The organism is Enterobacter sp. BNK-34, assembly GCF_048684445.1.
GTDB lineage: Bacteria > Pseudomonadota > Gammaproteobacteria > Enterobacterales > Enterobacteriaceae > Enterobacter > Enterobacter pseudoroggenkampii.
Genome location: NZ_JBLQUA010000001.1, coordinates 1,708,233 through 1,821,395 on the forward strand (window position 1 = coordinate 1,708,233; position 113,163 = coordinate 1,821,395).

Genomic DNA, 113,163 nt, shown 5'->3' on the forward strand with positions numbered 1-113,163 from the left:
TGCCGGTCATCAGGTGGCGCACCGCGAAGGCCACGCCGTCGCCAATCATGCGGCCAAACGGACCGATAAAGGCGTGCGCCAGGAAGACCGCCAGAATCAGCGAGCAGACCGGCACCACCACCAGATAGAGGTAATCTGGCACGATGCGCTTCAGTCGGGTTTCAATAAAGCCCAGCGCCAGCCCCGCCAGCAGGGCCGGAATGACCTGCGCCTGATAGCCCACTTTGGCGATGGTAAACAGGCCGAAGTTCCACACCTCAGGCACCTGCTGACCAAGTAAGTAAGCGTTCATTAACTGCGGAGAGACCAGCGTGACGCCGAGTACGATACCGAGGATCGGCGTACCGCCCATCTTGCGCACGGCGGACCAGCAGATCCCGACCGGCAGATAGAAGAAGATCGCCTCGCCAATCAGCCACAGGAAGTCGTACACGGTTTTGAGCGCCGGATACATCTGCGCCAGGGTTTTGCCGTCGCTCATCGGCACGTCGCCGATGACGTTACGGAAGCCTAAGATCAAGCCTCCGCTGATCAGCGCCGGCAGGAGCGGGAAGAAGATCTCCGCGAAGTGGGAAATCAGCTGCTCGTGCCACTTCATGTTCTGGCGCGCGGCCTTCTTCGCCTGCTCTTTATCGGCGGAGGAGTGCCCGGTCGTTGCCAGCAGAGCCTGATAGTAATCGCCCACTTCGGTACCAATCACGACCTGGAACTGACCGGCGTTGGTGAAGCAGCCTTTAACCATGGAGAGTTCTTCAATGGCCTTCGGGTTGGCTTTGGCCGGATCGTTCAGCACGAAGCGCAGGCGGGTAATGCAATGGCTGACGGTAGCGATGTTTTCGCGGCCGCCGACCAGGACGATCAGCCGATCGATATCTGCTTGTTTGACTTTACTCATCATGAAACCTCATGACAGATGGTGAGGGGGTGTAATGACCTGAGCGCAAGCCTACTCCTTCAGCGTGACGGCGAAAATGGGAACGTTCCCGAAATCAGGCGAAGATCACAATAATCTGTTTTAGGAGGGTTACGAAAGGTGAGCGGGAATGACGATCTGACGCGGCTCAGCGCGCCCGTTGATCTGCTCGATCAGCTGCGTGGCGGCCTGTCTGCCGGACTCGGCGTAGCCCGGATCGACGGTGATGATCTCCGGGTGCAGGAACTTCATCAGCGGCGTGCTGCCGACGCTCGCCACCTGCAGGTTATCGATGCGCTGCTCCTGCAGATATTTGCTGGCACCCAGCGCCAGGGTATCCGTGGCGCACACCAGCGCGGTGGTCTGCGGCGTCAGAACGCTGGCGACCTGCTCGTAGCCCTGCTTCATGCCCAGCCCCGGCAGAGAGGCCACGGCGGAGAGGTTGTGCTTTTTGCAAAAGGCCAGATAGGCCTCATGGCGACGCTTGCCTGTGGTGACGTCCGCGTGCGGCACGCCGAGGAAGCTGATATGACGATGGCCTTCGTCAAACAGGCGCTGCATCAGGGTGATAATCGCGCCCTCGTCGTCATAGCAGACGGATGCAAAACCGTGGGCATCGCGCGCCAGCAGCACCAGCGACGGCTGCCAGGGTTTTAGCATCTCGTCTTTGATGCCGGTAAAGCCGAACAGCACCACGCCGTCAATGTTGCGCCGCTGGAGCATGCCCAGATGCTCTTCCACCAGCTGTGGCGAGAACTGGCTCTCCATCATGATCGGGTCATATCCCTGCTCATAGAAGGCGGGCAGCATGGTCTGCACGGCGAGGTTTTCAGACAGAGAATCCAGACGCGAAACAATGATGGCGACCACTTTGTCACTCTGCCCGCGCATGGCGCGCGCGGAGCGGGAAGGGGAAAAGCCGTGCTGATTCATGACCGCCTCAACGCGCTCGCGGGTGCGTTCGCTGACGCCGCTTTCGTTGTTCAGCACGCGTGAGACGGTTGATTTCCCCACGCCGCTTAAACGCGCGATGTCTTTAATCGTAAGGCGGTTCTGCATGCTGTATTCCCTGTAACAACGACAAAATGGTCAATTGAGCCTAATGCTATAGCGCGATTTCGCTATGGGCAAAGTCTGGTTTACGTTCGGTTTATTTGCAGGGGGGTATAATACCGTCCGAATCGTCACAAAGGGTACGCTTAAATCCTTATACTGCGCGGCGACACCCTACTTTTTACTTACCGGAGGCTTCATGGATCCCGATCCCACACCTCTCCTGAACGGGAGAATGCGTTCTTTCCGGTAAGCCAGCCTGTTGCTGACTCACCGGTGATGTGAGGCAGCAACGTCCCAAACGTTCCTGCTTGAAAAATTGAGTGCCTCTCAGGTACGGCCTTGCCACGCCTGAAGGAAATGCTGCGTCCGCATTCGCGGATGCGGAGGAATGACTATGTTTAAAAATATCACCCGGCAGCTGCAGGCCCTGCTGAGCCGCCACCTGCCACACCGTCTGGTTCAGCGCGACCCGCTGCCCAATGCCAAAAACATGGCGGGGGCGGCGATCCCCGCGTCCCTGACCGAACGCTGCCTGAACGCGGCGGCGATGGATGAAAACGAAGTCTGGCGCGCCTTTGGCGGACACCCGGAAGGGCTGAACGCGTTAGAAGTGGAAAAAATCCGCGCCGTGCACGGCGATAACCTCATTCCGGCACAAAAGCCGTCTCCGTGGTGGGTGCATCTGTGGCTCTGCTACCGCAACCCGTTCAACCTGCTGCTGACCGTGCTCGGCCTCATCTCCTACGCGACGGAAGATCTGTTTGCCGCAGGGGTGATTGCCCTGATGGTGGGCATCTCCACGCTGCTGAACTTTATTCAGGAGGCCCGCTCCACCAAAGCGGCGGACGCCCTGAAGGCGATGGTCAGCAACACCGCGACCGTCTCGCGCGTGATCAACGATCTCGGCGAAAACGCCTGGGTGGAATTGCCTATCGACCAGCTGGTGCCGGGGGATCTGGTGAAGCTGGCCGCGGGGGACATGATCCCGGCGGATTTACGCATCATCCAGGCACGCGATCTCTTCGTCGCGCAGGCTTCCCTGACCGGGGAATCCCTGCCCGTTGAAAAGGTGGCGCGCAGCCGTGACCCGCAGCAGATGAACCCGCTCGAGTGCGACACCCTGTGCTTTATGGGCACCACGGTCGTCAGCGGCACCGCGCAGGCGATTGTCACCGCCACCGGGGGCAACACCTGGTTTGGTCAGCTTGCCGGGCGCGTCAGCGAGCAGGAGAGCGAGCCGAATGCCTTCCAGAAGGGGATTGGCCGCGTCAGCATGCTGCTGATCCGCTTTATGATGGTGATGACGCCGATCGTGCTGCTGATCAACGGCTACACCAAAGGCGACTGGTGGGAAGCGGCGCTGTTCGCGCTCTCCGTAGCCGTCGGCTTAACGCCGGAAATGCTGCCGATGATTGTCACCTCCACGCTGGCGCGCGGGGCGGTGAAGCTCTCTAAACAGAAGGTGATCGTCAAACACCTCGACGCCATTCAAAACTTTGGCGCGATGGACATCCTCTGCACCGATAAAACAGGAACCCTGACGCAGGACAAAATCGTGCTGGAGAACCACACCGATATCTCCGGCAAAACCAGCGAGCGCGTGCTGCACAGCGCGTGGCTGAACAGCCATTACCAGACCGGGCTGAAAAACCTGCTCGACGTCGCGGTGCTGGAAGGCGTGGATGAAGAGTCTGCCCGCACGCTCTCCGGCCGCTGGCAGAAGGTGGATGAGATCCCGTTCGACTTCGAGCGTCGCCGGATGTCGGTGGTGGTGAGCGAGCAGACGGATGTGCATCAGCTGATCTGCAAAGGCGCGCTGCAGGAGATCCTCAACGTGTCGACGCAGGTTCGCTATAACGGCGACATCGTGCCGCTGGACGACACCATGCTGCGCCGCATCAAGCGCGTCACCGACAACCTGAACCGTCAGGGGCTGCGCGTGGTGGCGGTGGCGAGCAAGTTTCTGCCGGCGCGCGAGGGTGACTATCAGCGTATCGACGAATCCGATCTGATCCTCGAAGGTTACATCGCCTTCCTCGATCCGCCGAAAGAGACCACCGCGCCTGCGCTCAAAGCGCTGAAGGCGAGCGGCATTACCGTCAAAATTCTCACCGGCGACAGCGAGCTGGTGGCGGCCAAAGTGTGCCACGAGGTGGGGCTGGACGCGGGCGACGTGGTAGTGGGGAGCGATATTGAACATCTCTCTGATGACGAGCTGGCGAAGCTTGCCCAGCGTACCACGCTGTTTGCCCGCCTGACGCCGATGCATAAAGAGCGCATCGTCACCCTGCTTAAGCGCGAAGGACACGTGGTGGGCTTCATGGGCGACGGCATCAACGATGCGCCCGCTCTGCGTGCGGCGGATATCGGTATCTCCGTAGACGGGGCGGTCGATATTGCCCGCGAAGCGGCGGATATCATTCTGCTGGAAAAGAGCCTGATGGTGCTGGAGGAGGGGGTCATCGAAGGGCGCCGCACCTTTGCCAATATGCTCAAGTACATCAAGATGACCGCCAGCTCCAACTTCGGTAACGTCTTCAGCGTGCTGGTGGCGAGCGCGTTTCTGCCGTTCCTGCCGATGCTGCCGCTGCACCTGCTGATCCAGAACCTGATGTACGATGTCTCTCAGGTGGCGATTCCGTTTGATAACGTCGACGACGAGCAGATCCAGAAGCCGCAGCACTGGAACCCGGCAGATCTTGGGCGCTTTATGCTGTTCTTTGGCCCGATCAGCTCCATCTTCGACATTCTCACCTTCTGCCTGATGTGGTTTGTGTTCCACGCCAACACCCCGGAACACCAGACGCTGTTCCAGTCCGGCTGGTTCGTGGTCGGTCTGCTGTCGCAGACGCTGATTGTGCATATGATCCGCACGCGCCGCATTCCGTTCATCCAGAGCCGTGCCGCATGGCCGCTGATTGTGATGACGGGGATTGTAATGGCGCTCGGCATCGCGCTGCCGTTCTCACCGCTGGCGAGCTACCTGCAGCTGCAGGCGCTGCCGCTGAGCTACTTCCCGTGGCTGGTGGCGATCCTCGCAGGCTATATGGTGCTGACGCAGATGGTGAAAGGGTTCTATGCGCGTCGGTATGGGTGGCAGTAAAAACATACCCTCACCCTAACCCTCTCCCTGAAAGGGAGAGGGGACCGCTCGGTGACGCCTTTCCCCCTCGCCCCTTTGGGGAGAGGGCCGGGGTGAGGGGACTGGCTTTCCTCCCAAATTCAACAACCTGTGATCTCCGTCGGCGCATTCGCTTGACGACAAATTGAGCGCATGTTAACAGAATGTTTTGCCTTTATTTGGCCCGTCAGATAAGGAACATTCATGTTACGGTACAGTCTCTTAACCGCCGGGCTGATGCTCGGCGCCTCTGCCTTTGCCGCCCCGGCAGGGGATCTCCCCTTAATGCCTTGGCCTGCGAAGGTCGAACGCCCGACGACCCAGGGCGCTCTGGTGCTCAGCAACAACGTATCCATTAGCGTCAGCGGGGACGATCTGGGCGACGCCGTCAACCGCCTGCGCCAGCGCATCGCCCTGCAAACCGGCTGGACGCTGCAGCCTCAGGCTGAAAAGCCAGACAAACCGACTATCCGCATTGCCATCGCTAAAAAGGTGAAGCCGCAGCCGCTGCCGGACAGCGATGAAACCTATAAGCTCACGGTGGATGCTAACGGCGTGACTATCTCCGCCAACACCCGCTTTGGTGCCTTGCGCGCTATGGAAACCCTGCTCCAGCTGATGCAGAACGGAGCGGAAAACACCTCGCTGCCGTGGGTTACCATTGAAGATTCGCCGCGCTTCCCGTGGCGCGGGCTGCTGCTGGACTCGGCGCGCCACTTTATCCCGCTGCCGGATATCAAACGCCAGATCGACGGCATGGCCGCGGCGAAGCTCAACGTGCTGCACTGGCACTTAACCGACGATCAGGGATGGCGCTTCAGCTCGAAGCGCTACCCTAAGCTGACGCAGCTTGCCAGCGACGGGCTGTTCTACACGCCTGAACAGATGCGCGAGGTGGTGCGTTACGCCGCCGAGCGCGGCATTCGCGTGGTGCCGGAGATCGACATGCCAGGCCACGCCTCGGCGATTGCCGTGGCCTATCCGGAGCTGATGAGCGCGCCGGGACCGTACGCCATGGAACGCCACTGGGGCGTGCTGAAGCCGGTGCTGGATCCGACAAAAGACGCAACCTATACCTTTGCCGACGCGATGGTCAGCGAACTGGCGGCGATCTTCCCCGATCCGTATCTGCATATCGGCGGCGACGAGGTGGACGACAGCCAGTGGAAAGCGAACCCGGCTATCCAGCAGTTTATGCGCGACAACAGGCTGGCGGACAGCCACGCGCTGCAGGCTTACTTCAACCGCAAGCTGGAAACGATCCTCGAGAAGCATCACCGCCAGATGGTCGGCTGGGATGAGATCTACCATCCTGACCTGCCGAAAAGCATTCTGATCCAGTCCTGGCAAGGGCAGGACGCGCTGGGGCAGGTGGCGCAGAGCGGCTACAAGGGCATTCTGTCGACCGGCTTTTATCTCGACCAGCCCCAGTCCACCGCCTATCACTACCGCAACGAGATCGTCCCACAGGGCTTAAACGGCGTGGACGTCATAGCGGACACCGACAGCGCCCAGAGCTGGGCCTTCTCCATGCCGCGCCTGAAGGGTAAGCCGGTGGAGGGGAGCTTCACGCTGGTGAAAGGGGATGCGGGCTGGCGCGGGTTTATTGATTTTGCCGGGAAATCCCGCCGCGCGGTGCAGAACATTGAATGGCGGGATGACAGCCAGGTGACGTTTACCGTCGATACGTGGATGGGCGAAACGCGCCCGGTCGTCACCGTCGATAACGACAAGCTTTCCGGCTATTTCCTGGTGGGGAATACGCGCTACCCGATCAGCGGCACGCGTCTGGACGACGTGCCGAAAGGCGTTCCGCCGGTCGTGCCGGACGTGGCGAACCAGGCCAACCTGCTCGGCGGTGAAGCGGCGCTGTGGGCGGAAAACGTGGTGGCGCCGGTGCTGGATATCCGCCTGTGGCCGCGCACGTTTGCGGTGGCGGAGCGGCTGTGGTCGGCGCAGGACGTCAACGACGTCGACAACATGTACACCCGCCTGCAGGCGATGGACAGCTGGTCGACGGTGTCGGTCGGGCTACAGCAGCATACCCAGCAGCAGGTGCAGTTCACGCGCCTCGCTGGTAATGCCGAGACCCTGCCGCTGCAGATCCTCGCGCAGGCGGTAGAGCCCGCGCAGTATTACACCCGTCAGCACCTGAAGTTCCAGGCCGGAAACTATCATCAGTTCGAGCCCCTCAACCGCTTCGCCGATGCGCTAAACGCCGAAAGCGCCACCGTGCGCCAGATGCACAAATGGGCGGACCGTCTGGTGAGCGATGCGGAAGACACGGAAAGCGCCGACGCCCTGCGCCACGTCTTTAACCGCTGGCAGAGCAACACCAGCGACGCGCTGGCCTTAAGCGAAAACAGCTATCAGCTGAAGGCGATGAAGCCGGTGATCCAGGAGGTGGATAAGCTGGCCTCGATTGGCCTGCGGCTGACGGATCTGGTGGCGCGCCAGGGCACGCTCGATGACAAAGAGATTGCGTCGATTCAGAGCGAGCTGGATAACGCGGCGAAGGTGCAGGACGAAGTGGTGATTGCGGCGGTCTATCCGCTGGAGACGCTGCTTCGCGCCACGCGGAATCAGTAGCGGGCCATAAAAAAAGGCAGCCCAGGCTGCCTTATCGTCGACAAAGCGAATTAGCGACGTACGGCAATCGCTTCGATTTCAATTTTCACGTCTTTTGGCAGACGCGCCACTTCCACGCAGGAGCGCGCCGGGAAGGTGGCGTTGTGCTCGGTGAAGAACGCTTCGTAGGTGGCGTTAACGGTCGCGAAGTCGTTCAGATCTTTCACGAAAACGGTGGTTTTGACGATGTCGCCCACTTTCAGGCCCGCTGATTCAACGATAGCCTGCACGTTTTCCAGCGACTGACGCGCCTGTGCTGCCACGTCGGTCGGCACTTCACCGGTTTTTGGGTTTACGGGGATCTGACCTGAAGTGATGATCATGCTGCCCAGATCGACGCCCTGAACGTAAGGGCCGATAGCGGCTGGTGCATTTTCCGTCGCGAGTACTTTGCTCATGTTTTCTCCAGAATTACAGCGTTAAGAATGTTCCCGGCCATTATAACAGCCGGGATTTCATTACCAACCTCAATTAGTTGGCCAGCACCACATAATGAGAAAACTCTTTTTCGCAGTATTTGCATTTGAGCGCGATGTCATCGGCGCGTTTTTTCACTGCGAAGCTGGAGGAAACCGGCTCGGCATGGCTGATGCAGTTGCTGTTCGGGCAGACCAGCACGCTTTCAATGCGATCCGGCAGGCTCGGGCGGGATTTACCGACCACTTCATACTCGTCGATGCGGTTGACGGTGGCGTCCGGCGCGTACAGCGACAGCTGGTTAACCTGCTCGTCGGTCAGGAAGGTATTCTCGATTTTAATCAGGTCCTTGCGGCCCATTTCACCCGACGGCAGGTTCAGGCCGATGGTGATGCGCTGGTCGGTTTCGGTCAGTTTGAACAGCGTCAGCAGCTTAAAGCCCACCTGCGCAGGGATGTGGTCAATCACGGTGCCACGCTTGATGGCTTCAACCTGGAGTTTGTTATCGTGTGTCATGGTCGTTTCCCCTTACAGTGCCAATTCGCGATTCAGAACCAGTGCCAGTAACGCCTGGCGGGCGAAGATGCCGTTTCCTGCCTGCTGGAAGTACCAGGCGTGCGGCGTTTTATCCACGTCTGTGGTGATCTCATCGATGCGCGGCAGCGGATGCAGCACCTTCATGTTGTCGCGCGCGCCCTCGAGGTCGCTGGCGCGCAGCACGAACTGTGCCTTCACGTTGGCGTATTCGGATGGATCCAGACGCTCTTTCTGCACGCGGGTCATGTACAGAATATCCACGTGGCTCATCACCTCTTCGATGCTGGCGTGCAGGCTCCACTGAATGCCTTTCTCATCCAGCATGTCGAGAATGTACTGCGGCATCGCCAGCGCGTCAGGCGCGATGAAGTAGAAGCGGTTGCCGTTAAATTTCGCCAGCGCCTGCGTCAGGGAGTGGACGGTGCGGCCATATTTCAGGTCGCCGACCATGGCGATATTCAGGTTCTCGAGCTTGCCCTGGGTCTCCTGAATGGTGAACAGATCCAGCAGGGTCTGCGTCGGATGCTGGTTGGCACCGTCACCGGCGTTCAGTACCGGAATGCCGCCGGAGAACTCGGTCGCCAGGCGCGCCGCGCCCTCCTGCGGATGACGCATCACAATCGCGTCGACGTAGGTGCTAATCACTGAAATGGTATCCGCCAGGGTCTCGCCTTTTTTACCCAGCGACGTGTTGCTGCTGTCCGAGAAGCCCACCACGCTCGCGCCCAGGCGGTGCATGGAGGTCTCAAAGGAGAGGCGGGTGCGGGTTGAGGCTTCGAAGAAGCAGCTCGCAATCACCTTGTGCTTCAGCAGCTCCGGTTGCGGATTGGCCTTCAGTTTTGCCGCGGTTTCCAGAACCAGTTCCAGCTCTTCGCGGCTGAGGTCGTTTATGGAAATGATGTGTTTTTGATAAAGCGGATTCATGTTTATCTCCTGACGCCGGGCAAAAAAAAGCCCCTCAAATGAGGGGCTCTGGGAATAGGTTTAGCAACGGGAAGAAAAACGGCAGGCCAGCGTCTGATTTCAGACGCGGTAAGACGTTATGTCGTACACGCTTGACCATGCTTCCTCCCGGCAAATTGTCGGGCATTATACGCAGCTCGCTTTTCGGATCAAGCGATTTAATGCACGCTTTACTCAATGCAAACGGTTCTTTATGAATATTAATTCGTTCTGAGTAAATAATTAATTTGCTTATGCACCAGAGCGGTGCGCTTCACGACCCGGGGAGCGACCCAGACGATACTGCTGCCAGCCACCACGCCTAAAATTTCCGGCAGCTGGTGATAATCCAGAATACGCGCCACCGCGCGGCCATATCCGGCGACGGTATGCACAAGGATAAACTCGCTATTATGCTCGACGCTGACCACCATTTCGGACACGGTACGCGCGGCGTCGGGGGCAGGGCGCAGCTGGGGATTCAGCGAATAAATCTTTAGCCCTTTGGCATTTCGAATTTTTATGACACCGAGCAATTTAAGCAGACGTGAAACGGTGGACTGGCTGATGGTCTCAAAACCACGCTCCTGCAAATCCCGGCGGATCTCCTCCTGGGAGAGATAGCTCTTTTCTGCTATCAGACGCTGGCAGACCGTCAGCTGTAGTTGTTCTTTGGGAGAGTACTCTTCGTAATCCATCATAGTTCCCATATCAGTTCCCGAAATAACCGGTGGCACCGCACCGATCCGTAGGCCGGATAAGCGCAGCGCCATCCGGCAAATCACAACAAGGCACCCAGGCTCAACGCCACCATGATCACTACCGTTAATATCCCCAGCAGCGGTGCCACCCATTTCAGATAGCGCACGTAGGGCACGCGGGCGATCGCCAGCCCGCCCATCACGACGGCTGAGGTGGGAGTGACCAGGTTAACGATGCCGGACGCCGACTGGTAGGCCGTGACCACCAGGTCGCGGTTGACGTTAGCGAAATCGGCAAGGGGCGCCATGATCGGCATCGTCAGAACGGCCAGGCCGGACGAAGAAGGCACAAGAAACGACAGCACCACTTCCAGCCAGTACATCACGTTGATGAACGCCACCGTCGATAACCCGGTAACCATCCCCTCGGCGCTGTGCAAAATGGTGTGGGTAATCATGCCCTTATCCATGATCACTACGATACCGCGCGCGATGCCGATAATCAGCGCGACGCCCAGCAAATCTCGCGCGCCGTTGATAAACGTCGAGGTCAGCTCCTCTTCGCTCATGCGGGCGATCAGGCCGACGATAATCGCGCTGGCGAGAAACACCGCCGAAATCTCCGCCATCCACCAGCCCAGCACCGCCACGCCGTAAATCATCACCGCGAAGGCGAGGGCGAAAATCACCAGGATGATTTTGCGCACCGGGGTGAACTCCAGCGACTGTTCGCCCTTGTTGCCGAGGAAATGGGCGCGGTTCTCTTCCTGCTTGTCTGCAACGATCGACAGCGAGGGATCCTTGCGCACCTTGCGGGCGTAGCGCATGACCCACGCCACGCAGATGATCCAGCCAATGACCAGCAGCGCCACGCGCAGGGCGATGCCGTTGGTAAAGGGGATCCCGGCGGCGTTGGCGGCGATGACCGTGGCAAACGGGTTAATGGTGGAACCCAGCGTGCCGATCCCCGCGCCGAGCAGCACGGTGGAGGCGGCGACAACCGGATCGAACCGGGCAGCCAGCATCACCGGCACCAGCAGGGTGTAGAACGGCAGCGACTCTTCGGCCATGCCGTAAATGGTGCCGCCCGCGGCGAACAGCGCCATCAGGATCGGGATCATCCACTCCTCGCGTCCGCGCAGCCGGGTGGTGACGCGCTCGATCCCGGCGTCAATCGCCCCGGTTTTGGTGACGATCCCGAGAAATCCCCCGATGATCAGGATAAACAGCGCCACGTCGATCGCCCCGGCCTGGCCGGAAACCGGATCGTACAGCCCGGCGATGGGTGCCATCAGGACGGAAACCAGCCCCTGCGGATGTGCCGCCACGTGCGCGTAGGTTCCGGCAATCGGCACTTCTTTACCGAGGGTGTCGTTCATCGCCATCTGGTACTGACCGGCGGGAACGACCCAGCTCAGCGCCGCCACAACGGCAATCAGAAAAAAGAGAATGGTGTAAGCGGAGGGAAACTTAAACTTGCCCATGATGTTCTCCTTAAACCCGGCGCACCCGCGGCGCGCCGGGCGGTGATTAGTCGCCGAGTGTCGCCACCATGACCGCTTTAATGGTGTGCATGCGGTTCTCTGCCTCGTCGAAGACGATGGAGTTTGGTGATTCGAAGACCTCTTCCGTTACCTCCAGTCCCTTCAGCCCGTACGCCATCTCGATCTCGCGGCCCACTTTGGTGTGCTCGTTGTGGAACGCCGGCAGGCAGTGCATGAACTTGACGTTCGGATTGCCGGTGGCCTTCATCACCTGGGCGTTAATCTGATACGGCTTCATCAGGCTGACGCGCTCGGCCCAGGCTTCCTTCGGCTCGCCCATGGAGACCCACACGTCGGTGTAGAGGAAATCGGTCCCCTGCACGCCTTCTTCCACGTCGTCGGTGAGGGTGATGCGCGCCCCCGTCTCTTTCGCAATGGCGCGGCACTGCTCAACCAGCCCCGCTTCCGGCCAGAAGGATTTCGGCGCGACGAGGCGGATATCCATCCCCATCTTGGCCGCGCCGACCATCAGGGAGTTGCCCATGTTGTTGCGCGCGTCGCCGAGATAGGCAAAGCTCAGCTCCGGCAGGGTTTTGCCCGGCGCGTGCTCCAGCATGGTCATCAGGTCGGCGAGGATTTGCGTTGGGTGGAACTCGTCGGTCAGGCCGTTCCACACCGGTACGCCCGCGTACTCGCCCAGCTCTTCGACGATGGCCTGACCATAGCCGCGGTATTCGATGCCGTCGTACATGCGGCCCAGCACGCGGGCGGTGTCTTTCATCGACTCTTTATGGCCGATCTGCGATCCGCTTGGGCCGAGATAGGTGACCTGCGCGCCCTGATCGAATGCGCCCACTTCAAAGGCGCAGCGGGTGCGGGTGGAGGTTTTTTCAAAGATCAGGGCGATGTTTTTCCCGACCAGGGTTTGCTTCTCGCGCCCGGCTTTTTTGGCGGCCTTCAGCTCAATGGCGAGGTCGATCAGGTACTGGATCTCCGCCGCGGTGTAGTCCAGCAGTTTCAGGAAGTTGCGGTTTTTCAGGTTGATAGTCATGGCTAAATCCTTTTTAAAATGAGTGTTCAGTTACGAATCAACGTGCCTTTCTCGCCCGCGAGGATCTCCGCGCCGTCGGCCAGCGCGCCGATCCCGGCAATGCCGTTGCAGGCTTCAACAAACTCGCGGCAGGCGGCCACTTTCGGCTCCATCGATCCGGCGTCGAACTGCATGCCTTTGAGCAGCTCCGGCGTCACCTGTGCCAGCGGGCGCTGGGTCGGCTTGCCCCAGTCGAGATACACCGCGTCGGCGTCGGTGAGGATCAGCAGGGCGTCGGCCTCGATTTGCCTCGCCAGCAGGGCTGCGGAGAGGTCTTTGTCGATTACCGCCTCGATCCCGCGATAGCCGTTGGCGTGTTCCACCACCGGCACGCCGCCGCCTCCGTTGCAGATCACCAGGTGGTCGCGCTGGATCAGCGCCGTGATGGCGTCGCTCTCGACGATGCGCTTCGGCTGCGGCGACGGCACCACGCGGCGGACGTAGCTGCCGTCGGCCTTAAACACCCAGCCTTTCTCCGCGGCCAGCGTTTTTGCCTGGGCTTCGCTGTAGACCGGGCCGATGTACTTGGTCGGGTTGCTGAAGGCCGGGTCGGCGGCGTCCACTTCTACCTGGGTGAGCAGGACGCTCACCTCGCGCTGCGGCAGATTGTTTTTCAGCGCCTGCTGGAGCATGTAGCCGATCATTCCCTGGCTTTCCGCGCCGAGAACGTCCAGCGGGTAGGGCGTGACTTTGTCGTAGGCGCTGTTCTGCAGCGCCAGCAGCCCGACCTGCGGCCCGTTGCCGTGTACCAGCACCACGCGCCACTGCGCCGTCAGCCCGGCGATGGTGCGGGCGGCCTGCTCGATGTTCTGGCGCTGGATCTCCGCTTCCAGCGGCTCGCCGCGCTTGAGAAGCGCGTTGCCGCCCAGGGCCACAACCAGAGTGGATTTTCGTTCCATGATGGCTCCTTTAAATTCCGTCGCGTTCAAGCGGGCAGCTCATGCAGCGCGCGCCGCCGCGGCCGCGTCCGAGTTCGTCGCCCGGGATGGGCAGCACGGTGATACCCGCTTTGTCGTACTTCTCGTTGGTCCAGACGTTGCGCTCGTAGCCGATCACCACGCCGGGGCGGATGGTCAGGACGTTGTTGGCGTCGTTCCACTGTTCGCGTTCGGCCTCAAAGGCGTCGCCGCCGGTGGTGATCAGGCGCACCTGGTTAATGCCGAGCGCTTTCTCAATGGCGTGCAGCAGGTCGGTTTCCTGCGTGCGCAGCAGGCCGCCGCGTCCGTCCGGGGTGAGCGTCCAGCACTGGGCGTCTTTGCGCACCACTTCCGGGTAGACGGAGAAGGTATCCACGTCGATGTGGGTCATGACGGTGTCGAGGTGCATACAGGAGCGGTGTTTTGGTAGCTCAACGGCGATCACGCGCTCGGCCTGGCGGTGTTTGAACAGGCTGTTGGCGAGGAATTCCACGCCCTGCGGCGTCGTGCGTTCGGACATGCCGATCAATACCGCGCCGCGGCCAATCACTAATACGTCACCGCCTTCTAAGGTGGCGTGGTCGTAATTAATATTCTCGTCGCCGAAATACTTAATAAAATCGCCGTCGGCGAACGCCGGGTGCCAGCGATATATTGCCCGCAGGTTATTGGTTTCACGCTGACGGGCCGGTTTGGCCATTGGGTTAATAGAGACGCCGTTATAGATCCAGCAGGAGGTATCGCGGGTAAATAAATGGTTTGGCAGCGGCTTCATAATAAAATCATTCGCCGTGTGGGTATCCACCACCATATTTTTAATGGCCGCCGGAATTTCACCGTAGGTTAATCCGCCGCTCAGTCTGCGTGCCAGTTCACGGTGCGGCATATCCGCCAGCCAGCCGCGAACGTCGCTGGCAAAGGTAGGGCCGAGGCGATAGTCAGAGATTTGCGTCTCCAGCAGCCAGGCTTTCGCCTCAGCAATATCAAGGGTTTGTGTCAGAAGGTCGGTCAACAGCAGGACTTCCACACCCTGCTCGCGCAGCGTGTTTGCGAAGATGTCATGCTCCTCACCCGCACGCTCAACCGAGAGCACGTCATCGAAAAGGAGCTCCTGACAGTTTGATGGCGTGAGACGCTTCAGACTTAAATTAGGGCGGTGCAGCATAACGCTACGCAATTGACCAATTTCAGAACCGACGTAATGCTTTTCCATAATTATTCCTTTAACTGTTTTTCAGAATAAAAAGGGCATGCGCCATGTAACGTATTTAATTTCATGGCGGCTAAGCTCAATTGATTTCGTAATTCATACTAGGCAGTTAAATAATCCGTATTGTGATATTGCTCACGCGAAAATGGATATTATGCGGTTTGTTTTCATTAGCATGATTCGCATCAGATAATGATTAATTTCATATTAGTGAGGGATGAATAGCTAAGCAGGATCCGGTGGCATTATTTGGGTTTGTTATTATTTTGTAGATTTTAATCTTTTGACATATATTGTTATGTGACTGATTTTAAACGATAAGAGTTATGGGTGAGAATGGCTATGCAATTAACGTAATTAACTATTTTTGACTTAAGAAAAATCAATAAATAATTATGGTTTTTTAGAGCAAATTATCAAAACAGTAAAGTGTGAGGCGGCAACAGGTTTTGTTAATTAGAGAGCATGATCAAGAGGTTAGAGCAGCCGTGCGATAAGCGCCGATCGAGGTTATGCATAACCCCTGCATAAATGCCCGGGCAGGATTAACAGTGAATTAACACCTTTCCCGATAAACATGCGCTCGCGCAAACCTCGTCCAAAAAGGGCTGGTATGGCAGCCGGGATTCTCGTATAAAAGATAAAAATGAAACATTGTTTTATATTGAGGGTTGAAACATGATTATCGGCAACATTCACCATCTGCAGTCCTGGCTGCCTGACGATCTGCGTCAGGCCATTGAGCACGTCAAAGCCCACGTCACCGACGCCACGCCGCTCGGGAAACACGACATCAACGGCAACAGCCTGTTTTATCTGGTCTCTGAGGATACAACCCAGCCGTTCGCCGAGCGTCGCGCCGAGTACCACGCGCGCTATCTGGATATTCAGATCGTGATGAAGGGTCAGGAGGGGATGACCTTCAGCACCCTGCCGCCCGGCACGCCCGACACCGACTGGCTGGCGGACAAAGACATCGCGTTCCTGCCGGAAGGCGGGCAGGAGAAAACCGTGGTGTTGAGCGAAGGGGATTTCGTGGTGTTCTGGCCGGGCGAGGTGCATAAGCCGCTGTGCGCGGTAGGTGCGCCTGCTAAGGTCAGGAAAGTTGTGGTGAAGATGCTGGTAGAGTAACCCCTCTCCCAAGGGGAGAGGGTGTAAAAGTTCCCTCTCCCTGTGGGAGAGGGTTAGGGTGAGGGCATCAGGCCGCACCTTCCAATATGTGATCCAGCTTAAATTTCCCACACTCCTTCGTCCCTTCCCATTTACCTGCGCTTTTCCTGCGTCATAGTATGATCGTTAAATTAATGAACGCTGTTCTATAATGTAGAACAAAATGATTCAGCAAGGAGATCTCATGCCGCAGTCCGCGTTGTTCACGGGAATCATTCCCCCTGTCTCCACCATCTTTACCGCCGACGGCCAGCTCGATAAGCAGGGCACCGCCGCGCTGATCGACGATCTGATCGCGGCAGGCGTTGACGGCCTGTTCTTCCTGGGCAGCGGCGGCGAGTTCTCCCAGCTCGGCGCCGAAGAGCGTAAAACCATTGCCCAGTTTGCGATCGATCATGTCGATCGTCGCGTGCCGGTCCTGATCGGCACCGGCGGCACCAACGCCCGTGAAACCATTGCGCTGAGCCAGCACGCGCAGCAGGCGGGGGCGGACGGCATCGTGGTGATCAACCCCTACTACTGGAAAGTGTCGGAAGCGAATCTGATCCGCTATTTCGAGCAGGTGGCCGACAGCGTCACGCTGCCGGTGATGCTCTATAACTTCCCGGCGCTGACCGGGCAGGATCTGACCCCGGCGCTGGTGAAAACCCTTGCCGACTCGCGCAGCAACATCGTCGGCATCAAAGACACTATCGACTCCGTCGCCCACCTGCGCAGCATGATCCATACCGTCAAAGCCGCTCACCCGCACTTCACCGTGCTCTGCGGTTACGACGATCATCTGTTTAATACCCTGCTGCTCGGCGGCGACGGGGCGATTTCGGCGAGCGGCAACTTTGCTCCGCAGGTGTCGGTGAATCTTCTGAAAGCCTGGCGGGATAAAGACGTGGCGAAAGCGGCTGAGTATCATCAGACCCTGCTGCAAATCCCGCAGATGTATCAGCTGGATACGCCGTTTGTGAACGTGATTAAAGAGGCGATTGTGCTCTGCGGCCGCCCGATCTCCACGCACGTGCTGCCGCCCGCTTCACCACTGGACGCGCCGCGCAAGGCGCAGCTGAAAACCCTGCTGCAACAGCTCAAGCTCTGCTGAGCCGGACGATAACCATGACCATCGAGAAGATTTTCACCCCGCAGGACGATGCGTTTTATGCGGTGATCACCCACGCGGCGGGGCCGCAGGGCGCGCTGCCGCTGACCCCGCAGATGCTGATGGAGTCCCCCAGCGGCAACCTGTTCGGCATGACGCAGAACGCCGGGATGGGCTGGGACGCCAACAGGCTGACCGGCAAAGAGGTGCTGATTATCGGCACCCAGGGCGGCATCCGCGCCGGGGACGGACGCCCGGTCGCGCTGGGCTACCACACCGGACACTGGGAGATCGGCATGCAGATGCAGGCAGCGGCGAAGGAGATCACCCGCAACGGTGGGATCCCGTTTGCGGCCTTCGTCAGCGATCCCTGCGACGGCCGTTCTCAGGGCACGCACGGCATGTTCGACTCCCTGCCGTACCGCAACGACGCGGCGATCGTGTTTCGCCGCCTGATTCGTTCCCTCCCGACGCGTCGGGCGGTGATTGGCGTGGCCACCTGTGATAAAGGGCTGCCCGCCACCATGATTGCGCTGGCCGCGATGCACGACCTGCCGACCATTCTGGTGCCGGGCGGGGCGACGCTGCCGCCAACCGTGGGGGAAGACGCGGGCAAGGTGCAGACCATTGGCGCGCGCTTTGCCAACCACGAACTCTCCCTGCAGGAGGCCGCCGAGCTGGGCTGCCGCGCCTGCGCCTCGCCGGGCGGCGGGTGTCAGTTCCTCGGCACGGCGGGCACCTCGCAGGTGGTGGCCGAAGCGCTGGGTCTGGCGCTGCCGCACTCCGCGCTGGCCCCGTCCGGGCAGGCGGTGTGGCTGGAGATCGCCCGCCAGTCGGCGCGGGCGGTGAGCGAGCTGGATAACCGCGGTATCACCACGCGCGATATCCTCACCGATAAAGCCATCGAAAACGCCATGGTGATCCACGCGGCGTTTGGCGGCTCGACGAATTTACTGCTGCACATCCCGGCCATCGCCCACGCGGCGGGCTGCACAATCCCGGACGTAGAGCACTGGACTCGCGTCAACCGCAGGGTGCCGCGTCTGGTGAGCGTGCTGCCCAACGGCCCGGACTACCACCCGACCGTGCGGGCGTTTCTCGCAGGCGGCGTGCCGGAAGTGATGCTCCACCTGCGCGATCTCGGCCTGCTGCATCTGGACGCCATGACCGTCACCGGCCAGACGGTGGGCGAGAACCTCGACTGGTGGCAGGCGTCCGAGCGCCGTAAGCGCTTCCGCCAGTGCCTGCGCGAGCAGGACGGCGTGGAGCCGGATGACGTGATCCTGCCGCCGGAGAAGGCCAAAGCGAAAGGGCTGACCTCGACGGTCTGCTTCCCGACGGGCAACATCGCGCCGGAAGGTTCGGTGATCAAGGCCACGGCGATCGACCCGTCGGTGGTGGATGACGATGGCGTTTACCGCCACACCGGCCGGGTGCGGGTGTTCGTCTCGGAAGCGCAGGCGATTAAGGCCATCAAGCGGGAAGAGATTAAGCAGGGGGATATCATGGTGGTGATCGGCGGCGGGCCGTCCGGCACCGGTATGGAAGAGACCTACCAGCTTACCTCCGCGCTGAAGCATATCTCCTGGGGCAAGACGGTGTCGTTAATCACCGATGCGCGCTTCTCGGGCGTATCGACGGGCGCCTGTTTCGGCCACGTGTCGCCGGAGGCGCTGGCGGGCGGGCCGATTGGCAAGCTGCGCGACAACGACATCATCGAGATTGCCGTGGACCGACTGACCCTCACGGGCAGCGTGAACTTTATCGGCACCGCGGATAACCCGCTGACGCCGGAAGAGGGCGCGCGCGAGCTGGCGCTGCGGCAGACGCACCCGGACCTGCACGCCCACGACTTTTTGCCGGACGATACCCGGCTGTGGGCGGCATTGCAGTCGGTCAGCGGCGGCACCTGGAAAGGCTGTATTTATGACACCGATAAAATTATCGAGGTAATTAACGCCGGTAAAAAAGCGCTCGGCATTTAATTATTTTATGAGATAAAACCGTCTGCGGGAAATATTCCGAGGACGGTTTTCGTTCGTCTGTAATTTACTAATTTAAACAATAAGTTGTGATATATCGTTGGCGTCACAAAAGCAAAATAACGTAATTCAGAAATAAGATATGACCATTGCTGGTTAATTGAACAGCTCATTACACTCCATTAACACGATGTTGTAATTCAGCACACTACATAAGGGTGTAATTCTGATGACGCAATTAACCATGAAAGACAAAATTGGCTACGGGCTGGGTGACACCGCCTGCGGCTTCGTCTGGCAGGCCACGATGTTCCTGCTGACCTACTTCTACACCGACGTCTTCGGCCTGTCGGCGGGCATTATGGGCACGCTGTTTTTGGTCTCCCGCGTGCTCGACGCCGTGACCGACCCGCTGATGGGGCTGCTTGTCGACCGCACCCGCACGCGGCACGGCCAGTTCCGCCCGTTCCTGCTGTGGGGCGCCATCCCGTTTGGCATCGTCTGCGTGCTGACCTTCTACACGCCGGACTTCTCCGCGCAGGGCAAAATCATCTACGCCTGCTTGACCTACATTCTCCTGACCCTGGTCTACACCTTCGTTAACGTGCCCTACTGCGCCATGCCCGGCGTCATTACCGCCGACCCGAAAGAGCGTCACGCCCTGCAGTCCTGGCGCTTCTTCCTGGCGGCGGCGGGCTCGCTCGCCATCAGCGGCATTGCCCTGCCGCTGGTGAGCATCATCGGCAAAGGGAACGAGCAGGTGGGCTATTTCGGCGCCATGTGCGTGCTGGGCCTGACCGGCGTGGTGCTGCTCTACGTCTGCTTCTTCACCACCAAAGAGCGCTACACCTTTGAGGTGCAGCCGGGCTCGTCGGTGGCGAAAGATCTCAAGCTGCTGCTTGGCAACGGCCAGTGGCGGATCATGTGCGCGTTCAAGATGATGGCGACCTGTTCCAACGTGGTGCGCGGCGGGGCGACGCTCTACTTCGTCAAATACGTGATGGATCACCCGGAGATGGCGACCCAGTTTTTACTTTACGGCAGCCTCGCCACCATGTTTGGCTCGCTCTGCTCCTCCCGCCTGCTGGGGCGCTTCGACCGCGTCACCGCCTTCAAGTGGATCATCGTCGCCTACTCGCTGATCAGCCTGCTGATTTTCGTCACCCCGGCGGAGCACATCGCGCTGATTTTCGCCCTCAACATCCTGTTCCTGTTCGTCTTTAACACTACCACGCCGCTGCAGTGGCTGATGGCCTCTGACGTGGTGGATTACGAGGAGAGCCGCAGCGGGCGCCGCCTCGACGGCCTGGTGTTCTCCACCTACCTGTTCAGCCTGAAGATTGGCCTGGCGATTGGCGGGGCGGTGGTGGGCTGGATCCTGGCGTACGTGAACTACTCCGCCAGCAGCAGCGTGCAGCCGGTGGAGGTGCTCACCACCATCAAAATTCTGTTCTGCGTGGTGCCGGTGGTGCTCTACGCGGGCATGTTCATCATGCTGTCGTTCTACAAGCTCACCGACGCCCGCGTGGAGGCCATCAGCCAGCAGCTGATCAAGCACCGCGCGGCGCAGGGCGAGGCCGTTCCCGACGCCGCGACAGCCGCATCCCATTAACCGGAGGCACTATGCAAATCACTAACCCTATTCTGACCGGCTTCAACCCGGATCCTTCCCTGTGCCGTCAGGGCGAGGACTACTACATCGCCACCTCGACCTTCGAATGGTTCCCCGGCGTGCGCATCTACCACTCCCGCGACCTGAAAAACTGGTCGCTGGTCAGTACCCCGCTGGACCGCGTGTCGATGCTGGACATGAAGGGCAACCCGGACTCCGGCGGCATCTGGGCGCCGTGCCTGAGCTACGCCGACGGCAGGTTCTGGCTGCTCTACACCGACGTGAAGATTGTCGACTCGCCGTGGAAAAACGGCCGCAACTTCCTCGTCACCGCGCCGTCCATTGAGGGGCCGTGGAGTGAGCCGATCCCGATGGGCAACGGCGGGTTTGACCCGTCCCTGTTCCACGACGACGATGGCCGCAAATATTACCTCTACCGCCCGTGGGGGCCGCGCCACCACAGCAACCCGCACAACACCATCGTGATGCAGGAGTTTGACCCGCAGACCGGCACCCTCTCGCCCGAGCGCAAAACCCTGTTTACCGGCACGCCGCTCTGCTACACCGAGGGGGCGCATCTTTATCGCCACGCGGGATGGTACTACCTGATGGTGGCCGAAGGCGGCACCAGCTACGAGCACGCCGTCGTGGTGCTGCGTTCCAAAAACATCGACGGGCCGTATGAGTTGCACCCGGACGTGACGATGATGACCAGCTGGCACCTGCCGGAGAACCCGCTGCAGAAGAGTGGCCACGGCTCGCTGCTGCAGACCCACACCGGGGAATGGTACATGGCCTACCTCACAAGCCGTCCGCTGCGCCTGCCCGGCGTGCCGCTGCTGGTCTCCGGCGGGCGCGGCTACTGCCCGCTGGGGCGCGAGACCGGCATCGCCCGCATTGAATGGCGCGACGGCTGGCCGTACGTGGAAGGCGGCAAGCACGCGCAACTGACCGTGAAAGGCCCGCAGGTGGCGGAGCAGCCTGCAGCCGTTCAGGGCAGCTGGCGGGACGATTTCGACGCCAGTTCGCTCGACCCGGAGCTGCAGACCCTGCGCATTCCGTTTGACGACACCCTCGGCTCGCTCACCGCGCGCCCGGGCTACTTACGGCTCTACGGCAACGACTCGCTCAACTCGACCTTTACCCAGTCGACCGTGGCGCGCCGCTGGCAGCACTTTGCCTTCCGGGCGGAGACGCGGATGCAGTTCTCGCCGGTCCACTTCCAGCAGAGCGCGGGGCTGACCTGCTACTACAACAGCAAAAACTGGAGCTACTGCTTTGTGGACTTCGAGGAGGGGCAGGGCAGAACGATTAAGGTTATCCAGCTCGACCACAACGTGCCGTCGTGGCCGCTGCACGAGCAGCCCATTCCGGTGCCGGAACATGCGGAGAGCGTCTGGCTGCGTGTGGACGTGGATACGCTGGTTTACCGCTACAGCTACTCGTTCGACGGCGAGACGTGGCACGCCGTGCCGGTGACGTATGAGGCGTGGAAGCTGTCGGACGACTACATCGGCGGGCGCGGCTTCTTTACCGGCGCGTTTGTGGGGCTGCACTGCGAGGACATCAGCGGCGACGGCTGCCACGCAGACTTCGACTACTTCACCTACGAGCCGGTTTAACGGCTCAGGCCGGGTAGCCCAGCGCGCGTGACAGCTCGAGCCCGGCCTGCTGAAGCTGCTCGCGGAAATCAGCCAGCCCGGCATCGTCCACGCGCGAGGTCAGCGTCGACAGGCTCAGGGCGGCGATGACGCGGGATTCGTGGTTCCACACCGGCACCGCCACGCAGCGCACGCCCTGCTCGTTCTCTTCGCTATCCAGGGCATAGCCCTGCGCGCGGGTCTGCGTCAGGGCGCTCATTAAGGCTTCGCGAGAGGCAAGGGTAGAAGGGGTATAGGTGGTGTACTGATAGCCCTCCAGCAGGGCGTTCAGCTCGGCCTCGCCCAGCCAGGCAATCAACACCTTGCCGATGGCGGTGGCGTGAACCGGCAGGCGGCGGCCGATGCGTGAATAGGCGATGGCGGCCAGCTTGCCTTCAATCTTCTCGATATAGACCCCTTCACGCCCGTCCAGGATCCCCAGATGGGTGGTCTGCCCGGTACGTTGGGACAGCTCCGTCAGCCAGCCTTTCGCCTTCTGACGAATATCGATGGAGCCCACGACAAAATGGCCGCGCTCGACCAGCTTCATGCCGAGGCGATATTTGCCGTTCTCCGGATTCTGATCGATATAGCCGTGAAGCTGCAGGGTTTTCAGCAGCGAGTGGAGGGTACTCTTGCTCAGCCCCATCAGTTTGCTGATGTCGGTGATCTTAAGCTCGGTGGCCTGCTCGTTGAACAGGTCGAGGATCTGCAACGCACGTTCAACAGACTGAATAATCGGCATAATGCTGGTATGTCCACGCTGGAATTAAGGCGAAAACGTACCTTTTTCGGGGTGAAAAATCAATTAAGTAGAGCGGGTTGTGGGAGAAAGGGTATCAGGCCGCATCGTCGCCTGATTCGCCCGGCGGCGCTACGCTTGCACGGGCCTACGGGGTTTGTAGGCCGGGTAAGCGCAGCGCCACCCGGCAAAAAAGAGCGCGCAGTATCAATAACATTGCCGGTACGTCGTTTGGCTCAGTTCGGTATAGTCAGGTTTCTTGAAAATTCAACAGCAGAAACTGACTGTACCTTCCATAAGTTGTCTTCTTTAACCATGCAGTCTATGACTATGTGGTCCTGCTTTTTACCGAATGCAATGTATACGTTGACACAGACTGGATCGGTATCCCCGGCTATGGCTGTTACATTCTGCGGCCAGTCATCGCCGACGTATTGCGCTTTTAAAAATATATCGGCCTCGTAAAACTCTTCGTCTGCATAGCGAGGATCCTGCGCGTGACGGAGTTTTTTCATTGTTGATGCTGTGACATATTTATCTATTTCGTTTCCATCAGTAATGGGAAATACGTCTTTGTTGATTTGATTTACGTACCAGCTGTTAAATTTTACAGCACGCTCAATTGGATCAGAAAGGCCAGCCGTTGCAGAGAAAGAAAACAGGCAGCAAAGAAGTAAGGTGCTTTTCATATCAGTAGTGCCTGTAAAAGGTGATTTTTGGCTGTATCTTCCGATATCTCTGGCCGGGATACAGACTATTCTGTTTAAAATCTGAATACCAGGTACCCGAACCGTCATAGATGCATGCATGCCCGTTCTGATGCGCACCAGGCAATGCGTCAATGACTGCAACATCACCCTCAATGAGGGTGCCGTACACCTTGCTGAATCCTGCTTTCTCAAGAGAGCGCCAGAAGTTTTTTGCATCAGCGCCATTAATTTCTAATCCTCCGGCGCGGATAGCCGCGGCTACGGCGCGAGCGCAGTAACCCGTGCTGTAATGGTGTGCGTGGCTGCGAGCATAAGACACAGCCTCGTGCTTATTCCATGACATACAATCATCCTTATTAATGAAATGAAGTAATAAGGAAACATTACACCGAATATATACAATGTTTTGTAATTGATAATGACCTGATATTAACCATTATCTACTCAGTAAATAATGGTTAATAAAAATATAAATATCTATTATGGTTAATGCCTATCTGAGAAAGCGTCAGTAAAATGAATTTTTCTGCCCGACGATAACGCTGTTGTCGTTTTTAGGGTGTTCTCCCTCTCCCCGTGGGAGAAGGCCGGGGTGAGGGCACCAGGCCGCATCACCGCCTGATTCGCCCGGCGGCGCTTCGCTTGCACGGGCCTACGGGCTGGGTTTTCTCCCTCTCCCCGTGGGAGAGGGCCGGGGTGAGGGCACCAGACCGCAGAGGAGTCAATCATTCCCCAAGCGTCGCCACCATCACCGCCTTAATCGTATGCATCCGGTTTTCTGCCTGGTCGAACACGATGCTCGCCGCCGACTCAAACACCTCGTCCGTTACTTCCATCCCGCCGTGCAGATCGAACTCCTTCGCCATCTGCTTGCCGAGCGTGGTCTGGTCGTCATGGAACGCCGGCAGACAGTGCAGGAACTTCACGTCCGGGTTGCCGGTCAGCGCCATCATCTGGGCATTCACCTGATACCCACGCAGCAGCGCAATCCGCTCCGCCCACTTCTCTTTGGCTTCGCCCATCGACACCCACACGTCGGTATAGATAAAGTCCGCGCCCTTCACGCCCGCCGCCACGTCTTCCGTCAGGGTGATCTTCCCGCCGTGCTTCTCCGCCAGCGCGCTGCACTCCGCCACCAGGCTCTCTTCCGGCCAGCAGGCCTTCGGGGCCACCAGACGCAGATCCAGCCCGGTCAGCGCCGCTGCTTCCAGCATTGAGTTGCCCATGTTGTTGCGCGCGTCGCCCGCGTAGACCAGCGTCATCTCGTTAAACGCCTTGCCCGGCAGGTGCTCCTGCATGGTCAGCAGGTCCGCCAGCAGCTGGGTCGGATGGAACTCGTTGGTCAGCCCGTTCCACACCGGCACGCCCGCGTACTGTGCCAGCGTTTCGACCACTTCCTGGCCGTGGCCGCGATACTGAATGCCGTCGTACATCCGCCCGAGCACGCGCGCGGTGTCCTTAATTGACTCTTTATGCCCAATCTGGCTGCCGCTCGGCCCTAAATACGTGACGCGCGCGCCCTGGTCAAATGCGGCAACTTCGAAAGAGCAACGGGTACGGGTCGAGTCTTTTTCGAAGATGAGCGCGATGTTTTTACCGGTAAGCTTTTGTACTTCCTTGCCCTTTTTCTTATCGGCTTTGAGCTGTGCGGCAAGGGTCAGCAGAGAAGTGAACTGTGCAGGGGTAAAGTCGAGCAATTTCAGAAAGTGTTTCTTGTACAGATCAGACATTTTATCCTCACATGGCGAACGCCACTTATTGAATTAAAATTCACTTTATATGTGTAATTATTCATTTGCAACCCCGTTTCACAAATCTTTCCAACAAAGGTGGAGGCAAACCCGTCCGTGTGTGAAAATAGAAGTATCTGCCGCACTTTAAAGAGGATTGAGCCATGGCAAACCCGGAATTACTGGAAGAGCAACGCGAAGAGACGCGTCTGATTATTGAAGAGCTGCTGGAAGACGGTAGCGATCCGGACGCGCTGTACACCATCGAGCACCATTTCTCTGCGGATGATTTCGACGCGCTGGAAAAAATGGCCGTGGAAGCCTTCAAGCTGGGTTACGAAGTGACCGAGCCGGAAGAGCTGGAAGTGGAAGAGGGCGACACCGTCATCTGCTGCGACATCCTGAGCGAAGGCGCGCTGAAGGCGGAGCTGATCGACGCGCAGGTTGAACAGCTGATGAACCTGGCCGAGAAGTTTGACGTGGAGTACGACGGCTGGGGAACCTACTTCGAAGATCCGAACGGTGAAGACGGCGAAGAAGGCGACGACGAAGATTACGTCGACGAAGACGACGACGGCGTGCGTCACTAAGCGTTTCAGGCGGTGGCGCGTGCCACCGCTTTTTCAAGGCAGAACCATGGATTACCCGCAGATACTCGCCCCCGTACTCAACTTCCTCCAGTGCCCGACCCCGCAAGCATGGATTGATAAAGCCCGCGACCCGGCGAACCTGCCGCTGCTGCTCACCGACCACATGGTGTGCGAGCTCAAGGCCGCCCAGACCGCGCTGCTGCTGGTGCGTAAATACGTCGCCGACGAAAGCGGTGCCGATGCGCTGCTCGACTGGCTCAAACCCTACGAACAGTTCACCTTCCGCGACGGCCCGGAGCCGGACTTCATCGCCCTGCACAGGCAGATTGGCAAAAGCGTAATGCCCAAAACCGACGACCCGTGGGGCCAGGCGCTCATCGACAGCATGGTGCTGCTGATTAAAGAGGAGCTGCACCACTTCTGGCAGGTGCGCGAGGCGATGCTGGCCCGCGATATTCCATACGTCAAAATCACCGCCAGCCGCTACGCCAAAGGGATGCTAAAGGAAGTGCGCACCCACGAACCGCTGACGCTGATCGACAAGCTCATCTGCGGCGCCTACATCGAAGCCCGCTCCTGCGAACGCTTCGCCGCGCTGGCCCCGTTCCTCGACGACGACCTGCAGAAGTTCTATCTCTCGCTGCTGCGCTCGGAAGCGCGCCATTATCAGGACTACCTGACGCTGGCCCAGCAGGTGAGCGACGACGATATCTCACCACGTATACAGCTTTTTGGCGAAATTGAAGCCACACTTATCTCGACACCGGACAACGAGTTTCGCTTCCACAGCGGCGTGCCGGTGTAAACCGGCATAACTCAAGGATAAGGATGCGAGATGAATAAAACGTGGACCCGTATTGTGATTGTCGTCATTGCGGCCGCCGCCGTGGCGTTCTGGGTGTTTTTCGACAGGCAGCGTGCCCCCGAACACCAGATTGATACCACCCTCAACGCGATGCCCGCCTGGCAGGTGATTAAGGAGCAGGAACCCGCGCTGCATCAGCGCATCCTCGACCAGATGGCTGCCCTGCAAAAAGCGGGCGAGCCGGAGCAGCAGATTATCGACACCATCCAGCCGCAGATCCTGCATCTGCAGATGTCGCGCCTGCAAAACGCCCCTGACGCCAACGTGGTGAACTACATGACCATCAATATGGAGCAGACCGCCGCCATCCAGAAGGTGAGCGACGACGCCTGCTTCCGCTTCCTTTACCCGATGGTGAAGGGCGGCGTGAACCCGATGCGCATGCTGGATAAAGACCTGATGACGCGGCGCATGCAGGCCGACGCCGACATGATGCGCGCGGCCTACGGCAAAAACCGCCACACCGTGACCCAAGCCGAGCGCGAGGCGGCTGTCGAAGATGTGCGACCGGTGATGAAGGCGCTTGCCGATAAGTACGGTGAGGACATCCAACTGCTGCAGACGCCGGAGAAGGCGGTGGGCAAAGAGAAGCTCTCCTGCGATATGGTGCAGGAGATGTGGGCCAAGGTGCTGGCGCTGCCTGAGCAGAAGGCGGCGAGAGTGATTCGGCTGGCGGTGTCAGAGCTGGAGTGACAAAGGGCGCTGGTTTTTTGGGCACTTAGCGCGGGTTTCGCGCGTCGTCGCTTGCATGGCGGCGCGCGACAGGTATAATCCACAACGTTTCCGCATCCCCTTCAGTGCCGAAGTGGCGAAATCGGTAGACGCAGTTGATTCAAAATCAACCGTAGAAATACGTGCCGGTTCGAGTCCGGCCTTCGGCACCATTAGTACTTCCAAGACCATCCGAGAAAGTTTTTATTATTTCTTTAAAATCAATGTGTGAAGAGATTTTTTGACATACCTCTATGCAGGGATTTTAACCAGCATGCTGGCAAACGACTTCCTTTTACGTATATTGTGTAAAAACTCCATTTGCATTCCGGCTAGCCAAGAAACGTGTTCTTGTTCCGTACAACACAGTCGTCTGATTCATATAGAAGTACTGCAATTTAATCGTTAACTATTCCAAGCAAACTAGCGGAGAGCCTAAAGAAGTTGCTGGAGCAGTAGATTGCTTCTGGTCCAGCATGGCTTTGATGTTTCTGCTATGGAATTTGGTGGTAACGGTTCTGTCCACCTGCTGCTTCAGCTTTGCCAGCCTTAAAGCTCTAAAAAATGTTCACGGTCGCTGAGCATTGAAATGTCATTAGGCTGAAGCTCTTTTAGAGTATATGTAACACTATTAAATCCAGGTAAAGCGCTCCAAACATTCGGATCACCAATGAAAAATATATTCTTTTTGGCGCGCGTTACAGCAACATTTAACAGATTCGGTTTGCTTGAGGCCCACTTAGCGCCGCCATTATTTTCTTCATCACATCCAAGGATGAAAATTACAATATCATTTTCTTTTCCCTGAAATGTATGCACTGTCCCAATACAATTTTTTTGCCATTGTTTAATACTTTTTGCCTTAATCAAAGGTGAGGATTGTTGCCAGATTTGCAAGGGGCGTTGTGCTATAAGTTTAGATACTTCCGATTTCACCGCTTTAAAAGGGGTAATTACAAAAATTGACTCCAGAGGTACATTTTCATATAAAAGACGATCAAGTAATATAAGTAGGCTTTGCCCGTGGCTGTCCCGATACTGTCGTTCGCCCTGGCCTCCATTCGCAACGAGCCAGTGATTATCAAGATTTCCATTTACAAATTGACTACGAATTTTTGCAGCATCGAGACCATGGATCATTCGATTATTATAAGCGAGCTTGTTGGCTATGCTAAACATAGGCTCGATACAACGCCGATGCACCCATAATGGGATACCAATCCATATATTTTTATTCATTACTTCTAATTCACAACCCCAATGGTTAATGCGATCTGCCAGCTGCTGAACTGATAGTTTTGCAGGATTCCAGTCATCCGCTCGTTCTTGTAAAACATCTTCGCAGAGACGTTTAACCAAACTTGGCGAGGCAGTAAATACCGGCTCGATCTGTAATGGATCTCCTACGACTAATACACGTTTTGCTCGAAAAATGGCCCCAACAGCCTGTTGCGGAGATGCCTGACCTGCCTCATCAATCATTAACCATCCAATTTCTTCACTTTTCACTCCCGTCAACATTCGGCCGATAGAGGCAAAAGTAGTAGACAGTACAGGAACGAACATACATAGCGTTTGCCAGCATCGCAATGGGGTAGGGTGATGTTGAGGAGCGCTGAGAAATTTGTTTAGTGTAAAAATGAAACTCTTGAAACGCTTTATCTCCATTGCTTCATATAGCCATGCTTCATGTAAGCTCATCGCTGTCAGAAAAAGTTCTGAACGCAGACGATTTATCTCTTCATTTTGCCAGAATGCGGTACGTTGCAGATTTGCATCATCAATGGATAAATTATGGTTAGGGATAGCGATATTATGGAATCTATTTTGTAAATCATTTAATTTTTGCTCGCTTGTTGTTTTTTGTTTTTTTATTTCATTCAATCTAAACTCTATATCTCGGATTGCCGTTTGGTTTTTTATCAGCTCAATATTACTGTCCGCTACGTGCTGCATTTTCTCAATCAAATGTTTTGTCAACTCAACTAATTGCTGTTTTGTTTTATTTGTTAGATCTTTATAGGAATTTGTTTTTTTCTATTAAATAGACGCGACAGTAATCCAGGTGCTTCGCTTTCTATGAGTTTTAATTGACGATTTGTATGATCGATTTTTTTGGAAATGATATCTCTTTCCAGTTCCAAGGCATTGATTTTATTGAGGTATTTTTCGCGTTGGATTGTTTTTTTTTCCAACTCAAAAGAAAGCTCAGTATAAGTATTGTCTTGTTTTTTATCCAAGAGCTTGCAGTAGGTTTCTAACAGTCTTTGCTCTTCTTCGACTTTACGAAGGGCATTGACAAAATGCTTTTTAGAATCAGCGAATGAAAGCTTATGTTGACACGCTTTCCATCGCCACAGGCTCAGGAAATTATCTTTATCTGAGCGCTGCGATTCAGATAAAGTATTGCGTAAGAAATGTTCATCAAATAATAGTCTTTGAGAAAAGTTTTCCCTATTATCCTTTTTCCCTAACGCCGCTGATACTAAGCCCCAACACAGTTTATCATCATCAAGTGGTCGAAAAATATTAAATTCTTTTTCATTGCCGTTTGATGATTTGTATTTTTTTCGTTTGCTTTTTGGTAAGTATTCGGCTGCAACTTGGTTAGCTGTAGCACAAATATATTCAAAGTTTTGAAAATTTTTCGCCAGGGAATTTTTTTGCGGTAACTCCTTTGAAATGTTTTCTACTGCCGAATTATTGGAAGACGCAATGATCATTTCGTACCCGGTTAATTCCGGGATGATAAAGCCCTGCTGATCTAATGTATCTTCAGCGTTGTCATATTTTGCAAGTACTTTCGCGCGCTCAACTACATTATGTGCTACAAGATCTCGGAGAAGAGTCGTTTTTCCTGTGCCTGAAGGTCCATTGACAGATAAAAGGCCTCCATCTACAAGTTCTTCTACAGCTGTATTTATCGTAAATTGTTGCATTAGCGACATGGTATGATTTGGCTCTGAAGGCCATCGTCCTTGTGGCATTCTGCTTGGATGCAATTTATCAATAATTGAAGCAAGGCCCTCTTTTGAGTATAGGTCTGGCTTTCTATTTATCCCTTGAGAAAGATAACTATTAAGAGCTTTACCCTTGTTATGCCGTAGTCCCGCAATAGTGTTTTCCAGGTCTTCGAAAAAGAAACTATTTAGGATGGGGAGTGAAAATATTTTTTCTGCTTCATCCTCATCTAATTCATCCAGTTGAGATTTTTCTCTGGTTGCATTACTCTCAAACCATTCAATTTGTATTGCATATTGCCATTCAGGCCTAAAATCAGCCCACTCAACTAAATGTATTAGCAGTAGCGTAATGATGTCACTAGAGCGTAATACACCAGGACCCTCTTTTTGTGCTGGTTTTAGTGTATTCCTGAACATACTGAGGGTATCGGCAAGTTGCCTGCAGTCCATGGCAAATATCTTTGACTCAAGCTTCTGGAATCGCTCATTTTTTAAATGCCCAAGAGCCCAAGGGAGTGAGCTAACTGATAACTTATCTAGGGCTGGTACGCCTTCATTATTTAACTGTACTTTGGCAAAACATGTCATTCCTTCCTGATTCAGTCGCTGCTCGCACTCTTCATCATGGTTGTCACCTAATATTTCTCGGCTAATTTCGTTTGCGATGCTTTTATTAAAGATACCAATATGTAGAGTAAAGTTAGATTTAAGCGGGATTTGTTGTTGTTGACATAATTCCTCTGAATGCCACGGAAGTAAAATATCACCATATTTGATGAGTTTCTCAAGAGAAATTCTCAAGAAACTATCTTTATGCTCAAGAGTGTAAGGCTGAAAAAATTCAATACGTTGCCATGCTCGTAATATATCATATTGTTGAGATGTTCTGGCCATCTTAGCCCTTTTATTTCTACAGTTTCTATTTAATCTGTTAAGATTACTCTCTTCTGCAATGTTTGTGTAGAGCCAGACTACTCTTAGTGAAGCAACAAATTAACTGAACCCAACCTGAAGTGCAACTAAAGCGCTGCGAGGCTGGTGAGATGGAAGAGCTATATTAGAAGGTACGTATTGCGGCTTCATGAACGAACGGAATTAATGCTAGCTTAGGGGGAAGGTTATGCAGAATAGCTTCGCAGAAGTGAATAAACAGATATAGCGTATTAGTGATTAACTCCCGGTAAAGTGCTTCTCATCATGCTAAAGTAGCGATCAGAAGCTGATTCAAAAGGGCAAACTATGGCAGGGAAAATGTGGATGATCCGCGGTGATGGCGGAAAATTGTACGATGACTTCAGGGACAAACACGTTGTTGCAATCGGCTGGTCGCAGCTCGCTCCCTATGTGAAACCGGGATGCTCAAGAGAGCAATTGTTTACCCGGTATCAGGAGCTTGAGCCACAGACTAAACCAGGCACAGTTCGTTCCGGTGCTTCCCAGGTCTGGCGCTTTGTGAATGAGATGCAGAAAGGTGACTGGGCTATCACTTACTCACCTTCTAATCGGACTTATTTGATAGGGAAAATCGCCTCAGATTTTGAGTTTCATGCCGAGTGGCTTGAAGATGGCATGGGCATCGCCCGTAAAGTGAAGTGGAACGCGGAAGAGATCAAGCGTGATAGTCTGAGCGATGCAACCAGAAACACCATTGGCTCTACGCTGACGGTTTTTCAGGTGCCTGAATTTGCCGTAAACGAATTAGTGCAGGGCAAAAAGCCTGTCTCAGATGTCGTGCCGGAAGTACCTGTTTCAGGTGAAGAGGATGAGGTCGTTTCTAATCCTCTGCGCGACATGGAAATGATCGCCTTTGAAGGCATCAAAGATCGTATCAACCGTCTCGACTGGGATGAGATGCAAAATCTGGTCGCTGGCGTATTACGCAGCATGGGATATAAAACTCAGGTATCGCCTGCTGGTGCTGACCGTGGGAAAGATATCATTGCTTCACCTGACGGCTTTGGGTTCGAAAATCCACGCATTATTGTTGAGGTAAAGCATCGGCGGGAACAGATGAGTAGCCAGCAAATTCGTAGCTTTATCGGTGGCCGTCATAAAGACGATCGCGGGCTGTATGTCAGTACCGGTGGGTTCAGCAAGGATGCGCGCTATGAAGCCGATCGTTCTACAATCCCGTTGACGCTATGGACGCTTGACGATCTGGTTCGTGCGTTAGTGGAAAACTATGAGCAGGTGGATATTGAAACTAAGCTGTTGGTTCCACTTAAGAAAACGTACTTGCCTGCATGAAACATCAGCATTGTCTCTGTGTAAACAGTTACTGTACTTACATAGCTCTGAATTGATCATGCTTATGTGATAGCATCGCAGGACCATTAGATTTGTCTGTTGTAGGACTGGAATGGGGAACGAAACATATGCATTTCCCCTCCATCTCACAGAGCCATCATGCGTTAGTGCTTTTAAGAAACAGGCAATCTTTTGGCTACAGTCAGGGGCTGCTGTTGACCAAGTATAACTCGACATCCAGTAATGTGCCCCCTGACTAATAATGTCGAGATTGCCCCGTGTTATTGAGTGATAGCCTGAGGCAGACTCCATTTTAGGCTGCCGCGAGAGAGTATCATGAAACTGATTGATAACATTAATGCGTTATTGGGAGATGAGCTGAAGCAGACATTACAACCTGGTGTGAAGCTTAAAATCGCAGCATCCTGCTTTTCTATTTATGCATTTGATGCGCTGAAAGAAAAACTTGAAAATATTGATAGCCTGGAATTCATTTTTACTTCCCCTATATTTGTAGAGGAAGATGCGGTTGATAAACTCAGAAAAGAAAAACGTGAGTTCCATATTCCAGGAGAAAATAAAGAGCGAAGCTTTTTTGGTAGCGAATTTGAAATCCAGCTAAAAAATAAACTGACTCAGAAAGCGATAGCCCGTGAGTGTGCGGAATGGATCAGTCGTAAAGCTCAATTTCGTTCAAACTTAACTCCAGCACCGATGCAGCCTTTTGCTGTTGTTAAAGCAAATGATAAGGAAGTTGTTTATCAGCCTTTGCAAGGATTCACGGCAGTGGATCTTGGGTATGAGAAAGGCAACGCTGTTTCCAATTTAGTTATGGGCATAGATGAATCGTCATCAACGGCAACATTTCTGACGCTCTTTGAACAAATCTGGCAAGATAAAGAAAAACTGACTGATGTAACCGAACGCCTGGTGCATTACATGAGTACGGTCTATCTGGAGAACCCACCTGAACAGATTTATTTCCAACTACTCTATAATCTTTTTAGCGAGTTTTTAGAAGATATCAATGACGATGTACTGCCAAATGATAAAACTGGTTATCAGGATAGTTTGATTTGGAAAAAACTCTTCAACTTCCAACGGGATGCAGCGACCGGTATTATTAACAAGCTGGAAACCTATAATGGTTGTATTCTTGCCGATAGCGTCGGTTTGGGTAAGACGTTTACGGCACTGGCAGTCGTTAAGTACTACGAGCTGCGTAACAAATCTGTATTGGTTCTTTGTCCGAAAAAGCTGGCGGATAACTGGACCAACTATAATCAGAATCTCGTTACTAATCCGTTTGCAAAAGACCGATTTAACTTTGATGTACTATGTCATACTGATTTGCAGCGCACTCGAGGAGAATCATTCGGTATTGCACTGAATCGGATCAACTGGGGAAATTATGATCTGGTAGTGATCGATGAATCACATAACTTTCGTAATAATCAGGCTTTTAAAGAGCGAGAAACACGATACCAGACTCTGATGAACAAGGTAATTAGAGCAGGAGTCAAAACAAAGGTTTTGATGCTTTCAGCTACACCAGTAAACAACAAATTTAGTGATCTGAAGAATCAACTGGCTCTGGCGTATGAAGGAGATCCTGGTTCTCTCCATCGGCAGATTGGTACTCAGTCAGGAATAGATGAAATATTTCGCCGTGCGCAGAAAAGTTTTAATGTATGGGCGGAGTTGTCGCCGGAAAATCGCACCGCCTCAGCGTTATTGAATGCACTTGATTTTGATTTCTTCCGTTTGCTTGATAGTGTGACTATTGCACGTTCACGCAAACATATCCAAACTTTTTATGACACCAAAGACATTGGTCGTTTTCCCACGCGTAATAAGCCTCTTTCATTCCAACCCTCTCTGACAAACCATGAGCAGGTAATTGGTTTTAATACTATTTTTGAACAGTTATCCAGCCTACGTTTAGCTGTTTATGCCCCGGTCAGTTATATTCTGCCGAGTCGTATGGCTAAATATGAAGCACTTTATGATACCAGCGTAAAAGGTGGCAGTACGTTGCGTCAGGTTGACCGTGAGAAGGCCTTACAACGGTTGATGACCATAAATCTGCTTAAGCGGCTGGAAAGTTCAGTACAAGCATTCAGGTTAACGCTTAGTAGTTTGCAAAAAATATTACGTGATGCTCTGCACAATATTGCCGCGTTTAAGGCTAGCGGTTTAGAAGATGAGCTTACGACGGTTGATCCTGATAACGGAATTAGCGATCCGGATATTGAGCTCGATCTTGAACTTGATGATTTGGAAGAAGCTTTCTCGACTGGTGGGAAAGTCAAAATTAATCTGGCGGATATGGATTTGCCCTCGTGGGAATACCATCTTGTCAATGATCTAACCATTATTGATGAACTCTTAGATGAGATGGCGAGAGTAACGCCGGAACATGATGCTAAGCTGTTGCATCTGAAAGGTGTAATTGAAAATAAATGGGCAAATCCCATCAATCCAGGTAATAAAAAAGTTCTGATCTTTACAGCTTTTGCCGATACTGCGGATTACCTCTATGAACAGTTACATGATTTATGCTGGCAAAAACATGGATTACATTTAGGGAAAGTCACGGGAAGTAGTACCGTTAAATCGACGATTGGGAAGGGTTATGATTTTCAGAGCCTGCTGACGTTGTTTTCACCAAGATCCAAATCAAAGGATCAGATCTTGCCTGATGAACCAGCCAGTCTGGATATTCTGATTGGTACCGACTGTATTTCAGAAGGGCAGAACCTGCAGGACTGCGATTACCTCATTAACTATGATATTCACTGGAATCCGGTGCGGATTATTCAACGCTTTGGCCGTGTTGATCGTATTGGATCAACCAATGAATACATTCAGTTGGTTAATTACTGGCCTAATATCAGCCTTGATGAATACATCAATCTGAAAGAGCGGGTAGAAAACCGCATGGTAATTACCGACCTCACCTCAACAGGTGATGATAACGTCCTGACGGCGCAGGCTAACGATGTGGCTTACCGTAAGGAGCAGCTCAAACGACTGCAGGAAGAAGTGATTGACCTAGAAGATGTGAAAGGAGGTGTTTCGATTACCGATTTGGGTCTGAACGAATTTCGTATGGACTTGTTGGGGTATCTGAAAACTCATCCAGATATTCGCCGTTTACCTCACGGCTTGCATACGGTTGTATCTGCCGAACCTGCTAAAGGCTTGGTACCTGGTGTCATCTTTGCGCTGCGTAATCGCCATCATGGAGTCAACATAGATTGGCAGAATCGTCTGCATCCCTATTACCTTATTTATATTGCCGATGATGGGACAGTGGCTATCAATCATCTTCAAATCAAGACCCTTCTGGACAGTATTCGTGCTGTTTGTAAAGGTCGCGAGATTACCGATGATGCAGCCTGTCAGCGTTTTAATCAGAAAACGCGGGACGGAAGGGATATGAGTCATTATTCCGAACTGCTGGATCGGGCAATTCACGCGATGGTAGCTGTTAAGGAACAGAGCGATATTGACAGCCTGTTCAGTGGAGGGCCTACTGCAGCGCTGAACAATGAGATTGCCGGGCTGGAACAGTTTGAATTGATTAACTTTATCATCATTCAAAATTCTGATGAGGACCTTGGATGATGACACAGCATTACTGTTTTCCTACTTCAGCTGAGTTGAATCGGCGCTTGCCGAAAGAAACATTTTACCAACGGTTGAATCCAGGTTCTGCCCTTAGACAAGCATTCGTGGTACAGCTGCAGGAGATTGTCTGGAAATATAAACTGGCGGATAGAACACTGAATCTGGCAGCAAACAGTGATTATCCGGAATTACAGGTTATCGACATTGAACTTAAAGCCGGGGTGTCTGACATTGATGTGGCAATACTGCGTGCAATTGATTCATTGATTGTGTTTCCCTTGTACTTCCGTATCACCCGCAGGTGCAATGAGGCTCTACAGATTCAATATCAACTGGGCTATAAGCACCCTGTTACTGAGGTTCAGCATAAGGTCACACCAATACGTTACTTCGCTTCCGGTTGGTTTTCGCTACCTGATGAAAAAGACCTCGTCCCGTTACCCGTGGCGTTGAATATCTCTCAGTTGTATCGACAGTTACTGCAACCATTGGCTACACTGCCGCCTCGTCGTGATGAACCCTTAACTATGTGGATGGTGCGTTTAGAGGATATAGCCAGGCAGGAGAAGCGTATCAGCCAACAGCAGAAACAACTTCAGCGCGAAAAACAGTTTAATCGCCGGGTTGAGCTAAATCGTGAGCTGGTTGAACTCCGGCATGCACTAGCAGCCTTGCTGGCTGTAGATGACTAAATCTATTGATTATTATCAGAAAATTTTACGGGAATATTTATGGATAAGCTGAAAATGCACAGCCCTAATCTGGTAGAACAGAATATCGACAAGCTGGCGGCGCTGTTCCCCAACTGCGTAACAGAGTCTAAAGATGAGAATGGCAAGCTGAAGCAAGCTATCGACTTTGACCTGCTTAAGCAGGAGTTGTCGCGCCATATTGTCGATGGGCCGCAGGAGCGTTATCAGCTTAACTGGCCGGGTAAGCGTGAGGCGTTACTGACAGCCAATGCACCTATTGCTAAGACTCTGCGCCCCTGTCGTGAAGAGAGCGTAAACTTTGATACAACCCGAAACCTGTTTATTGAAGGGGATAATCTTGATGCGCTGAAACTTTTGCAGGAGACTTATCTTGGCAAGGTAAAGATGATCTATATTGATCCTCCTTATAATACGGGAAATGATTTTATTTATGAGGATGATTTTGCTGAGGAAGTTGATAGTTATATCAAACGTTCCGGGCAAAAGGATGAGTATGGAAATAGATTAGTCGTGAACCTTGAGTCAAATGGCCGCTATCATTCCGATTGGATGAGTATGCTTTATTCGCGTTTAAAACTTGCGAGAAACTTGATCTCTGAGGATGGTGTTATCTTTATCAGCATAGATGATGGCGAAGTCGCTAATTTAAGAAAAATGTGCGATGAAGTTTTTGGTGCAGAGAATTTTATTGCCAATGTAATTTGGCAAAAAAGATACTCTGTTTCCAGTGATGCAAAAGGTATTCCGCCTATGCATGATCATATCATTGTATATCAAAAATCGGATTTATTCATTCCTAATTTATTACCTAGGACTCAAGAACAAGACTCGGTATATAAAAATTTAGATAACGACCCACGAGGGCGTTGGCGATCTGATAATTTGACTAGGAATGAATATAGAGAAAGAGATTATTATCCTATTGTTTCACCAACAACGGGAGAGGAGTTTTATCCCCCTGATGGGGCAAGCTGGCGCCATCCTAAAAATGAAATTATGAAAATGATTGCTGATAATCGAATTTGGTTTGGTAAAGATGGGAAAAGTCGACCATCAGCAAAACGTTTTTTATCAGAAGTTAAACAAGGTCGAGTTGCTTCGGCTTGGTGGCCATTTTCAGAAGTTGGCCATACTGATGAAAGTAAAAAAGAATTACAGAATATTTTCGGAGGTAAAAGTCCTTTTGACACGCCAAAACCCACTCGTCTGATTAAAAGAATGTTAGATATTGCATCAGGGAAAGATAGTATTATATTAGATTTCTTCGCTGGTTCAGGAACAACGGCTCATGCTGTTTTAAAACAAAATCAACAAGATGGCGGTCAGCGTAGATTTATTTTAGTTCAACTTCCTGAAACTTGTAATGAAAAATCTAACGCTTTCAAGCTTGGATATAAATCTGTTTCTGAAATAACTAAAGAACGTATTAGGAAGGTTGGTGGAATTTTAAGTCTTGATGATTCAATCCAAGCATGGAATAAAGATGTTGGTTTTAGAGTATTAAAGGTTGATTCGTCTAACATGGATGATGTCTATTATGATCCAGCATCGATCTCTCAACGAGATCTGTTTTTACATGTAGAAAACATAAGGCATGATCGCACCGAAGAAGATCTACTGTTCCAGGTTATGCTTGACTGGGGCGTCGATCTGACTTTGCCGATCCACCGTGAAACTATTGCCGACAAAAAAGTCTTTTTTGTCGATGCCCAACCGGATAACAGCCATGGAGCACTGGTAGCTTGCTTCGATAAAACGGGCGGAATTGATGAAGATTTTATCAAGCAGCTTGCTGCATTCAGCCCGCTGCGGCTGGTATTCCGTGATGCTGGCTTCGCATCTGATGCAGCAAAAACCAATGCCGAACAGTTGCTTAAACAGCTCAGTGCTACCACCGACGTAAAAACTATCTAAGGAGACCGATATGGGGACTGCATTAGATAAATTGACTATTCAGGGCTTTAAGTCAATTCGTGAGCTCAATGACTTCAAGCTTAAGAAACTAAACGTCATTGTCGGGGCCAATGGGGCGGGTAAAAGTAATTTTATCTCTTTCTTCAGAATGCTACATGCGCTTATTGAGGGCAATTTAAATCGCTACGTGAGAGACAGTGGCGGCGCTGGAGATTTGCTGTTTCAAGGGCGTAAAATCACTCAGAAAATGTTTTTTGAAACCCACTTTGGTTCTCGTGGTTATCGCTTTACGCTAGTACCGACTCCGGCAGACGGTTGCGCCATCGAAAATGAAGGACGCTACTACTCGGGGGGAACAACCGGATGGTGGGAATTAGGGGATAGCGATGATGGCAAATCCCTGCTGGCGATGGAGGTTTTGGAAAATAAACCTGATGCAGCATATTCAAAACCCGTCTATGGGGCTATCACTTCGTGGCGGATCTATCATTTTCATGACACCAGTGCTACCGCGGCGATGCGTAATTACGAGATCGTTCAGGACTGTGAAGTACTGCGGACAGATGCGGCCAACCTTGCACCTTTCCTGATGAATCTACAGAAAGATCATCCACATCAATATAAAGCAATTATTGATGCGGTGCGGCTGGTCACGCCGTTCTTTGATGATTTTATTCTTAAGCCAAGAAATCAGGGGACCAAAGAAGACGTCAACCTGAGCTGGAGACAAAAAGGGTCTGACTACCCGATGCAGCCCTACCATCTCTCAGACGGTTCAATCCGCTTTATCTGCCTTGCGACAGCGCTTCTACAGCCTAAACCGCCATCCACAATCATTATTGATGAGCCGGAACTGGGGCTTCACCCGGCGGCTATCGTTATTCTGGCGGAGTTAATTCAGCAAGCGGCGCAGCGTACTCAGGTGATTGTTGCTACTCAATCGCCGGCGCTTATAGACCAATTTGCTATCGAGGATATTGTGGTGGTGAACCGCAAGGATGGCGCATCGACGTTTACCCGGCTGGACGAGTCCGACTATGCGCAGTGGCTGGAAAGTTACTCCGTAGGAGAGCTCTGGACCAAGAATGTCATCGCCGGGGGCCCTCGTTATGAGTGACTACATCAACGTATTGGTCATTGTCGAAGGTAAGACCGAACAGCTTTTTGTTGAACAGGTGCTGACCCCTTATCTGGCAAATAAGATGATTTTTATGGCAGCCACCCAGGTGAGTAAACCTGGTCAGAAAGGAGGAGATGTGCGTTTCAGTCGGGTGAGCCGGGATATTGGTCTTCATCTTAAGCAACGTGCTGACACCTATGTCACGACGTTGGTCGATTATTATGGCGTGACGGAATGGCCGGGGATGGATTCGTTACCTGCTCAGCGAACACCAGCGCAGATCGCTGCGCATTTGAATGTTGCAGTGATGAATGAGGTCAATAACCTGTTTGCTGAACAGCAGTCCGCGCGACGTTTTATCCCCTTTATCGCGCTTCATGAGTTTGAAGCCTTGTTGTTTAGTGACAGTACAATCTTGGCCGAAGAACTCAGTATATCTGTGGCTGATGTAGAGGCTGTTGTTGCTGAGTGCGGCGAGCCCGAAGCGATAAATAATGGCCGTGAAACCGCGCCATCCAAGCGGTTAAACCGATGGACGCCGGAAGGGAAATTTGCCAAAACGACACAAGGCATTGCGATAGCAAAGCGGATTGGAATTACCAGAATGAGAGAACAGTGCCCGCTATTTGATGCGTGGATTGCGCAGTTTGAAGCACTGATGGTGGAACCAGCATGAAATTAAAATTTAAACATCAGGCATATCAGGCGGACTCAGTTCAGGCGGTTATCGACTGCTTTAAGGGCCAGTTACCCGATGAGGCTGCTCGTCGCTACAGAATCGACCCTGGTACATCTGCTCAAGGTCGCTCAGGCTCAACAACCTATGTTGAAGCTGGGTTCAAAAACGCCGATATTCAGCTAAGTGAGTCGCAGTTACTGACCAATATTCAGGCGGTACAGGCGCGTCAAAACCTGCAACTGTCAACGGCGCTAGATTATTACCGGGATGCGAATGGCAATAAGCAGACCAAATATCATCCAGGAGCCAAACTCAATCTTGATATTGAGATGGAAACGGGTACTGGTAAGACATATTGCTATGTGAAAACCATTTTTGAGCTCAATAAACATTACGGCTGGAGTAAGTTTATTATTGTGGTGCCGAGCATCGCCATCCGAGAAGGTGTTTATAAGTCTTTGCAAATTACGGCTGAGCATTTTCTTGAGGATTATCACCGTCAGGCTCGTTTCTTCATATATAACTCGAAAGAGCTGCATCAGCTAGAAAGCTTCTCTTCTGATGGTGGTATTAACATCATGGTCATCAACGTGCAGGCCTTTAACGCGCGTGGTGCTGATGCTCGTCGCATTTATGAAGAGTTAGATGACTTTCAGACCCGTCGTCCAATAGACGTGATCAAGGCTAACCGCCCAATCATGATCCTGGATGAACCGCAAAAGATGGAAGGTGCTAAAACACTGGATTCTTTTGCCGAATTCAACCCTCTTTTTATTTTGCGTTACTCGGCCACTCATAAAACCGAGCATAACAAAGTATTCCGCCTTGATGCGCTGGATGCTTATAACCAGAAGCTGGTCAAAAAAATTGCAGTACGCGGAATTACTACGCGAGGGCTGGCGGGGACTAATGCCTACCTTTATCTGGAAAATATTGAAATATCTGCCAGTAAGCCGCCTGTGGCTCGACTGGAATTTGAGATTAAACTCGCCAGCGGTGCGATAAAGCGTGATGTGCGTAAGGTAGGTAAAGGCTACAACCTATTTGAACAGTCAAATGGTTTAGAGCAATATCAGGGCTTTGTCGTTTCTGACATTAATGCCAATACTGATACGATCAGTTTTACTAACGGAGTTGAGTTGACGGCAGGCGATGCCAGTGGTGATGTCAGCGAGGAGGCACTGCGCCGAATGCAAATACGGGAAGCAGTGAAAGCTCACTTTGAAAAAGAGCGCCAACTGTTCCCGTTAGGTATCAAAGTATTGAGTCTGTTCTTTATTGATGAAGTTGTTAAATATCGCGACTATAGTGCACTTGATGACAAAGGTGAGTACGCCCGGATCTTCGAAGAGGAATATCTTCGTGAACTTGAGTTACAGGCTGATCTACTGACGCCAGATTACCAGCTTTACTTGAATGGAATCCCGGTAGAAAAAACCCATAATGGCTATTTCTCCATTGATAAGAAGTCTAAGCGCCTGATTGATCCTGTATTAGGTAAAAAAGCGACGGAAGCCGATGATGTAGACGCCTACGACTTGATCCTGAAGGCTAAAGAGAAACTACTTAGTTTCGATGAACCTACCCGCTTTATCTTCTCTCACTCCGCGCTGCGTGAAGGCTGGGATAACCCGAATGTATTTGTTATCTGTACGCTTAAACACAGTGACAACACCATCTCGCGTCGTCAGGAAGTTGGACGAGGATTGCGTCTGGCGGTTAATCAGTTGGGCGATCGGATGGACGATCCGCTGACAGTGCATGATATTAATCGATTAACGGTTGTGGCGAGCGAGAGCTATAAAGACTTTGTCACCGCGTTGCAAAAAGATATTAGCGAGTCTCTGTCTGCCAGACCGCGTAAGGCTGATGAGAAATACTTTATTGGAAAAATACTGCATACAGAACAGGGTGATATCAGGGTTGGTGATGACTTGGCGAAGAAAATTTATCGATACCTGGTAAAGCATGATTATACGGACGATCGGGATAATATTACTGAAACGTGGCTTCAGGCCAAAAAAACAGGTGTAATTGCACCTTTGCCTGACGATCTTCAACCATACTTTGAGCAGATAGTTGGTCTTATTGATGGGGTGTATAGTGATGGTAATCTACCGCCACTGGACAACGATCGTAAAGGTAAGACTAATCCACTCAATGTTAATTTTGAAAAGAAAGCATTTCAGGAATTGTGGGCTAGGATCAACCATAAAGCCATTTATCAGGTTGAGTTCGATACGGATGAACTCATTAGCAAGGCAACTAAAGCTCTTGATTCACAGCTACGTGTAGAAAAACTACACTTTAATATTGTTCGTGGCGAACAGGTAGACGATGCTACTTGGGAACAACTGAAAACTGGCCAAGGTTTTGTTGCCCGTGAAACCGCACGTGAAGAATATAATGCTTCTATTCACTCGCGTGTAAAATATGATTTACTGGGTAAAATTGGTGAGCCTACTCGCCTTAAACGTAGCACTGTGGCTGCAATTCTCAGGGGAATCCAACCTGCTGTATTTGAACAATTCAAACATAATCCAGAGGATTTTATTAGTAAGGCAGCTCAGCTTATTAATGAGCAAAAGGCAACGATGGTGATAGAGCATCTGACTTACCATCTTCTGGAGGATAAATTTGATGCAAGTATTTTTACTGCCGGGCAAATTAAGCAGGATTTTACCCATGCTGGTCAGCCGTTGAAAAAACATATTTATGATTACTTGGTTACAGATTCTGAGATCGAGCGTAAATTTGTCTACGGTGATCCAAAGTCTGTTGAGCAAGGTGGGTTGGAGTTGGCTAAAGAAGTCACGGTTTATGCCAAATTACCAAAAGGTTTCTTCATTCCCACTCCAGTTGGTAACTATAATCCCGACTGGGCAATTGCATTTGAAGAAGAAGCAGTAAAGCATGTTTACTTTGTGGCTGAAACAAAAGGATCAATGTCATCGCTTCAACTTAAGGGAATGGAAGAGGCAAAAATTGAATGTGCCAGACGCTTCTTTGAACAATTAAACGCAGAGTTGGTTGCAAAAAATGTAACTTACAATGTGGTGGATAATTTTAATAGTTTGATGAATATCGTGCGTTAGTTAAATCAATAACGGGCTAACCACTGTAATGAGGTTAGTCCTTGTTTTTATTTTAAGCATGATTGTTTTTTTATTACAAACTGAAACCTCGTCCTGTGGACGTGGCCATCAATTGGTTCTGCTTTATTTTCTTTGGATTTAAATCTCACAGGATTGGCAGGAGCCTATTTTTAAGAGTTTTAGCTCCCCTATAGAGCTTAGTAAATGTTACCTTTTATGAAGGCTGGTATTTATTTTTAATGAATTAAAAAGCGGAGATAGCGTAAGCGTAAAGCCACTGTCGCTTGTGATTCTGGTCCCAGTATCGTTAGGTTGTAAGCGTTATCTCTCAGTACCGTCTGGTCCCGAATATAGGATCTTGTAACTTAAGCACCCACTTATTTTGCAGGTGGGCACCTCGTGCGCGCCAAAGAGCGAAATGCTATTCTCCTGAATTTAAAATGGAACTGGTCAAGTTGGTCCTCGAAGAAAGGACTGTGTTGCTGCTCTGGCCTGGCAACATGACGTTATTGATAACCTGCTTACGGTTCTCGCTGTACGCTTACTAAGATTCGCTGCTTTGGTCGGGATAAGTAGGGGTATAAAAACAGAAGTCTTAATAGCAGCAGGCCGCGTCATTGTAGATGACGTGATGATTTTTTGTGGTGGGTAGGGATGTAGGGCAACTATTCCGGAAAATATTTACAGGGGAGTACCAGTCTGGCAAGACAAGTCCCCAACCAACAAGCCCCGTGCTTGGTCAGTCACTGGGATGCATGCAGTCCCAAGAGTGGGGCCTCGCTGAAAAGGCAGAAATGATGCAATCAAAAGTCTAGTCTATCCAACAACTCGGATTGTCGGTAGGAAGGAAGATACACCGATCCATATGTCTCAAAATACTCAATGCCGTACGGAAGTAACTCATTTACAAAATGGTCTTTGAGCCCCTGCATACTCTTAATCCAGTCCTTGACGTCTTGATCTGTATAGAGTCTTTCAACATCGACAGTCCTAGCCTTCAAAACAGCAGCCCTCAAAGCCCAAAGCCTTTCTATAGGGTCAGGATGCGTTCTAGAGGCATTAAATGGCGGGTTGATATAATTTGAAATTGCATAAAATATATCAATGTACAGAAAGAAAAGAACTGCACCATTCAATACGTCAGCACACTCTTCGTCATCGTAATCAGCATGAAGAATTGAACCTGCATCGGCATCAAATTCCTGATGCTGTCTTGGTGTAAAATACTTTTCTGCTCGGCCAAGGCCATCTCGAATCATCAGTAACTCGGAATGTGAGGTAAGATTTGCGTCCTCGCCAAAGTGACCAAGTAATGCGTGTGCATACTCATGTCCGATTATAAAAGCCAGCTGATCGTTCACAATTTTAGTACAGTGCCGCTTTACATTGTCTGGTAGATCGCCTCTAGGGTCGAGGTCAAAATCTTGAGTTTCGGTGAGTAGCATCGTTCGACAAGCGATAAAAAGACACGCGTCTGTATCCTTGTGATCCAGCTCTTCAGCGACCCCCTTGAAATGAGCATTCATATAAAATAGGAAATGTTTTAGCGCCTCAGACACAACAATAATTTTGCCATGCTCGTTGCTAATGCATACACCATGAGGCTCCCTAGACAAAGCATAGCCAGCCGCTATACCTTGACTGATTTTTGCCATTTCATCGGGTAGTCTATCGATGTAATCCTCAAAGTCGATTGATTGATAATATGAAGAGAGTGACCAATTTTGAATATTTTTATTTCTCCTGTGTAAAAATACTCTGGTGAGCCTTGGGCAATAAGCGACGCTTTTAGCTCGTAAGGCTAAAAGATAATCATCAGCGCTCGAAATACACTCTATTCTTTGTATCTCTTCACGCGTACAAATAGGATAATAAAATAAACTTTTACTCTCTAACCCCTGAACTTCCGATAATGGAAAGACTACAGTTGCGTGCAAAATAAAGTCCTCCCCAATATAAAGCTCCCTAGCTAGCCTTTCGCGCTCATCGTGATTGAGAAGATTGTCTTTATAGCAATCTTTCACTGAAGAATATTTTTCCGGATCGTCATCTTTATATATTACTTCGAAGTGAATAAAATCCACGTTATGATCAATCCCAAATATATCTTTTAAGACGGTATTGATTTCATTTTCGAATTTCACTTTATAAGTGCTCCTCTTTGCGCTTGGCGCATATCTCCTTGCGCTAGACTCTATGACCTTTATCGTCTGTCACGCGGCTGTAGTGTTGGTGAGTTTCCAGATCCGCTCCGGTGAGTTGGGAAAATGGAATAAGTACCGGTGGTCTTTTGATTGGCATGTCGCTATCTCAAAATTTTATGAGTTTGAGATAGTATAGATCACCACTTAAAACTATCTCAATTTTTAATGTTTTTGAGATAAATTATTCCCTGTTAAGGCATGATAATTTATAGGTATCCCTATGCTTCAATCTCTGAACCACTTAACGCTTGCTGTCAGTAATTTGCAAACTAGCCTGACATTCTGGCGCGATTTGCTGGGGTTGCAGCTTCATGCTGAGTGGGATACTGGTGCTTATCTTACCTGTGGTGACCTTTGGATCTGTCTTTCTTACGACGTATCCCGTAACTACGTAGCCCCGCAGGAAAGCGACTACACCCACTATGCATTCAGCATCGCGCCAGAAGATTTTGAACCGTTCTCGTATAAGCTGAAACAGGCGGGAGTGCCGGTCTGGAAAGACAATAAAAGCGAAGGGCAATCTTTCTATTTTCTTGACCCGGATGGTCACAAGCTGGAGCTGCATGTGGGAGATTTAGCATCTCGACTGGCGCAATGCCGTGAGAAGCCTTACTCTGGAATGCGTTTCGGTCCTAGAGAATAATTACGCTACTTTGTGATCTTCCACGCAGTATTCAATTTTATGTCCCATTTTGGGGGCAAATCTCCAAACTAAAATCTCATAACCCATTAATTATCAATAAATTAAACGAAAAGGCGAGTCCGGCCTTCGCACTCATTCTCTAAACACCTCCCTCCGATGCCACTCCACAAACCCCTCCCTTGGATTATTCCCTTTTACCATTGGCAACGCAATCTGCTTCCCGGCAAAATCCCAGAAAAGCCGTCCAACAATCCCGCCCCCATTCACCGCCTCAGATACCAGCACCCTCAAACTCCCATCCAGCCCAATCGCTCCCTTATCAAACGCCTTATGATGAATCGCACACAGCGCCAGCCCGTTCGGGATCTCACACGGTCCGCCAAACTGCTTCCACTTGATATGCGCGGCTTCAAGTCCAACAGAGGCGTTATCATGTCGCATGTTAAACCCGCAGATTGCACACTCATAGTTATAAGCTCGCAGCACCTGCTGGCGGAACAGCGGATCTCGAACCTTACGGATCTGCTGGATATCAAAACCCATCTCATCCGCGATCTCTTCCTGAATGCTTTCAGGAAAGTGCGCTTCAAGGATCTGCTGCGCCAGCGAGCCGATCAGGTTTTTGTTCTTACTTAGCAGCGCAAAGTGTTCTTCATCAAACCCGCCTGCGACGTTATGTTCCATAAGTTCTTTAACAGGCGGTTGCTTACTGCCAATGGTCGAACAGAACTCAGTATTCTTCAGATCCCAAAATCCATCCCCCTTAAGCCGCCAGAAAGGCATATTCGGGTAATGCGCCTTCCGCTGTGGGCCAAAGCGTTCTAATAGGCTAAGCAGCTGCTCGTGGACTTCTGTACCGTAATCAAACAGTCTCGCATGCCCCTGCTGATACTTCGCCAGCACGTACAGAAGCAATAAAGGCTTATGCGGCGCACGTTGTTCGCCTTTGCGCCAGATGGTGATATCGGCAATTGCCTGTTCGAGAGTTTTGCTGGAAGCCATCGCGTTACGGAAGAAGGTAAATAATTGCGATGATGCTCGCAAAACCCAGACCAATCAACCCGCAACTAACAAAAACATGACATTACCGCACAGAACTCTATTTTCTGAATCCCCCTCGCAAATTCCAAATTTACCCCACACCAAACCGCTGTATTTATATTCAGCCCTGTATAATGAACACCAGAATTTACGCCAACCGGCGAAAGGAAGTATCGAAGAATATTTAACGAGAGAATTCGCGATATGAAGGTGCTGCAACACCCCCATACCGCTAACCACAACCAACTTGATAGGAGTTGTATATGGCTGCGACAAATTTTAAGCCAGAGTTTACTGTTTGCAAAACAGAATCAGACGCTTTCACCGGCATGATTGAAAACCGCGAGCTGGTGCGCAAAAACAGCGCCCGCCGTTTACACGGCAACCAGCTCAACGCGGCGACCGTCCATCCCCGCGCGGAGACGCCGCAGGACAGTGCCGCCTGCTGTGAACTCTATGCCCGCATAGATATGAAATACCTTCTGCTGGGCGGCGAGTGGTTAACCCGTGCGGGCTTTATCGACGGCATGCCCGTAAAAATCCGCGCCATGAAAGACTGTATTGTGATTACGCCACAACATACAAGAGAATTATGGGGATGCCTGGAAGGTATGAGCGTGGTGAATATAAATAAAAAGAAAGTGGCGCAGTGGTTGAAGACGTTTCCGGGAGCGCTGAATGATACAGGCGATATACCGGCTGTTAAGCGTGGAACAGGGCAGGCGATGTCGGAGTAACTGTGCTTCCCATCTAATGTAACGCTTGAAGCAATAAAACGGGCATGTCATCTCATGCCCGTTTTAAGTAAAAATCAATCGTGCTTAACCTGCTCTTTCACCGCCTTAACCAGCGCAGCGTGAAGTTTGCCGACGGTTAAATCACATATAACAGGTTCGGGTATGCCACGTATCCAGCGGATAAACCGACAGATGCCAAAAAAGTCTATGCCTTCACCCGTAAACAGATACTCATTCTCTGCGAGAGAGAACGTTTTCCTGTAGCCATCTTCTTCCGTGGCAAGTTTAACGCCAAACGCTTCTTCGCAGTCTTCCAGTAGGTCTTCGCCGTCGATACCGCAAATATGCAAATCGGCCTCAATCAACGTATTGCTATCGATAGGTTTACGATGCTCACCTGAGGAGTTTCGAACAACCTCAATGACTTGAGAGAGTGTGGGTTCCATAATGATGCTCTCCTTTAACGCGCTAGAAATAATCGCCAGCGCTTCCCGGCGGCGCTCCGCTTGGTCGGACCGACAAGCGCAACGTTACCCCGGCCCGAGAAATTTTAAAGTCCGTTCAGGCTATCGCCATATGATTCCAGGCATCTCTGTAAACGATATTCCCGTCACAGTGTTTCCAGGTGATTGCCTCATATCTTAGCTCGATTGTCTCTGTATGCGTTCCTGTTCCAGAACCAGGGAACAGATTTGGCGTGATACCCGTGATTTTCACATTCTCCAGGATAATGTTGAAATATTCTCTCTCTATTCCTGCATCATCAATTTGATACATTTTTATCGTAGCCGATTTTAGTGTTTGATTTTCACACAGTGCCCTGAAGAGAACGGGTGTTGTTTTATCAAACTCTTTCTGAACGGCAATCGGTGTATGTACACGAGTACCTGTTAATCGGCCTGTACTTTCACTCACTGGAATGGTGAGATGATGAGCGACCGCCTTTAATTCAATAGCGCCTAACCTACCGGACACCATGGAGCCTCCTACGACGGGTGAGCCATTAGCATCGGTTAACCAAAGATACGCTGGATTTGACATAATTATTCCTCATCTATATTTACAAAAGAAGGTAGGTGCAACATCGCCACGACCCATATGAATAAGCCAATAATTTTCAGCGGCCATGGATCAAGGACAGCTATACAAGCAAATGCACCGATGATCAGTAAGGGACCTGATAACACATCCAGGATCCCGCCAAAAATACCTATCATTCCTGGCAGTAATTTATTCATTACTAATGAAATAATGTAAGCGCTTAGGGTAATGATGCAAAAGGCGATTGTTTTATCATTCCAGGTTTCGAATTCAACCCAGCTAAGGATATAGGCTAAAACTAAATATGAGCAAAGAAGCAGGTTTATAATGGGGATGATAAACTTACTCATACGCGCCTGCCGTAGTGTATGCAGTTAGTTTTTCATTAACTTTCTTCATGATCTGATTAAATACAGGCTTTCCTTCTGAATAACCTGCATGGATAGCATCTACGAAAGGCTGGACGGCATCAGCGAACAGAAAATAAAGTAAGTCATAGTCTCTTGGTCTCAGAAGTTGATATACCTCTGGGGCTTCGGCTTTGAGTCTGTCAGATGTTCTGATTGAACGTTCAGCCATTCCCCCAAACAAAAGGAGTGTGCTCAGTGCTGTGATTGGGTTATTTTTCCCTTTGAAAACAACAAACGTGAAGGACGTTCTTTCAATAACATGTTTCGCGATAGTAGATGCAATAATATTGGTTGATACTCTACCTGCGATTGAAGTCATTACAGATCTGTATATTTTATCCTGCTCCGCCTCAGTTAAATATCTGTTGAACGCTTCGAATATGGCTTTAACTGCATTGACAATGTTCTCGTAATTCAAAATGTCGTTTTTTATGGCAGTGAGCATTCGTATTCGTTGAGTTTCACGAGCATACCTGGTATCCGTGTCAAAGATACCATAAACCAGATATCCATAATCTAGCGGTACAGATAGTCCTCCATTTATAAGCCCAGTAACTGTATCAGGAGAAGCTATTATGTCGCATAATCTCCGAGCTATATCTTCTACATCGGCCATAATAATCCTTTAAATGCGCAATAAAGGATTTATCAATGTAATATTAATGTGACTGAAGCAATTTATTTTGTCTAAACAAGAAATTAAGAATTGTTATAGGTATGAATTTTATCTTTAATGAGATAATCAGCGGCTTCATGCCATTTCCCCGCATTCCACCGCTAAATCGACTTTAACTAAACACCGGCACCCCCAGCCCCACCTTCACCTCCCTCAACGTCTCCTGTGTCACCCCTTGCGCCCGTTCGGTCCCGCGCTTCAGCATCGCCATCAGTTCCCCCTTATCCCGCATATACATCGCCCTCCGCTCCCGCATCGGCGCAATCAGCTCCTGCAAACACGCCTCCAGCTCGTTCTTACAAACCCGGTCGCCCAGCCCGCCTGCCTGATAGTGCGCCTTCATCGCCGCCACCTTGCCCTTGTCCGGATGAAACGCGTCGAGATACGTAAACACCACGTTTCCCTCAATCTGCCCCGGGTCGCTCACCTTCAGGTGGTTCGGGTCGGTGTACATGGCGCTGACCGCACGGTGAATCGTTTCTTCGCTAGCCGAAAGGTGCAGCGTGTTGCCCAGCGATTTCGACATCTTGGCGCTGCCGTCGATGCCGGGCAGGCGGCTAGTGTCGCTCAGCATCGCCTTGCAGTGGCGCAGCACCGGGGCGGGCAGCAGGCTGTTCATCTTGTGCACAATCTCGTTGGTCTGCTCAATCATCGGCAGCTGGTCGTCGCCGACGGGCACGCACTCGGCCTTAAACGCGGTGATGTCCGCCGCCTGGCTGATGGGGTAGGCCATAAACCCGACCGGCAGCGAGCGGGCAAAGCCCTTCTGCGCAATCTCGTTTTTCACCGTCGGGTTACGCTCCACGCGGGCGACGGTGACGATGTTCATATACAGCATCGTCAGCTCGGCGAGGGCGGGCAGGGCGGACTGCAGGCAGATGGTGGTCAGGTTCGGGTCGATGCCGGCGGCGAGGTAGTCGGCCAGCACTTCGGGGATGTTGTCGCGGATTTTTTGCGGGTTACTGCCGTTGTCGGTCAGCCCCTGCAGGTCGGCAATCGACACAAACTGGTTGTGCGTCTGCTGGAGCGCCACGCGCTGGCGCAGCGATCCGACGAAGTGGCCAAGGTGCAGCGGGCCGGTTGGGCGGTCGCCGGTGAGGATGGTTGGTGCGTTCATAAAGACTCCTTAACGTTGTAATGCCGAAAGGGGTCTGAGATGTGAGAAAGCCGCCTTTCGGCGGCTATCTGAAAATGGGAAAAACTACTCCGTGCCGCCTTTAAGAAGGCAGCCACCAGCGGTTTACGGTGAGCACGGCGTGGTTTATGTTCATCTCTTTACCGTACCACGTCCGGCGCGAAAAACAAAAGGGCACGTCATGCTGCAATCACTCAATCATCTGACCCTCGCGGTCAGCGACCTGCAAAAAAGCGTCACCTTCTGGCACGCGCTGCTGGGGCTGACCCTGCATGCCCGCTGGAATACCGGGGCGTATCTCACCTGCGGCGATCTGTGGGTCTGCCTGTCGTACGACGAGGCGCGCCAGTACGTGCCGCCGCAGGAGAGCGACTACACCCACTACGCGTTTACCGTGGCGGAAGAGGATTTTGAACCGTTCTCGCAAAAACTTGAGCAGGCGGGCGTCACCGTCTGGAAGCAGAACAAAAGCGAGGGGGCGTCGTTCTATTTTCTCGACCCGGACGGGCACAAGCTGGAGCTGCACGTGGGCAGCCTCGCCGCGCGGCTGGCGGCGTGTCGCGAGAAGCCCTATGCGGGCATGGTGTTTACCTCAGACGAGGCTTGAGGCGCGTACCTTCAGCCTGCCCGCCAGCGTCACGTGCGTGGCGGCATCTTCCTGATTGCACAGGTACTCCACCGCCAGCCGTCCCAGCTCGCTATAGGGCAGCTGGATACTGGTCAGCGGCGGGGTGAGCTGTTCGGAAATCTTCTGGTCGTCGTAGCCCGCCAGCAGCATATCCTGCGGGATGCGCACACCGTTCACCGCCAGCGCCTGATAGCAGCCAATCGCCAGCCAGTCGCTGGCGCAGAAGATGGCGTCCGGGCGCTCGGCCAGCGCCAGCAGAGAAGTCGTGGCGGTAAAGGACTCGCTGAACTGCCAGTTGGTCTGGCGCACCAGGCCGTCGTCGCACGCGAGTCCGGCCTGCTGCAGCGCGGCCTGGTAGCCCGCCAGACGCTGGCGCGAGGCCTCCATCCAGCTCTCGCCGGTGATGTGGGCGATGCGCGTGGCCCCGCAGGCGATGAGGTGTTTAGTCACCTGGAAGGCGTTGGCGTAGTCGTCCGGGATAAACGACGGCAGCAGCGGCGAGCCGGGGTCACGCTGGTTGAGCAGCACCAGCGGGATGCGGGTGCAGTCCTGGAACGCCGTCATGTCCACCAGCGTGGTGACCGGTGAGGCGAGGACAATCCCGATGCAGTTGCGCTTCTCCAGCTGGCGGATGATGTTCAGCGCCAGCTCGATGTCGTCGCCGTAGTCGTAGACGGTGAGCAGGGTTTCGTTGCGCCACGCCGCTTCCCGTGCCTGGCTGATGGCGTCGATAAACGGGTCGAAGCTCTGCATGGAGCTGACCAGCAGGGCGATCTCTTCCTGGTTGCGCGGGGCGTGTACGGCGGGGAGGCGGTCGTAGCCTAGCTCGGTGGCGACGCCAATCACCCGCTGGCGGGTGTCGTCGCTGAGCTTGATGTTGCGGGACTGGTTAAGTACCAGCGATACCGTCGCCTGCGACACCCCTGCCGCCCGCGCAATATCGTTCATCGTCACTTTCGTTTTTCGCTTCATCCGTCCTCTCCCTTTCGCGAATTCGCATCATACCCTAACCGCACGCTTTAGCGCCGTCGATCACGTTTCTCGTTCATCGAAGCGTGAACTTTGTGAGGGGCATCGCTTTTCTCAACGCCGTGATTTGCGCATTTATCCCGCAACTAATATTTATTAGCTAAATATTATCAGTAAGAGGACGCGTAATGAAAGAGCAGTGGAGCAGGGAGCAGGCACAGGCGTGGTATCAGCAGAAGGGCTGGCTGTGCGGATTTAACTATCTGCCGTCGACGGCGGTGAACTGGACCGATATCTGGCAGGAAGAGACCTTCGATGCCGAAACCATCGAGCGCGAGCTGGGCTGGGCGGCGGACGCGGGCTATAACACCCTGCGCATCAACCTGCCGTTTATCGTCTGGGAGCATGACCGCGACGGGCTGATGGCGCGCATCGACCGCTTTTTAACGATTGCCAACGGCCACGGGTTCAGCACCATGCTGACCCTGATGGACGACTGCGGCTTCTCCGGCGACGAGCCGTACCTTGGCCCGCAAAAGCCGCCGGTGCCGGGCAAGCACAACAGCCAGGCGGCGGCGAGTCCGGGGCGCGACAAGGTGTGCGATCCGGACTGCTGGGCAGACATTGAGCGCTATATCCGCGACGTTGTCCGCCAGTTCCGCGAGGATGGGCGCGTGCTGCTGTGGGATCTCTATAACGAGCCGGGCAACCGCGGCATTTTCGCGACCGGCACGCAGGAGGTGCAGTACGACGCGAAGCTGGAGACCTGCGCCCACGCGCTGATGAAGCTCGCATTCCAGTGGGTGCGTGAAGAAGATCCAACCCAGCCGCTCACTGTCTGCGCGTGGCGCCTGCCGCCGGAAGAGGAGGGCGAGACGTTCTTCCAGCATCCGCTGGACCAGACCGCGCTGGCGCTCTCGGACGTGGTGAGCTTCCACGCCTACACCCACACTGGCCGCATGACGGCGATTATTCAGCAGCTGCAACAGCTCGGACGACCGCTGTTCTGCACCGAATGGCTGGCGCGCCACGTGGGCAGCACCATCGAAGAGCAGCTCCCGCTGATGTACGCGGCGAAGGTCGCGCCATACCAGTGGGGGCTGGTGCGCGGCAAAACCCAGACGTGGCTGCCGTGGCCGGTGGTGATGAAGGAGTCCACGGACTACTGCCGCCTCTGGTTCCACGACGTGTTCGAGGAGAACGGCATTCCGTTCTCACGCCGTGAAATCACCCTGATGCAGCAACTGCGCAAGATCGCCCCGAAAGTTCAGGGCTAATAATATCGACCCGGCGGACCACCGCCGGGCAACCAGGCAGGCATATAACAATGGCAACGACAATGAAAATACCGTCTCGCGAGCTGTGGTCTTATTTTGGTTATGGTTTAGGTCAGTGTTTTAGCTTTGGTTTAGTGGGTTCGTTTATTAACTATTTTTACACCGACGTGCTGGGGATCTCGGCACTGGCGGCGAGCACCATCTTCCTGATTGCCCGCGCGTGGGACGCGGTTCACGATCCGCTGTTTGCCAGCATTATGGATACCATTAATAGCCGGTTCGGCAAGTTTCGCCACTTTTTGCTTATCGCCCCGCTGCTGATCACCGGCGTCACGCTGCTGTCGTTCTATAAAATCGAAGCGGACATGACCACCAAAATCCTCTACGCCGGGGTGACCTACATCCTGTGGGGGACGCTGTACGCCATCTCCGATATCCCGTTCTGGTCGATGTCGTCGGTAATGACCAACGACTCCGGGCAGCGCACCCGCGCGGTGACGGCGGCGATGCTCGGGGTGAACGCCGGGATTGCCTGCGCCAACATCTTCTTCCCGAAGCTGGCGGCCTATTTCGCCCAGTACAGTAATGACAAAGGCTACTTTATGGCGGCGCTGGTGATGATGCTGGTGGGCCTGCCGCTGATGCTTAACGGCTTCATGCAGATCAAAGAGCGCGTGCCGCCGAGCCCGGAAAAGGTGACCATCCGCGACACCTTCCACAACCTGCGCCAGAACAAGCCGCTGTTTATCGTCCTGCTGTCGTTCTTCTTCTGCGTGTTCCACAACGTGGCGGGCGGTCTCTATATCTACTTCTTTATCAACAATCTGGGCGACGGCAGCCTGCAGATGGCGATTGGCGTGATGGGGATTGTCGCGGCGGTGCTGTGCCTGGTCGCCCCGATGCTGACGCGCCGGATGCAGAAGCGGAAGCTGTTTATGATCCTCTGCGGGCTGGACGTGGCGGTGCGCGTGGTGATGTGGTTTGTCGGCTATCAGCAGGTGACGATGCTGTTTATTCTCCTCGGCCTGAGCACGCTGTTCGTGATGATGACCAACATCCTCACCTCGTCGATGATTGCCGACACCATCGAGTACGCGGAGTACCACACCCACAAGCGCTGCGCGGCGATCACCTTCTCCGGGCAGACCTTTACCGGCAAGATGTCGGTGGCGGTGGGCGGCGGGCTAATCGGGGTGTTTCTGACGATGATTGGCTACGTGCCGCAGGCGCAAATTCAGAGCGAGAGCGTGCTGTCGGGGCTGTTCTTCGGGATTTGCCTGCTGCCGGCAATAGGCTCGCTGATCCGCATGGGCTTTATGTCGCGCTTTACCTTTACCGAGGAGAAGCACGCGGAGATTTGTCGGCTGCTGGCGGAGCGGAACGCGTCTGCGAAAGCGCCGGGTGGCGGCTGCGCCTTACCCGGCCTACAGAAAATTACAGCGACTTCACAAACGCCAGCAGATCTTCGTTAAGCTGGTCCTGGTGGGTCAGCGCGAAGCCGTGCGGCGCGTTGTCGTACACCTTCAGCGTGGCGTTTTTGATCATCTCTGCCGCCAGCTTGCCGGTGCTTTCAAACGGCACGATCTGGTCGTTGCTGCCGTGGATCACCAGCGTCGGCACATCGATTTTCGCCATATCCGGGCGGAAGTCGGTTTCGCCGAAGGCGGTCACGCAGTCGATGGTACCCTTCAGGGAGGCCAGCAGGGCGATGTTCAGCGTCTGCGTCAGGGCACCGGCGGAAACGGTCTGTCCGGCGTTGGTGCCGTAGAACGGGGTGGCGAAGTCGCTGATGAACTGGGCGCGATCTTTACGCAGTCCGTCGCGAATGTCGTCGAACACGCTCTGATCCACACCCTGCGGGAAGGTCTCAGATTTACCAAAGATTGGCGTGACCGCGCCCAGCAGCGCCAGACCGGCCACGCGCGCGCTGCCGTAGTTGTTGATGTAGCGGGTCACGTCGCCGCCGCCCATGGAGAAGCCCACCAGCGTCACGTCCTGGAGGTCCAGGGTGGTGATCAGGTCGTTGATGTCGGACGCAAAGGTGTCGTAGTCGTAACCGTTCCACGGCTGATCCGAGCGGCCAAAGCCGCGACGGTCAAAGGCGATGGCGCGGAAGCCGCGCTCGGCCAGGTAGTTCAGCTGGCTGTCCCACATGTCGCCGTCCAGCGGCCAGCCGTGGCTGAAGAGAACCGGTTTGCCCGCGCCGCCTTCTTTGTAGTAAATCTGCGTGCCGTCTTTTGCCTTAAACGTTGCCATAGTGTGTTCCTGTGCAGGTGATGGTTAGGGTTATACCGGCGCGACCAGATAACGAATTGCCGGTGATGTTGTGCCCTGATGAAAAGCCAGAACGCGGCTCTGTAGCAGGAGGTCATTCATGGTGTGGCGCTCCTGCTGGCGCAGATGCTCAATCCAGGAGCCCATCAGGAAGGTCTCGATAAACAGGCCGGGGCGCTCAATATCCTCGTACACCGCCCAGCTCATCGCCCCGGCGCGGCGTCGCACCCGGCGCAGCTCGTGTACCGCCTCCAGGAAGGCTTTTGCGTTGTGCGGGTCGATGATGTACTCGTGCGAGACCAGCACCGGGCCGCGCTCGTTCGGCAGGTCGATCTCCACGCCGTCCAGCGGCTGACCGCTCAGGTCGAGGTTTAATTCCGGGTCTTTCTCCAGCTTCCAGCGGAATACGGTGGCGCTTGCCAGCACCATGCCCAGCGTGGCGACAACCAGCGCGGTAGGGGTGCCGAACCGGGAGGCTATCTGCCCCCAGATGGCGCTGCCCGTGGTCATCGAGCCGAAGAATACCGTCAGGTAGACCGCCAGCGCGCGGGCCTTCACCCAGCGGGCGGCGCTGCGCTGCGCGCCGAGGTTCAGCGTCGAGAGCACCGCAATCCACGCGAAGCCGGTGAAGAACTCAAACAGGTTGAGCAGCCAGACGTGGCGCACAAACGCCAGCGCCAGCATCGTGAGGGCAAAGACCAGGCTCGCGGCCACCATCAGCCGGTCGGCGTTCAGCCGCTGGCGCAGGCGCGGCAGCAGGATGGCCCCGGCAATCGCCCCCAGGCCAATGCACGCCAGCATCACGCCGTAGCCCGCCGGGCCCAGGCCCAGCTCGCGGCGCGCCACCAGCGGCAGCAGCGCCCAGCCCGCGCTGCCAAAGACAAAGAACGCCACGGTACGCACCAGCACGTTGCGCAGCACCGGGGCGGCGTGGACGTAGCGGATGCCGGTGCGCACCGCTGAGAAGAAGTGCTCCGGCGGCAGACGCTGAATGGACGGGGCCGGACGCCAGCGCCACAGTACCCACGCCACGCCCACCACGGACAGCGCGTTCAGGGCAAACACCATCCACGGCCCGGCGAGCGACAGCAGGAAACCACCCAGCGCGGGGCCAATCGCCCGGCTGATGTTCACCCCGAGCGAGTTCAGCGCCACGGCGGCGCCCAGCTCCGGCTTGCTCACCAGATCGGGCACCACGGCCTGGAACGGCGGCGAGCTCATCGCCGCCCCCACGCTCAGCAGAAACGTCGCCACCAGCAGCACGGTCGGGGTGACGTGTCCGGTGAAGGAGAGCGCCGTCAGCCCGGCGGCGGCGATGAACACCCACAGCTGGGAGAAGAGCAGGTATTTACGTCGGTCAACGATGTCCGCCATCACCCCGGACGGCAGGGCGAAGAGGAACATCGGCAGGCTGCTGGCCGCCTGCACCAGCGCGATATCCAGCGGGTCGGCGCTCAGGGTCAGCATGCTCCAGTTGATGCCGACGTCGCTCATCCATGAGCCGACGTTAGAGACCACCGTGGCGATCCACAGCATGCGGAACACCGGCTGGCTCAGCGGCTGCCAGGGTGAAACCGTCGGTGCGGGCGTCGTCTCGACGTGTGCGTCGCGAACGTCGTTAACCTGGGTCATGCGAACCTCTCCGTTGCCTTACGCTGCAGCCGCCACTGGCCCGGCCCGGTGAGAGCGAGAGTGGTGAAGATAATCAGCAGCAGCCAGCCAAACTGCCCTTCGGCAATCGACCAGTTCGGGTGGACCGCCAGCATCGCCACCAGCAGCACGGCGATAATCGGCAGGCACGCCAGGCGGGTGTAGACGCCCGCAACGATCAACAGTGGGCAGATCACCTCGGCGACAATCGCCGGGATCAGGCTGGCGTAAGGCCCGAAGCCGAACGGATCTTCAATGCGCGTCAGCTCTGCGCTGAAGTGCAGCACCTTCGGCAGGCCGTGCACGTAGAGCAGCAGCAGGCTGCCGGTCAGGCGCAGGAAGAACAGCCCCAGGTCGATCCGGGGCGGCATAGTGGTGTTTTTCATCAGAATGCAAAGCAGCTGCAGCCCAGCGCCCCCCAGAAAGCGTTATCGTCGGACACCGGCATCGCTGACGTGCGGGCGAAGTCATGCTGGTGGCTGTGAACCCCGCACGGCCCGCTGCAGTGGTGGACGGCGCTCATACCCACGCGTACGGCCTGCGGCGGCGCGCTGCGGTAGTGGCCCGGCACCTTCACCACCGGGGACCACTCGGGCAGAACCGGGATGGCCGGCGGCGCGAGCGGGCCAAAGTTGCCCGCGGCGTAAACGATATCGCCGTTGACCACCGTGAGAACGGACTCGATGCCCTTGATCTCCTCTTCCGGCACGCGGAAGTAGTCTTTGCTCAGCACCGCCAGGTCGGCGAGCTGGCCGACTTTAATCTGCCCCTTCTGGTTCTGCTCGCTGGAGAACCACGCGCTGCCCTGGGTCCAGAGCATCAGGGCGGTATCGCGGTCCAGACGGGCGCTGTGATCGTACATCTGCATCCCGCCGACGGTGCGGCCGGAGACCAGCCAGTAGAGCGCGGTCCACGGGTTGTAGCTTGCCACGCGGGTGGCGTCCGTCCCTAAGCCCACCGGTACGCCGGTCTCGAGCATTTTCGCCACCGGCGGCGTGTGGCGGGTGGCTTCGATGCCGTAACGCTCGGCAAAGTACTCGCCCTGGAAAGCCATGCGGTGCTGGACGGCAATGCCGCCGCCGAGTTCTTTAATGCGGTCGATGTTGGCCTGTGACACGGTTTCCGCATGGTCGAAGAACCAGTGCAGGCCGTTGAACGGTATGTCGCGGTTCACCTTCTCGAAGACATCCAGCATGCGGCTGATGGATTCGTTATAGGTGGCGTGCAGGCGGAACGGCCAGCGGTGCTCCACCAGATGGCGTACCACGCGCTCCAGCTCGTCCTCCATGCCCGGCGCGAGATCCGGGCGCGGTTCGAGGAAGTCTTCAAAATCGGCGGCGGAGAAGACCAGCATCTCGCCCGCGCCGTTGTGGCGGAAGAAGTCGCTGCCCTGGCCGGGCGTAAGCATGTCGGTCCATTTTTCAAAGTCTTCCAGCTCGTGGCCCGGGCGCTGGGTAAAGAGGTTGTAGGCGATGCGGATGGTCATCTGCTTTTTCGCGTGCAGCTCGGCGATCACCTCGTAATCTTCCGGGTAGTTCTGGAAGCCGCCGCCCGCGTCGATGGCGCTGGTCAGCCCCAGACGGTTGAGCTCGCGCATGAACTGGCGGGTGGAGTTGACCTGCTGCTCCAGCGGCAGCTTCGGCCCTTTGGCCAGCGTGGCGTAGAGGATCATGGCGTTCGGACGGGCAATCAGCATCCCGGTCGGGTTGCCGTTGGCGTCGCGCTGGATCTCCCCGCCCGGCGGGTTTGGCGTGTCTTTGGTGTAGCCGACCACCTTCAGCGCGGCGCGGTTGAGCAGGGCGCGGTCGTACAGGTGCAGGATGAAGACCGGGGTATCCGGTGCCGCGTCGTTAATTTCGTCCAGGGTTGGCATGCGGCGCTCGGCAAACTGGAACTCGGTCCAGCCGCCCACCACGCGCACCCACTGGGGCGACGGGGTGCGCAGAGCCTGCTCTTTCAGCATCCGCAGGGCGTCGGCCAGGGACGGCACGCCTTCCCAGCGCAGCTCGAGGTTGTAGTTCAGCCCGCCGCGGATCAGATGCAGGTGCGAGTCGTTGAGGCCGGGGATGGCGGTGTGGCCTTTCAAATCCACCACTTTGGTGCCGTCGCCGTGGTGCTGCATCACCTCGGCGACGGTACCCACTTCCAGAAATTTTCCGTCGCGCACGGCAACGGCTTCCGCGACGGGGTTTTCGCGATCGACGGTGTGAAACTGGCCGTTAACCAGAATGAGATCGGCTTTACCTGGGGTATCCATAACTGCTCCTGACTGAGAGGGGAATGGTCAGGATTATGGGAACCGGTTTCGGCAAAGATCCAGTTATACAATAGGATAGGTATACCAAAGTATAACTATACCTAAGGTTAACTATACGAAGAGATAATTACGCGCGGAGAAGGAAAGCCGCAGGATGAGGGCGACTTTATCGTCGTGGCACTCGCGGCGATTTCTACCCTTAACCACTGGAAAATGCTATGACCTCTTCAAAGCTCGAAGTGTTAACCCCTGCGAACTGTCAGATCATCTTTATCGATCACCAGCCACAGATGGCGTTTGGCGTGCAGTCGATTGACCGCCAGGTGCTGAAAAACAACACCGTGGCGCTGGCGAAAGCGGCTAAGGTGTTCAACATCCCGACCATCATCACCACCGTAGAGACCGAAAGCTTCTCCGGTAATACCTATCCGGAACTGCTGGACGTGTTCCCGGGTCAGGACATTCTGGAGCGTACCTCCATGAACTCCTGGGACGACCAGAAAGTGCGCGACGCGCTGAAGGCCAACGGCAAGAAGAAGGTCGTGGTTGCCGGTCTGTGGACCGAAGTGTGCAACAACAGCTTTGCCCTGTGCGCGATGCTGGAAGGCGACTACGAAATTTATATGGTGGCGGACGCGTCCGGCGGCACCTCCAAAGAAGCCCACGACTACGCGATGCAGCGCATGATCCAGGCGGGCGTGATCCCGGTGACCTGGCAGCAGGTGATGCTGGAGTGGCAGCGCGACTGGGCGCGTAAAGAGACCTACACCGCGGTGATGGACATCGTGCGCGAGCATTCCGGCGCGTACGGCATGGGCGTGGATTACGCCTACACCATGGTGCACAAAGCGCCGTCTCGCCAGAAGAGCGAGCACCGCACCTTAGCGCCGGTCCCGGCTCGCTAAGTCCCGTCGGCGGGCTGGTCCCTCATCCGGCTCGCCGCTGCCTCTTTCTCTGGAGTTCACGATGAGTACTGGGCTGATATCCCTTGCGGCAGGCGTGTTGATTGGCCTGATGTATGCCGTGCTGAAGGTGCGCTCCCCCGCGCCGCCCGCGCTGGCGCTGATTGGTCTGCTGGGGATGCTGGCGGGTGAACAGGCGACGCGCCATCTTTTATCCCGCGACGGCGCGCCTCCTCCTCAGGTGACCGTTCCGCAGGCGGCATCGCAGACGGGAGCGTCATCATGAAAGCATGGATAATTTCGCTGGTGTGCGGCGTGGTTGCTGGGGTAATTTACGCTCTGCTCGACGTCCATTCCCCGGCACCGCCGGTTGTCGCCCTGCTTGGCCTGTTTGGCATGCTGGTGGGCGAACAGCTCATCCCGGTGGGACGACGTTTACTGAGTCGCGAACCGCTCACCCTCGCCTGGTTTCGTCACGAATGCGTACCGAAAATCAGCGGCACGGCGCCCCCTGCGCCCGCGAAGGACCCTCGCGACGTTAAATGACTGGTTAGAGGAAAAACAGCATGACGCTGCCGTGGCGCATTGCCATCATTGATGACGAACGTTCCGTCCGCAGCGGGTTGAGTAATCTCCTGGAGTCGGAAGGCTATTCAACCGACACGTTTGATTCGGCAGAGGTATTTCTGAGCCATCCGCTTGCCCTGTCCGGCGCGGCGCTGGTGATCACCGATATCAAGCTCCGGGGCATGAGCGGCCTTGAGCTGTTTGACAAGCTGCGGCTGCTGGCCGTACCGCCTCCGCCCGTGCTCTTTATCTCCGGTCATGCAGATGAAAATATGCAGCGGTACGCTCTCGGTCTGGGCGCCGCTGCTTTTTTGCGTAAGCCGATTAACATCGATATTCTGCTGGATCATATTCAGCGGGAGCTGGCCCGCCGACAATAAGGATCGCGGATGAACGAACACGAGCAGCCTGCATTCTGGCCCGCCCAGGGGAATCTTCACCAGGGGCGGGTTTTTGTCCTTAAAGAGGATGTGATTTTTACCGTGCTGGCGCAGGAGGGCGGAATTGCCTGGATGCACGCGCGACATCCTCATTCCGGCGGCTCGTTTATTATTGCCACCGCGGTCAGCGACGAAGAGGAAGAGCGGGCCACCCGGCTGCTGAAAAACGAGTTTGCGCTGCGTGACGCGCTGCAGGACAGCTGGGCCATTCGCGCCGTCGCGTCCACCCAGTATCGGGGACGCTTCGCGCTGGTGTACGCCCCGTTTTCGTTTGAGCTGCTGGCGCGGCGCGCGGGCAGGGCGATCTCGGGGATCGCGCGCTTTATCGAGCTGGCGATCCAGATCTGCGTTCCTCTGCGCCAGATGCATCTGCAAAACCTGATCCACGGCGATATCAAGCCCGGCAATATTTTTGTTCATCACGATGCCACCTGCCGTCTGGGCAGCTTTGGCCTTTCATGCAGCCTCTCCGGCGCCTTCGCGCAGACCCGGCTTGCCGTTTCAGGCGGCACGCCGGCGTATATGTCCCCGGAGCACACCTCCCGCACCCATCGCCCTGTCGATGGCCGCAGCGATCTCTACAGCCTCGGCGTGGTGATGTATGAACTGCTGACCGGACGCCTGCCGTTTGAACGGGGGGAGGATGATCGGACCAACTGGGCGCACTACCATATTGCCTCGGCGCCGCTGGCCCCGGATGCGATACGCCCGGACGTGCCGGGAATGCTGTCGACCATCATCCTGAAGCTACTGGAGAAGCACCCCGATAACCGCTACCAGACGGTTGACGGGCTGATTGCCGACCTCCGCCGCTGCCAGGCGACGTTGACCGGTGAGGGCGAGATCGTTGCCTTTACCCCCGGCCAGCAGGACCGCACCCCGGCTATTCTTCTGGCGGACTCGCTGTTCGCGACGCATCCGCAGGCGAATGACGTCATTGCCGCGTTTGAGCGGGTGGGGCAGAACCGCGTGCCGGAGCTGGTGACCATCGGCGGGCCGTCGGGGATCGGCAAATCCTCCATCATTGCGACGGCGTTAAAAACGCTCCAGCAGCGTACGGTGCTGCTGGCGGTGGGCAAAGTGGATCAGTTTTCACCGTCGTTGCCCTACGGCGTATTAAGCTCCGCATTCCGCCCCCTGACCCTGCACCTGCTGGGCCTGCCGGCGGACGAGGTGGCGAAGTGGAAAATCCGTCTTTCTCGCGCCCTGGAAGGACACGAGGCGCTGGCCGTGAGCCTCGTGCCCGAGCTGGGCCTGCTGCTTGAGCGCAAACCGCGCTTCCCGGCGGATACGTTTTCCATTGATGCCCGGGCGCGCTTCAGCCATATGGTGCTGGCGTTGGTGAAAACCTTTGCCTCGCAGGGCTGCCCGCTGGTGCTGGTGCTCGACGATCTCCAGTGGAGCGACGCCGCCAGCCTGCATACGCTCAACTATCTGCTGGTGAACTGCGGCGCGATCCCGCTGCTGGTGGTGGTCGCTCATCGCGATATCGGTTCGCTGTCCGAACCCACGCTGCAACAGCAACTGGCGAGCCTGCCGGAGGCGGCACAGCACGCGAGCGAAATTGTCCCGCAGGCGCTGTCGGTCAAAGCCGTGTCCCGCTGGCTGGGGACGGTATTTCGCACCCGCAGCACGGCGACGACCGACCTCGCCACGCTGATCCATGAAAAGACCGGGGGCAACCCGCTCTTTGTACACGAATTTTTCCGCCGCATCGTCGATGACGGGCTGGTGGTGCACAACAAATATCAGGACAAGTGGCACTACGATCTGCAGGCCATCCGCGCCCGGCATTACACCGAAAACGTCGTCACCCTGGTGCTGGAGAAGCTGGAAGAGTTGCCCGACGAGACGCGTCGCCTGCTGGGTAGCCTTGCCTGCCTCGGCGGCACGGGCGAAATGGAGATGATCTGCCGCGTGGTCGGTATATCGATGGCGGAAATGCGCTACGCGCTGCATCCGGCGGTCATGGCGCAGCTGATCGTGCTGACGGAAAAAGCGTACTCCTTCACCCACGACCGGGTGCAGGAGGCCGCCTTTGCGCTGCTGGATCGGCATGAGAAAAGCCATCTTCATCTGACCACCGCCAGCCTGCTGGCCGACGCCGCGCGGCAGGCGGCGGGGAACGAGCTGCTGTTCCGCGCCGTACATCACGTCACGGCCGCGCTGGACAGCATCCAGCCCGCCCCGCAGCGCCAGATGTTCCGCGAGCTGAGCCTGCTGGCCGCGCGACGCGCGAAGCGTTCGGGGGATTACCTTTCGGCGCTGAGCTATATCCAGACTGCCCGAGCGCTGGGCAACGCCGGGACGGTGTCAGACTTTATGCTCGATATCGAAGAGGCGGGCTGCGAGTTTGCGCTGGGGCACCTGGAGCGCACCCGCGAGCTGTGTGACGCCATTCTCGGCTGCCCCGGCGGGCTGACCGAAAAGGCGCTGGCGGCCAATCTGCTGGTGGAAGTGTACATTCGCCAGTCGGATAGCCGTCTGGCGCTGGAGGCGGCGCTCTGCTGGCTGGGGGTATTCGGTATTCAGATCGGCCGCTATCCGGAAGATGCCGACTGCGACGAGGCCTGGGAACACTTCTGTAATCGCGCGGGCGACGCGCCGCAAACCCTGTTTGCCCCGCTCTCGCGGATGGATAACCCGGAAACCGAAGCGGTGATGAACCTGCTCTACAGCGCCAGCATTTGCGCCAGCTTCATCTGTCCGCGCCTGCACTTTTTGCTGCTTTGCCGCATGATGCACCTGACGCTCGACCACGGTATTACCGGCGCCTCCACCACGGCGATGGCCTGGTTTGGCGTGCTGATGGGCCACCGCTACGCCGAGTATCGCCTCGGCTTCCAGTACGGCACCCTGGCCCGCGAGCTGGTCAATCGCCACGGCTACGACGCGTTCGAAGCCAAAACCCTGCTGCCGCTCGACCAGCTCAGCGTCTGGACCCAGCCTTTATCGTTTACCATCGAATGCGCGAAGGCCTGCTTTACCTCGGCGGTGACCCACGGGGATATGACGATGGCCTGCTTTGCGGCCTGCCACCAGGTCATTAACTTCCTCTCCCGGGGCGATCACCTGGACGGGGTGCTGACCAGCATCGATCGCGGCCTGGCGTTCGTGCGTAAAACCCACTTCCAGGACGTGGAGACCATTTTGATGGTCCAGCGCGGCTACGTAGAGTTCCTGCGCACGCCGGTTATCGGCACCTGGACCGCATCGCAGGTGCTGCCGGAGGCGCTGCTGCCCGCGTCGCCGGAGCAGGCACCGGAGCAGACCTCCACCATGCTGTTCTGGTACTGGCTCTACCGCGGCATGGCGCACTTTACCTGCGGCGAGTATGCCGACGCGCAGGCGGATCTCGAGATGGCGGGGTGGTACGCGTGGTCTGCGCCGGGGCACATCCATCTGCTGGATTACCATCTTTACAGCGCCCTGGCGCTTTCCCGTCAGCTGACGCCGGAGACCTTCTCGGCGAACCACCGTCGCAGCATTCACGCCCACTACGACAAAATCGCTCTCTGGGCGCGCATTAATCCCGGCACGTTCGCGGATAAAGAGGCGCTGATCTACGCCGAAATCGTGCGTCTGGACGGGATGAACAGCATCGCGCTTGAGCAGTATGAGAAGGCGGTCCGGCTCTCCCGCGAGGGCGGGTTTAATGCGATCAATGCCCTGGCCCACGAGCTGGCGGGCCGCTTTGCGCTGGCCTGCGGCTATCCAACCGCCTCGGACGCACACTTCCGTGGCGCAATTGCCGCCTGGGGGCGGGCGGGCGCGCAGGCCAAGGTGCGCCAGCTGGAGCAGGATTTCCCGCATCTGCTGGCCTCCGGGCAGGCGAGCGCCTATGACACGGTGGCCTTCGCCCAGAACGAGACCATCCGCGATCTGCAGAGCGTCATCAAAGCCTCCCGCGCGCTGTCGGAAGAGATCAACCTCGAGCGCTTAATCGAAAACCTGATGACGATCCTCCTCGAACGCGCCGGGGCGCAGCGCGGTCTGCTGCTTCGCGTGAGCGATAACCTGATCCCGGAGATCGAGGCCAGCGCCTGGACCAGCACCGAAGGCGTGCGGGTGCGGATCCTAAAGGACGTGCCGACGGCGACCGACATGCCCCTGTCGGTGCTGGCGGCGGTGATCCGCACCGGGCAGGAGATCCGCACCGGTAAGCCGGAGGAGTTTCACCCCTTCAGTCAGGATCCCTATCTGGTGACCTCGGGGGCGGCCGTCATGTGCGTCCCGATGTTCAAACAGGCGCGGCTGGTGGGCGTGCTCTACCTGGAAAACCGCCTGATGCCGGAAGTCTTCACCGCCGAGCATTCTCGCGTGGTGAGCCTGCTGGGGGCGCAGGCCGCGGTGTCCCTGGAGACGGCGCGGCTGTACGCCGAGCTGCTGGGGGAGAACATCCAGCGCCGTCGGGTGGAAAAAGAGCTGCGCGCCAGCCAGACCTCGCTGATGCTGGGCGAGCAGATCAGCCACACCGGCAGCTGGCGCTGGGAGCTGGAGCAGGATCTGATGTTTGTCTCGGAGGAGTACGCCCGCATCCTCGGCCTGCCCGAGCAGCAAAAGATGATCTCCATGGCGGAGTTTTTGACCTTCGTTCATGAAGACGACTACGCCCGCATCAGCGCCATCGTCACGCAGAGCGTGCGCGAAGGGCTCTCCATGCGCGCGGAGTTTCGGGTCAAGCGTACCGACGGTTCAACGCGCTATATCCTCGGGATTGGCGATCCGGTGGGCGTGGGCAGCGAGGTGAACGAGTATTACGGCATCATCACCGATATCACCAGCCAGCGCGCCGCGGAGGATGCCATGCGGGTGGCGCAGGCGGATCTGGCGAGGGTGTCCCGCGCCACCACCGTCGGGCAGCTGACCTCCTCCATCGCCCACGAGATCAACCAGCCGCTGATGTCGATCGTCTCTAACGCCGGAGCGAGCCTGCGCTGGCTCAGCCGGGAGCCGGCCCGGCTGGATAAAGTGCGGGAAGGGCTGGAAGAGATCGCCGCGGAAGGCGCGCGGGCGGGGGAGATCATTCGCAGCATCCAGTCCCTGACCCGCAAGCAGGATCCCACCTTCTCGCGCATCGATCTGCACTATCTGATCCACCATATCATCGCGCTCTCCCGCAGCGAGCTGGAGCAGCGACACATTAGCGTTGATTACCTGTTGAAGGCGCAGGACAGCTTTATCACCGGCGATAGCGTGCAGATCCAGCAGGTGCTGCTTAACCTGGTGATGAACGCCGTTGAGGCGATGGCCGAGGTGAAGGATCGGGCCTGCACCATCACCCTCAGCACCAGCAACGCGGACGGGAAAGCGATCGTTGAGATCGCCGATACCGGGAGCGGCATTGAGCCCGAGCGGCTGGAGCAGATTTTTGACTCGTTCTACTCCACCAAGCCACAGGGAATGGGGATGGGGCTGACCATCAGCGCCAGCATCATTGAGCGCCACTGCGGGAAGCTGAGCGCGCGCCGCCGGGAGCCTTACGGCACGGTATTTGCCTTTGCGCTGCCGCTGGCGGTACAGGAAGGGTAAACGTTACTCCGCAGGCTGGCTTTTGGTCAGGCGCTCAACGGCCCTGACCAGCTCTGCCACGGAGCGCACCTGCATTTTCTCCATTACGCGGCGGCGGTGCACTTTCACCGTGATCTCGCTGACGCCCAGCTCGGCGGCAATCTGCTTGTTCAGCATGCCGCTTATCGCCAGCGTGAGCACCTCGTGTTCGCGCGGCGTGAGGGAGAGATGGCGCTGCTTCAGGGCGTAGTGCTCTTTATTGCGCTCGGCGTTGTTTTCCGCCAGCTGCAGCGCGGACTCAATGGCGTCGATAAGCGCGGTGGATTCGACAGGCTTGGTGAGAAATTCGTAAGCGCCGCCTTTAATGGCGCGCACCGACATCGGGATGGTGCCGTGGCCGGTGAGAAAAATAATCGGGATCTCGCGCCCGCTGTCCTTGAGGGCATCTGCTACATCAAAACCGGAGATGGTGGGCATCTGCATATCGAGGACCACGCACGAAGGGAGCTCTTCAAAGCGGTGCTGAAGAAACGCTTCTGCCGATGAAAAGCCGATGGCGTTTAAGTCTGCGGATTCCAGCAGCCCGATCACGGACTGTCTGACTGCGTCATCGTCATCAACCACATACACAATGTGTTCCATTCACCGCCCCGGTGCTGTTTTACATGTCGAGGATGCAAACAGCCCCAGGAGTGACGTAAGGGACTGTTTATGCTGACTTTCATCTTAACACATTAAATATAATTATCATTTAACAATATGATAATCATATGAAGTATAGCGATCCGGGCGGGGGCGGTGAAAGAACGAAACGCGTGCAACATGGGTAATGTGAATGAGCTCCCTCGTGATTTGCCGGTGAGGACTTTGATCGGTAAAACAGGCTACACTCTGGTTTTGAGCGCTAAATGCTGAGGACATAACAATGCACTACACACTGAAAGAAAGCGACAAGGAAAAGGCTGAAGGGTCAAACGGCGCGGGCGCTCTGCAGCAAAAACTGCTGGAGTCTCGTTCGATTGTGATTTCCGGTGAGATCAACCAGGAGCTGGCGCAGAAAGTGATCACCCAGATGATCCTGCTGCAAAGCGTCAGCAACGATCCGATCAAGCTGTACATCAACAGCCAGGGCGGTCACGTGGAAGCGGGCGACACCATCCACGACTTCATCAAATTCATTCGCCCGGAAGTGCACGTGATCGGCACCGGCTGGGTCGCGAGCGCCGGGATCACCATCTTCCTGGCTGCGAAAAAAGAGCACCGCTACTCGCTGCCAAATACCCGCTTCATGATCCACCAGCCGCTGGGCGGCGTGCGCGGTCAGGCGACCGATATTGAGATCGAAGCGCGTGAGATCATCCGCATGCTGGATCGCGTGAACAAGCTGATCGCCGACGCTACCGGCCAGCCGCTGGAAAAAGTGAAAAAAGACACCGACCGCAACTTCTGGATGTCCCCGGCGGAAGCGCTGGACTACGGCATCGTGGGTAAACTGATTACCCACTATGACGAGCTGAAGCTGGATTAAGTTTTCGCGGCGTGTTTGTGTCGGGTGGCGGCTTCGCCTTACCCGACCTACACGTGCGGGTTTGACCCATGACAAGTTCCCCCTCTGCCTTCTTGCCTATAATCGCGCCTGTTTCCCTTCTCACTGGTGCTACCCATGGCGTATCAACTGAACCTGAAATGGCCGGAATTTCTTGAGAAATACTGGCAAAAACAACCCGTCGTGCTGAAAAATGCCTTCCCGAACTTTGTCGACCCGATTACCCCGGACGAGCTGGCTGGGCTGGCGATGGAGCCGGAGGTCGATAGCCGTCTGGTGAGCCATTTCAACGGCAAATGGCAGGCCAGCAACGGCCCGTTTGAGCACTTTGACGATCTGGGCGAAACCGGCTGGTCGCTGCTGGCGCAGGCGGTGAACCACTGGCATATGCCCGCGGCGGAACTGGTGCGTCCGTTCCGCGTCCTGCCGGACTGGCGTCTGGACGATCTGATGATCTCCTTCTCCGTGCCGGGCGGCGGCGTGGGTCCGCATATCGATCAGTACGACGTGTTTATCATTCAGGGGATGGGCAGCCGCCGCTGGCGCGTGGGTGACAAGCTGCCGATGCGTCAGTTCTGCCCGCATCCGGCGCTGCTGCATGTGGATCCGTTCGAGCCGATCATTGACGAAGACCTGGCCCCGGGCGATATCCTCTACATTCCGCCTGGATTCCCGCATGACGGTTTTACCCATGAAACGGCACTCAACTACTCCGTCGGCTTCCGCGGGCCAAACGGTCGCGATCTGATCAGCAGCTTCGCCGATTACGCGCTGGAAAACGATCTGGGCGGCGAGCACTACAGCGATCCGGATCTGACCTGTCGTGAACATCCTGGCCGCGTCGAGCAGTACGAGCTCGATCGCATTTGTCAGATGATGATCGACATGATTAGCAAACCCGATGATTTCACAAAATGGTTCGGCAGCTTTGTCTCCACGCCGCGCCACGAGCTGGATATCGCCGCCGCCGAGCCGCCGTACGCGCCGGAAGAGGTGCTGGACGCGCTGCAGGGCGGCGAAACGCTGTCTCGCCTGAGCGGCCTGCGCGTGCTGAACATCAACGGCAGCTTCTTCATCAACAGCGAACAGCTGGAGACGGTTGACGCGAAGGCGGCGGATGCGCTGTGCCGCTTCACCGAACTCGGTCAGGCCGAGCTGGGCGATGCGCTGAAAAACCCGGCGTTTGTCGAGGAGCTCACCGGGCTGATTAACCAGGGGTACTGGTACTTCGACGAGTAGTGCGGCACGGTTTCTCCCTCTCCCTGTGGGAGAGGGTCGGGGTGAGGGCATCAGGCCGCACTAGCCCTCCTCCATCGCAATCACAATCGCTTCGCCCAGCTTCTTCAGCGCCTCGCGATTTTTGTCCGTCGGCGGCAGCGCCACGTTGATCCGCAGGCAGTTGCGGTACTTCCCGGAGGCGGAAAACAGCGACCCGGCCGCGGCCTGGATTTTCAGCCGGCACAGCTGCTTGCTGACGCACACCATATCGACCTTCTCCGGCAGCTCAATCCACAGCAGGAAGCTCCCCTGCGGGCGCGTGACGCAAATCTCTGCCGGAAAATACTGCCGCACCCAGCAGGTGTAGGTTTCCATATTCTGCTGATAAATCTGGCGCATACGGCGCACGTGGCGATGGTAATGCCCGTCGCGAATAAACGCCGCCACCGCCATCTGCGTTCCCGGCACGTTAAACCCGCCCGCGGCGTATTTCATGTGCATCACCCGGTCGTAGTAGCGTCCCGGCACAATCCAGCCGACGCGCAGGCCTGGCGCCACGGTTTTGGTAAACGAGCTGCAGAGGATCACGCGGCCGTCGATATCCATCGAATGAATGGTGCGCGGGCGCGGATACTCCGCCGCCAGCTCGCCGTAAATGTCATCCTCGACAATCACGATATCGTGCCGCTGGGCGAGGGCCAGCACCTGCTTTTTCCGCGCCTCCGGCATGATAAACCCGAGTGGGTTATTGCAGTTGGGCACCAGGATCACCGCCTTGATCGGCCACTGCTCCATTGCCAGCTCTAACGCTTCGATACTGATCCCGGTCTCGGGATCGGTAGGAATTTCAATTGCCTTGATGTCAAACCCGCGCAGCATCTGCATGGTGCCGTGAAACGACGGCGATTCCACCGCCACGATATCCCCCGGTTTACACACCGAGAGCAGGGCGATAGACAGCGCGCCGTGGCAGCCGTTGGTAATGACAATGTCGCTTGCCGAGACGGTGGAGCCGCCGTCGAGCATCAGGCGGGCGATCTGCTCACGCAGCTCCAGGCGCCCGTCGAGCACGTCATAGCTCAGCATCTCGCCGGGATTATGCTGCGCAATGCGGCTCATCTCGCGCCACAGGGGCTTCAGGCTCGGCTGGTTAATGTCCGGCGAACCGCCGCCAAAGGAGATCATCTCTTTGTCGGCGCGGGCGTCCAGCAGCATCATCACCTCATCCCACTGGGTAACGTCCACGGGGCGCTGCACCGGGCGCGTCATCGCCGGGACGGGCGGCTGGGCTTTTCGCGGTGAGACAAAATAGCCGGAGCGCGGCTGAGGCGTGATCAGCTGGAGGTTTTCGAGGATCTGGTAGGCCTGCTGTATGGTGCTGATGCTCACGCCGTGCTCCTGACTCAGCGTGCGCACCGACGGCAGACGTTCGCCGCTGCGATACAGCCCTTGCTCAATGCGTTCAGCCAGAAGATTGGCCAGATGTTGGTAGCGTGTCATGCTGTATCCTTTGTTTTCACCATACAGATTATAAAACCAGTACAGATTGCAGCGAAAATTGCCATGCAGATACTGTTTTAGCGGATCTGTATGTTAAACAAAAGGTGTTTTTGCATCTGTATTGCACGGGTGTATTTCCGGGATGATAACCCCACTGACACAGTGAGGAGAGCATCATGGAATTCTACGAGAATCGTTCAAAACGTCCGTTTATTGTGTTCGTCTGGATCGGGAAAACGATCTGCAACTGGTATCGCATCAACCGTACCCGCCGCATATTGAGCCAGATGAGCGACGAGCAGCTCAAGGACGTTGGGTTGTCCCGCAATGATATTTAAACCGTAGGCCGGGTAAGGCGAAGCCTCCACCCGGCGATGTTCAGCGCAACAGCGCAAACGTCTGCCGCTTCGGCCTTTCCAGCAGCGCCACCGCCTCTTCGTACGACCGCACGTTGTTATAGCCCATCACCAGCCCGTAGCGCTTCCCGGAACCGCGATACCACTCCGAAAGCGCATTGACCTGCAGCTGCTGTTCCTGCCAGCAGCGCGCCACTTCCCGGTCACGGCTTCCTTTGGTCAGGAACGCCACGATATGCATCCCGCCGTCGTTTTGCTCGGTGAAAAACAGATCGCCATACACCTTGCGCAGGGCGGCAATCATCCAGTCGCGGCGGGTCTGATACAGCGCGCGCATCTTTTTCAGGTGACGGAAAAAGTGCCCTTCGTTGAGAAACGCGGTGAGGATCTTTTGCGTCAGCACCGGCTGGCCGCTGGTGGTGATGTCCGCGCAGTCGGTAAAGGCCCCGACGGTGCTGGCGGGCATGACCACGTAGCCCATGCGCAGCGACGGCATGATGGTTTTGCTGAAGGTGCCCATAAAAATCACCCGGTCGTGATGGTCGAGGCTTTTCAGCGACGGCAGCACCTTGCGGGTGTAGTGAAACTCCCCGTCGTAATCGTCTTCGATAATCCACGCCTCGTTCTGGCTGGCCCAGTCGAGCAGCTGCTGTTTACGCGGCAGGGAGAGCGTGACCGCCAGCGGGCTCTGGTGCGACGGGGTGACGATGGCAAAACGGGCGTCGCGATGGTGACGCAGCAGGTAGTCCGTATCGATACCTGAACGGTCGACCGGCACCGTGTGCAGGCGCGGCACGATCCGCTTGAGCAGCTGCTGGCCCATAAAATAGCCAGGATCTTCAAACACCACCTTGTCGCTGCGGCTGGCAAGGGTGTCGAGGATCAGCCGCAGGCTACCGCTGTAGCCGCTGGTGATCAGCACCTGTTCGGCGCTGCAGGACAGCCCGCGCGAGATGTTGAGGTAGCTGGCAATGGCCTGGCGCAGCGGATACCAGCCCAGAACGGGCGGGTTGAGCATCTCCTCCTGACGCATGGCCCGCGTCGCCTGGCCCGCCAGCAGCAGCCACTTTTTATACGGGAAACTGTCGAGGGCAGGGATGCCGGGGCGCAGAAACCCGGCCCGCTCGCGCTGGCTGATGAGCGATGCCGGAAGCGTGCCGGTGGGCTGCTCCGCAGGGGCAGTCTTATCCGGCAACAGTAAGTCCGGGTTAACCCGCGTGCCGCGCGCGCCCTGGCTCACCAGATACCCTTCACCCGTCAGAATGGCGTACGCCGTTTCGACGGTTTTACGCGCCACCTTCAGCTCTTCCGCCAGCACGCGGATGGCTGGCACCCTGTCGCCCGGCTTCAGCACGCCGCGCATGATGTTGTCGCGGTAGCGGGAATAAATCTCGTGATAGCCCGGCTTCATGTCCTACCTCATTTCACGCTTTTTGTATCTTTTTACTATGTCATGAACGGCGTAGATTTGCCTCATCGCACGGCACATGCCGCACAAAAAGAGGAAAGACCATGAGCACTCGCGTTAACCACCATAAAGTTACACCTGCCCTCGCCAACGCGCTGTCTGCCCTGAGCATGGAGGTAGCAAAAACCTCCATCGACCCGGCGCTGAAACACCTGATCGACATTCGCGTGTCGCAGCTGAACGGCTGTACGTTCTGTCTGGATATGCACTCAAAAGAGGCGAAAATCGCCGGCGAGCGCGAACTGCGCCTGTACCATCTGGCGGCCTGGCGCGAGTCCCCGCTGTTCAGCGCCCGTGAGAAAGCGGCGCTGGCCTTCACCGAAGCGCTGACCCAGATTGGCGTTCACGGTGTCAGCGATGCGCTCTACCGCAGCGTGGCGGAGCACTTCTCGGACGTGGAGATTTCAGAGCTGAACTTCGCTATCGTGGCGATCAACGCCTGGAACCGTCTGGGGATCACCTCCCGCATGGAACCCGGCGCGCTGGATGCGGCGTACGGGCTGAATAAGGCTAACCTGGAATAATCCCGCGCTCGCGGACCATCGCCACCAGCGCCCGCAGTCCCGGCGGGACGTGGCGATGGCCGGGGTAGTACAGGCGCAGCCCGGCAAACGGCTGCGCCCAGTCGTTTAGGACGCTCATCAGTTCTCCACGCTCAAGCTCTTCACGGATATACAGTTCCGGTAAAAATCCCACCCCTAACCCCGCTTTCACGGCGCGGATCGAGGCAAAAAGATCGGACGTCGCAAAACGCGGCGGTACGGCAAGGGCGTACGTTTCACCCCGACGCGCCAGCTCCCAGCGGTAGATCCCGCCGTGGGCCATGCGCATGCCGATCCCCTGATGTGAAAGCAGATCGTCCGGCGTCTCGGGTATGCCGTGACGGGCGAAATAGTCCGGCGTGGCGGTGACCAGCTGGCGGATCTCAGCGGTCAGCGGCACGGCAATCATGTCCTGCGGCACAGACTCCTCAAGGCGGATCCCCGCGTCATAGCCTTCCGCGACGATGTCGATCATTCGCGCTTCGCTGACGGTCTCTACGCGCATCTTCGGGTAGCGGATCATAAAGTCGATCAGCAGCTGGTCCAGAAACAGGGTGCCGATATGGTTCGGCACGTTCAGACGCAGCGTGCCGGCGGGTTCTCCGGTGTCGCTGTGGATCTCTTCCCCGGCGAGACGGATCTCCTGCAGGGCAGGGCCGATACGCGCCACGTAGCGCTGTCCGGCGTCGGTAAGCGCCACGCTGCGGGTGGTGCGGTTGAAAAGTCGCGTCTCAAGGCGGCTCTCCAGCCCGGCGATGGCGTTGCTGACCGCCGTGGCGGAGATGCCCAGCTCCTGCGCCGCGCCGCGAAAGCTGCCGCGCCGCACCACCGCCATCACCACTTCCAGCTCTGTCAGACCTGAACGATGCATAGATTATCCTGAAAATCGAAACAACCCTTGCAGCATAGCGTGGATTATCGCAACGGAGAAGCCGTGCCAGACTGTGCTCACACAGCCTGAGGAGGTTTATATGCACACCATCGAACAGATCTTTATTAACGGCGAATTTATTACCCCGCACGGCACCGAGTGGTTTGATTTGTACAACCCGGCGACGGCGCGGGTCATCGGCCAGGTTCGTCTGGCGGATGAGGTCGACGCAGCGCGCGCCATTGCGGCGGCGAAAGCGGCGTTTCCGGCGTGGTCGCAGACCACAAAGCAGGAACGCATCGCGGCGCTGAAGCGCATGCACGCCGCCGTGGCCGCTCGCCACGACGATCTGCTGGAAGCGGTCATTGAAGAGTACGGCGCGCCCACCTCGCGCTCGGCGTGGATGGCCAGCTATCCGGCAGAGGTGATTGCTCAGGCTATCGAGGCGCTGGAGGCGTTTGAATTCGTCACCCCCGCGGGCGCAGCCACGGTGCAGATGACGCCGCTCGGCGTGGCCGGGCTGATTACGCCGTGGAACAGCGATGCCGGGTTTATCTGCGGCAAACTGGCGGCCGCGCTCGCCGCGGGCTGCACGGCGGTGATCAAGCCGAGCGAAATGAGCGCCCTGCAAACGCAGATTGTCACTGAAGCGCTGCGCGATGCTGAATTACCGCCAGGGGTATTTAATATCGTCACCGGACGCGGCGAGACGGTCGGCGAAACGATTAGCTGTCATCCGGACGTGGCAAAAATCTCGTTCACCGGTTCCACGAATACCGGCAAGGCGATCCTGCGCAACGCGGCGGAAAGCTTTAAGCGCGTAACGCTGGAGTTGGGCGGTAAATCGCCGACGATCCTGCTGGATGATGTGGATCTCGCGCAGGCGATCCCGCTGGTGATCCAGGCCGGGTTTATGAACAGCGGGCAGGCGTGCGTGGCCGGAACGCGCATTCTGGTGCCTTACTCGCTCAAGGCGGAGATCGAAACCGCGCTGGCGCAGGCCGTGGCGGCGGTGAAATCCGGCGACCCGCGCAACAGTGCGACTGACGTCGGCCCGATGGTCAGCGAGAAGCAGTGGCTGCGGGTGCAGGGCTATATCCGTAAAGGCCTCGAAGAGGGGGCACGCCTGCTGGCGGGCGGTGAAGGACGACCGGACGGCACGCAGGACGGCTGGTTCGTGCGTCCGACGCTGTTTGCCGACGTGAACAACTGGATGACCGTTGCCCGCGACGAGATCTTCGGCCCGGTGCTGTGCGTAATCCCTTATCAGGACGAGGCGGAGGCGATCGCCATTGCCAACGACACCGACTACGGCCTGAGCGCGATGGTGCTGGGCGGCGATGTGGACCGCGCGCGACGCGTGGCGCAGCAGATTGTTTCCGGTCGCGTGCTGGTGAACACCCTGGCCCATGAACCGAAGGCGCCGTTCGGCGGGTTTAAGCACTCCGGTTTGGGGCGCGAGATGGGCGAGTGGGGGATCCGGGCGTTTATGGAGCCGCGGTCGATTGTGGGATAAAACCTGCCCGGTGGCGCTGCGCTTACCGGGCCTACATGAGCCCGTAGGCCGGATAAGCGCAGCGCCATCCGGCACAACACTTCGCTCCTTGCCGAAGCATCGTACTTTTCCATCCTGCATTCTCTCCCCAACATCACAACGGAGAGACCATCATGATCGCAGTCCTTTTCGAAGCTAAAGCCGAGCCCGCTCATCAGGCGCGCTATCTCCAGCTGGCCGCCGAACTTAAGCCGCTGCTGGCCGACATCGACGGCTTTATTGATATCGAGCGGTTCCAGAGCCTGACCACCGACGGCAAAATCCTCTCCCTTTCCTGGTGGCGGGATGAAGAGGCCGTCCGCCGCTGGAAGCAGAACGTCTTTCATCAGGCGGCGCAGGCCGAAGGGCGGGAGTCGATTTTTGCGTACTACCGCATTCGGGTGGCGCAGGTCGTGCGGGAATATACCTCTGAAACCGGAGGGCATGCCGATGTATGACGTTCATGTCATTTTTCGCGATATCCCGGGTGAGCTGGCGCGCTTTGGACAGCTGCTGGGCCGCAACGGCGTGGGGCTGGAGGGCGGTGGCGTATTTGGTACACATGCCCATTTCCTGATGGAAGACGGGGAAAAAGCGCGACGCGTGCTGCTCGACGCCGGGTTTATCGTGCAGGCGGTGCGAAAGCCGGTGATCAGAAAACTTAAGCAAGAGCGCCCTGGCGAGCTGGGCGAGATAGCGGCGGCGCTGGCGGCACGCGGTGTGTCTATCCTGACCCAGTACAGCGACCATGCGAATCACCTTATTCTGCTGACGGATAATGATAAGCTGGCCGCTGAGATCACCGAACCCTGGGCGGCCCATGCTTAAGACGAGTTTACCCCCTGACAACAGCGCGTTGCTGGAAAAGGCGATTGCCGCGGTGGCGGCGGCAATCGCCGATCCGTCGCGCGTGAAGATGCTCTGTGCCCTGATGGACGGACGGGCGTGGACGGCCACCGAACTGAGCGCGGCGGCTGACGTTGCGCCGTCGACCGCCAGCGGGCATCTCTCCCGGCTGGTTGAAGGGCAACTGATTACCTGCCTGTCGCAAGGGCGGCATCGCTATTATCGTCTTGCCGGGCACGACGTGGCGGCGCTGGTGGAGCAGATGATGGGGCTCTCCTGGAGCCGCATTACCCCGCCGGAAACCAGCGCGCCGAAAGCCATGCGTGAAGCCCGGACCTGCTATGACCATCTCGCAGGCGCGGTGGCGGTGCAGATTTATGATTTCATGCAGGCGGAAGGCTGGCTGGAGGCTGACGGTTCAGCGTTGACACTCTATGGCCGGGAGCAGTTCCTGACGCTCGGCATTTCGTTAAGCGCGCATCCGCGCCGGAAGGCCTGCTGCGCCTGCCTGGACTGGAGCGAGCGGCGGTTTCACCTGGGCGGAGAAGCCGGCGCGTTGCTGCTCGATCATCTGGAAAATAAAGGCTGGATCCAGCGGGTGGCGGGGTATCGGGAGGTGGTGGTGACGGCATCGGGGAAAAGTGCCGTCAGGAAGCATTTTAGCCGCTAAACGCCGCTGCGGGCTGATGCCCTCACCCCGACCCTCTCCCACAGGGAGAGGGAGAACACCCTTTCGCAATTCCTGCGCTTTCGCCTCTCGTTTCTTGATAGTTACCCTGATAACTATTATCTTGACCGCGTGTGACGAGAGGTTTCCCTATGAGTGAAGAAGAACTGTTCTGCCGCAGGCCGATGGGCATGCGGATGGCGATGATCGTGCGCCAGTGGCGTGCCGTCATCGACGAGGCCATTCTCGATACCGGGTTAACCCAGTCGAGCTGGACGGTGATGATGCAGCTGCATCAGCTCGGGGATAACGTCTCAATGAGTGAGCTGGCGGAGGTGCAGGGCATTGAACTGCCGCCGCTGATGCGCACCCTGACACAGCTGGAAAAGCAGGGATACCTGCTGCGCGCCGTATCGCCTTATGACAAGCGCATCCGGCTTCTGACGCTGACGCCTGAGGGAAAAGCCCTGTTACAAAGGCTCACTCAGGTAATTGAGACGTATCAGGCGCGCGTATCGCAAAACATCGTGCCGGAACATCTCGACATTTTCAGCGCCACGTTGAATCAAATCGCCTGCAATTTGCGGACAATCCGCGAAGAAGATAACAAGACCGAAAAATAATGACCCCTGAACAAAAGTTTGCCCGCTGGGTAAGGGTGAGTATTGCCTCTTTCCTGCTGATGTTTGTCTACTTTATCGTCGCGGATATCTGGATCCCGCTGACGCCGGACTCCACCGTGATGCGCGTGGTGACGCCGGTGTCTCCGCGTGTCTCCGGTTACGTGGCGGCGGTACATGTCCACAACAACAGCCAGGTGAAGAGAGGCGATCTGCTGTTTGAGCTCGACGACACGCCGTTTCGCAATAAGGTGGAGGCGGCGCAAATCGCGCTCGAGCAGGCACGCCTGTCCAACGAACAGCTGGATGCGCAGATCGTTGCCGCGCAGGCCAGCCTGAAAACCGCCGTGCTGACCGCGCGTAACGACAAAGTAACCTTTGACCGCTACCAGAAGCTTAGTACGCTGCAGAACGTCTCGCAGGCGGATCTGGATAAAGTCCGCACGACCTGGCAGAGCAGCGAACAGTCCGTCAGCTCAATTCAGGCCAACATCCAGAACCTGCGCATTCAGCGCGGCGAGCGGGACGAGCACCGCAACGTGACGCTGCAAAAATACCGCAACGCGCTGGATGAAGCGGAACTCAATCTCGGCTGGACGAAGGTTTACGCCCAGGCGGACGGCACGGTCAGTAACCTGCAGTTAAGCCCGGGCTTTTACGCCTCCTCGGGCTCAGCCGCGCTGGCGCTGGTGAACAACCAGACCGACATCGTGGCCGATTTCCGCGAGAAGAGCCTGCGCCATACTCGTCAGGGCACCGATGCCGCCGTGGTGTTCGACGCCTTCCCGGGGCACGTTTTCCGCGCCCACGTCACCAGCAGCGACGCGGGGATCCTTGCCGGTCAGGAGGCGGTAAACGGCCAGCTCTCCGAGCCGGAAACCTCCAACCGCTGGGTGCGCGACGCTCAGCGCATGCGCATTCACGTGACGCTGGACGAGGCGCTGCCGAAGCATCTGCCGACCGGAGCCCGCGCGACCGTGCAGCTCTACAACAGCGAAGGACCGTTTGCGCGCTTCTTCTCCGGGATGCAGATCCACCTGGTGAGCCTGCTTCACTATGTCTATTAGCACCCTGGCGCGGGTGTTTACCCCGCACGGCAACATCGTCTATACGGCAAACGACTTTCGCCAGACCCTGCGCATCGTCTTTGCCGGGATGATTGCGCTCAGCATCTCCAGCTTCTACAACACCAGCTATGGCGTATTTTTCGTGGTCTACCCGATTATGCTGCTGTCGCTGGTGCCGGTGTTTAACCGCCACGTGGCGAAGCAGTTTATCTTCAGCGCATCGCTCAACTGCGTCGAAATGGTGATTATCATCGGCTATCTGTCGCAATGGCCGGTGATCATGACGCTGGTGGTCTTCGCCCTGTACGTGATGCGCTTTCGCTTTATGAGTAAAGGGCCGCTGTTTTTGTTCGGGTCCATGGGCGTGGTGTGCCAGAGCGTGATGCTCAACTTTATGAGCTACCCCACCACCAACTGGCACACGCTGCTGTTTTCCAACATCGAAGCCAGCGTGATGGCGGTGTGCCTGAGCGCGCTGATGAACTATCTCCTGCCGGACGTGGAGCCCCGCAAGCCGCCGCCGCTGATTGAGAAAGACGACGCCCGCGTGCGCCACGAGTCGCTGCTCTCCGGTACCGTCGCGACGCTGATATTCGTCGTTTTTCAGATCAGCGATTTAAGCGATTCGCTTTCGGCGCTGATGGCGGGGATTTTGATCCTGTTCCCGATGCACTATCGCGGTTCGGTGATGAGCTCCATCTGGCGCGTGGTCGGCGTGGTGCTGGGCTGCCTCTATATTCTGGTGGTGCAGCTGATCCTCTACGATCACAGCAGCCATATGCTATTGATGATGCCGCTGATCGGCCTTGGGCTGGCGTTTGGTGCGCGACTCCACGTGATGGAGAAGGTGGGGGCGGGCGTGGGCTTCTCCAGCATCACCACCATCGGGATAATGTTCGGGCAGAACATGCACCCGGACACGGACCTGGTGTTCAGCGATCTGTACCGCATCACCTCCGTTACCTTTTCGCTGGTGGCGACGCTGACGATGGTCTTTCTGGTGCACCTGATCCTGAACCGCTTCGAGGCGACGCGCTACGTCATTCAGGGCTGATAGCGTATGCCGCCGCTGAAGCTCCAGTCTTCAGCGGCAGTAAACTGGATAACGACCATCACGTCCCCACCATTGATGCCCATCCTCTCATTCAGTTGCGCAGCCAACTGGCGGTAGAGCGCCGCTTTTTGTTCATCGCTCCTCGGCTTACCGGCCACGATATTGAACAGTATCGCCCCCTCCGTTCTGCCCGGGCTGAGATAGTGCCGATCAACGTATCGATCCCCGGCAGTGAAGCATTCAAAAAAATGAAACCGGTCCTGCGCGGGAACGGCGAAGGTTTCCGTTAGCGCCTGGTGCAGAATGTCCGAGATCTGTTTTTTCTGCTTCTCGCTATAGCGGCCACCCGTCATGATGCGAACAAACGGCATTATTGTTTCTCCTCTGCCAGGCAGGTCAGGGCGCTGACGGCTGCCGGCCAGCCTGCGTAAAACGCCAGATGGGTAAACGCTTCGGCAATCTCGTCGTCCGTCACGCCGTTTTGTCGGGCAAAGTCGATATGCCAGGGAAGCTGCGCAGTACGCCCCAGGGCGGCCAGGGCGGCAAGCGTGATCAGGCTGCGATCCCGCGGGGCCAGCTGCGGACGCTGCCAGATATCGCCAAACAGCACCTGCTGGCTGAGTTCCGCCAGCTTAGGGGAGACCTGCGCAAGCGTGTCGCGATTCAGTGTTGTGCTCATTTTTATTCCTCCTGTCGTCTGGAAATCACTCTCGCAGGCTGCCACCATAAATAAAATCACAATGTTCAGGACCAAATGTCCTGAAAATGAGGATGATATGGATAAACGCTTTTCAGCATTAGACCTGGACGCGCTGCGCAGCTTTGTGGAGGGTATTCAATCCACCAGCTTTGCCGAGGCGGCGGACAGGCTGTGTCGGTCCACCTCTGCGGTCAGCGCCCAGCTAAAAAAGCTGGAGCAGCAGTGCGGCGTGGCGCTCACCGTGAAGCAGGGGCGTACGCTGGCTCTGACCCGGGAGGGTGAAATTCTGCTGAGCTACGCCCGACGCATGCTGGCATTAAATGATGAAGCGCTCCGGGCTATCAGGGGGGAGTTGCTTCAGGGCGAGGTGCGTCTGGGTATGCAGGAGGACTTTGGGGAGTCCGTGATGCCGCAGGTTATCGGCGATTTTCACAGACAACACCCTGAGCTTCGCATGATCGCGCGCGTCGATCGCAACCCGCCGCTGCTGCGGGGCGTGGCGGCAAACGAACTCGATCTGGCGCTGGTCTGGCAGGAAGGACGAGAAGGCGACTATGTGCGAAGCGAGCCGCTAAAGTGGATTTGCCGGTCCAGCGAGGACATTGAGGTACTTCTGCAGCGAGGTGAGCCGCTGCCGCTGGTAATGTTTGACGCCCCCTGCCTCTTGCGAAGCCGGGCTATCGCAGCGCTGGATGCCGCAGGTATTCCCTGGCGTATCGCTTTTACCAGCTATAGCCTGAGCGGACTGTGGGCGGGCGTCAGCGCAGGGCTGGGTATTACGCTCCGCACGCGTATTGGCCTGCCCGAGACGTTACAGGTCGACAGCCGCCTGCTGCCAGATACAGGAGAGTTGGGAATAGCGCTGCATCAGGGAAGCGCCTCCGCCAATGCCGCTATTTCCAGCATGAAGGCGCTGATCCTCAGGACGCTCAATGGATAAGCGTCGGGATTTGCGAGAGTAAAAACAGGATCAGGCCAATCGTCCCGCCCACCAGGGTGCCGTTGACGCGGATAAACTGCAGATCCTTGCCAATGTTCAGCTCAATCTGGCGGGACATGTCTTTGGCATCCCAGCTTTTCACCGTGTCGCTGATGTGGCGTGTCAGGAACGCGGCAAAATCCGGCGCGAGGCGGTGCGCGGCCTGCTCCAGATGCTCGTTCAGCGAGGCCTGCAGGTTCGCATCGTTCGTCAGCGTTTCACCAAACCACAGCCCGGCGTTGGCGATGCGCTGTTTCACGCGCGAGTCCTCACTCTGCATATCCGCCTTCAGCCACTGGCGCAGATCGGCCCACATCTCGCCCAGATAGCGGTTAAACGCCTCATCGTTTTTCAGGTAGTGCTTGATGTTGTCGGCTTTTGCCGCCATCTCAGGATCGTTTTTCAGGTTGTCGATAAGCTTCAGCGTGGCGCGGTCAAACGCCTGGCGGATCTGGTGCGTGCGGTCGTGGCTGATATCGTCCAGCAGCGTGTTCACCGCGTTTGACACCATCTCCGCGCTTTGATCGCCCAGCCACTCGGTGGGCAGCACCATCGCCTTGCGCGGATGCTCGGTCTTGAGCCAGTGGACGATCTGGTCGGCGATAAAGTCCCGCGTGCTTTCCCGCTGAATCAGGGTAATCAGGCGATTGATGATGGCGTCCAGCAGCACCTGATGGCGGTTGTTTTTGGTCATGCTCTCCAGCATCACGGCGCTGGTTTCAGTGAAGTCGACCTTGTCGATGGCCTTATGCACCGCGCGTTTGAGCAGGCGCTGAATGCGCCCGTCGTCGGTGAGTTCGAGAAAACCGCTCATCACCTGCATCAGATGCAGCCCGACGCGCTGGGCGTTGTCGGGCTTGCTGAACCAGGCACCAATCATCTGCGCGGGCTCATAGCGGCGGATCAACGCCACCAGCGACTGGGTATCGAGAAACTTCTCCTGCACAAACTGGCCGAGATTGTCGCCGATCCGGTCTTTATTGCGCGGGATGATCGCCGTATGGCGGGAGATAAAGGGAATCGGCACCCGGCGGAACAGCGCGACGACCGCAAACCAGTCAGCCAGCGCGCCGACCATTGCCGCCTCGGCAATGGCCTTGACGCCGCGCACCCAGAAGGTCTGCGGCAGGAACAGGGTGGTGATAAACGCCGCGGCGGCAACCAGCAGCAGCGACAGCGCCAGCAGCTTGGCGCGTTTGAGTTCAGCTATTTTTCCCATGGGTTAAGGATAGAGGGATACGAGGGGAATGTGCAAAATATGTTGTGTAATAAACGAAATAGTCATTTCGCTTTTATACTTATGTGAAAAAGACTGCTTGCATTTTGTCATAATGTAGCAATAGATTATTTGCAGATTAAATAGATTGTCTTATTCATAGAGTGAAATTAAATGACTTTAAAGATTCGTATTATCAATGGAGTGAAAAGTAAATCTGTCGATCTCTTTTTGTTGTTTTTCTATGTGGTTTGCCTCATTCTTATAAAAATAAAAAACCCTGCAACTATATACATATCATATGTATTATTTGCTGCGCTTATCATCGTAATATATGTAAGGAAAGAAAGAAGTAGAGAGATTATAAGTTTTTTTACACGCTTTGAAAATGAAATATGGATTAGTAAGGTAGCAGGATGGACATCTCTTATTGCATGGTGTTCTTTTATATTAATTCCGTTTTTAATTAACATACAATTTATTTATATGGCGAAAGTGCTCCTGATGATTTTCGTCGTTTTAATTGCAATAAGTAGTATTCTTACAGTTTTTATCTTGGAAATAAACGGATATAAGAGCATCAAAAAAATAAGGCTGACATTATTTTCTTTTATATCATTATGCTATGCGTTATCAAGCGCCTTCTCAGCAAGTCTTTTTTTTCAGATCAGCAATTTGGATTTATCTTCTAGCCCATGGGTTGAGTTCTTATGGAAGCTTACTGCATTCTTCGTGTTACTCTCTTTTATTTTGCAGTTAGTAACCTATGTGATATTTGTTACGACTGCAAATAAATTTCAAGGATATACACTTTTCAATATTTTGGGGGCTTTGATGTTATTGACTTTACTTATGACGTTTGTCACTGACAGACTTGACGTTGTTGCCTATTATGTGTTGAATTATTCTACTGATGCTGAGTGGAGGGATAATTTCTCTTGCGGCAGTAAAATTTTCAAACATCCAAATGAGAAATATTTTGGTTTTGATACTGAGAAATATACAGTTTATTTTTCTGACCGTAATGGTAAATGGGGTTTTGATGAAATAAAGTGTATTAAAGATAATCAGGGGAATGATGGCTACACTGTGAAAAACGTGTCAGAACAAACTATTCCTACATGGGCAAAGTAAGAAGTGTTGATGGAATATGAAGCAAAGATACGATACTGACCCCTGTCTATGGATGGCAGGGTCGTAACCTCTTTCAGAAATCTCCGGATATACCCAACTTTACGTCCACGGCCAGTCATGTTGACTACCCTTAATACCCTAAGCGGTAAAACAAGGAGATTCGACATGGCTTATCAGACAGTAAATCCTGCCACTAACCAGCTCATCAAAGAATACCCCTCACATACCGACGCGGATATTGAAGCGGCCCTGAAGGCGGCCGATGCGCTTTACCATTCGGACTGGGCTAAAGGCGACATCAGCCAGCGCCTGCCGGTGCTGCATAAGCTTGCCGACCTGATCGACGAGCGCACCGAGGATCTGGCGAAAATCGCCAGCCAGGAGATGGGCAAGCTTATCGAACAGAGCCGCGGCGAGGTGAAGCTGTGCGCGCAGATCGCCCGCTATTACGCCGACAATGCGAAGCAGTTCCTGGCCCCGGTGAAGTACGACTCTGAGCTTGGGGAAGCGTGGGTGGAGCATCACCCCATCGGCGTGCTGATGGCCGTTGAGCCGTGGAACTTCCCGTATTACCAGCTGATGCGCGTCCTGGCACCAAACCTGGCGGCGGGCAACCCGGTGATCGCCAAGCATTCCAGCATTGTGCCGCACTGCGCCGAGACCTTTGCCCACCTGGTTCGCGAGGCGGGCGCGCCGGAAGGGGCATGGACTAACCTGTTTATTTCGTCCGAGCAGGTGGCGAACATCATTGCCGACGATCGCGTGCAGGGGGCGGCGCTGACCGGCTCCGAAAAAGCCGGCAGCGTGGTGGCCACACAGGCGGCGAAGCACATTAAGAAATCCACGCTGGAGCTGGGCGGTAACGACGTCTTCGTGGTGCTGGACGATGCGGACCTGGACAAAGCCGTGAAGATTGGTGTGAATGCGCGCCTCAACAACGCCGGGCAGGTCTGCACCGCGGCGAAGCGCTTTATCCTGCATGAAAAGATTGCGGATGCCTTCCTGAGCAAATTCACCGAGGCGTTTAAGCAGGTGAAGATTGGCGATCCGCTGGACGAAAGCACCACGCTGGGGCCGCTGTCGTCGAAAGATGCGCTTGAAACACTGACCAAACAGGTTAACGAGGCGGTGAAAAACGGCGCGACGCTGCACTATGGCGGCAAGCCGGTGCAGCGCGACGGGAGCTTCTTCGAGCCGACGATCCTGACGAACATCTCGCGCGACAACCCGGCGTACTTCGAAGAGTTCTTCGGCCCGGTAGCGCAGATGTACGTGGTGAAAAACGACGACGAGGCGGTCGCGCTGGCGAACGACTCCCACTACGGCCTGGGCGGGGCGGTATTCAGCCAGGATATCGAGCGCGCGAAGAAAATGGCGTCCCGGATCGAGACCGGGATGGTGTACATCAACTGGCTTACCGATACCGCGCCAGAGCTGCCGTTCGGCGGCGTGAAGCGCTCCGGTTACGGACGCGAGCTGTCGGATCTGGGGATCAAAGAGTTTGTGAACCAGAAGCTGGTGGTGGTGCATAAGTAAGAGGTTATAAAAAAACCTGCCAGCCGGCAGGTTTTTTTAAGGGGATTATTGCACTTCGATCTTGTCCCAGCCGCTTTTAAACATGCAGCTGTCAACCAGCGTATCCCGGCGATATTCATTCGCGTCTTCAACCGTGTAGCTCGTGGAAATATCCTTTTTCTTTTTCGATTTGTCCGTTTTTTCCGAGCTCGAACCGGTCACCACGTTATCCGGGGGAAGATCGATCAGTGCCTGCGCTTCGCATTCCGTGAGCTTTTTATTCATTTCCACGTCGCTGACGCCCGGTTTCACCCATTTGTACTGGACGCAGCCGGTGAGCATCAGCGTGAGGCTCAGAACGCAAAGCGCGGTCATGCGGTGTTTCATCAGAAGGTGACTCCACCGCCAACATATGCGCCGTCAATAAGCGTATGGTTCGGACGACCGTCTTTGCCATCAACGCTCACGTGGCGGTAGCCCACTTTCAGGGTCACCGGCGCGATCGGCGTCCAGCTTACGCCGCCGTTGGCTTCCACGTAGTTTTTCACGCTGTTGTTCAGCCCTTCTGGCGCCACGTAGCCTTCACCGTACACGTGGATGCTGTCGGTCAGGGCAACGTTTACGCCGCCGCCGATCGGGAACGCCACGCCGTTATCGCCTTTTTTCGGGCCGATGTAGATGGCTTTGGCACCCGCATTCAGCATTACCGGGCCTACTTCCAGGTTGTAGCCTGCGCCCACGCCGCCGGTCTGGGTACCGTCATCGGTGTTTTTAAGCCAGTTGCTTTCGGCATACAGGCCGGATGAGGATTTCCCCATTTCCAGGTTGAGGTTGGTAAAGTTTTTACCCTGCTCAATGCTGCCACCCATTGCCAGAGCGGAACCCGAGAGGGCGGTCAGAGCAGAAAGAAGAAGGATATTCAGTTTTTTCATGTTTTATGCCTCGTCATTAAATTCATCTGGGGGCACCTTAACAAGCGATTTTTATGACTGCAAATGTGATGAAAGTCGATGTTTTATGCTGATATTGTTAAGTTTTTTATAGAAGTTGTTGCAATGCTGTTTGATTGCCGGGGTGTCAACGGGTGATGTTTTGGTGTTTAGGAACCGTTTAATTTTTTGACTAAACATAAACTGAACGAAGAAGGGATAGTGATTAGAGGTGAATTAATTGAGTTTCTAATAATTTCCAAAAGTATTTCAGTTGTCACACAATACAACACAACCTTACATTTCCGGGCATTGAATATACGTTCACTCGCCCATGCCGGTTGCCTTTCCATGTCATTTTTCTGACACGTTTATTCTTTACGTTGTTGGCTTCACTAACTGGATGCTAACAATATGAAAAGAAAAATTATTCCTGTGTTTATCGGTTGTGCGCTCTCTTTCTCTGGCCTGGCGGCACAGCCTACCGCTGAGCGCTATGTCGTCAGCTTCCCTGACGGCTCCCATGTGAAATACAGCGGCGCGTTTGCCGATGCGTTCCCGAACGGTCTCCCGGTGGGGATTGGCTCTGGCCTGCTGTTTACGGGCAAGCAGGACGATGCCCTGACGTTTGCGACCGTGACCGATCGCGGTCCCAACGCCGATGCGCCAAAAATGGGTAAAAACGAAGCCAAAATATTTGTCACGCCAGATTTCGCGCCGCTGCTGATGACCATCCGCGTCCAGAACGGCAAAGCAGAGGCAACGGATGCCCGTCCGCTGCATGACGATAAAGGCGAGATTAACGGTCTGCCGCTGCAAAGCGGCGTGATTGGTTCCACCAATGAAGTGGCGTTCAGCGATACCTTAAAGACGCTCAAGGGTGACAACCGCGGACTGGATACGGAAGGCATCACGCCGGACGGCAAAGGCGGCTACTGGCTGTGCGACGAGTACGGCCCGTTCCTGATTAACGTCGACAGCAAAGGCAAGATCCTCGCGATCCACGGGCCGCAGGCCGCGGAAGGGGAAAAATCCATCGCGGGCGGTCTGCCAAACGTTATTAAATGGCGTCAGGCAAACCGGGGCTTTGAAGGGCTGACCCGCATGCCGGACGGACGCATTATCGCCGCCGTGCAAAGCACGCTGGATATCGACGGGAAGAGCAAAAAACAGGCGCTGTTTACGCGTCTGGTGAGCTTCGATCCGGCGACCGGCAAAACCGCGATGTACGGTTACCCCATCGACAGCGCGGCCTACGATAAAAACAGCGACGCCAAAATCGGCGACATCGTGGCGCTCGATAATCAGCACATCCTGCTGATTGAGCAGGGAAGCGATAAAAACGACGGGATGCGTAACCTGATTTACAAGGTGGATCTCAGCAAGGCGAGCGATCTTTCCGCCTTTGACAAGCCGGGCGAGTACCCGGAGTTTGATGATGAGAAAACCCTGGCGCAGCGCGGGATTACCCTTGCAGCAAAAACGCAGGTCGTCGATCTCCGCGCGCTGGGCTGGCAGCAGGAGAAGGCCGAAGGGCTGGCGCTTATCGACAGCAAAACGCTTGCGGTGGCGAACGATAACGACTTTGGCGTGAAGGTGGCGATGCAAAACCCGGTCGAGGGCAAAAAGCTCAAGGATTATCGGGTGAACGCGGAAGGCAAGCTGACGCTGGATGATAAACCGGTGGAAACCACGCTCAGCGTGAAGCCGCTGAAGAAGCCGGAGTCCGACAGCGAGTTTTGGATTGTGACGCTGCCGGAGGCGGTGAAATAAGTATCCCCACAAAATAATGCCTGCACAGACGGCCCCCTCTCCCTTGAGGGAGAGGGCTGGGGTGAGGGGGAACATACGGCTGTGGAGGTCATTCCGTTCACTTTATGTTCCTTGCTACTCTGTAACGGCATGACCTGTGAACGTGCCAGGGTGGCTCAATCGCCACCACCCTGGCGACCCGGGCTCCCGGCGGTAAATCGCCGCTTCGCGGTGCCCTCAGCTTATTCCTTCGGGCTATCGGGTCGGGCATGAGCCTGCATCCCTGCAGGCCACGCCCTCTCGGCGCATCCCTGCGCCTCGCCCCGGCCCTACGGAAACGCTTCGGCGATTTACAGCCGGACCAGAACATCGCTGTAATTTATTCATTTTCCTGATACAAAATTCATCGTTTCAGGTTAATAAATTACAGAGGAGAGGGGATGCATGGCGGTTATTTCTTCAGACCCGCAAACGCCGCCCGAATCTCCTCTTCCGGCAGCTGTATACCAATAAACACCATCACGCTGCGCGGCACTTCATCGCCCCACGGTCTGTCCCAGTCGGCGCTGTACAGGCGCTGAACGCCCTGGAACAGCAGGCGGTTGGGTTCGCCGTCAATCCACAGCATCCCTTTGTAGCGCAGCAGCTTGTCGGCAAACGACAGCAGCAGGTTCTCCATCACGCGCGAAACCTCGCTGATGTCCACCGGGTAGTCCAGTTCCACCACAATCGACGCCACGTCGTTTTGCTTGTCTCCCATAAAGTGGAAGCGCGGTTTTGCGGTGACGTTCTCCTCCAGCATAAAGCCGTTGGTGTTGAACAGCTGAGACAGGTCGATATCGCCGTGCGTCACCGTGTAAATCGGCGCGCGGGAGTTGATGCGCGTCAGGCGCTCGCGAAGCTTAACGCTTTCGCCCGCCACGTCGGTTTTGGTCAGCAGGATGCGGTCGGCGTAGCCCACCTGAGACTGGGCGATGGTGAACTGATTCATCTGCTCATCGGCGTGGACCGCATCGACCAGGGCAATGACGCCGTCCAGCAGATAGCGCTGGCAAAGGATCTCATGAGAGAAAAAGGTCTGAATAATCGGGCCGGGGTCGGCCATGCCGGTGCACTCGATCACCAGGCGGTCAAAGTCGATTTCACCGCGATCGCGGCTGTCGAGCAGGTCCAGCAGGGCGTCTTCCAGCTCGTTAGAGCGGGTGCAGCAGATACAGCCGTTGGTCAGGGTTTTGATCTGCGTGGCGCGATCGCCAATCAGCTGGTCGTCTACGGAGACTTCGCCAAATTCGTTTTCGATGACGGCGATTTTGAAGCCGTGCTGCTCGTTGAGAATGTGGCGCAGCAGGGTGGTTTTACCGGCGCCGAGGAAACCGGTCAGCAGGGTAACGGCAATCGGGGTCATGGTCTCTCCTTTAGCAGCAGCGGACGCCGCCTTCTCCACTTCCGCCGTAGCGCGCTTCCTGACGCTCGCGGAAGAATTCGGTGTAGGTCATGTATGGCTTATCCGGATGGTTGGTCTTCATATGCTCAACGTAGTTGTCATAGTCCGGAATGCCAATCAGCATTTTCGCCGCCTGACCGAGGTATTTTTTTGCTTCGCCTAAGTTACCAAACATAACGTGTCCTGATAAGAAAAAGCCCGGTGGCGCGCAGCGATCCGGGCCTACAGTACCGTTGTAGGGCGGGTCAGCGCAGCGCCACCCGCCATTGTGTTAGTGGTGTGAAGAGGTCTTCACGCCGCCTTCTGGCACCGGTACGTACGGGGTTTCTTTGTCCGTACGGCCTTCAGCGTTACGCACTTTCAACCAGGTTTTGATGCCGTAGAAGATAATGCTGTACACCACCACCAGGAACAGAATGCTCAGGCCCGCGTTGGTGTAGTTATTCACCACGATATGGTTCATGTTGGCAATCTGCTGGGCAGTCAGGTCTGCGCCGCCTGCGGCAATCTTCTCTTTGTACTGGTTAGCCATGAAGAAGAAGCCTTCCAGCTGCGGGTTGGCGCTGAACAGCTTCAGGCCAAGCGCCCAGGTGGTGCAGAGCAGCAGCCACAGCGCAGGAACCACGGTGACCCAGATGTATTTGGTGCGCTTCATCTTCACCAGTACCACGGTGCCGAGCACCAGCGCCACGGCAGCCAGCATCTGGTTAGAGATACCGAACAGCGGCCACAGGCTCTTCACGCCGCCCAGTGGGTCGACAACGCCCTGATACAGCAGGTAGCCCCACAGGCCGACGCAGCCCGCCGTACCTAGAACGCCCGCTACCAGAGAGTCGGTTTTCTTCAGGAACGGCACGAAGTTACCGAGCAAATCCTGCAGCATGAAGCGGCCCGCACGGGTACCGGCGTCCAGCGCGGTCAGGATGAACAGCGCTTCGAACAGAATACCGAAGTGGTACCAGAAGCCCATGTCCGCCCACGGCAGCACTTTGTGGAACACGTGTGCGATACCGACAGCCAGTGTAGGAGCGCCACCTGCGCGGTTCAGCACGGACGGTTCGCCGATGTCCTTCGCGGTCTGCATGATCTGCTCAGGCGAAATCACGAAGCCCCAGGAGCTGACGGTCGCCGCCGCGTGTGCGCTGGCGTCTTTCAGCTGCGCCATAATCAGCGCCGCGTTGTCACCGCCCATCTCGTGCAGGTTTGGCATGGTGATGCCGAGACCCGCCGGCGGGGTGTTCATCGCGAAGTACAGACCCGGTTCGATGATGGACGCTGCAACCAGCGCCATGATCGCCACGAAGGACTCCATCAGCATCGCGCCGTAGCCGATCAGACGCGCGTCTTTCTCGTTCGCCAGCAGCTTAGGCGTAGTACCGGAGGAGATCAGGGCGTGGAAGCCGGAGACCGCACCGCAGGCAATGGTGATGAACAGGAACGGGAACAGGGCGCCTTTCCACAGCGGGCCGGTACCGTCGATGTACTGCGTTACCGCAGGCATTTTCAGATCCGGGTTAATCACCAGAATGCCGATCGCCAGACCGACGATAACGCCGATTTTCAGGAAGGTCGCCAGGTAGTCACGCGGGGCCAGAATCAGCCAGACCGGCAGCAGCGCGGAGATAAACGCATAGCCAATCAGCGCGAAGGTAATGGTGGTGTCCTTAAAGGTCAGCGCCGGACCCCAGTACGGGTCGTGCGCAATCACGCCGCCGAAGTAGATGGAGGCCACCAGCAGCACGATACCGATCACCGACACCTCACCTACGCGTCCCGGTCTCAGGAAGCGCATGTAGATACCCATGAACAGCGCAATCGGCACGGTTGAGCAGACGGTGAAGACACCCCACGGGCTTTCGGCCAGCGCTTTCACCACGATCAGGGCCAGCACCGCGAGGATGATGATCATAATCAGGAAGCAGCCGAACAGGGCGATAGTCCCCGGCACGCGGCCCATCTCCTCTTTGACCATCTCACCCAGAGAGGCGCCGTTACGGCGAGAAGAGATAAACAGCACCATAAAGTCCTGCACCGCACCCGCCAGCACCACGCCAGCGAGTAGCCACAGGGTACCCGGCAGGTAGCCCATCTGCGCGGCCAGCACCGGGCCCACCAGCGGGCCTGCACCGGCGATAGCGGCAAAGTGGTGACCAAACAGCACGTAGCGGTTGGTTGGCACGTAGTTCAGGCCGTCATTGTTAATGACCGCCGGAGTGGCGCGCGTCGGGTCGAGCTTCATAACCTTCTGCGCGATGTACAAGCTGTAGTAGCGATAAGCAACAAGATAGACGGAAACGGACGCGACCACGATCCACAGGGCGCTTACGTGTTCGCCCCGGCGTAATGCGACAACCGCCAGACAAAAAGCGCCGAGGATCCCGAGTAAGGCCCAGGGCACGTGCTTCAGTAGTTTTTTAGTATCCATAGTAAGACCTGGTTTTTTATGTAAAGAAAAAAGGGTCAGGGTTCGTTGTGAGGAGGTATTGATTAATGCTGGAGCGATCGTGCCAGATCCTCGCGCGTGTAAAGGACGGTAAATGAATGAGTGGTTGAAAGTGACAGGTGAGCGGTCAAAGGCGGCGACGAGCGGTTTCGGCTCGCCGCCAGGGGGCGAAATTATGTGATTGAGATCACTTGATTATTCGGGTTGCGCTCCACCGCCAGATAGTGCTCCAGCGTTCCGAGCAGTTTTTCCTTCAGCCAGTTCGGCTCCAGAATCTGAATATGAGGCAGCCAGTAGAACAGCAGCGGCAAGATCTGGTTCTCGTGGGCCGCCTGGCAGCGCAGCGTGACGCCGCCCTGTTGCTCCGCCAGCAGCTCTTGTTCTGGCAGAAGATCGCGACGCAGGAAGTAATGTGAAATATTATCTTTGATGAATATTTTCACCGCGAAAGTATTTTCAGAGACCCAGGGGTCGAGGCTTTTTTCCAGCAGCGCAAGGACATTTTCTTCCGGGGTGAAGGTCGTTTTCTGAATATCAAACCAGCTAATCTGACTCAATGAGAAGGATTTCAGGCGGCTATTTTCGGTGGCTTGTAAATACCATATATTTTTTTTGTTAATGAGTTTATAGGGATTAATCAGACGGGTTTTCCCCTTATAAACAATCTGACAAACATTATGGTTTTTAATCGATCTCTCGATTTTCGTTAAATGACGGCGAATATCACGTTGTACCGTGTGTTCGGCTTCATTCGCAAGAATAAGAATATGGTTTTCGTCAACGCGCGTTTCAAGATTCTGCCAGAATTCCGTATTTCTTTCAGGGAAAAAGCTATCAGCATTCAGGAAGTTAGCAAGAGTGTGATGTAAGCCTTGTCCGCCGGGCGATTGTGCCGAATGGATCAGTCGATATAGCCCGTTACCGGTATGTTCAACAATGGGAGAGAGGGCATTTAAATCCCGGTAGACGGTGCGCTCGGTAATTTTGAATTTCTCCATTAACGCACTGCGGTTTACCACACCGTTTAAATGTAGCTCAACCAGAATATCGACCAGACGTTCAGCCGAGCGGCTCCGCGTCGTTTTAGCCATAAGGTCATCCTGTATATTTAGGTATGCGCTGAATGATGCGGGTGCACTGACACAAAATGTCAGTTTTCAGGCATAGAAAATTTCTCTTATGGTTATATAACGGCGTGATTTAGCGGAAACCTTAGGAGTTTTTGTAGAAAGCGGCGCTGGCCGGAAAAAAAGGCCAGCGCGAGGGGGATTATAAGGCGGCTTCCGCCTCCAGCATAACCGGGTGGAAACGGCGCCTGAAGTAGATCAGGCCGTGTCCTGCGTCACTCAGGATGATGTTTTTAATTTCAACAAGGTAGACAAGATGCGTGCCGATGGTTTGCACCTGGCTAATCTCGCCTTCAAGGCTGGCCAGCGCGCCCTTGAGTACCGGCTGCGCCAGCGGGCCTTTTTGCCAGCAGGAGAGGGCAAAGCGCTCCTCCATCGTTATTCCGGTCATCCCGGCGAAATGGCGAGCCATGATCTCCTGCTCGTGGTTCAGCACGTTAACGCACAGCCTGCCGTTACCCTGAAATACCGGATTCATGGCGCTGTTGGCGTTGATACACACCATCACTGACGGCGGGGTGTCGGTCACCGAGCAGACGGCGGTAGCGGTGATGCCGCAGCGTCCGGCCTCACCCTCGGTGGTGATCACATTGACCGCCGCCGACAGGCTACTCATTGCGTCGCGAAAACGCAGGCGTTGTTCATCTGAATGCATTGCAACCTCCCGCTGCGCTATTTCAGCAGCTTGTCGAGCATGTTGATATCGCTGTTGTTGTGCAGGTGCGGTACGGTCCAGCCGTGCTGGTCGTATTCGGACATACAGCGGTCGACCATCGCCATCATCTTGTCCATGTTGCCGGAGCTCTGCGCCTGGCGCAGACACTGCAGGCGGATCTCATCCTGGCTGCCGGAGTAGTTAATTTCGTACAGCTCGTGACGACCGCCAAACTCGCTGCCGATGGCATCCCACATCAGTTTCAAAATCTTGATGCGTTCGACGTGATCCATGCCGTTGGAGCCGCGCACGTATTTCGCCAGATACTGGTCGATCTGCGGGTTGTTCAGATCCCGGGCGCTGGACGGCAGGTAGATCAGCCCGGAGGTGACGTTACGCTCGATGATGTTCTTGATCTTGGCGTAGGCCATCGGGGCCATCACGCGGTAGGTCTGCAGGGCGGCGTGATCCGGCAGATACGCACCGTTGACCCACGGGGTGGCTTCGGAACACATGGAGTCGCTCAGCGCCCAGAACATGTTGCGCCAGGCCACCACTTCGCCGAGATCCGCCTGCACGCCGCGGAACTCGAGAGTACCGGTGCACTCCAGGGATTTCTTCAGCAGGGCGGTGATAAAGTCGAGCTTCACCGCCAGACGCACGCAGGCCTGCAGCGGGTACATGCGGGCGAAGCCGCCCTCCATCGTCCAGCGACGGCAGCGGTCGAAATCGCGGTAGATCAGCACGTTTTCCCACGGGATCAGTACGTGATCCATCACCAGGATCGCATCGTTCTCATCAAAGCGGCTGGAGAGCGGGTAGTCGTACGGGGATCCGGTTGCGCCTGCCACCATCTCGTAGGAGGCGCGGGAGACCAGCTTCACGCCCTCGGCATCCATCGGCGCGACGAACATCAGCGCGAAGTCCGGGTTTTCGCCCATCACCTGCGCGGAACCGAAGCCAATCATGTTGTAGTGGGTCAGCGCCGAGTTGGTCGCCACCACTTTCGCGCCGCTGACGATAATCCCGGCGTCGGTCTCCTCCTCCAGCTTGATGTAGACGTCTTTTACCTCGTCCGCCGGCTTGTGGCGGTCGATCGGTGGGTTAACGATGGCGTGGTTAAAGTACAGGCCGGTTTCCTGAATGCGGGTGTACCAGTTCCGGGCGTTCTGCTCGAACTGGCCGTAGAAGGCCGGGTTGGCGCCCAGCGCGCAGCCGAACGCGGCTTTGTAGTCCGGCGTGCGGCCCATCCAGCCGTAGCTCAGGCGCGACCACTCGGCGATGGCGTCGCGCTGCTGGCGCAGGTCGTCGGCGCTTTTCGCCACGCGGAAGAACTTGTGGGTATAGCCGCCGCTTCCGGTGTCGGTGCCCCAGCAGAGCGTGTCCTGCATGTCCGGCTTGTGCAGCGCGTCGTACATCTGCGCGATGGAAGCCGCCGCATTGCGAAACGCCGGATGGGTGGTGACGTCTTTGACGCGCTCGCCGTAGATATAAATCTCACGACCGTCCTGCAGGCTTTTTAAATACTCTTCGCCGGTTAACGGGCGTTTGGCATCAGCGCGGAACTCTTCAGGCTTCATAGGGGACCTCGTATCGGAATAGGGTTGTTAAATTTATGTTTTGTTTTTGTTGTTTAATTGAAGCCTGAGAGGGACGTAACGTGAAGGGACGATTGGGACAACGGCGGGTACTTTTCGGGCGGGATTGGGTTTTGTGATCTGTGCGGCTTTTCGGCGGGTGGCGCTGCGCTTACCCGCCCTACGAACCGTGATGCGTTCAGGAAACCGGTACTTTCTGCGCCCGATACGCGCTCGGCGAGCACCCCACTAAGCGGTTAAAAAATCGGGCGAAATAGGCCGGATCTTTGAACCCCAGCTGCCAGGCAATCTCGCTGACGGTGCTGTCGGAGAAGAGCAGCAGGCGCCTGGCCTCCCGCAGCTGGCGGTCGAAGATCAGGCGTTTTGGCGGGCGGTTGGCGAAGCGGCGACAGATATCGGTCAGGCGGGATTCGGTCAAGTGTAGCTCGCTGGCATATTCCGGCACCGTCCAGTGCTGGTGGTAGTGGGTGTCGATCAGCTGGGTAAAGCGCTGGAACAGCTTCAGCTCGCCGCGCATGCCGCCTGAGGCGTGGTCATCGAGCTTCGCGTTGCGCAGCAGCAGGGTAAACACCGCCTGGGCCAGCAGGACCAGGGTATGCTCGCGCCCGGGCAGCTGCTCCGTGGATTCCCGGGCAATCAGCTGCCAGTAGTGCTTCAGCGCCGCCAGCTCGTCCGGCCTGTCGGAAAGCGAAAGGCAGATCCCCGGCAGGCCGAACGCCTCCCGCGTGCCGGGGTAAAGCACCTCCAGCAGCGGCCAGATCAGATCCTCGCGCACCGTCAGCACGTGACCGTCGCTGTCGGATTCGGTGATAAACGCGTGCGGCACCGACGGCGGCGTGAGGACAAACAGCGGCGCCTGCACCGAATAGCGGTGATCGTCGAGCTGGAGCTCAATTTGCCCGGTATCGAGAAAGTGCATTTGAAAGTACTGGTCGTGACGATGCGCCTGCATGTCGCGGCCAAAAAAGGCCGCCATGCGGGCGAACGACTGGTAGTGCACATCGTCGGTGCCCAGACTTTCGTCGTACTCCTTGCTGATATCAATGTTGGCGATAGGGCTCTGGCACATGACCGTTCCTCTGTTGATCCCGCTGCGTCATCGGAATGCGCGTCAGCACCAGCGCGCCGACCACCAGCAGCCCGGCCACGAACCACAGCCCGGAGCTGAAGCTGCCGGTCGCGTCGCGCAGGATCCCAATCAGCAATGGGCTGACGGCGGATCCGACGTTGCCGATGGCGTTGATCACCGCCAGCGCCACCGCGCGGGACTGCAGGCTAATAACCCGATCCGGCGTGGTCCAGAATATCGCCATGGCGGTAAACGATCCGGTTGAGGCCATGATGATGCCAAGCAGCTGGATCAGGCTGTGATCCGTCGCGGAGGCCAGCATCCATCCCGCCGCGGCGAACAGGTACGGCAGGATGGTGTGCTTTTTTCGCTCTTTCAGCCTGTCGGAGCGGCGGCTCCACCAGATCATCCCGAGGATGGTGCAGAACTGCGGGATCGCCGCCAGCAGGCCGATGACGATGTTGCTGCTTCCCGTGTTGAAGCTTTGCAGGATCTGCGGCGTCCAGATGTTGATCGCGCTCAGCGTGTTGGTCAGGCAGAAGTAGGCCAGCGTGTAGAGCAGCACCGCCGGGGTCAGCACTTCGCGCAGGGTAGAGCGTGCCGAGGCAGGCTGCGTTACGGCCACCTCCTGCTCGCGGGCGATCATCGTTTTCAGCGCCTGTTTTTCGTCGTCATCCAGCCAGGTGGCCTGGTCCGGCGTGTCGTTGAGGTAAAACCAGGTCACCACGCCGAGCACCACCGACGGCAGCCCCTCCAGCAGGAACAGCCACTGCCAGCCCTTGAGGTTCCATAGCCCGTCCATCGCCAGAATGTACCCGGAGAGGATCGAACCGAGCATCATGGTCACCGGCATGGCAATCATAAACAGCGCGTTGGCGCGGGCGCGGTGATACGCCGGGAACCACCAGGTGAGATAGACCAGGATCCCCGGCAGGAAGCCGGCTTCGGCAATGCCCACCAGCATGCGCAGAACGTAGAGGGTTTCGGGGCTGGTGGCGAACATGGTGCAGGTGGAGGCAACACCCCACACCACCATGATCCCGGCGATCCAGCGTCGCGCGCCGATCTTCGCCAGCATGATGTTGCTCGGGATGCCGCACAGCACGTAGGTGACGTAAAACAGCGTCGCGGCCAGACCAAACATGGTCGACGTAAGGCCAAGATCTTTACCCATCGTCAGCCCGGCGAAGCCGATGTTGATGCGATCGAGGAACGAGAAGACAAACAGGATAAAGAGAAAGACGATCAGACGCCGGAACAGCTTGTGAATTACGCGGTGTTCAACAGCTTTATTATCATGAGTTTGCAGGGTAGAGGTCGTCATGGTGCGCTCCAGATCTTACGTTTAGTAGACGGATTTATTGTTATTAACTGACGTAACCGGTTGTTCGATAAAACGTGCCGCCAGCGCTTCCGCGCCGCGGGCGAGCAGGGTGGTGTCGACGCCGACGGCGACAAACCGCGCGCCGAGTTCGAGGTAGCGTTTAGCCAGCTGCTCGTTCGCCATCAGGATGCCGGGGGCCTTACCGGCAGCGCGTATCTGCGCGATCGCCTGCTCGATGGCGGCCTGCACTTCAGGGTGCTGCGGATTGCCGGCAAAGCCCATGTCGGCGCTCAGATCCGCCGGGCCGATAAACACGCCGTCGACGCCTTCCACGTCCAGGATCTGCGGCAGGTTTTTCAGCGCCTCGCGGGTTTCGATCTGTACCAGCACGCACATGGCGTCGTTGGCCTGCTGGAGGTAGTCCGGAATGCGGTTCCAGCGCGACGCCCGCGCCAGGGCGCTGCCGACGCCGCGAATGCCCGCAGGCGGGTAGCGGGTGGCACGTACCGCCAGCCGCGCTTCGTCGACGTTTTGCACCATCGGCACCAGCAGGGTTTGCGCACCCACGTCCAGCAGCTGTTTGATTTGTACCGGGTCGTTCCACGACGGGCGGACCACCGGCTGGCTCGGATAAGGGGCGATAGCCTGCAGCTGGGTTAAGACGGTCTGCACGCTGTTCGGCGCGTGTTCGCCGTCGATCAGCAGCCAGTCGAAGCCTGCTCCGGCCAGCAGCTCGGCGCTGTAGCTGCTGGTCAGCCCCAGCCATAACCCAATTTGCGGACGGCCTGCTTTCAGCGCCGCTTTAAATGCGTTTTGCATCGTGCTCTCCTAGACAAAGCGGCAGCTGATGGAGCCCATGTTGCCGTAATCGACGTGGAAGGTGTCGCCCCTGCTGGCGGGCACCGGGCGGGTAAACGAGCCGCCGAGAATGATCTGACCAGGCTCAAGCTGCACGTCGTACGGCGCAAGCTTGTTGGCCAGCCACGCCACGCCGTTGGCCGGGTGGTTCAGGACGCCTGCGGCCACGCCGGTCTCTTCGATCACGCCGTTGCGGTAGAGCAGGGCGGAGATCCAGCGCAGATCCAGCTCGTCGGGCTTAATCGGACGGCCGCCGAGGATCACGCCCGCGTTGGCGGCGTTATCGGAGATGGTGTCGAAGACCTTGCGCGGACGCTGGGTCTCCGGGTCGACGTTGTGGCAGCGGGCGTCGATCAGCTCCAGCGCGGGGATGACGTAATCCGTGGCGTTATAGACGTCGAAGATCGTGCAGTTCGGGCCGCGCAGCGGTTTTGCCAGCACGAAGGCCAGCTCCACTTCAATGCGCGGGACGATGAAGCGATCGACGGGAATGTCGCTGCCGTCATGGAAGAACATGTCGTCCAGCAGCGCGCCGTAGTCCGGCTCGCTGATCTGCGAGCTGGCCTGCATCGCTTTAGAGGTGAGGCCGATCTTGTGGCCCTTCAGCACGCGGCCTTCGGCGATCTTCAGGCTCACCCATTCGCGCTGGACGGCGTAGGCGTCTTCAATCGTAATCTCCGGATAGTCCAGCGAGATCGCGCGGATCTGCTCCCGGGACTGTTCCGCCTGATGCAGACGATGGGCGATCAGGGTATGGGTGTGTTTATCGAGCATGGCGATATCCTGTTTTATGTTTTTTCTCCCTCTCCCTGTGGGAGAGGGGACAGACCGTGCGGTATTACTTAAACAACGCGTGCACGTTGTTCTGTTTGTAATTGAGCGTCGGGTGCAGTTCGTCGAGCTCAAACGACAGCGCCAGGTAGCGGCTCGCCATCAGTTCCGCAAAGTGCGCTTTGATCAGCCCAAAAAGCATCTCCCCCACGGCTTCCCGGCTCTCCAGGCTGCGCCCCGCGCCAATCTTCAGCGTCATATGGACAAAGGCGTAATCATGCTTGCCGTCGGCCATCTGCCAGGTGTCCAGCCAGTGGGCGCGGCTGCGGATACCGCCGAGCGGGAAGATGCCCGTGGCGGCGAGCGCCTCGTTCACTTTGGCGAACAGCCCCGGCAGGTCGGCCTGCTGGCGGATGTTGTCGGTACATTCAGCAATAAAGTGCGGCATGGTGGCTCCTTACGCGGGCAGGGGGAAAACGGCGTTGACCTGGCCGGTGCCGGAGCTGGCGAACAGTTCGGTGAGAAACTCCACCTTGCCGTCGTATTTGTCCCAGCCGAGCATGCCCAGCAGCATCACCGTGTCGTGCATGTTGCCCTCGCCGTAGCAGTAGTCGGCGTACTCCGGCAGCATGCTGCAAAACTCCTTAAACTGACCCTCGCGCCACAGCTTCACCACGCGCTCGTCCATCTGGCGGTCGAATTCGCGGGTATAGCTGTTCATCCCTTCTTCCGCGCGCTGGTCGTCGATAAAGCGGTGCGACAGCGAGCCGCTGGCGAGCACCGCCACGGTGCCGTCGTATTTTTCGATGGCGCTGACGATGGCTTCGCCCAGCCTGCGGCTGTCGGCGAAGTCGTGAACCGTGCAGAACGCCGAGATGGAGATCACTTTGAAGTGCTTATCTGCGTTCATGTAGCGCATCGGCACCAGCGTGCCGTACTCCAGCTTGAGGCTCGGGATGTTGTGCGCTTTGGCACGCACGCCGAGCTTCACCGCCTCGTCGGCAATCAGCTGGCCCAGCGCCGGGTTGCCGTCGTAGTCGTAGGTCATGTCGCGGATAAAGTGCGGTAGCTCGTTGCTGGTGTAGACGCCTGAAAAATGGTCCGCACAGTTGATGTGGTAGGCGCTATTCACCAGCCAGTGGGTATCGAACACGATGATGGTGTCCACGCCCAGTTCGCGGCAGCGCTTGCTGATCTCTTTATGCCCGTCGATAGCGCCCTGGCGGCAGCCGTGGTTTTTGCCCGGCAACTCGGAAAGGTACATCGACGGCACGTGGGTGATTTTCGCTGCTAACGCTAATTTACCCATTTTCAGATCCCCCACTTTGGAATCGGATGGTCGCCCATGGAGATGCAGACGTTCTTCATCTCCGCGAACACCTCGAAGCTGTACTCGCCGCCCTCGCGGCCGGTGCCGGAGGCCTTCACGCCGCCAAACGGCTGGCGCAGATCGCGCACGTTCTGGGTGTTGACGAACACCATGCCCGCTTCGATATTGCGCGCCAGGCGCAGCACCTTGCTGACGTCCTGGGTCCAGATGTAAGACGCCAGGCCGTATTCCACGTCGTTGGCCAGGCGCAGCCCTTCCGCTTCGTCCTTGAACGGCAGCAGGCAGGCCACCGGCCCGAAGATCTCCTCCTGCGCCACGCGCATGCGGTTATCAACATCCGCCAGCACGGTCGGGCGCAGGAAGTTGCCGCCCTTCAGGTGCGCAGGCAGATCGGTCGGTTTGTCCGGGCCGCCCGCCAGCAGGGTTGCACCCTCTTCAATGCCCAGGCGGATGTAGCCGGAGACCTTCTCCCAGTGCTGTTGGCTGATGAGTGCGCCAATCTGGGTGGTCGGATCGGTCGGGTCGCCCACGCGCAGGCGGTTGGCGCGCTCGGCAAAGCGCTTCACGAATTCCGGGTAGATGCTCTGCTGGATAAAGATGCGCGAGCCCGCGGTGCAGCGCTCGCCGTTGATGGAGAAGATAGTGAACAGGGCGGCGTCCAGCGCGCGCTCGATGTCGGCATCCTCAAATATCAGTACCGGGGATTTGCCGCCCAGCTCCATGGAGTATTTCTTCAGCCCGGCATTTTTCATGATGTTGCGCCCGGTGGCGGTACCGCCAGTGAAGGAGACCGCGCGCACGTCGTGATGACGCACCAGCGCGTCGCCTGCCGTCGCGCCGTAGCCCTGCACCACGTTCAGCACGCCCGCCGGAATCCCCGCTTCGAGGGCCAGCTCGCCCAGACGGTCGGCGGTCAGCGGGGAGAGTTCGGACATCTTCAGCACGGCGGTATTACCTAAGGCCAGACAGGGCGCGACCTTCCAGGTGGCGGTCATAAACGGCACGTTCCACGGCGACACCAGCGCGCAGACGCCCACCGGCTGCACCAGGGTGTAGTTGAGCATCTTGTCGTCAACCGGGTAGGTCTTGCCGTTCATTTGCTGGCACACCTCGGCGAAAAATTCGAAGTTGTGCGAGGCGCGCGGAATGAGCACGTTTTTGGTCTGGTGGATCGGCAGCCCGGTATCGGCGGTTTCCATGGCGGCAATCTCGGGCACGTTCTGGTCGATCAGGTCACCCAGACGACGCATCAGGCGCGCGCGCTCCTTCATCGGCAGGTTGGCCCACTTCGGGAACGCCTCTTTGGCGGCGGCAACGGCCTGATGGATTTCGGCCTCGCCGCCGGCGGCCACTTCTGCCAGGACCTCGCCCGAGGCCGGGTTAGTGGTGTGGAAGTAGTCGCTGCCCGCGACGTTTTTACCGTTGATCCAGTGGTTAATCTTTTTCATTTTGCCGTCTCCTCACTCACAATTCGGTTCACCAGGCGTCCCACGCCTTCCACTTCCACCACCACCTCATCGCCCGGCACCACGTCGGACAGCCCCTTCGGCGTGCCGGTGGCAATCATGTCGCCCGGCTGTAGGGTCATAAAGTCGCTCAGGTACGCGATCAGGTACGGGATGCTGAAGATCAGATCCGCCGTGGTGCCTTCCTGACGCAGCTCGCCGTTAACGAAGGTGCGCAGGGCGAGGTTGTGCGGGTCGGGAATGGCTGCTTTTGGCACGATGTTTGGGGAAATGGGGGTCAGCCCGTCGCGGCTTTTCACCCGCAGGTTCGGGCGGTAGTAGTTTTCCAGGTAGTCGCGGATGGCGTAGTCGTTGCAGACCGTATAGCCCGCAACATAGTCCATCGCCTCGGCTTCGCTCACCTTACGCGCCGTTTTGCCGATGACCACCACCAGCTCCGCTTCATAGTGCATGTACTCGACGTTGTTCGGGCGCACCGACGTCTTGTTGTCGCCGTTGAAGGTGTTCGGCGCTTTGATAAAGACCAGCGGCTCGGTGGGCGGCTTGAAGTCCAGCTCGCTGGCGTGGTCGGCATAGTTCAGACCGAGGGCAAACAGCGTGGCGTGCGGCGGCGTGCTTTGCGCAATAGTGACATTGCGCTCATCCACCACCGGGTTTTCCAGCGGCGGAAAGCCCTCCGCCAGAATACGCACGCGATCGCCCGGACGGATCTCAACGCGGCTTTGCGGGGTACCGAGCAGGATCGCATCGCCGGGATTAAGGGTGGCGAACTCGCTCAGGGCGCTCAGCAGTTCGGCAGCGTTACGCTGAAGATCGGCGGTGTTCCAGTGGTCCGCTTCGCGGCCGTTGATCTTGGTGATGATGGTCAGGTTATCTACGTTATCAAGGGCGACAAGTTCGCCGAGCGGGCAGAATCCGTCACGACATTTGGCCTTGATGGCCGGGCGATAGAAGCTCTCTTCCGGCAGGCTCACCTCGTTGGCCAGCGCATACCCCGCGATGTGCTCCGCAGCGTCCTCCACGCGTACCTTGCTGGCGGTTTTACCGATCACCAGCGCCACCGTCGCGCCGCTGAGCACCTTTTCCCCCTGCGGGAACGGAATGGGTTCGCCCGCACGAATCACGGTGTTATGGGGTTTGATAAACCACACGGCTGTTTTCGGCGGCGTGTTGTAGGGGGCTTTTTCAAATGCCTCACGCCAGGCTTCACGCTGGCTTTGATGGTTGAGGGCGACGGCAAAAACGGTACCTTTCATTCACATACTCCTCAGGCCGGATGTCCTGTTTGGATTTCATTAATATGTTAATGATCTGGTTTTATGCTTTTGCTGCTCATTTCGCAATCAGAAGTGAAAAATTTGTGATATGAATAACAATAAATTTACATATTGAGTTTTATGTGTATTAAAATCAGTGACTTAATAAAATCGATGGGTTTCTGTTAGACTTTTTGAGGGAAAACGTGTTGTTTATAAAAACATCTTTTAGTGATTGTTTACTTGTTAATGATGTGAAGGGAAGAGGCTATGCATGATTCATTAACCATCGCGCTGCTGCAGGCGCGGGAAGCGGCGATGTCCTACTTCCGCCCGATCGTGAAGCGCCATAATCTGACCGAGCAGCAGTGGCGCATTGTGCGCGTGCTGGCTGAACATCCGTCGATGGATTTTCACGATCTGGCGTTTCGCACCTGCATCCTGCGCCCGAGCCTGACCGGTATTCTGACGCGCATGGAGCGTGACGGCCTGGTGCTGCGCCTAAAGCCGGTGAACGACCAGCGCAAGCTGTACGTGTCGCTGACCAAAGAGGGGAATGCGCTGTATGAACACGCTCAGGCGCAGGTCGAAGAGGCGTATCAGCAGATTGAGGCGGAATATACGCCGGAGAAGATGAAACAGCTGACGGCGCTGCTGGAAGAGTTTATTGAACTCGGAAACCGGCATAACGCAGCGCGGGAAGAAGAGTAAAAACCCCAAATTCCAGGATGATTTTCGTAAAGTTTTCCCTTTCCAGGCCGAAAATTCTGTATCTGCCTGAGGAAAGAGAAAACATGTTAAACCGTATCAAGATTGTCACCAGCTTAATGCTGGTTTTAGCGATATTTGGCCTTTTACAACTCACGTCCGGTGGTCTTTTCTTTAATGCTCTGAAGAATGACAAAGAGAATTTCACCGTCCTGCAAACCATTCGCCAGCAACAGTCCACGCTGAACGCCAGCTGGGTAGCGTTGCTGCAAACCCGTAATACCCTGAACCGCGCGGGTATCCGCTACATGATGGATCAGAGCAATATCGGCAGCGGCGCGACCGTTAACGATTTGATGCAAATCGCGTCTACGTCTCTGAAACAGGCGGAAAAAAACTGGGCTGCCTACGAAGCCCTGCCGCGCGATCCGCGTCAAAGCGATGCGGATGCCATGGAGATCAAGCGTAACTATGATATTTACCACGGTGCGCTGGCGGAGCTGATCCAGCTGCTGGGCGCGGGCAAAATTAACGCCTTCTTCGACCAGCCGACCCAGAGCTATCAGGACGGTTTTGAGAAGCAGTACGTGAGCTACCTGCAGCAGAACGACAAGCTGTACCAGATGGCGGTCGAAGACAGCAACAGCTCCTTCAGCCAGGCTATCTGGGTGCTGATTAGCGTCCTGATTGCCGTGCTGGTGGTGATCGTGGCCGTCTGGCTCAACATCAAGCAGACGCTGATCTCCCCGCTGAATCGTCTGATCGACAACATTCGCCATATCGCCAGCGGCGACCTGGTGAAGCGTATTGAGGTTCAGGGCACCAACGAAATGGGTGAACTGGCCGACTCGCTGCGTCATATGCAGGGTGAGCTGGTGCGTACCGTTGGCGACGTGCGTAACGGCGCGAACGCGATCTACAGCGGCGCGAGTGAAATCGCGATGGGCAATAACGACCTCTCCTCCCGTACTGAACAGCAGGCCGCTTCCCTGGAAGAGACCGCTGCCAGCATGGAGCAGCTGACGGCGACCGTTAAGCAGAACGCCGAGAACGCCCGTCAGGCGAGCCATCTTGCCCTGAGCGCCTCCGAAACCGCGCAGAAAGGCGGCAAAGTGGTGGATAACGTGGTGCAGACCATGCGCGATATCGCGGGCAGTTCGCAGAAAATTGCCGACATTATCAGCGTGATCGACGGCATTGCTTTCCAGACCAACATCCTGGCACTGAACGCGGCGGTAGAAGCGGCGCGTGCGGGCGAGCAGGGCCGTGGCTTTGCGGTGGTGGCCGGTGAAGTGCGTAACCTGGCCCAGCGCAGTGCCCAGGCGGCTCGTGAAATCAAGAGCCTGATTGAAGACTCCGTGGGTCGCGTGGAAGTGGGTTCAACCCTGGTAGAAAGCGCCGGTGAAACCATGGGTGAGATCGTGAACGCGGTGACCCGCGTAACGGACATCATGGGTGAAATCGCCTCTGCGTCTGACGAGCAGAGCCGCGGTATCGACCAGGTGGGTCTGGCGGTAGCTGAGATGGATCGCGTGACCCAGCAGAACGCCTCGCTGGTTGAAGAGTCTGCCGCGGCTGCGGCCGCACTGGAAGAGCAGGCGAGCCGCCTGACTCAGGCCGTGGCGGTGTTCCGCATTCAGCAGGAGCAGATGAAAGCGCGCGAATTCGCTGCGGCTAAAGCGGTTTCCACGCCGGTGATGGCGCGTAAAACCGCGACGGTCGATTCAGGCGATAACTGGGAAACGTTCTAACTCGGTGCGTTGTGCCGGGTGGCGGCTGCGCCTTACCCGGCCTACGGTTCAGGGTTTTGTAGGCCCGGTAAGCGCAGCGCCACCGGGCGATATTACAGAGGCAGGCGCATGGCGCAGCGCGTTTCATACGCGAAACCGTGCGCTGTCTCTTCTTCCCTTTTCTGACGCAGTTCAGGCGTCAGCGTCGTCATTTTTTCAAACCCCAGCCGCGCATAGAACGGCGCGTTCCACGGTACGTCCCGGAACGTCGTCAACGTCAGCGACGCCAGCCCCAGCGTGCGGGCATGGTCAGCCGCACAGGCGATAAGCTGCCGGCCAATCCCTTTTCCCTGCCAGTTCAGATCGACCGAAAGCTCCACGATAAACAGCGACGAAGAGTGCGCTTCGGTGAGGATAAACCCCACGGGGCGGTCGTTCACCCGCGCCAGCCAGCTTAGCCCACGTTCGACATACTCAAGGTGCTGCTCAGCAGAAATGACTTCACCGTCGGCAAGCCAGGCGAGCTCCGGGACTTCACGAAAGCGCTCGCCCGCTGCGCGTTCAATGGCGAGCAGGGCGGCAACGTCGCCGGGGCGCGTGGGTCGAAGGGTGATGTTAAGGTCGACCATTAGCCTGCTCGACTCACAATTTTAATTTCGACCATGCCAATTCCGAGCTCGCGCGGCGAATGGCCAAGAATATTCCCTTCATTGGTGGACTGCGGATCCGGCGGGACGATCACCAGGGTATTGCTGCGCGAAGGATTCTCAAAATGCAGCGTATGCGTGCTCACGTCGTTCCCGAGCGTCAGCGTCTGCTCCCAATCGCCCACGCGCACCGGTACGGGCTTGTTAGCGTTAGGGCCATACGCTCTGGCGGTGATCACCAGGTCGAATTGTTCCGGCAGCGGATGGGTGTACTCAATTTTCACCTCATTGCCCAGCTGCGCGTTTGACCAGCGTCCCCAGGACTCCGGCCGCGAGATGCCGCTAAACTGCTTCACTTCTTCCGGCGCGCCGGCCACGTTAAAGATAAAACTGTCCGCTTTGTAGCGAATATCGTTGTCGCTGATTTTCAGCATGTCGATGTTGTGCTGATAGCGCGCCGTATCAATCACCGTATCTTTAAACGCGGTTTTGCCTTTCCACTGGGCTTTATCCACGTGCTGCACGGTTTGCTCCCCGCCAAGCTGACCCTGAGAGACGCACCAGTCGGTAGAGAGCGCCAGCGGCTGCGACCAGAGCTGGCCCATCTTGTAACATCTGTCGACCCAGACGAAATTATCGCGTGGCGCAAAATCGGCCAGCTGATAGCGCAGCGGCGCGGAATATTCACTTTCCGGCAGGGGCTCAACGCGTCCCTCCGACACGCGCACCAGCAGCGGCAGACGGAAGTTGCTGCCTGAGAAGGCAATGGTGTTTTTATCCCGATCGACGGTGAAGTCCTTCATCTCTTTCGGGAAGTTCCACAGGCGGATGATGTCGGGCTTCCAGGCGAGGATTTTTTCCTTCATGTTGAGGAACACTTCCGACAGGGATTGCCCCGACAGCGTGCTGCGGCCCAGGCCAATAAAGTTGTCGCCGCCCAGGATGTCCAGCACGGTGGCGCCGTTATCCATGGAGTTGCGTTTGGTGGCAATCTCCTCCTGCTGCGGCTGGTCGCCGCGCAGGACGAAGAACAGATTGCTGCGATCCTGCTTGTTGAGCTGGTCCCACGCGCTGTTTTTCATCGCCAGATGGTCAGACGAAACGACGATGACGGTGTTTTTAAACCAGGGCGAGGCTTTGATTTTCTCGACCAGCGCGGCAATGTGCTCCTGACTGCAGGTGACGGCGCTGAAAGACTTGTTGTTTTTGCCATCAACGTTATAGCTTTTGCGTTTACAGCTGCGCGAGACAAACCCGTCAGGATGGTGAGTGTCCACCGTCAGCGCAAAGAGAGAGAAACGCTTGCCCGCGCGGGACAGCTCCTCGAATTTCTTCCAGGTTTCGTCGAGTACCGTATCGTCATAGAAGCCCCAGTCGTTGCGGTAGTTTGGGTCGGCAACCGTCGTTTTTAACTCTTCTGAGCCATACAGGTGATCAAAACCGTGGGATTTCAGGAACACATCTTTTCCGGCGAAGCGCAGGTTTGCCCCCTGCACAAAATAGTTTTCGTAACCGGAGTTTTTCAGGATATCGCCGAGGCAAATATTCTGCGGGAAGAAGGTCGACATGGAGGCTGAGGCGTTACCTTCAAAAGGCGCGAACAGCGGGATACCGCACTGGGAGGCAACCATCCCGGCAATCGTGTAATCCGTACCGGGCAACTGCATGGTGTGGCTGAAATCGAGACCTTCGTTTTTCAGCGCACCCAGATCTGGCGTCAGGTCCGGGAAGGCATCGTTATCAAAGTACGTGCGCTCCAGACTTTCACCGTAGATATAGACCAGATTGAGCGTCGGGTTGGCGATCGTTTTCGACGGCTCTTTGTAGTAAGCCGTGAAATCCGGATCGCCGTCGCGCGACTGGGATTTCACCAGTTCGGTGATCTGATGGAACGCCGGGCTGGCGTCGACGGAGGCCAGCGCCAGGAATAACGCCAGCAGGCTGTAGCCATGATGATGTGGATGATGGCGACGTCGACGCAGCACCCAGGCCAGCGCGCCAAAAATGGTGACCAGCGCGACGACAAGGCAGAGCCCCGGAAGAATGTACTTGCTGACCCCCGCGCCCGTCAGGCTGTTTGTCAGCGTGTAGAGCACCGCATCGTTAATGCCGTCACCGGTAAAGTAATCGCTGGCGTATAAGGTAATGTTTAAAATAATAAAAATGCCGAGGACAACCAGCGTGGCGATAAACCACCAGGTGTGACGGCCGGCTTTGCAGGCGTAAACGCCGACAGAAGCCAGAAAAAGGATAAGAGACATGAATTCAGACAACAGCATATCCTCGTGACGCCAGATGCTTCGCTGGCTAACTGTTTATTTTTTGGGTCATACAATGTAATTGCGATGTCGTTAAGCTGCAATTTTAGTGTCACGAAAGTGTGCTGTTGTTAGGATTTGGTTTAGAAAATCGTTTTTATGAAGGTGTGCACATCCTGACAAACGGACGATGAGACGGTGGCAGGTGGGAAAAACGCTCATTTAGCGCCGCGCTGCAAGACTATCGCATTAAACGCGGCGTGTTGTGGCAGAAAATGGGGTGGATCAGGAGATGAAATTAACGCCTTGTTTCAGCACCAGATCGCAGGCTTTGGTTTTCACCTGTTTGGCCAGAGAGGAGTTGCCGAGGGTGCTCAGGTTAAGCTGCTGGCCGTTCTGCGCGTTAAGCAGGCCCTGAATGCCGTCCATATAGTTGGTGTCCGCTTTCTGCTCCTGGGTATCCAGACCCAGTTTACCCAGCACCTGGTTTTTCACGTTTTGCGCGTCGGTCACGGAGGCCAGTTTTTGTTTCGCGCAATATTCCAGAATCCCCGCCGCGTTGTTCATCGTGCCCGCGCTCAGGCTCTGACCGCTGTTGCCCAGCAGGCTGGTGAGGGAAGAGGCGGAGAGTCCGCCCTGCGTGCTGCTGCTCTCTTTGGTCAGCTCGTTTGCTGCGCTTGACAGGGACTCCTGCCAGGACGCCGCCTGCGCTGCGCCGGTTACCAGCAGCGCGCCTAAAAAGGTGCTGATTAGAATCTGTTTTTTCATCATGGCTCTCTCAAAAAGGTCCGTTTTGGGCCGAAGGGGTTCCAGTATATACCTGCGACCTGTCGGCGATTCCTGGAACTGTCTTAATACTCTTTGCCGGTGACGCGGCTGCGGTAACTTTCCCAGTCGAAGATGACATACAGGCTGTTACCCAGCTTCATGCGGTCCATGACGCGTTCCCCCAGCAGGCGGGTCATCTCGTCAATATTGTGGTTCGTCAGCATGCCGGTGGGGCGCTTGGACGAGGAGCGGCGATCGACAATCTGGTTGATGATCACTTTTTCATAGCGCGATTCCGTCTGAACGCCAATCTCGTCGATGACCAGCAGGTCGACATTACTCAGATCGTTAAGCAGCTGTTCTTCGCTGGTTTCGCGGTTGCTGAAGGTGTCTTTCATCGCAGACATGATATCGGCCACGGTGATGATAAGAACCGATTTACCGCGCAGAAGCAGCTCGTTGCAGATGGCGGCAGCAAGGTGGTTTTTTCCGGTGCCCGGCTTGCCGCTAAAGATGAAGCTGGCGATATTGCCGTCGAATTCATCCACGTACTGCCGTGCGGCGGCCAGCGCGTTCATCTGCCCGTTGGTCTCGATTTTATAGTTATCGAACGAGCAGTTCTGGTGCAGGGGACGGATACCGGAACGGTTAAAAGTGCGCTGCATTTTCATCGCCCGGTTTTCGCGGGCGAGCGCGGCGGCGCGGATCTCACCTTGCTCTTTTTGCCATGCCAGCAGCTCTTCACCGGTGGTGAAAGCGGGCTTCACGTTGGCAGGCATCATTTTTTGCAGACGTTTCATCAGGTCGCCGACGTTCTTCATTTCGCACCTCGGAATCCGCTGGGGATCTGTTTATCCGGTTCTGAAAACGCATTGATATCACGTTTTGGCTGGCCGTTGTTGCCGGCGCGGGTAATCTGGAGATGACGCGCGAGCTTTTGCTGCCACTGAATGTGGGTGAACACTTTCCCTTCTGCCTGCCACCAGGCGGTAAACGCGGCGAGCTCTTCCGCGGTGGCGGGTTGGGTTAACGCAATGCCCCACAGCGCGGCCTGCCGCTGGAAATCCGCATCCGGTTGCCAGCCCGCATAGAGGGCAAATTTGCCCATCGGAACGGTCACGGGAACGTTAACCGGTTCATCAAAGAACTGGCTATCCAGCGTGACATCGCTCGCCGGGCGTGACACTTGTGCTTCGATCTCCAGAAGCTGTGCCAGACGTTCCGGTGTGATTGCGTAAAACGCCGGCGCGTTGTCGGCAAAAACCGCAACCGTGCCGCCTTCGGCGTGAGTCAACACACCGCGTGGGTCGCGCATAAAGGCATCAATACCAGCAATGCTGGTGGTCAGAATTCTGGAGGACATAACGCTTACTCTACTGATGACTACGGGCGTGATATGGGCTTATGGTAGCACAGAGAGGGGAAAGGAAAGGAGGGGTAAAGTGCGGACTGATGCCCTCATCCTGACCCTCTCCCACAGGGAGAGGGAACAGAAGGGATTACGCGATGATGTTCAGCGTCACGTCAATGTTGCCGCGGGTCGCGTTAGAGTACGGGCAAACAATGTGCGCCGCATCGACCAGCTTTTTGGCTTCCGCAGGATCCATACCTTC

General features: G+C 56.1%; 102 protein-coding genes, 1 tRNA gene and 1 pseudogene (2 of these 104 running past the window's edge). 46 read left to right on the top strand and 58 right to left on the bottom strand.

The window, feature by feature from the left end; all coding sequences use genetic code 11:
- Positions 1 to 895, bottom strand: partial view of a PTS trehalose transporter subunit IIBC gene (gene treB / locus ACMGG5_RS08340; protein WP_029739268.1) — the 5' portion only. The gene continues 524 nt to the left of window position 1, outside the view; only the first 895 of its 1,419 coding nucleotides appear in the window; the start codon lies at positions 893 to 895; the stop codon falls past the left edge of the window.
- Positions 896 to 1,024: 129 nt separating this feature from the next.
- Entirely contained in the window at positions 1,025 to 1,972 is a 948-nt protein-coding gene (gene treR, locus ACMGG5_RS08345) for a trehalose operon repressor TreR (RefSeq protein WP_024907266.1), read from the bottom strand.
- A gap of 391 nt (positions 1,973 to 2,363) precedes the next feature.
- On the opposite strand from treR, the gene mgtA reads away from it, so the two are divergent.
- Together mgtA and ACMGG5_RS08355 are read left to right on the top strand one after the other, a co-directional pair.
- Positions 2,364 to 5,072 (top strand): magnesium-translocating P-type ATPase, encoded by a 2,709-nt coding sequence (gene mgtA / locus ACMGG5_RS08350; protein ID WP_024907265.1) that lies wholly within the window; start codon positions 2,364 to 2,366, stop codon positions 5,070 to 5,072.
- 222 nt (positions 5,073 to 5,294) lie between these two features.
- Positions 5,295 to 7,679, top strand: a complete 2,385-nt coding sequence (locus tag ACMGG5_RS08355; RefSeq protein ID WP_420277704.1) for a beta-N-acetylhexosaminidase — start codon at positions 5,295 to 5,297, stop codon at positions 7,677 to 7,679.
- Between the two features lie 50 nt (positions 7,680 to 7,729).
- Here the strand turns inward: ACMGG5_RS08355 and ridA are convergent, their stop codons facing one another.
- The 4 genes from ridA to ACMGG5_RS08375 all read right to left on the bottom strand — a co-directional run bounded on the left by ridA (position 7,730) and on the right by ACMGG5_RS08375 (position 9,735).
- Complete coding sequence (gene ridA / locus ACMGG5_RS08360) at positions 7,730 to 8,116, bottom strand: 2-iminobutanoate/2-iminopropanoate deaminase (protein WP_024907263.1); 387 nt, start codon at positions 8,114 to 8,116, stop codon at positions 7,730 to 7,732.
- A gap of 73 nt (positions 8,117 to 8,189) precedes the next feature.
- A complete protein-coding gene (gene pyrI / locus ACMGG5_RS08365) occupies positions 8,190 to 8,651 on the bottom strand; it encodes an aspartate carbamoyltransferase regulatory subunit (RefSeq protein WP_023310197.1) in 462 nt (153 codons plus the stop codon).
- 12 nt (positions 8,652 to 8,663) lie between these two features.
- On the bottom strand, positions 8,664 to 9,596 hold the full coding sequence (gene pyrB, locus ACMGG5_RS08370; RefSeq protein WP_024907262.1) for an aspartate carbamoyltransferase: 933 nt from the start codon (positions 9,594 to 9,596) through the stop codon (positions 8,664 to 8,666).
- Positions 9,597 to 9,630: 34 nt separating this feature from the next.
- Complete coding sequence (locus tag ACMGG5_RS08375; RefSeq protein WP_022646880.1) at positions 9,631 to 9,735, bottom strand: pyrBI operon leader peptide; 105 nt, start codon at positions 9,733 to 9,735, stop codon at positions 9,631 to 9,633.
- Between ACMGG5_RS08375 and ACMGG5_RS08380 the strand changes: the two are divergent.
- Positions 9,715 to 9,832: pseudogene (locus ACMGG5_RS08380) on the top strand (hypothetical protein). The gene ACMGG5_RS08375 and the pseudogene ACMGG5_RS08380 sit on opposite strands and share 21 nt — an antisense overlap.
- Positions 9,833 to 9,835: 3 nt before the next feature.
- Here the strand turns inward: ACMGG5_RS08380 and ACMGG5_RS08385 are convergent.
- From ACMGG5_RS08385 to arcA, 5 genes are all read right to left on the bottom strand, one after another.
- Positions 9,836 to 10,315, bottom strand: coding sequence for an arginine repressor (locus ACMGG5_RS08385; RefSeq protein WP_024907261.1), 480 nt, complete (start codon positions 10,313 to 10,315; stop codon positions 9,836 to 9,838).
- 80 nt (positions 10,316 to 10,395) lie between these two features.
- Complete coding sequence (locus tag ACMGG5_RS08390) at positions 10,396 to 11,799, bottom strand: YfcC family protein (protein ID WP_024907260.1); 1,404 nt, start codon at positions 11,797 to 11,799, stop codon at positions 10,396 to 10,398.
- Between the two features lie 46 nt (positions 11,800 to 11,845).
- Positions 11,846 to 12,850: an ornithine carbamoyltransferase gene (gene argF / locus ACMGG5_RS08395; RefSeq protein ID WP_420277705.1), complete on the bottom strand. Its 1,005-nt coding sequence runs from the start codon at positions 12,848 to 12,850 to the stop codon at positions 11,846 to 11,848.
- Positions 12,851 to 12,876: 26 nt separating this feature from the next.
- The gene (arcC, locus tag ACMGG5_RS08400) at positions 12,877 to 13,788 is read right to left on the bottom strand and encodes a carbamate kinase (RefSeq protein ID WP_420277706.1); all 912 of its coding nucleotides are present in this window, start codon (positions 13,786 to 13,788) and stop codon (positions 12,877 to 12,879) included.
- A gap of 10 nt (positions 13,789 to 13,798) precedes the next feature.
- Complete coding sequence (gene arcA, locus ACMGG5_RS08405) at positions 13,799 to 15,019, bottom strand: arginine deiminase (protein WP_090419297.1); 1,221 nt, start codon at positions 15,017 to 15,019, stop codon at positions 13,799 to 13,801.
- A 675-nt stretch (positions 15,020 to 15,694) separates the two neighbouring features.
- Between arcA and ACMGG5_RS08410 the strand changes: the two genes are divergently transcribed.
- The 5 genes from ACMGG5_RS08410 to ACMGG5_RS08430 all read left to right on the top strand — a co-directional run bounded on the left by ACMGG5_RS08410 (position 15,695) and on the right by ACMGG5_RS08430 (position 22,492).
- A complete protein-coding gene (locus ACMGG5_RS08410; RefSeq protein ID WP_248272827.1) occupies positions 15,695 to 16,147 on the top strand; it encodes a YhcH/YjgK/YiaL family protein in 453 nt (150 codons plus the stop codon).
- 223 nt (positions 16,148 to 16,370) lie between these two features.
- A complete protein-coding gene (yagE, locus tag ACMGG5_RS08415) occupies positions 16,371 to 17,279 on the top strand; it encodes a 2-keto-3-deoxygluconate aldolase (RefSeq protein WP_032655168.1) in 909 nt (302 codons plus the stop codon).
- 14 nt (positions 17,280 to 17,293) lie between these two features.
- A complete protein-coding gene (gene yagF / locus ACMGG5_RS08420; RefSeq protein ID WP_420277707.1) occupies positions 17,294 to 19,261 on the top strand; it encodes a xylonate dehydratase YagF in 1,968 nt (655 codons plus the stop codon).
- Between the two features lie 226 nt (positions 19,262 to 19,487).
- Positions 19,488 to 20,870, top strand: coding sequence for an MFS transporter (locus ACMGG5_RS08425; RefSeq protein WP_420277708.1), 1,383 nt, complete (start codon positions 19,488 to 19,490; stop codon positions 20,868 to 20,870).
- A gap of 11 nt (positions 20,871 to 20,881) precedes the next feature.
- On the top strand, positions 20,882 to 22,492 hold the full coding sequence (locus tag ACMGG5_RS08430) for a glycoside hydrolase family 43 protein (protein ID WP_420277710.1): 1,611 nt from the start codon (positions 20,882 to 20,884) through the stop codon (positions 22,490 to 22,492).
- 4 nt (positions 22,493 to 22,496) lie between these two features.
- Here ACMGG5_RS08430 and xynR read toward each other — a convergent pair whose 3' ends face one another.
- The 4 genes from xynR to argL all read right to left on the bottom strand — a co-directional run bounded on the left by xynR (position 22,497) and on the right by argL (position 25,757).
- Entirely contained in the window at positions 22,497 to 23,255 is a 759-nt protein-coding gene (gene xynR, locus ACMGG5_RS08435) for a DNA-binding transcriptional repressor XynR (protein ID WP_048225398.1), read from the bottom strand.
- 233 nt (positions 23,256 to 23,488) lie between these two features.
- On the bottom strand, positions 23,489 to 24,187 hold the full coding sequence (locus ACMGG5_RS08440) for a hypothetical protein (protein WP_420277711.1): 699 nt from the start codon (positions 24,185 to 24,187) through the stop codon (positions 23,489 to 23,491).
- A gap of 500 nt (positions 24,188 to 24,687) precedes the next feature.
- The gene (argF, locus tag ACMGG5_RS08445) at positions 24,688 to 25,692 is read right to left on the bottom strand and encodes an ornithine carbamoyltransferase (RefSeq protein ID WP_032675854.1); all 1,005 of its coding nucleotides are present in this window, start codon (positions 25,690 to 25,692) and stop codon (positions 24,688 to 24,690) included.
- A complete protein-coding gene (gene argL, locus ACMGG5_RS08450; protein ID WP_213014347.1) occupies positions 25,662 to 25,757 on the bottom strand; it encodes a putative translational regulatory protein ArgL in 96 nt (31 codons plus the stop codon). Before argL ends, argF (ACMGG5_RS08445) begins: the two co-directional genes overlap by 31 nt.
- A gap of 99 nt (positions 25,758 to 25,856) precedes the next feature.
- On the opposite strand from argL, the gene rraB reads away from it, so the two are divergent.
- From rraB to ACMGG5_RS08470, 4 genes are all read left to right on the top strand, one after another.
- Positions 25,857 to 26,282: a ribonuclease E inhibitor RraB gene (gene rraB / locus ACMGG5_RS08455; RefSeq protein WP_008501374.1), complete on the top strand. Its 426-nt coding sequence runs from the start codon at positions 25,857 to 25,859 to the stop codon at positions 26,280 to 26,282.
- Positions 26,283 to 26,328: 46 nt separating this feature from the next.
- A complete protein-coding gene (miaE, locus tag ACMGG5_RS08460) occupies positions 26,329 to 27,087 on the top strand; it encodes a tRNA isopentenyl-2-thiomethyl-A-37 hydroxylase MiaE (RefSeq protein WP_023324078.1) in 759 nt (252 codons plus the stop codon).
- Positions 27,088 to 27,117: 30 nt separating this feature from the next.
- On the top strand, positions 27,118 to 27,840 hold the full coding sequence (locus tag ACMGG5_RS08465) for a topoisomerase II (RefSeq protein ID WP_420277712.1): 723 nt from the start codon (positions 27,118 to 27,120) through the stop codon (positions 27,838 to 27,840).
- 106 nt (positions 27,841 to 27,946) lie between these two features.
- Positions 27,947 to 28,031, top strand: a tRNA-Leu gene (locus ACMGG5_RS08470).
- Positions 28,032 to 28,407: 376 nt separating this feature from the next.
- Here the strand turns inward: ACMGG5_RS08470 and ACMGG5_RS08475 are convergent.
- Positions 28,408 to 29,814: a DEAD/DEAH box helicase gene (locus ACMGG5_RS08475; protein WP_420277713.1), complete on the bottom strand. Its 1,407-nt coding sequence runs from the start codon at positions 29,812 to 29,814 to the stop codon at positions 28,408 to 28,410.
- 53 nt (positions 29,815 to 29,867) lie between these two features.
- A complete protein-coding gene (locus ACMGG5_RS08480) occupies positions 29,868 to 31,715 on the bottom strand; it encodes a hypothetical protein (protein WP_420277715.1) in 1,848 nt (615 codons plus the stop codon).
- A 363-nt stretch (positions 31,716 to 32,078) separates the two neighbouring features.
- Between ACMGG5_RS08480 and ACMGG5_RS08485 the strand changes: the two genes are divergently transcribed.
- From ACMGG5_RS08485 to ACMGG5_RS08515, 7 genes are all read left to right on the top strand, one after another.
- Positions 32,079 to 33,068, top strand: a complete 990-nt coding sequence (locus tag ACMGG5_RS08485) for a restriction endonuclease (protein ID WP_420278612.1) — start codon at positions 32,079 to 32,081, stop codon at positions 33,066 to 33,068.
- Between the two features lie 336 nt (positions 33,069 to 33,404).
- Positions 33,405 to 36,698 (top strand): helicase-related protein, encoded by a 3,294-nt coding sequence (locus ACMGG5_RS08490; RefSeq protein WP_420277717.1) that lies wholly within the window; start codon positions 33,405 to 33,407, stop codon positions 36,696 to 36,698.
- Entirely contained in the window at positions 36,695 to 37,393 is a 699-nt protein-coding gene (locus ACMGG5_RS08495) for a DUF4391 domain-containing protein (protein WP_420277718.1), read from the top strand. Before ACMGG5_RS08490 ends, ACMGG5_RS08495 begins: the two co-directional genes overlap by 4 nt.
- A 39-nt stretch (positions 37,394 to 37,432) precedes the next feature.
- Positions 37,433 to 39,328 (top strand): site-specific DNA-methyltransferase, encoded by a 1,896-nt coding sequence (locus tag ACMGG5_RS08500; RefSeq protein ID WP_420277719.1) that lies wholly within the window; start codon positions 37,433 to 37,435, stop codon positions 39,326 to 39,328.
- Positions 39,329 to 39,338: 10 nt separating this feature from the next.
- Complete coding sequence (locus tag ACMGG5_RS08505) at positions 39,339 to 40,445, top strand: AAA family ATPase (protein WP_420277720.1); 1,107 nt, start codon at positions 39,339 to 39,341, stop codon at positions 40,443 to 40,445.
- Positions 40,438 to 41,124, top strand: a complete 687-nt coding sequence (locus ACMGG5_RS08510; protein WP_420277721.1) for a DUF4276 family protein — start codon at positions 40,438 to 40,440, stop codon at positions 41,122 to 41,124. Before ACMGG5_RS08505 ends, ACMGG5_RS08510 begins: the two co-directional genes overlap by 8 nt.
- Positions 41,121 to 44,222: a type III restriction-modification system endonuclease gene (locus ACMGG5_RS08515; RefSeq protein WP_420277723.1), complete on the top strand. Its 3,102-nt coding sequence runs from the start codon at positions 41,121 to 41,123 to the stop codon at positions 44,220 to 44,222. The genes ACMGG5_RS08510 and ACMGG5_RS08515 overlap by 4 nt, the downstream gene beginning before the upstream one ends.
- Positions 44,223 to 45,025: 803 nt before the next feature.
- Here ACMGG5_RS08515 and ACMGG5_RS08520 read toward each other — a convergent pair.
- Positions 45,026 to 46,366 (bottom strand): hypothetical protein, encoded by a 1,341-nt coding sequence (locus tag ACMGG5_RS08520; RefSeq protein ID WP_420277724.1) that lies wholly within the window; start codon positions 46,364 to 46,366, stop codon positions 45,026 to 45,028.
- Between the two features lie 280 nt (positions 46,367 to 46,646).
- On the opposite strand from ACMGG5_RS08520, the gene ACMGG5_RS08525 reads away from it, so the two are divergent.
- Complete coding sequence (locus ACMGG5_RS08525) at positions 46,647 to 47,069, top strand: FosA7 family fosfomycin resistance glutathione transferase (RefSeq protein WP_420277725.1); 423 nt, start codon at positions 46,647 to 46,649, stop codon at positions 47,067 to 47,069.
- A 132-nt stretch (positions 47,070 to 47,201) separates the two neighbouring features.
- Here ACMGG5_RS08525 and ACMGG5_RS08530 read toward each other — a convergent pair whose 3' ends face one another.
- Positions 47,202 to 48,071 carry a phosphorothioated DNA-binding restriction endonuclease gene (locus tag ACMGG5_RS08530; protein WP_420277726.1) on the bottom strand — a complete coding sequence of 290 codons (870 nt, stop codon included), beginning with the start codon at positions 48,069 to 48,071 and terminating at the stop codon, positions 47,202 to 47,204.
- Positions 48,072 to 48,373: 302 nt separating this feature from the next.
- On the opposite strand from ACMGG5_RS08530, the gene ACMGG5_RS08535 reads away from it, so the two are divergent.
- Positions 48,374 to 48,847 (top strand): SymE family type I addiction module toxin, encoded by a 474-nt coding sequence (locus ACMGG5_RS08535; protein WP_420277727.1) that lies wholly within the window; start codon positions 48,374 to 48,376, stop codon positions 48,845 to 48,847.
- Positions 48,848 to 48,921: 74 nt separating this feature from the next.
- Here ACMGG5_RS08535 and ACMGG5_RS08540 read toward each other — a convergent pair whose 3' ends face one another.
- From ACMGG5_RS08540 to trpS, 5 genes are all read right to left on the bottom strand, one after another.
- Positions 48,922 to 49,293: a hypothetical protein gene (locus ACMGG5_RS08540; RefSeq protein ID WP_104949501.1), complete on the bottom strand. Its 372-nt coding sequence runs from the start codon at positions 49,291 to 49,293 to the stop codon at positions 48,922 to 48,924.
- Between the two features lie 115 nt (positions 49,294 to 49,408).
- The gene (locus ACMGG5_RS08545; protein WP_420277728.1) at positions 49,409 to 49,888 is read right to left on the bottom strand and encodes an Hcp family type VI secretion system effector; all 480 of its coding nucleotides are present in this window, start codon (positions 49,886 to 49,888) and stop codon (positions 49,409 to 49,411) included.
- 2 nt (positions 49,889 to 49,890) lie between these two features.
- Positions 49,891 to 50,238 carry a hypothetical protein gene (locus ACMGG5_RS08550; protein WP_420277729.1) on the bottom strand — a complete coding sequence of 116 codons (348 nt, stop codon included), beginning with the start codon at positions 50,236 to 50,238 and terminating at the stop codon, positions 49,891 to 49,893.
- Positions 50,231 to 50,914, bottom strand: coding sequence for a hypothetical protein (locus ACMGG5_RS08555; RefSeq protein WP_420277730.1), 684 nt, complete (start codon positions 50,912 to 50,914; stop codon positions 50,231 to 50,233). The genes ACMGG5_RS08550 and ACMGG5_RS08555 overlap by 8 nt, the downstream gene beginning before the upstream one ends.
- Positions 50,915 to 51,086: 172 nt before the next feature.
- Positions 51,087 to 52,091, bottom strand: coding sequence for a tryptophan--tRNA ligase (trpS, locus tag ACMGG5_RS08560; protein ID WP_420277731.1), 1,005 nt, complete (start codon positions 52,089 to 52,091; stop codon positions 51,087 to 51,089).
- 199 nt (positions 52,092 to 52,290) lie between these two features.
- Here trpS and fosA point away from each other — a divergent pair, with 199 nt between their 5' ends.
- A complete protein-coding gene (gene fosA, locus ACMGG5_RS08565; RefSeq protein WP_204624740.1) occupies positions 52,291 to 52,716 on the top strand; it encodes a FosA/FosA2 family fosfomycin resistance glutathione transferase in 426 nt (141 codons plus the stop codon).
- On the opposite strand, the gene ACMGG5_RS08570 is transcribed toward fosA, so the two are convergent.
- Positions 52,702 to 53,709 carry a LacI family DNA-binding transcriptional regulator gene (locus ACMGG5_RS08570; RefSeq protein WP_420277732.1) on the bottom strand — a complete coding sequence of 336 codons (1,008 nt, stop codon included), beginning with the start codon at positions 53,707 to 53,709 and terminating at the stop codon, positions 52,702 to 52,704. The genes fosA and ACMGG5_RS08570 overlap by 15 nt on opposite strands.
- Positions 53,710 to 53,894: 185 nt before the next feature.
- Here ACMGG5_RS08570 and ACMGG5_RS08575 point away from each other — a divergent pair, with 185 nt between their 5' ends.
- Together ACMGG5_RS08575 and ACMGG5_RS08580 are read left to right on the top strand one after the other, a co-directional pair.
- On the top strand, positions 53,895 to 54,983 hold the full coding sequence (locus ACMGG5_RS08575; RefSeq protein WP_420277733.1) for a cellulase family glycosylhydrolase: 1,089 nt from the start codon (positions 53,895 to 53,897) through the stop codon (positions 54,981 to 54,983).
- Positions 54,984 to 55,033: 50 nt separating this feature from the next.
- On the top strand, positions 55,034 to 56,455 hold the full coding sequence (locus ACMGG5_RS08580; RefSeq protein WP_111964152.1) for an MFS transporter: 1,422 nt from the start codon (positions 55,034 to 55,036) through the stop codon (positions 56,453 to 56,455).
- Here the strand turns inward: ACMGG5_RS08580 and ACMGG5_RS08585 are convergent.
- The 4 genes from ACMGG5_RS08585 to ACMGG5_RS08600 are packed head-to-tail and all read right to left on the bottom strand — an operon-like array spanning position 56,418 to position 61,164.
- A complete protein-coding gene (locus ACMGG5_RS08585; RefSeq protein ID WP_420277734.1) occupies positions 56,418 to 57,239 on the bottom strand; it encodes an alpha/beta fold hydrolase in 822 nt (273 codons plus the stop codon). The genes ACMGG5_RS08580 and ACMGG5_RS08585 overlap by 38 nt on opposite strands.
- A 30-nt stretch (positions 57,240 to 57,269) precedes the next feature.
- The gene (locus tag ACMGG5_RS08590) at positions 57,270 to 58,889 is read right to left on the bottom strand and encodes an MFS transporter (RefSeq protein ID WP_024909511.1); all 1,620 of its coding nucleotides are present in this window, start codon (positions 58,887 to 58,889) and stop codon (positions 57,270 to 57,272) included.
- Entirely contained in the window at positions 58,886 to 59,293 is a 408-nt protein-coding gene (locus tag ACMGG5_RS08595) for a DoxX family protein (RefSeq protein ID WP_420277735.1), read from the bottom strand. Before ACMGG5_RS08595 ends, ACMGG5_RS08590 begins: the two co-directional genes overlap by 4 nt.
- A complete protein-coding gene (locus tag ACMGG5_RS08600; protein WP_420277736.1) occupies positions 59,293 to 61,164 on the bottom strand; it encodes an amidohydrolase in 1,872 nt (623 codons plus the stop codon). The genes ACMGG5_RS08595 and ACMGG5_RS08600 overlap by 1 nt, the downstream gene beginning before the upstream one ends.
- Before the next feature lie 218 nt (positions 61,165 to 61,382).
- Here ACMGG5_RS08600 and ACMGG5_RS08605 point away from each other — a divergent pair, with 218 nt between their 5' ends.
- The 5 genes from ACMGG5_RS08605 (at position 61,383) to ACMGG5_RS08625 (ending at position 68,605) form a co-directional block, all read left to right on the top strand.
- Positions 61,383 to 62,069 (top strand): hydrolase, encoded by a 687-nt coding sequence (locus ACMGG5_RS08605; RefSeq protein ID WP_008501349.1) that lies wholly within the window; start codon positions 61,383 to 61,385, stop codon positions 62,067 to 62,069.
- 61 nt (positions 62,070 to 62,130) lie between these two features.
- Positions 62,131 to 62,352: a DUF1427 family protein gene (locus ACMGG5_RS08610; protein WP_024909508.1), complete on the top strand. Its 222-nt coding sequence runs from the start codon at positions 62,131 to 62,133 to the stop codon at positions 62,350 to 62,352.
- Positions 62,349 to 62,612 (top strand): XapX domain-containing protein, encoded by a 264-nt coding sequence (locus tag ACMGG5_RS08615; RefSeq protein WP_024909507.1) that lies wholly within the window; start codon positions 62,349 to 62,351, stop codon positions 62,610 to 62,612. Before ACMGG5_RS08610 ends, ACMGG5_RS08615 begins: the two co-directional genes overlap by 4 nt.
- Before the next feature lie 20 nt (positions 62,613 to 62,632).
- The gene (locus ACMGG5_RS08620) at positions 62,633 to 63,013 is read left to right on the top strand and encodes a response regulator transcription factor (protein ID WP_008501346.1); all 381 of its coding nucleotides are present in this window, start codon (positions 62,633 to 62,635) and stop codon (positions 63,011 to 63,013) included.
- A gap of 9 nt (positions 63,014 to 63,022) precedes the next feature.
- A complete protein-coding gene (locus tag ACMGG5_RS08625; protein ID WP_420277737.1) occupies positions 63,023 to 68,605 on the top strand; it encodes a trifunctional serine/threonine-protein kinase/ATP-binding protein/sensor histidine kinase in 5,583 nt (1,860 codons plus the stop codon).
- A gap of 3 nt (positions 68,606 to 68,608) precedes the next feature.
- Here the strand turns inward: ACMGG5_RS08625 and ACMGG5_RS08630 are convergent, their stop codons facing one another.
- Positions 68,609 to 69,226, bottom strand: a complete 618-nt coding sequence (locus tag ACMGG5_RS08630) for a response regulator transcription factor (protein WP_032649964.1) — start codon at positions 69,224 to 69,226, stop codon at positions 68,609 to 68,611.
- A 283-nt stretch (positions 69,227 to 69,509) separates the two neighbouring features.
- On the opposite strand from ACMGG5_RS08630, the gene ACMGG5_RS08635 reads away from it, so the two are divergent.
- The gene (locus ACMGG5_RS08635; protein WP_024909504.1) at positions 69,510 to 70,112 is read left to right on the top strand and encodes an ATP-dependent Clp protease proteolytic subunit; all 603 of its coding nucleotides are present in this window, start codon (positions 69,510 to 69,512) and stop codon (positions 70,110 to 70,112) included.
- 135 nt (positions 70,113 to 70,247) lie between these two features.
- On the top strand, positions 70,248 to 71,369 hold the full coding sequence (locus ACMGG5_RS08640; protein WP_248272793.1) for a cupin domain-containing protein: 1,122 nt from the start codon (positions 70,248 to 70,250) through the stop codon (positions 71,367 to 71,369).
- Between the two features lie 60 nt (positions 71,370 to 71,429).
- On the opposite strand, the gene ACMGG5_RS08645 is transcribed toward ACMGG5_RS08640, so the two are convergent.
- Positions 71,430 to 72,848 carry a PLP-dependent aminotransferase family protein gene (locus ACMGG5_RS08645; RefSeq protein WP_024909502.1) on the bottom strand — a complete coding sequence of 473 codons (1,419 nt, stop codon included), beginning with the start codon at positions 72,846 to 72,848 and terminating at the stop codon, positions 71,430 to 71,432.
- 176 nt (positions 72,849 to 73,024) lie between these two features.
- On the opposite strand from ACMGG5_RS08645, the gene ACMGG5_RS08650 reads away from it, so the two are divergent.
- Positions 73,025 to 73,186 (top strand): DUF1127 domain-containing protein, encoded by a 162-nt coding sequence (locus ACMGG5_RS08650; RefSeq protein WP_032645487.1) that lies wholly within the window; start codon positions 73,025 to 73,027, stop codon positions 73,184 to 73,186.
- Between the two features lie 40 nt (positions 73,187 to 73,226).
- On the opposite strand, the gene ACMGG5_RS08655 is transcribed toward ACMGG5_RS08650, so the two are convergent.
- Positions 73,227 to 74,615, bottom strand: coding sequence for a PLP-dependent aminotransferase family protein (locus ACMGG5_RS08655; protein WP_420277738.1), 1,389 nt, complete (start codon positions 74,613 to 74,615; stop codon positions 73,227 to 73,229).
- Positions 74,616 to 74,716: 101 nt separating this feature from the next.
- Between ACMGG5_RS08655 and ACMGG5_RS08660 the strand changes: the two genes are divergently transcribed.
- Positions 74,717 to 75,196 carry a carboxymuconolactone decarboxylase family protein gene (locus ACMGG5_RS08660; protein WP_024909883.1) on the top strand — a complete coding sequence of 160 codons (480 nt, stop codon included), beginning with the start codon at positions 74,717 to 74,719 and terminating at the stop codon, positions 75,194 to 75,196.
- Here the strand turns inward: ACMGG5_RS08660 and ACMGG5_RS08665 are convergent.
- Positions 75,183 to 76,085 carry a LysR family transcriptional regulator gene (locus ACMGG5_RS08665; protein WP_420277739.1) on the bottom strand — a complete coding sequence of 301 codons (903 nt, stop codon included), beginning with the start codon at positions 76,083 to 76,085 and terminating at the stop codon, positions 75,183 to 75,185. The genes ACMGG5_RS08660 and ACMGG5_RS08665 overlap by 14 nt on opposite strands.
- 100 nt (positions 76,086 to 76,185) lie before the next feature.
- On the opposite strand from ACMGG5_RS08665, the gene ACMGG5_RS08670 reads away from it, so the two are divergent.
- The 7 genes from ACMGG5_RS08670 (at position 76,186) to ACMGG5_RS08700 (ending at position 81,873) form a co-directional block, all read left to right on the top strand.
- Positions 76,186 to 77,601: an aldehyde dehydrogenase family protein gene (locus ACMGG5_RS08670; protein WP_420277740.1), complete on the top strand. Its 1,416-nt coding sequence runs from the start codon at positions 76,186 to 76,188 to the stop codon at positions 77,599 to 77,601.
- A gap of 152 nt (positions 77,602 to 77,753) precedes the next feature.
- Entirely contained in the window at positions 77,754 to 78,077 is a 324-nt protein-coding gene (locus ACMGG5_RS08675) for an antibiotic biosynthesis monooxygenase family protein (RefSeq protein WP_126545533.1), read from the top strand.
- On the top strand, positions 78,070 to 78,447 hold the full coding sequence (locus tag ACMGG5_RS08680; protein ID WP_420277741.1) for an amino acid-binding protein: 378 nt from the start codon (positions 78,070 to 78,072) through the stop codon (positions 78,445 to 78,447). The genes ACMGG5_RS08675 and ACMGG5_RS08680 overlap by 8 nt, the downstream gene beginning before the upstream one ends.
- Positions 78,440 to 79,135: an ArsR/SmtB family transcription factor gene (locus ACMGG5_RS08685; RefSeq protein WP_420277742.1), complete on the top strand. Its 696-nt coding sequence runs from the start codon at positions 78,440 to 78,442 to the stop codon at positions 79,133 to 79,135. The genes ACMGG5_RS08680 and ACMGG5_RS08685 overlap by 8 nt, the downstream gene beginning before the upstream one ends.
- Positions 79,136 to 79,284: 149 nt before the next feature.
- Positions 79,285 to 79,755, top strand: a complete 471-nt coding sequence (locus ACMGG5_RS08690) for a MarR family winged helix-turn-helix transcriptional regulator (protein ID WP_157188566.1) — start codon at positions 79,285 to 79,287, stop codon at positions 79,753 to 79,755.
- Complete coding sequence (locus ACMGG5_RS08695) at positions 79,752 to 80,819, top strand: HlyD family secretion protein (protein WP_420278613.1); 1,068 nt, start codon at positions 79,752 to 79,754, stop codon at positions 80,817 to 80,819. The genes ACMGG5_RS08690 and ACMGG5_RS08695 overlap by 4 nt, the downstream gene beginning before the upstream one ends.
- On the top strand, positions 80,809 to 81,873 hold the full coding sequence (locus ACMGG5_RS08700; protein WP_420277743.1) for a DUF2955 domain-containing protein: 1,065 nt from the start codon (positions 80,809 to 80,811) through the stop codon (positions 81,871 to 81,873). Before ACMGG5_RS08695 ends, ACMGG5_RS08700 begins: the two co-directional genes overlap by 11 nt.
- On the opposite strand, the gene ACMGG5_RS08705 is transcribed toward ACMGG5_RS08700, so the two are convergent.
- A complete protein-coding gene (locus tag ACMGG5_RS08705; protein ID WP_248272787.1) occupies positions 81,864 to 82,244 on the bottom strand; it encodes a tautomerase family protein in 381 nt (126 codons plus the stop codon). The genes ACMGG5_RS08700 and ACMGG5_RS08705 overlap by 10 nt on opposite strands.
- Positions 82,244 to 82,552 carry a carboxymuconolactone decarboxylase family protein gene (locus ACMGG5_RS08710; protein ID WP_024908308.1) on the bottom strand — a complete coding sequence of 103 codons (309 nt, stop codon included), beginning with the start codon at positions 82,550 to 82,552 and terminating at the stop codon, positions 82,244 to 82,246. The genes ACMGG5_RS08705 and ACMGG5_RS08710 overlap by 1 nt, the downstream gene beginning before the upstream one ends.
- Positions 82,553 to 82,649: 97 nt before the next feature.
- Between ACMGG5_RS08710 and ACMGG5_RS08715 the strand changes: the two genes are divergently transcribed.
- The gene (locus ACMGG5_RS08715; RefSeq protein WP_090419195.1) at positions 82,650 to 83,513 is read left to right on the top strand and encodes a LysR substrate-binding domain-containing protein; all 864 of its coding nucleotides are present in this window, start codon (positions 82,650 to 82,652) and stop codon (positions 83,511 to 83,513) included.
- On the opposite strand, the gene ACMGG5_RS08720 is transcribed toward ACMGG5_RS08715, so the two are convergent.
- Positions 83,503 to 84,771, bottom strand: a complete 1,269-nt coding sequence (locus ACMGG5_RS08720) for a DUF445 domain-containing protein (protein ID WP_420277744.1) — start codon at positions 84,769 to 84,771, stop codon at positions 83,503 to 83,505. The genes ACMGG5_RS08715 and ACMGG5_RS08720 overlap by 11 nt on opposite strands.
- A gap of 171 nt (positions 84,772 to 84,942) precedes the next feature.
- On the opposite strand from ACMGG5_RS08720, the gene ACMGG5_RS08725 reads away from it, so the two are divergent.
- Positions 84,943 to 85,902, top strand: a complete 960-nt coding sequence (locus ACMGG5_RS08725) for a hypothetical protein (protein ID WP_157188571.1) — start codon at positions 84,943 to 84,945, stop codon at positions 85,900 to 85,902.
- A 165-nt stretch (positions 85,903 to 86,067) separates the two neighbouring features.
- A complete protein-coding gene (locus ACMGG5_RS08730; protein ID WP_420277745.1) occupies positions 86,068 to 87,438 on the top strand; it encodes an NAD-dependent succinate-semialdehyde dehydrogenase in 1,371 nt (456 codons plus the stop codon).
- Between the two features lie 45 nt (positions 87,439 to 87,483).
- On the opposite strand, the gene ACMGG5_RS08735 is transcribed toward ACMGG5_RS08730, so the two are convergent.
- On the bottom strand, positions 87,484 to 87,804 hold the full coding sequence (locus ACMGG5_RS08735) for a hypothetical protein (RefSeq protein WP_048992924.1): 321 nt from the start codon (positions 87,802 to 87,804) through the stop codon (positions 87,484 to 87,486).
- The gene (locus tag ACMGG5_RS08740; RefSeq protein ID WP_047746519.1) at positions 87,804 to 88,349 is read right to left on the bottom strand and encodes a YfaZ family outer membrane protein; all 546 of its coding nucleotides are present in this window, start codon (positions 88,347 to 88,349) and stop codon (positions 87,804 to 87,806) included. The genes ACMGG5_RS08735 and ACMGG5_RS08740 overlap by 1 nt, the downstream gene beginning before the upstream one ends.
- A gap of 411 nt (positions 88,350 to 88,760) precedes the next feature.
- Between ACMGG5_RS08740 and ACMGG5_RS08745 the strand changes: the two genes are divergently transcribed.
- A complete protein-coding gene (locus tag ACMGG5_RS08745; protein ID WP_420277746.1) occupies positions 88,761 to 90,119 on the top strand; it encodes an esterase-like activity of phytase family protein in 1,359 nt (452 codons plus the stop codon).
- A 430-nt stretch (positions 90,120 to 90,549) separates the two neighbouring features.
- Here ACMGG5_RS08745 and yjiA read toward each other — a convergent pair whose 3' ends face one another.
- The 14 genes from yjiA to hpaG form a co-directional block, all read right to left on the bottom strand.
- Entirely contained in the window at positions 90,550 to 91,503 is a 954-nt protein-coding gene (yjiA, locus tag ACMGG5_RS08750) for a GTPase (RefSeq protein ID WP_061716011.1), read from the bottom strand.
- Between the two features lie 10 nt (positions 91,504 to 91,513).
- The gene (locus ACMGG5_RS08755; RefSeq protein ID WP_003856610.1) at positions 91,514 to 91,717 is read right to left on the bottom strand and encodes a YbdD/YjiX family protein; all 204 of its coding nucleotides are present in this window, start codon (positions 91,715 to 91,717) and stop codon (positions 91,514 to 91,516) included.
- 96 nt (positions 91,718 to 91,813) lie between these two features.
- Positions 91,814 to 93,967 (bottom strand): carbon starvation CstA family protein, encoded by a 2,154-nt coding sequence (locus ACMGG5_RS08760; RefSeq protein ID WP_028016551.1) that lies wholly within the window; start codon positions 93,965 to 93,967, stop codon positions 91,814 to 91,816.
- Between the two features lie 191 nt (positions 93,968 to 94,158).
- On the bottom strand, positions 94,159 to 95,076 hold the full coding sequence (locus tag ACMGG5_RS08765; protein WP_024908296.1) for a helix-turn-helix transcriptional regulator: 918 nt from the start codon (positions 95,074 to 95,076) through the stop codon (positions 94,159 to 94,161).
- Between the two features lie 178 nt (positions 95,077 to 95,254).
- Positions 95,255 to 95,767 (bottom strand): 4-hydroxyphenylacetate 3-monooxygenase reductase subunit, encoded by a 513-nt coding sequence (locus ACMGG5_RS08770; RefSeq protein WP_024908295.1) that lies wholly within the window; start codon positions 95,765 to 95,767, stop codon positions 95,255 to 95,257.
- Positions 95,768 to 95,784: 17 nt separating this feature from the next.
- A complete protein-coding gene (gene hpaB / locus ACMGG5_RS08775) occupies positions 95,785 to 97,347 on the bottom strand; it encodes a 4-hydroxyphenylacetate 3-monooxygenase, oxygenase component (RefSeq protein WP_420277747.1) in 1,563 nt (520 codons plus the stop codon).
- 196 nt (positions 97,348 to 97,543) lie between these two features.
- On the bottom strand, positions 97,544 to 98,434 hold the full coding sequence (gene hpaA / locus ACMGG5_RS08780; protein ID WP_024908293.1) for a 4-hydroxyphenylacetate catabolism regulatory protein HpaA: 891 nt from the start codon (positions 98,432 to 98,434) through the stop codon (positions 97,544 to 97,546).
- Positions 98,406 to 99,758, bottom strand: coding sequence for a 4-hydroxyphenylacetate permease (gene hpaX, locus ACMGG5_RS08785; RefSeq protein WP_420277748.1), 1,353 nt, complete (start codon positions 99,756 to 99,758; stop codon positions 98,406 to 98,408). The genes hpaA and hpaX overlap by 29 nt, the downstream gene beginning before the upstream one ends.
- Before the next feature lie 21 nt (positions 99,759 to 99,779).
- On the bottom strand, positions 99,780 to 100,577 hold the full coding sequence (hpaI, locus tag ACMGG5_RS08790; protein ID WP_267215283.1) for a 4-hydroxy-2-oxoheptanedioate aldolase: 798 nt from the start codon (positions 100,575 to 100,577) through the stop codon (positions 99,780 to 99,782).
- Positions 100,578 to 100,586: 9 nt separating this feature from the next.
- Positions 100,587 to 101,390 (bottom strand): 2-oxo-hept-4-ene-1,7-dioate hydratase, encoded by an 804-nt coding sequence (hpaH, locus tag ACMGG5_RS08795; RefSeq protein WP_024908290.1) that lies wholly within the window; start codon positions 101,388 to 101,390, stop codon positions 100,587 to 100,589.
- A gap of 64 nt (positions 101,391 to 101,454) precedes the next feature.
- Positions 101,455 to 101,835, bottom strand: a complete 381-nt coding sequence (locus ACMGG5_RS08800; protein ID WP_024908289.1) for a 5-carboxymethyl-2-hydroxymuconate Delta-isomerase — start codon at positions 101,833 to 101,835, stop codon at positions 101,455 to 101,457.
- Between the two features lie 9 nt (positions 101,836 to 101,844).
- Complete coding sequence (gene hpaD / locus ACMGG5_RS08805; protein WP_061716008.1) at positions 101,845 to 102,696, bottom strand: 3,4-dihydroxyphenylacetate 2,3-dioxygenase; 852 nt, start codon at positions 102,694 to 102,696, stop codon at positions 101,845 to 101,847.
- A 2-nt stretch (positions 102,697 to 102,698) separates the two neighbouring features.
- Entirely contained in the window at positions 102,699 to 104,165 is a 1,467-nt protein-coding gene (hpaE, locus tag ACMGG5_RS08810; RefSeq protein WP_024908287.1) for a 5-carboxymethyl-2-hydroxymuconate semialdehyde dehydrogenase, read from the bottom strand.
- Entirely contained in the window at positions 104,162 to 105,439 is a 1,278-nt protein-coding gene (gene hpaG / locus ACMGG5_RS08815) for a 4-hydroxyphenylacetate degradation bifunctional isomerase/decarboxylase (RefSeq protein WP_420277749.1), read from the bottom strand. Before hpaG ends, hpaE begins: the two co-directional genes overlap by 4 nt.
- A 270-nt stretch (positions 105,440 to 105,709) precedes the next feature.
- On the opposite strand from hpaG, the gene hpaR reads away from it, so the two are divergent.
- Positions 105,710 to 106,150, top strand: a complete 441-nt coding sequence (gene hpaR, locus ACMGG5_RS08820) for a homoprotocatechuate degradation operon regulator HpaR (protein ID WP_023334396.1) — start codon at positions 105,710 to 105,712, stop codon at positions 106,148 to 106,150.
- 83 nt (positions 106,151 to 106,233) lie between these two features.
- Positions 106,234 to 107,898 (top strand): methyl-accepting chemotaxis protein, encoded by a 1,665-nt coding sequence (gene tsr / locus ACMGG5_RS08825; protein ID WP_024908285.1) that lies wholly within the window; start codon positions 106,234 to 106,236, stop codon positions 107,896 to 107,898.
- Positions 107,899 to 107,990: 92 nt separating this feature from the next.
- Here tsr and ACMGG5_RS08830 read toward each other — a convergent pair whose 3' ends face one another.
- The 6 genes from ACMGG5_RS08830 to ACMGG5_RS08855 all read right to left on the bottom strand — a co-directional run.
- A complete protein-coding gene (locus ACMGG5_RS08830; RefSeq protein ID WP_420277750.1) occupies positions 107,991 to 108,506 on the bottom strand; it encodes a GNAT family N-acetyltransferase in 516 nt (171 codons plus the stop codon).
- Entirely contained in the window at positions 108,506 to 110,797 is a 2,292-nt protein-coding gene (gene opgB / locus ACMGG5_RS08835; protein WP_407859419.1) for a phosphatidylglycerol--membrane-oligosaccharide glycerophosphotransferase, read from the bottom strand. The genes ACMGG5_RS08830 and opgB overlap by 1 nt, the downstream gene beginning before the upstream one ends.
- A 270-nt stretch (positions 110,798 to 111,067) precedes the next feature.
- Positions 111,068 to 111,550: a DUF2501 domain-containing protein gene (locus tag ACMGG5_RS08840; protein WP_024908282.1), complete on the bottom strand. Its 483-nt coding sequence runs from the start codon at positions 111,548 to 111,550 to the stop codon at positions 111,068 to 111,070.
- An 83-nt stretch (positions 111,551 to 111,633) separates the two neighbouring features.
- The gene (dnaC, locus tag ACMGG5_RS08845) at positions 111,634 to 112,371 is read right to left on the bottom strand and encodes a DNA replication protein DnaC (RefSeq protein ID WP_013095461.1); all 738 of its coding nucleotides are present in this window, start codon (positions 112,369 to 112,371) and stop codon (positions 111,634 to 111,636) included.
- Entirely contained in the window at positions 112,368 to 112,913 is a 546-nt protein-coding gene (dnaT, locus tag ACMGG5_RS08850; RefSeq protein ID WP_407821551.1) for a primosomal protein DnaT, read from the bottom strand. Before dnaT ends, dnaC begins: the two co-directional genes overlap by 4 nt.
- A gap of 136 nt (positions 112,914 to 113,049) precedes the next feature.
- A protein-coding gene (locus ACMGG5_RS08855) for an organic hydroperoxide resistance protein (protein WP_006174091.1) crosses the window boundary here: on the bottom strand, positions 113,050 to 113,163 show its final stretch. Its footprint extends 315 nt past the window's final position; 114 of the gene's 429 nt are visible here — the last part of the coding sequence; its start codon lies beyond the right edge, outside the window — the gene reads right to left on this strand; its stop codon occupies positions 113,050 to 113,052.

What these genes read in the sequence shown, in the direction of transcription:
- treR (WP_024907266.1), bottom strand. Translation starts at nt 1,972, where the DNA reads ATGCAGAACCGCCTTACGATTAAAGACATCGCGCGTTTAAGCGGCGTG.
- mgtA (WP_024907265.1), top strand. Translation starts at nt 2,364, where the DNA reads ATGTTTAAAAATATCACCCGGCAGCTGCAGGCCCTGCTGAGCCGCCAC.
- ACMGG5_RS08355 (WP_420277704.1), top strand. Translation starts at nt 5,295, where the DNA reads ATGTTACGGTACAGTCTCTTAACCGCCGGGCTGATGCTCGGCGCCTCT.
- ridA (WP_024907263.1), bottom strand. Translation starts at nt 8,116, where the DNA reads ATGAGCAAAGTACTCGCGACGGAAAATGCACCAGCCGCTATCGGCCCT.
- pyrI (WP_023310197.1), bottom strand. Translation starts at nt 8,651, where the DNA reads ATGACACACGATAACAAACTCCAGGTTGAAGCCATCAAGCGTGGCACC.
- pyrB (WP_024907262.1), bottom strand. Translation starts at nt 9,596, where the DNA reads ATGAATCCGCTTTATCAAAAACACATCATTTCCATAAACGACCTCAGC.
- ACMGG5_RS08375 (WP_022646880.1), bottom strand. Translation starts at nt 9,735, where the DNA reads ATGGTCAAGCGTGTACGACATAACGTCTTACCGCGTCTGAAATCAGAC.
- ACMGG5_RS08385 (WP_024907261.1), bottom strand. Translation starts at nt 10,315, where the DNA reads ATGATGGATTACGAAGAGTACTCTCCCAAAGAACAACTACAGCTGACG.
- ACMGG5_RS08390 (WP_024907260.1), bottom strand. Translation starts at nt 11,799, where the DNA reads ATGGGCAAGTTTAAGTTTCCCTCCGCTTACACCATTCTCTTTTTTCTG.
- argF (WP_420277705.1), bottom strand. Translation starts at nt 12,850, where the DNA reads ATGACTATCAACCTGAAAAACCGCAACTTCCTGAAACTGCTGGACTAC.
- arcC (WP_420277706.1), bottom strand. Translation starts at nt 13,788, where the DNA reads ATGGAACGAAAATCCACTCTGGTTGTGGCCCTGGGCGGCAACGCGCTT.
- arcA (WP_090419297.1), bottom strand. Translation starts at nt 15,019, where the DNA reads ATGGAAAAGCATTACGTCGGTTCTGAAATTGGTCAATTGCGTAGCGTT.
- ACMGG5_RS08410 (WP_248272827.1), top strand. Translation starts at nt 15,695, where the DNA reads ATGATTATCGGCAACATTCACCATCTGCAGTCCTGGCTGCCTGACGAT.
- yagE (WP_032655168.1), top strand. Translation starts at nt 16,371, where the DNA reads ATGCCGCAGTCCGCGTTGTTCACGGGAATCATTCCCCCTGTCTCCACC.
- yagF (WP_420277707.1), top strand. Translation starts at nt 17,294, where the DNA reads ATGACCATCGAGAAGATTTTCACCCCGCAGGACGATGCGTTTTATGCG.
- ACMGG5_RS08425 (WP_420277708.1), top strand. Translation starts at nt 19,488, where the DNA reads ATGACGCAATTAACCATGAAAGACAAAATTGGCTACGGGCTGGGTGAC.
- ACMGG5_RS08430 (WP_420277710.1), top strand. Translation starts at nt 20,882, where the DNA reads ATGCAAATCACTAACCCTATTCTGACCGGCTTCAACCCGGATCCTTCC.
- xynR (WP_048225398.1), bottom strand. Translation starts at nt 23,255, where the DNA reads ATGCCGATTATTCAGTCTGTTGAACGTGCGTTGCAGATCCTCGACCTG.
- ACMGG5_RS08440 (WP_420277711.1), bottom strand. Translation starts at nt 24,187, where the DNA reads ATGGCGCTGATGCAAAAAACTTCTGGCGCTCTCTTGAGAAAGCAGGAT.
- argF (WP_032675854.1), bottom strand. Translation starts at nt 25,692, where the DNA reads ATGTCTGATCTGTACAAGAAACACTTTCTGAAATTGCTCGACTTTACC.
- argL (WP_213014347.1), bottom strand. Translation starts at nt 25,757, where the DNA reads ATGAATAATTACACATATAAAGTGAATTTTAATTCAATAAGTGGCGTT.
- rraB (WP_008501374.1), top strand. Translation starts at nt 25,857, where the DNA reads ATGGCAAACCCGGAATTACTGGAAGAGCAACGCGAAGAGACGCGTCTG.
- miaE (WP_023324078.1), top strand. Translation starts at nt 26,329, where the DNA reads ATGGATTACCCGCAGATACTCGCCCCCGTACTCAACTTCCTCCAGTGC.
- ACMGG5_RS08465 (WP_420277712.1), top strand. Translation starts at nt 27,118, where the DNA reads ATGAATAAAACGTGGACCCGTATTGTGATTGTCGTCATTGCGGCCGCC.
- ACMGG5_RS08475 (WP_420277713.1), bottom strand. Translation starts at nt 29,814, where the DNA reads ATGCAGCACGTAGCGGACAGTAATATTGAGCTGATAAAAAACCAAACG.
- ACMGG5_RS08480 (WP_420277715.1), bottom strand. Translation starts at nt 31,715, where the DNA reads ATGGCCAGAACATCTCAACAATATGATATATTACGAGCATGGCAACGT.
- ACMGG5_RS08485 (WP_420278612.1), top strand. Translation starts at nt 32,079, where the DNA reads ATGATCCGCGGTGATGGCGGAAAATTGTACGATGACTTCAGGGACAAA.
- ACMGG5_RS08490 (WP_420277717.1), top strand. Translation starts at nt 33,405, where the DNA reads ATGAAACTGATTGATAACATTAATGCGTTATTGGGAGATGAGCTGAAG.
- ACMGG5_RS08495 (WP_420277718.1), top strand. Translation starts at nt 36,695, where the DNA reads ATGATGACACAGCATTACTGTTTTCCTACTTCAGCTGAGTTGAATCGG.
- ACMGG5_RS08500 (WP_420277719.1), top strand. Translation starts at nt 37,433, where the DNA reads ATGGATAAGCTGAAAATGCACAGCCCTAATCTGGTAGAACAGAATATC.
- ACMGG5_RS08505 (WP_420277720.1), top strand. Translation starts at nt 39,339, where the DNA reads ATGGGGACTGCATTAGATAAATTGACTATTCAGGGCTTTAAGTCAATT.
- ACMGG5_RS08510 (WP_420277721.1), top strand. Translation starts at nt 40,438, where the DNA reads ATGAGTGACTACATCAACGTATTGGTCATTGTCGAAGGTAAGACCGAA.
- ACMGG5_RS08515 (WP_420277723.1), top strand. Translation starts at nt 41,121, where the DNA reads ATGAAATTAAAATTTAAACATCAGGCATATCAGGCGGACTCAGTTCAG.
- ACMGG5_RS08525 (WP_420277725.1), top strand. Translation starts at nt 46,647, where the DNA reads ATGCTTCAATCTCTGAACCACTTAACGCTTGCTGTCAGTAATTTGCAA.
- ACMGG5_RS08530 (WP_420277726.1), bottom strand. Translation starts at nt 48,071, where the DNA reads ATGGCTTCCAGCAAAACTCTCGAACAGGCAATTGCCGATATCACCATC.
- ACMGG5_RS08535 (WP_420277727.1), top strand. Translation starts at nt 48,374, where the DNA reads ATGGCTGCGACAAATTTTAAGCCAGAGTTTACTGTTTGCAAAACAGAA.
- ACMGG5_RS08540 (WP_104949501.1), bottom strand. Translation starts at nt 49,293, where the DNA reads ATGGAACCCACACTCTCTCAAGTCATTGAGGTTGTTCGAAACTCCTCA.
- ACMGG5_RS08545 (WP_420277728.1), bottom strand. Translation starts at nt 49,888, where the DNA reads ATGTCAAATCCAGCGTATCTTTGGTTAACCGATGCTAATGGCTCACCC.
- ACMGG5_RS08550 (WP_420277729.1), bottom strand. Translation starts at nt 50,238, where the DNA reads ATGAGTAAGTTTATCATCCCCATTATAAACCTGCTTCTTTGCTCATAT.
- ACMGG5_RS08555 (WP_420277730.1), bottom strand. Translation starts at nt 50,914, where the DNA reads ATGGCCGATGTAGAAGATATAGCTCGGAGATTATGCGACATAATAGCT.
- trpS (WP_420277731.1), bottom strand. Translation starts at nt 52,091, where the DNA reads ATGAACGCACCAACCATCCTCACCGGCGACCGCCCAACCGGCCCGCTG.
- fosA (WP_204624740.1), top strand. Translation starts at nt 52,291, where the DNA reads ATGCTGCAATCACTCAATCATCTGACCCTCGCGGTCAGCGACCTGCAA.
- ACMGG5_RS08570 (WP_420277732.1), bottom strand. Translation starts at nt 53,709, where the DNA reads ATGAAGCGAAAAACGAAAGTGACGATGAACGATATTGCGCGGGCGGCA.
- ACMGG5_RS08575 (WP_420277733.1), top strand. Translation starts at nt 53,895, where the DNA reads ATGAAAGAGCAGTGGAGCAGGGAGCAGGCACAGGCGTGGTATCAGCAG.
- ACMGG5_RS08580 (WP_111964152.1), top strand. Translation starts at nt 55,034, where the DNA reads ATGGCAACGACAATGAAAATACCGTCTCGCGAGCTGTGGTCTTATTTT.
- ACMGG5_RS08585 (WP_420277734.1), bottom strand. Translation starts at nt 57,239, where the DNA reads ATGGCAACGTTTAAGGCAAAAGACGGCACGCAGATTTACTACAAAGAA.
- ACMGG5_RS08590 (WP_024909511.1), bottom strand. Translation starts at nt 58,889, where the DNA reads ATGACCCAGGTTAACGACGTTCGCGACGCACACGTCGAGACGACGCCC.
- ACMGG5_RS08595 (WP_420277735.1), bottom strand. Translation starts at nt 59,293, where the DNA reads ATGAAAAACACCACTATGCCGCCCCGGATCGACCTGGGGCTGTTCTTC.
- ACMGG5_RS08600 (WP_420277736.1), bottom strand. Translation starts at nt 61,164, where the DNA reads ATGGATACCCCAGGTAAAGCCGATCTCATTCTGGTTAACGGCCAGTTT.
- ACMGG5_RS08605 (WP_008501349.1), top strand. Translation starts at nt 61,383, where the DNA reads ATGACCTCTTCAAAGCTCGAAGTGTTAACCCCTGCGAACTGTCAGATC.
- ACMGG5_RS08610 (WP_024909508.1), top strand. Translation starts at nt 62,131, where the DNA reads ATGAGTACTGGGCTGATATCCCTTGCGGCAGGCGTGTTGATTGGCCTG.
- ACMGG5_RS08615 (WP_024909507.1), top strand. Translation starts at nt 62,349, where the DNA reads ATGAAAGCATGGATAATTTCGCTGGTGTGCGGCGTGGTTGCTGGGGTA.
- ACMGG5_RS08620 (WP_008501346.1), top strand. Translation starts at nt 62,633, where the DNA reads ATGACGCTGCCGTGGCGCATTGCCATCATTGATGACGAACGTTCCGTC.
- ACMGG5_RS08625 (WP_420277737.1), top strand. Translation starts at nt 63,023, where the DNA reads ATGAACGAACACGAGCAGCCTGCATTCTGGCCCGCCCAGGGGAATCTT.
- ACMGG5_RS08630 (WP_032649964.1), bottom strand. Translation starts at nt 69,226, where the DNA reads ATGGAACACATTGTGTATGTGGTTGATGACGATGACGCAGTCAGACAG.
- ACMGG5_RS08635 (WP_024909504.1), top strand. Translation starts at nt 69,510, where the DNA reads ATGCACTACACACTGAAAGAAAGCGACAAGGAAAAGGCTGAAGGGTCA.
- ACMGG5_RS08640 (WP_248272793.1), top strand. Translation starts at nt 70,248, where the DNA reads ATGGCGTATCAACTGAACCTGAAATGGCCGGAATTTCTTGAGAAATAC.
- ACMGG5_RS08645 (WP_024909502.1), bottom strand. Translation starts at nt 72,848, where the DNA reads ATGACACGCTACCAACATCTGGCCAATCTTCTGGCTGAACGCATTGAG.
- ACMGG5_RS08650 (WP_032645487.1), top strand. Translation starts at nt 73,025, where the DNA reads ATGGAATTCTACGAGAATCGTTCAAAACGTCCGTTTATTGTGTTCGTC.
- ACMGG5_RS08655 (WP_420277738.1), bottom strand. Translation starts at nt 74,615, where the DNA reads ATGAAGCCGGGCTATCACGAGATTTATTCCCGCTACCGCGACAACATC.
- ACMGG5_RS08660 (WP_024909883.1), top strand. Translation starts at nt 74,717, where the DNA reads ATGAGCACTCGCGTTAACCACCATAAAGTTACACCTGCCCTCGCCAAC.
- ACMGG5_RS08665 (WP_420277739.1), bottom strand. Translation starts at nt 76,085, where the DNA reads ATGCATCGTTCAGGTCTGACAGAGCTGGAAGTGGTGATGGCGGTGGTG.
- ACMGG5_RS08670 (WP_420277740.1), top strand. Translation starts at nt 76,186, where the DNA reads ATGCACACCATCGAACAGATCTTTATTAACGGCGAATTTATTACCCCG.
- ACMGG5_RS08675 (WP_126545533.1), top strand. Translation starts at nt 77,754, where the DNA reads ATGATCGCAGTCCTTTTCGAAGCTAAAGCCGAGCCCGCTCATCAGGCG.
- ACMGG5_RS08680 (WP_420277741.1), top strand. Translation starts at nt 78,070, where the DNA reads ATGTATGACGTTCATGTCATTTTTCGCGATATCCCGGGTGAGCTGGCG.
- ACMGG5_RS08685 (WP_420277742.1), top strand. Translation starts at nt 78,440, where the DNA reads ATGCTTAAGACGAGTTTACCCCCTGACAACAGCGCGTTGCTGGAAAAG.
- ACMGG5_RS08690 (WP_157188566.1), top strand. Translation starts at nt 79,285, where the DNA reads ATGAGTGAAGAAGAACTGTTCTGCCGCAGGCCGATGGGCATGCGGATG.
- ACMGG5_RS08700 (WP_420277743.1), top strand. Translation starts at nt 80,809, where the DNA reads ATGTCTATTAGCACCCTGGCGCGGGTGTTTACCCCGCACGGCAACATC.
- ACMGG5_RS08705 (WP_248272787.1), bottom strand. Translation starts at nt 82,244, where the DNA reads ATGCCGTTTGTTCGCATCATGACGGGTGGCCGCTATAGCGAGAAGCAG.
- ACMGG5_RS08710 (WP_024908308.1), bottom strand. Translation starts at nt 82,552, where the DNA reads ATGAGCACAACACTGAATCGCGACACGCTTGCGCAGGTCTCCCCTAAG.
- ACMGG5_RS08715 (WP_090419195.1), top strand. Translation starts at nt 82,650, where the DNA reads ATGGATAAACGCTTTTCAGCATTAGACCTGGACGCGCTGCGCAGCTTT.
- ACMGG5_RS08720 (WP_420277744.1), bottom strand. Translation starts at nt 84,771, where the DNA reads ATGGGAAAAATAGCTGAACTCAAACGCGCCAAGCTGCTGGCGCTGTCG.
- ACMGG5_RS08725 (WP_157188571.1), top strand. Translation starts at nt 84,943, where the DNA reads ATGACTTTAAAGATTCGTATTATCAATGGAGTGAAAAGTAAATCTGTC.
- ACMGG5_RS08730 (WP_420277745.1), top strand. Translation starts at nt 86,068, where the DNA reads ATGGCTTATCAGACAGTAAATCCTGCCACTAACCAGCTCATCAAAGAA.
- ACMGG5_RS08735 (WP_048992924.1), bottom strand. Translation starts at nt 87,804, where the DNA reads ATGAAACACCGCATGACCGCGCTTTGCGTTCTGAGCCTCACGCTGATG.
- ACMGG5_RS08740 (WP_047746519.1), bottom strand. Translation starts at nt 88,349, where the DNA reads ATGAAAAAACTGAATATCCTTCTTCTTTCTGCTCTGACCGCCCTCTCG.
- ACMGG5_RS08745 (WP_420277746.1), top strand. Translation starts at nt 88,761, where the DNA reads ATGAAAAGAAAAATTATTCCTGTGTTTATCGGTTGTGCGCTCTCTTTC.
- yjiA (WP_061716011.1), bottom strand. Translation starts at nt 91,503, where the DNA reads ATGACCCCGATTGCCGTTACCCTGCTGACCGGTTTCCTCGGCGCCGGT.
- ACMGG5_RS08755 (WP_003856610.1), bottom strand. Translation starts at nt 91,717, where the DNA reads ATGTTTGGTAACTTAGGCGAAGCAAAAAAATACCTCGGTCAGGCGGCG.
- ACMGG5_RS08760 (WP_028016551.1), bottom strand. Translation starts at nt 93,967, where the DNA reads ATGGATACTAAAAAACTACTGAAGCACGTGCCCTGGGCCTTACTCGGG.
- ACMGG5_RS08765 (WP_024908296.1), bottom strand. Translation starts at nt 95,076, where the DNA reads ATGGCTAAAACGACGCGGAGCCGCTCGGCTGAACGTCTGGTCGATATT.
- ACMGG5_RS08770 (WP_024908295.1), bottom strand. Translation starts at nt 95,767, where the DNA reads ATGCATTCAGATGAACAACGCCTGCGTTTTCGCGACGCAATGAGTAGC.
- hpaB (WP_420277747.1), bottom strand. Translation starts at nt 97,347, where the DNA reads ATGAAGCCTGAAGAGTTCCGCGCTGATGCCAAACGCCCGTTAACCGGC.
- hpaA (WP_024908293.1), bottom strand. Translation starts at nt 98,434, where the DNA reads ATGTGCCAGAGCCCTATCGCCAACATTGATATCAGCAAGGAGTACGAC.
- hpaX (WP_420277748.1), bottom strand. Translation starts at nt 99,758, where the DNA reads ATGACGACCTCTACCCTGCAAACTCATGATAATAAAGCTGTTGAACAC.
- hpaI (WP_267215283.1), bottom strand. Translation starts at nt 100,577, where the DNA reads ATGCAAAACGCATTTAAAGCGGCGCTGAAAGCAGGCCGTCCGCAAATT.
- hpaH (WP_024908290.1), bottom strand. Translation starts at nt 101,390, where the DNA reads ATGCTCGATAAACACACCCATACCCTGATCGCCCATCGTCTGCATCAG.
- ACMGG5_RS08800 (WP_024908289.1), bottom strand. Translation starts at nt 101,835, where the DNA reads ATGCCGCACTTTATTGCTGAATGTACCGACAACATCCGCCAGCAGGCC.
- hpaD (WP_061716008.1), bottom strand. Translation starts at nt 102,696, where the DNA reads ATGGGTAAATTAGCGTTAGCAGCGAAAATCACCCACGTGCCGTCGATG.
- hpaE (WP_024908287.1), bottom strand. Translation starts at nt 104,165, where the DNA reads ATGAAAAAGATTAACCACTGGATCAACGGTAAAAACGTCGCGGGCAGC.
- hpaG (WP_420277749.1), bottom strand. Translation starts at nt 105,439, where the DNA reads ATGAAAGGTACCGTTTTTGCCGTCGCCCTCAACCATCAAAGCCAGCGT.
- hpaR (WP_023334396.1), top strand. Translation starts at nt 105,710, where the DNA reads ATGCATGATTCATTAACCATCGCGCTGCTGCAGGCGCGGGAAGCGGCG.
- tsr (WP_024908285.1), top strand. Translation starts at nt 106,234, where the DNA reads ATGTTAAACCGTATCAAGATTGTCACCAGCTTAATGCTGGTTTTAGCG.
- ACMGG5_RS08830 (WP_420277750.1), bottom strand. Translation starts at nt 108,506, where the DNA reads ATGGTCGACCTTAACATCACCCTTCGACCCACGCGCCCCGGCGACGTT.
- ACMGG5_RS08840 (WP_024908282.1), bottom strand. Translation starts at nt 111,550, where the DNA reads ATGAAAAAACAGATTCTAATCAGCACCTTTTTAGGCGCGCTGCTGGTA.
- dnaC (WP_013095461.1), bottom strand. Translation starts at nt 112,371, where the DNA reads ATGAAGAACGTCGGCGACCTGATGAAACGTCTGCAAAAAATGATGCCT.
- dnaT (WP_407821551.1), bottom strand. Translation starts at nt 112,913, where the DNA reads ATGTCCTCCAGAATTCTGACCACCAGCATTGCTGGTATTGATGCCTTT.